Raw genomic sequence first — 115,343 nt, forward strand, 5'->3', positions numbered from 1 at the left:
ATCCAACGTTTGTATCTAAATCAAATAGATGACGAGTACCTTTTTCTGTCGCTTTATTGAAGTCCTCTTCACTTAATTTATGTACTGTTGTCGCTTTAGCATTATCTTCTTGATGAAAATTTACTGTAAATGTTTTCAATGCTGACACCTCCTGATTGTATAATACTAGCATAACATATAAAAAGGACTGCTTACAAATGTAAACAGTCCTTACATTCATTTTCGCATTGCTCGCAATAAGAAACTTACGATGAAGATTAAAATAATCGCACCAATTAAAGCTGGAATAATTGCATATCCGCCGATTACTGGGCCGAAACTACCAAGTAATTTCCCACCAATCCAAGAACCAATAATACCAGCAATAATATTACCAATTACACCGCCTGGTACATCCCTACCAGTAATTAAGCTAGCAAGCCACCCTAATATACCACCAACGATTAAAGACCAAATCATATGATAACCTCCTTTATATTTCACCAATCAAAATATAATTAGAAACAATTGCTTACCATTAGTTATGTTACATTTTTCATAAGTTATTCATGGAGCATAACTGTATTTTTTTGTAAAAATAATACATGTTAATTAACTTTTTAGACTAACGATTTATGCAGCTTGAGATATTACACTTATTATGGACAATCGGGCTTCAATATTGTCCGCATAAACTCTTCTTTAAATGCAGGATAATTAAAACCAACCGCAATTCTTTGTATCGGCCGATCATCAAACCTCGTCGGCTCAGCTATTTTTCTAAAGTCAGCCACACTTTGTCCTCTTGTTACGTCATTTGTCGTACTAATCCAAACTGCAGATTTTTTATATTCAAAAATATCATCATTTATAAATGAAATGAACGGAAGCAAATCGTGAATCGGACTTCCAGCAATACCCGGGTATTCTTTTTTATAAAAGTTCTCATAATAAAAATCAATCATTGGTTTAATAAGCTTTGCCTGCCCTGTTCCTTCTTTATTAATAATATCCACCATTTCAGGCGTAATTAGGGCCTGTTGCGTTACATTTAATGGATAAATAGTCGCATTCTTTGCGTACTTCATTACAATATTTGCAGCAATTGGATCTCCATAAAAATTTGCCTCCGATACAGGAGTAACGTTACCAGGAAATAAAAACGCACCGCCCATAATATAATACGAACATATTTTATCCATTACATTTGGATATAATAAAAATAATGTTGCCAACGTTGTTAATCGTCCTGTCGCTACGATAATAATATCTTCTGGACAAGGCTCAATTAATTTAATTAATTCACAAAAATTTTCTCGTTTACAAATCCTCATTTCAGGTGGAATAATGGGACCTAGGCCGTGCTCTCCATGAATTTCAGGAAAAAACAAAGGTTCTTCAGCTGTCATCGGTCTTGCTGCACCCTCAATGATTTTTACTTCTGTAGCATAGTATCTTTCTAAAAAATACACATTTTCTGTTACGATTTCTCGCGATACATTCCCATATTCAGCAACAATACCTAAAATATCTAATTTACATGTTTTATTTGCATAAATTAACGCCACAGCATCATCAATACCAAAGTCTCCAAAAAAGATGATTTTCTTATTAACTATACTCACCCCTCTTCAGCATTATCTACTATTATTAGTATGTAAAAAAGACAAGGCTGTGAAACGGTGCAAACTAAAAAAGCCGCCTATTTATTGGCGACTTCAATCTTTTTATAAGATAAATATGCTAGCACATTTTTACTTGAATCATACTTTGGATTATTCCCTTTTCTTGGTTCTCTCGTATGTGTTTTTTCAAATCCAGGAATATCCGGCATTTTCTCCATAAATTCAAGCATTTCTTCTTCAGTTCCTTCAATACGTACGCGAATCATTATTACATTTCCTCAATTCTCATTTTCTCTGTTACTAAGTATAACGTACTTTGGAAAGACTGCAAGAAATTTATCTTTTTAATGTTAAACTTTTTCTACATACAAACAATGCCATTTCAGTATAAAACGATATAATTTTATTATTTTCATATTGAATGTTAAAGAATTCTTGCATTTCAACTGATGTTTTCATCATACATTCTGTTAACTTCACCCGCTTCTGCAAAGGTACATTCATCATATCGCACCACCAGTCAAAATCAAATTTCTTGTCAAAAGTAAGACATGACTGCATTTGCAAACCATTTTTCTCTAATAAGGTAATCCATTCTGTTTTTTTCAAAGCCCGTTCATGACTCGGATCCCGCTTTTTTTCTATAAAATTATAAAATGTATCGTATTCATTATTTTCCGGTGAAACATTATCTATTAAAATAAACAATCCATTATCTTCTAACGTACGATTTACTTCATAAATAAACTGAGCTGGATTCGTAAAGTGATGTGCTGCAATTCGGCACGTAATTGTATCAAAAGAACTATCAGAAAACGGTAAACTCTCAGCGTTTCCAGCAACAAAAGACACATTTTCATGGCTGTTACTTATAATAAATTTTTTTGCATTCTCTAACATTTTTTCTGTTAAGTCTAAAGCAACTACTTCGTTAAACAATGGCGCTAATACATTTGCAACATGTCCTCCGCCAGTAGCAATATCAAGAAGACGATTATTATGACGAGACTCAACTTGTTGAACTACATATTGTAAATCCGGTCCTTTAGCATGAATTTTACTTTTTACATACTTCTCCGCATTATTACCAAACTGTTGTTTCACAAGCTCTTCTTTACTCATTTTATCATCTTCTTTCTATTGTTATTTACATATAGAATTCATATAATAATTAAAGTTCTCTTTATGTATTTTCAAATCCTCTTTTCAGCTCACTTCTTATCATGCTGTCCTATCATCAACATAAAATCGATTTTCCGTTTACATATAAAACAAAAAAGGCTACGGGAACTTGTCCCCTAACCTGACCAAATATCAATTACATTTTTACTTTTTCATATACATCTATATAATATAAATCCTCTTTCAAGTTCATAATAACGTCTACTTCGTTATAAGTAGCCTCACGAGCATGTAAACCAAATTGATCCATACCAATCCATATCCATCCAGGTGTATGATAGAGAACATCTATGTTAAAATACTCTAATTTAGTAAGCTCCGATTTAATAAATTTATCTTTATTAGCAATTTGTTTATCTATTAAACCATATTCTTTTCCATTTTCCAATAGCGATATAATTTTTCCTACAATCGGGTGTTCACGAACAATAAAGTGATATTCCTTTTCCTCCACATTCGCCACAATTAAACGAAAATCAGATAAATTAGCCTCTAAATTCGACATCTTTATTTATTCACCTCCTTTATGAGTTTCATAAACATAATAACAAATGAATATTCAAATAATATTAATATAATGTAAAAAATAAAAAAGCTGACTTCCCTTTAGAAATCAGCCTTTATAGTTTAATCATCTGTATACTTTTACAAACTATTATAATGTTTCTTTTTCCTCATCCTTTCCAGAAACTAAATTCCCAATAGCATCTGCTGTTACTTCCACCACAAATTCACAAATTCCTGCTACAACTTCTCCAATCACTTCATCCATCATTTTTACCCCCTTATTTTATGTAACTTATTTGTAGTATAGAAGAGATTGGTTATTTTTAACTATCGGAAAACGTGACAACAACATTACAGTTTTGTAAGCTTTTTAATTTGTTTCGCTTCTATACTTTGAAACTTCAAGTATGATTCACAAGCATATAGGTCATCATAATATTAAGTGAATACTAATTTTGCTAGAGGAGGCGTGTAAAATTTACTACGTAAAATTAATTAAAGGTCAATCCTTCTATGCTTTTAATCATCGTTTCTTAATGTCTGAAGAAGAAGAGGTTTCCGAGAAAGTTTATAATTACTTACGTCGTAATGAATTTTTCGAAGTACGCAAAGAAGAATATTCGGCCTAAGTACAAAAGCACCAAGAAAACCATCACTGTATTGTGATATTTTCTTGATGCTTTTTTGTGAATTACTCCTTTTCAACAATTAATGTCGACTCTATTATTTGTCCAAGCTATTTCATTGCTATTTTCATATTTTAGTATAAGAGGAGGTGACAAATATGACTCATATCATTGATTACCAAGCTACTCAACCTATAAGTAAAACGGGTGAAACCACTTTTGCAATTCCAGCTTCTCCAAATAAAGCAATTCTAGCAAATTTGAAAGTAAGAATTTCAAGTAGAAATTCACGTAATAATCGTGTAGAGTTAATCGCTACAATTGGTATAGAAGGTATATCTGGGACTTCACAAGTTTTATTCCGAATTTTCCGTGATAACTTTGAAATTTTCAATGCACAAGCAGGTATTGAATCTACAGATTCTGAGCAATTCTACACTCAAACATTTCAAGCTATAGATCAAAATGTTAGCAGTGGAACACACCAATATTCATTAACTGTAGAAAACCTTACTAGTGGTGCAAGCGCAGAAGTTGTTGGTCCTCTATCTTTTAGCGCTTTAGCTATTGGACAAGAGCGTAAATCCTGCTAAGTGAATCTAATGTTTAATTTTGCAATTGAGAAAAGCGAGACATAGTTATATGTTCTTGCTTTTTTATTTTTTTAATATTTATCCCTACTATTCATTATGTTTTAATCATTTAGTATTTACATTTTGATTTGCTTATTTTATCAATTAACGAATCGATTTTTTGACAAATCAAAAAAATTGAAATCCACTCATGAAACACGTAATATAGACTCTGACTCTAAAAAAGTTCGTTAAAAATAATACATAAAATAAGGAGGTTTTATATACGAGTTTTTCATTTTAAAAGACGGAGAGGTTTTATATTATGTGGCGTAATAAAAATGTTTGGATTGTTTTAATTGGGGAGTTTATTGCTGGTTTAGGGTTATGGCTTGGAATTCTTGGCAACCTGGAATTTATGCAAAAATATGTCCCTTCTGATTTCATGAAATCAGTTATATTGTTTATCGGGCTATTAGCAGGTGTTCTAGTGGGACCTATGGCTGGTCGTATCATCGATCAATATGAAAAGAAAAAAGTCCTTCTTTATGCTGGTTTTGGTCGTGTTATTAGTGTTATTTTTATGTTTTTCGCTATCCAATTTGAAAGTATCGCCTTTATGATTGCATTTATGGTTGCGCTTCAAATTTCAGCAGCATTTTATTTCCCTGCATTACAATCTGTAATTCCACTCATCGTACGTGAGCATGAGTTATTACAAATGAACGGTGTACATATGAATGTAGGTACAATCGCTCGTATTGCAGGTACTTCACTAGGTGGAATTCTTTTAGTTGTGATGAGTTTACAATATATGTACGCCTTCTCAATGGCAGCATATGCTTTATTATTCCTCTCAACTTTCTTCCTACAATTCGAAGATAAGAAATCAACAACACCTAGTAAGCAAGCGGCAAAAGATAATAGCTTTATGGAAGTATTTCGTATTTTAAGAGGAATTCCGATTGCTTTCACAGCACTTATATTAAGTATTATCCCTCTATTATTTATAGCTGGATTTAATTTAATGGTAATTAATATTAGCGAAATGCAACATGATCCAACGATTAAAGGCTTTATATATACGATTGAAGGTATCGCATTTATGTTAGGTGCCTTCGTTATTAAACGTTTATCTGATCATTTCAAACCTGAAAAGTTACTATATTTCTTCGCTGTTTGTACCGCTTTTGCACATCTATCATTGTTCTTTAGCGATATAAAATGGATGTCTCTTACATCATTTGGGTTGTTTGGTTTTAGTGTTGGTTGTTTCTTCCCTATTATGTCAACAATTTTCCAAACGAAAGTGGAAAAGAACTATCACGGCCGACTCTTCTCATTCCGTAATATGTTTGAGAGAGTGATGTTCCAAATTGTCTTACTTGGCACAGGCTTCTTCTTAGATACGATTGGATTGCAATATATGGTTCTTATTTTCGGTGTTATTTCATTATTCATTATCTTCATATCGCTATCTAAACAGAAACAGTATGAAAAACAACCTTCGCAATCTGCGAATTTATAACATAATTAAAGAAGCATGGATTTAGTAGTATTAAACTAATCCATGCTTCTTTGTTTTATATAATCTTATTTATTACGTTTATTGAAATTATTAAAAGGAGTAAACACTCTTACCTTCGAATACATTATATAAACTATTATCTACAACAAGGCGGTGTAGGAATGTCTGATGGTATGCAATTATTTATTATCTTTATTTTTGTAATAGTTATGTTTAGCATCCTAAACTTTTTAGCCATTTTCCTTTCTCAGCATAACTTTAAAAGAAGAATTGTCGCAGGTTTTATATTTTCACTACTGACTCCCCTTGTCTTTTTGACTACCACAGCATTCGCTTCTATATTTGATAAAGCTGGATTTGTCGCAGGTACATTAGCCTTTATTGTTGCAATTGTATATATTTTAAATGGAATTGTGATCCTACTTTCCTCTTTATTCTTCCTCAAAAGAAACATCACATAAACTATTGTACTCGGCATGAATCTGACTTTACACTAGATTCATGCTTTTTCAATCCCCCCTAAATTTTTATATGAAATTAAATAATTCTTTATAAAAATTTAAACTTTATTTATTACAATGTTCGTATCGTATTCGCACGTTTATTGAAAATGCAAAGAAAGGAGTACAAAATGAAAAAGATTCTATTACTTATTCCATTATTCATTATACTACTCAGTGGATGTAGCAATAATGACATATACGGCACTTGGGAAGTCGTTGACAACAAAAACGGTCTTTGTCCTATATCGTATAAATTTGAAACAGTTGTAAAAGAAGAAAAGAAAGAAAAAATCATTCAATATTTAGTAAAGATGCAAACAACGAAGAAAAAAGAAGATTTATACAAAGGCTCATTTGTTAAGGATTCTAATGTATATCACATTGATTATGGTAACTCATTTACATCAGATCAAACTTTAAAAGTTGTCGATGGCAAATTAAACGTATACTTTTATGCAGTGGAAAAATTATGTACATATAAAAAGAAATAATTACACTTCATATCAAACGCAGAAAATGTTTTCTGCGTTATTTTGTATTCCATCTCTTTATCCTCCCTCTAAATTTGTCAATCATTTTAATTTTCACAAAAAAGTGATAAAATGTAACCATGTGTTTTCAGAATAATTAAAAATGCAGAAAGAAAACACTGTTTTTTAGGAGGGGTTTTGATGACTTACACGTTAGCAACTAGAATGAAAGCATTCCAATCTTCTATATTTAGTGAATTAGGGGCCTATAAAAAAGAAAAAATTGCAGCAGGTCACAAAATGATCGATTTAAGTATCGGGAATCCTGATATGCCACCTGCTGATTTCGTAAGAGAAGAAATGGTACATACAGCAAATCAAAAAGAAAGCTATGGATACACATTAAGTGGTATTCAAGAATTTCACGAAGCTGTAACTGAATATTACAACAACACTCATAATGTTATATTAAATGCCGATAAAGAAGTTTTATTATTAATGGGGTCACAGGACGGACTCGTTCATTTACCTATGGTTTATGCGAATCCGGGAGATATTATATTAGTTCCTGATCCAGGATATACAGCTTATGAAACAGGAATTCAAATGGCTGGAGCAACATCTTACTACATGCCTTTAAAAAAAGAAAATGATTTCTTACCTAACTTAGAGCTAATTCCTGAAGAAATTGCAGATAAAGCGAAGATGATGATTTTAAACTTCCCAGGGAATCCGGTTCCAGCAATGGCTCATGAAGATTTCTTTAAAGAAGTAATCGCATTTGCGAAAAAGCATAACATTATTGTTGTCCATGATTTTGCTTATGCTGAATTTTATTTTGATGGTAATAAACCAATTAGCTTCCTCTCTGTACCTGGCGCTAAAGAAGTTGGCGTAGAAATCAACTCTTTGTCAAAAAGTTATAGTTTAGCAGGTAGTCGTATTGGATATATGATTGGAAATGAAGAAATTGTCGGGGCACTTACACAATTTAAATCTAATACAGATTACGGAGTGTTTTTACCAATCCAAAAAGCGGCATGTGTTGCACTAAGAAATGGCGCTGCTTTTTGTGAGAAAAACCGCGGTATTTATCAAGAACGTAGAGATACTTTAGTTGATGGATTCCGAACATTTGGCTGGAATGTTGATAAACCAGCTGGCAGTATGTTCGTCTGGGCCGAAATTCCAAAAGGCTGGACTTCTATAGACTTCGCTTATGCATTAATGGATCGTGCGAATGTCGTTGTTACGCCAGGTCATGCATTTGGACCTCACGGAGAAGGCTTTGTACGCATTGCACTCGTTCAAGATAAAGCAGTGTTACAACAAGTTGTTGAAAACATTAGAAATAGTGGCATTTTTTCTCTTGAAAAAGCAGAAGAATTAGTTAAAAATTAATGATAACTCCCCTGCTTAACTATAAGCAGGGGTATTATTCATTGGAGGTACTTAAATGCATATTAAAGACACTCTTCCTCATCGTTATCCATTTTTAATGATTGATAAAGTAACAAATGTAAAACAAGGTGAATCCGTTACAGGATATAAACTCATTACAAATAACGAATGGTTTATAAATGATAGTCAAAAACATATGCCTCATATGTTAATTGTAGAAGCACTTGCTCAGCTTAGTGCATTTGTACATACAAGTGATTCTAACGGACTAGGCTTCCTTTCCTCGTTAGATGGGGTTACGTTCCATGAAAAAGCATATCCCGGTGATAAACTTAATTTGCATTATGAGTTAACTCGCAATCGCCGAGGTTTTGTTCTCGGTAAAGGTACCGCAACCGTTAATAATCAACCGATTGTAACGATAGAAAAGCTATTAATATATCAAGCAGAATAAAAATCATGTAATTCAACGGGGGTGTCTATCTCCTAAAAATTCGTTTCATCAACATGAACAGAGTAAATAAATCACTTGGTTAGGAGCAGACAAATGGAAAGTACTATTGGTATCGATGCTGGAGGCACATTAACGAAAATTGCTTATTTGGATGAACAAAGACAATTAGCTTTTGAAAAATTTTATTCAAATGAACAAGATAAAATAATAGATTGGCTTAAGAAAAACACTGGTAAAAAGCAAATATGTATTACAGGTGGTAAAGCGAAAGAATTACAGCAACTACTTTCAAACTCATATAAAATAGTAGAACTAAATGAATTTGAAGCTACTCTTATAGGCGTCCGATACATTTTAAAAGAAGAGAAGTATGATATAAACAACTTTATTTTAACAAATATCGGTACAGGTACTTCTATTCATTACGTTTATAATGACCAATATATTCGAGCTGGCGGAACTGGTGTTGGCGGTGGTACTATCATGGGACTTTCAAAATTATTAACAAATCTAGATCATTTTGAAGATGTGATCCCTTTAACAAAAGTAGGAACTAGAAAAAAACTAGATATTACGGTTGGAGATATTTATGGTGGTATTCTCTCCCCTATTGATAATAGTTTAACTGCAAGCAATTTTGGTAAAGCCGCTATGACAGAATCAAATTATAATAGCTCAGATATACTTGCTACTGTACAAGGACTTGTCGGTGAAGTCGTTACTGCATTAAGCCTTCAATTCGCCGAAACAAAAAACATTGACCATATTATTTATATTGGTTCGACTCTATGTAATAACATACATCTTCAAAATATTATTAGTAGCTACACAAAATACCAAAATAAAACACCCATCTTTTTACGAGATGGTGGTAATAGCGGTGCGATTGGTGCTTTACTTTATGCTACGAATAAAAAAAGCTGACTTTTGTCAGCTTTTTTGCAACGGTACTTCAAATTCAATAATTGATTCCCCCTTTTCTCCAATTCGCTCTACACTAATTCTATCAATTACACATTGTAACTTTTCAGGGAAACTATGAATATCCTTGGCTACTTCAGCAGCTAACTCCGCACTTTCTTTTCTCCCGACTGTTACATGCGGTATGTACGGAATATCTTCTTTCAAAAATTGTAATAAAGGTCCTGTATACAGGATATCATGTAGTTTAGTTATTTGTTCTTTCCCCCGCTCCACTTCTAAAAACAAATAGTTTCTTACATGAGTGATACAATTTGCAAATTCAATTTCAATTTTGCCTACCCCTCTTGATAAATTCAAAATATGAGATTTTAATTCATCATTTGAAATATCACTCTTAAATGGAAATACAATTGTTATATGCGGTGGAATTAATTCAAATAAAGGATCATGTTTTTGTCTAATGTTCTCTATTTTATCGATGGACATATTATTGAGAAAAACTAAAATTGTACGCATTTTTATCCCCTCTACTTTTCCTTATTTTAATATGTATCATATTCTATAACAATCTTGCACTTCAACAAATTATTTTACTTACCTATAAAAATAAAAAACTTCTCAAATGAGAAGTTTTCATATAGTATGATTACTATTTTCCCGCCAAACTTTCCTAAACTTTATATAACAAGCAATTCTCCACGGAATGATATACGATACTGCAACTACGTAAAATAATAAACCAACCGTTTGTTGATCTAAATCTACAATAAATTGTCTTGAACCATATCTTAAAACGACAAGTGCAATAAAAGTAATTAAAAAGACAGCACTTTTTTTCGTATAAATATTCCCATCATCTCTTCGTTCATAATTTGTTAATACTATAAGCGGCACAGAGAAAAGTACCCCAATGAATACCGCTATAACTACTTGTAATATAGCTGGATGTACTGGACCAAAAAACCATACAACACCTGGTGTTAAAAATAATAACGGCCATAAAATACGTTTTCCTGATCCCTTTATTGGCTTATGCATGGAGCGATAACGACGCCAGAATATTAATAGTGCAATGCCTAAAAAGACTGTAATGAGTGAAGATGTGTCTCCCATTTGCTATCCTTCTCTCTATAGTAATCTAATAATATTTCAAATCGTTTTTTCGAATGATACTTTACGAATAAATATACTACTAGTTATGATATAAAGGACAGTTAATCCAATTGAAATAACAGTAAAATACGGTATATTTACTAAAGATCCATCACTCGTAAATAATAAATTGGTTACCCCTGCTTCTCCATAAAGTACACTATTTGTTGATAAGAAAAGGGTCCCACCAATCATAAGACCGATCCACTGAAATCGTTGTTTAAAAACTACTACCACTTGAAAGAAACATGCTGTTGTAACATAAAATAAAAATTGCAAAATAAATTGTTGCACCGATTGCTCCCCAAAACTAACATTTACTAAATTATATTTTATATCTTGTAAAAGCATTATTTGAAGAAACGAAAACATTGCGGATTGCAAGATGATATAACAAATTGCTCCGATGAAATATTGAATTCTCGTTACACCAAATGAAACAGCTAAACGAAATAGCTCATCTTGAATGATGAAAACACTCCCTACTATAAACAACATAATTGCTATTGACGGGTTATTTATAATTTCGGGTAAATAACCAATGTTCACTCCATTTAAATGCGCAGCATTTAAAGCTCCTTTTATTAATAAGGCTACAATCCAAAATATTAAAATTGCTTTATAATGAAAATTAATATGTAACTTTAACTGCTTCATTAACATCGTCATTTCACTTCACCACCAGTTATATGAATAAATAATTTTTGCAATGTAATTCTATCAATTGCTAAACCTTCTTTTTCAAGAGAGTAATAATCTTCATTAGAAAGTTCTTCCCATATAACAGCAATACCCTTATTTCCATAAACTTCTCGATTTAATACTTTTTTATTGATCAAGAACTCGTCCACTTTATCCTTTTGCCCTGAAATAATCTGAACTTGTTGTAATAAATCTTCCACCAATGATTGAACAACTAATCTTCCTTCTTTTATGATTATCACATCTTCAATCACATGGGTTACTTCTTCTACTAAATGTGTTGATAATATAATTGTTCGTGGATACTCACCGTAATCTTCTAGTAGTAGACTATAAAATAATTCACGGTGTGCTGCGTCTAAACCTGTAGTTGGTTCATCAAAAATAGTAATTGGTGCTCTACTTGCTAACCCTTGAATAATGCCGACGACTGTTTGCATGCCGTGTGATAATTTATGATATTTCACTGTCATATTAAGCTGAAATTTATTAGCGAGTTCTTCAGCATACTTTCCATCCCAGTTTTTATAAAACATGCTGCACATCTTAAAAATTTCTTTTACTTTAAAACTTAACTGAGCTTCTTCTTTTACTCTAACAAAACAAATATTTTGCATCGCTTTACTATTCTCAAAAACATGTTCGCCAAATATTGATACGCTTCCACTACTTGAAGTAATTTGACCTGCAAGTAAATTTAATAGTGTCGTTTTTCCTGCTCCGTTTCTACCGAGCAAACCATATATTTTATGCTCTTCCAATGAAATCGTTACTTCATTTACTGCTACTTTCTTTTTGTATTTTTTCGTTATATCTTTCGTTTCAAGTGCAATCATCCCTCGTTCCCCCCCTTCGTAATTTTTTGAATCATATCTATCAATTCATCTTTGGATATTTCTAATACTTTCGCTTCTTCCCACACTTTAGGTAAATATTCGGTCATAAAAGTATTTTGTCTTTTTTTAAGTACAACTTCTTTCGCTCCCTTTGCAACAAACATCCCGATCCCTCTCTTTTTATATAAAATCCCTTCATCCACTAATACGTTTACCCCTTTAGCTGCAGTAGCTGGATTTATTTGTAACATCTTCGCAAATTGATTTGTTGATGGAACTTGTTCTTCTTCAAGTAATATGTCTTTTAAAATATCAGATTCAATCGTTTCTGCAATTTGCAAGTATATTAATTTATTTTGCTCCAGAGTAGGTTTCATAATTTCACCACCTTAGGTTCATAGGTTCATTACTTATGTAATTAACCATATCACATAAAAATGTATATTTCCATAAATTTCTTTTATAAAAAAAGAGAGTCATTCGTTTAAGAATGACTCTCTTTCTAAAATTTTGAAGTTTCAACTCTAATTTTTAAATTCTTTTCATTTATACCATTTTGACAAAAATTAAATTGTTGTCCCTTTATAGACTTTGTACGATCTACAACTTGCCCTAAATGATAACTTGTGTGCTCCACTAAATGTAATAAACTATGAAGGTCAATATGTCTTTTTTCTCCACATGCTTGTATATATTCTGTTCCCCATTCATCAAATACGTCTTCAACGTACTGTAGCAAAAGTTCAGTACGTTGTCGCTTTACTGGAAAATACTCCTCAATTCCCTTTTCAAAGACTATATTTGGATTTTTATAACGACTAGTATTTCTCTGTATATGTTCACAAATATGTAGTACGATTCCACCAATTGAATTCACAGAATCCCCTTGTTTCCATAAATCTTCTTCACTAACGAAGCTAATTGCCTGTATTAACTTAGGTAAATAATGATCTTGCATTCGATGATAAGTAATTTTATATACTAACTCCACCTATTTTCCTCCCATCATTTCAACTGCTGTACTGGATACTTTACAAATAAAGCATTCCTAAACTCTTTATCATTCATAAGCATTGTAATTTCTTCGTTATTTTCGTTAAGAAACTTTACTACTTTCTTTTTATCCCATATATCATTTTCTTTTGGGGAATTATCAAACTTTTCATACAGGATTGATAGTATTTCTTCTCTTTTTATCGTGAAATTTTTATTTTCTACTTGCAACTCGTAACCTTTTGCATTTGGTACTAAAATCGCTAAATAAATAACGTTAAAGAGAAAATTCTTCTCCATCGTATCCTTACCATCAAACCAATACGTCTCAACCATGTCTTCTGTCAAAGTTCCATTTCCTTTTGTACCATAGTTCACCTTTATACTTTCATTCTCTAAACTTACACTTTGAAATGTTTCACCACCGGGTAAACGATTAACAATTGCAACCACATCTGAGTTATTCCCAACATATGTCCCAGCATATTGCTTAAAGTCACCAGGTTCAACATCAGATATTTCTTTTATTCTTTCTCCGCTAGAACAAGCAGTAATACATAAAAAAATTGTTAGCATAACAACTACATTACGATGCATATATTTCATTTAGCATCCCCCATTTTTATCGATATTTCGTTAATTACAATACACCTTCTCAAAACCCTTTAAAATATACGCATTTTAATCAAAATTAAAAATTTTCATTTTTTATGTTTACAATTATCCATTAATTGTATATACTTACTAACGTAAGAAAAATATTCTAAAAGGAGGTCGAAGGAAATGATGAAATTACAATTACATGCTTTAACTTTAGCGTTAACTGCACCTGTGTTTTCTGGACAATTAAATATGAATTCGACCACCCTAATGGAGAATTGAAAATCGTACATTATTTCGATTAATTCATAAATTCGCCACAGGAGGTCGTATGCTTTCCTGTGGCTTTTTCACGCCCTGCCATAGGAGAACTATATCTTCCTGTGGCTTTTTTGTGCGATTTTTTAGTCTCTTACATTATTTTTTAAAGAAAGGAGCAACATTCGATGACTATTAGCGTATTGTTTTTAAGTATTACGATTCAAAGAAATACAATTTCCAAACATGAAATTTTTCATAATGAGCAAATTGAAAAAGCTATGAATGATGTTAAGGAGCGCCAAGCACTTTATTGTGATCACATGTAATTCCTTTTCGAAAGGAGGAATTCATTTATGACTTTTCATATTTTCTTTTTTACGACTGTACTTCAGAAAAATACTTTATCTGAAGGTGAAATCATTCGTAAACAACAAATAAAACAACTGACTGATAAAATGACTGACATTAAAAGTTCATATTATACGCATATGTATTAAAAATATATTTTAAAGGAGCAATACCTTCATGAAATTTAAAGCATTCTTTTTAACTATCACCATTCAAAAACGTAAGCTTTCTCAAAGTGAGATTTTACGTGAGCAACACATTCAAACTATTATGGACGAAGTAAAAGAGCGTCAAGCTTCTTATTACAGCCGTCTTTTCTAATAAACTTATAAAGGGGTTTTATCTAATGAAATTTAAAGCATTCTTTTTAACTATCACTATTCAAAAACGTAAACTTTCACAGAAAGAGATTTTACGTGAGCAACACATTCAAACCATTATGGACGAAGTAAAAGAGCGTCAAGCTTCTTATTACAGCCGTCTTTTCTAAATCAATTATAAAGGGGTTTTATCTAATGAAATTTAAAGTATTCTTTTTAACGATTACCATTCAAAAAACTAAGTTCTCGGACAGTGAGGTATTGCATGACCATCAAATTAATAAAGCTATGGAAGATGTAAAAGAACGTCAAAGTCACTACTGTAGCCATCTATAATTCCTTTCGAAAGGAGGAATGTATCATGACGTTTCATCTTTTCTTCTTAACAATTACAATCCAGAAAGAAATCTTTTCTGAAGATGAATTAAAACAAGAGCAACAATACAAAAAGATTATGGACGAAATTCGAGATCGTAGAAGCAAATACTACACTCACCTATAATCCTTTAAAAATATAAAACTTGAAAGGAGTCGATTATGATGTTGATAGCACGTTGTAAGGAAATGATTTGGATAGTTCAGAGGGATTCCACATAGTTTATTGGGGGCTATATCATACAACTTTACCGTTTTATTTGATATGTAATAAATATATAATAAAATTGCATTCGTACACTTTTTAACATTGATTAATAAACAAAAGATACACCACTTAAAAAGTGGTGTATCTTTCTCAACATATACTATTTTCGATTACTTCGTTTCGTCTTAAACAGTCTCACTAAGTTCGATACAACTGTTTTCGTTACTGCGTACACTGGCACCGCCAAGATCATTCCAATAATTCCCGCAAAGTTACCTACCCCTAAAATTAAAATAATAATTGTTAACGGATGGATATTTAATTTTGAACTCATAATACGCGGTGAAATGATGTTACTTTCAAATTGTTGTACAATTGTTACGATAATAATTACGTACAACGCTTGCATCGGAGATACGAACAAACCTACAATAACAGCTGGTGCTGCACCGATAAATGGGCCTAAGTTAGGAATTATATTTGTAAATGCAGCTATAATTCCTAAAACAAAAGCGTACGGTAAATCGATAATTAAATAACCGATAAAAGTAAAAGCACCTACAAATATACAAACGAGCGCTTGCCCTTGAATATATGCAGATAATGTTTCGTTCGTTTCCTTAATGATACGAAGCCCTTCTTCACGGTATGACTCTGGTAATAAGCTTACTGCTTTTCCTGGAAACGCATGTCCATCTTTAAACATATAAAATAAAATGAACGGTACTGTAAAAATAACTAATGCGACGTTCGTTATGATACCAAATAAAGCCGTTGCACTCGACGTAATTGTGTTTGGTATATCCTTTAAGTATTCAATTGCATTTTTTTCAATTGTTTCAATGGAAACATAATTTTGTGTAGATAACCATTCAAACAATCTATGATGGGATAAATCTTGTATGTATAGTTTTCCCTCTTTTATATAGCCTGGCATATTTTTCACTAAATCCATTAGCTGTTGTGAGATCGTTGGAACAACTACCCCAACGCCAACCGCAGTTAATGTTATGATAAAAAGATATAACAGTAAAATCGCTAAATTTCTAGGTACTTTTTTCTCCTCTAAAAAGACTAACACCGGATTAAATATGAAGTATAAAAATAACGCGATTAAGATTGGGAAAAACAGCGTTGATATGAAGATACCAATCGGTTGAAATAGAAACGATATTTTTGTGCAAATAAATATGATCGCTACAACCATTAGCACTTCTAATGTCCAAAAGTGCACTTTCGATTTCAAAAAAACGTCCTCCTTTAAACTAGCACTTCTCTTCATTGTACCAAAATAAGTAACAATTTCACATAATATTTTCCTTTACAATATTCCAAAATACCAATAAATACACTACAATGAGATTACATACAAATTTGCAGGTAAAGGTGATAAAAATGACACAATGCATCATTTGCAGAAAAGATACGAAAGAACTTAGTGAACAATATGTCATCCCAGAAATATTATGTGGATATTATTTCACAAACTCAATTTGTGATACTTGTTATGAACAAATGACAACAAATATTGATCGCCCCTTAATTCGGCATAAATTAAGTCAGTTTAAGATTGAACATATGAAAAAACAGATTGACTCCCCGCTCTATACGAATGAGCATGGTGAGGAACTTGCGGCCGCTGAGACAGATGTTGTTGAAGTAAGTGACGAAATACTTTATTCCAATGCATTAATTATGAAACTATGTAAAAAGCACGATATTTCACTACATAACGAAATCTGGAAAGAAGAACGTGTAACGAAAGTAGCTAGCTCTATTCAACGGGAATTACTTTTAGATAACCGTAAGTATAAAATGAGTGTATTAAAAATGGCTTATACTTTCGCTGTACAAGCAGTCGATGGCTATTTTGAAGATCCAGATGCGATTGATATTTCTAGCATCCTATCGAATGCCGACTTCATGGAATTAAAAGAAAAGAGCATTGTTCGTGATTTAAGCAAAAGTTCTTTATGGAATACATTAAATACAAATAGTGAAAACCATTACTTTATTTTATTAAGTGATAAAGATGGCCTGTTCTGTTTCATTCGTCTATTTGATATTTTTGATGTTGTCGTTCATTTATCAGAAAAGAGATATGAACTTCCATCACCAATTGTCGGCGTAAATGATGTAAATAAGCAAAAATTTTACGTTCAAACTTTAAAACAGTATATGGACGGGCTCTTTAAAGAAAAATCACCTTCTATTTAATTAGAAACAGAACATACGGTCTCCTTTCTTGATGAAAAGACACTGTGTTATAATAAGTATGAAAAGAACAATACAATCACATAAACCAATTATAAATTGTATATAAATAAAAAAGACTAGTGTGCGGCTACACACTAGTCCACGTAACTTAGCAGATTGGATTGTTCATTTATCCTATTTGTTTCTTACAAACAAAACAACCCACATTCTATTGGCATAGGTGGGTTGTTATTTTTTGAGCTTGTCTATTAAAACGACGACGAATGTTAACAGTGCAACGAGAAACAGTCCACCTTGCAGTAACAACGCTATTTCACTCACTTATTATCACCCCCCTCCTACTTGGAGAAGTGATAATTGAACAACCAACCGTACCTTAAGTTACTATTTAATTTTACCATATTTTCTGATAGTTTACGATGAAAACCCGCAAGTGATTTACTTGCGGGTTTTTTCTCACTATTTTTTTAATGCATATGCATCAGCTATCATTTCACCAACAATTTTATTTTCTTGTTTCTTATCTTCTTTTAATAAAGGAAATAACAGTTCTGCCACTTCATATGCCTCTTCTAAATGAGGATATCCCGATAATACAAACGTATCAATTCCTAACGCTTCATATTCTTTTATTCTATCTGCTACTGTATGCGGATCTCCAACAAGCGCAGTACCTGCACCACCTCTTACAAGCCCGATGCCAGCCCATAAATTAGGACTTATCTCTAACGACTCCCGTGTACCTTTATTTAAATGGGTCATTCGCTTTTGACCAACTGAATCATATCTTGCAAATGTCTTTTGAGCAAGTTCAATTGTCTCATTATCTACATATTGAATTAAACGTTCTGCCTCTTCCCACGCTTCTTCTTCTGTTTCTCTTACAATTACGTGTAACCTGATGCCAAATCGCACTGAACGTCCCTTCTCTTCTGCCAGTTTTCTTACTTCCTCTATTTTCTCCTTCACTTGCTCTGGTGGCTCGCCCCACGTTAAATATACATCACTATGTTCTGCTGCAACTTCCTTTCCAGCAGCGGATGATCCTCCAAAATATATAGGAGGGTATGGCGTTTGCACTGGCGGAAACACAACTTTACTTTCCGTAACTTTAATATGTTTTCCTTCTAAAGAAAATGTTTCACCTTGCAATGTCGATTTCCAAACTTTTAAAAACTCATCAGCTGCTTCATATCTTTCATCATGCTCAAGATACAATCCATCTCCTTGTAATTCAACTGGATCTCCTCCAGCGACTACATTAATAAGTAACCTCCCGTCTGAAATTCTATCAAATGTAGATGCCATCCTTGCTGCAACTGTCGGTGACATTAGTCCCGGTCTAACTGCTACTAAAAATTTTAGCTTTTCTGTCTCAGCTGCAAGTGCCGATGCTAATACCCATGGATCTTCACAACCTTGGCCAGTTGGAAGTAACACACCTGTATATCCTAAATAATCAGCTGCCTGTGCAACTTGTTTATAATAACCATACTCAGCTGCTCTTCCTCGTTTTGTCGTTCCTAAATATCGTCCATCTCCATACGCCGGAATAAACCATAATAATTCCATACCTTTACACACCCCTTATTTATTTTGAAACGTACACTAAACTACTCTATATAAATTACCCCTAATAATTTATATGTTAATTTCCTATCTCGCCTTTAAAATTATCTCGCCATCTTAAAAACTTCACTTCTAGTAAACGTACGAGTGAATCCGAAAACTTCCCAACAAATGCAAAAATAATAATACCGACAAATACAATATCTGTATTTGAAAATTGCCTTGCATCCATAATCATATAGCCAATACCTTCTGTAGATCCCATAAGTTCTGCTACTACTAAACTCACCCATGCTACTCCTAATGATAATCTTGCCCCAAGTAATAGGTTTGGCAATGCTGCCGGTAAAATTAGTTTTGTAATTAATTTTCTTTTACTAAACTCTAACACTCTCGCAACATCAAATAACTTTGAATCTACACCTCGTATTCCTAGAAACGCGTTTACGTATAAAGGAAAAAATGCACCATCTGCAATTAATAACACTTTTGATGTTTCCCCAAAACCGAACCATAATACGAAAAGCGGTGCAACAGCTAAGTGAGGCACAGTTCTTAACATTTGTACTGACGGATCTAAATATTGCTCACTTCTCGTTGAAAATCCAACAATTGTTCCTAAAATAATTCCTAAACTCCCGCCAATAAAGAAACCAGCCGCAGCCCTGAATACACTAATACTTACATGACCGAATAACTCTCCTGTTTTTATAAGTTCTTGAAAAGCTAAAAATATATCTAGCGGCGTTGGTAAAACTGTTTTAGAAACTAGACCGAATACGCCGGCCAATTGCCAAATTATTAATATAATAATCGGTATAGTAATTGCCCTTATCAAAAATTTGATATTCGTCTTCTGTACTTTCTTTACATTGTTTTTCTCAATCGTTATACTCGCCCTTTTAATAACTGCTTTCGTATTCTCCAATTTATACAACCTCTTTTCACTTCGCCTTTAACGCTTTTTCTACGAAAGAATTATCTACAACTTTATCTGTCTTAATTTCTTTCTTTATAGAACCAAGCTTATATTGAAAATCTGCTGTCTGTTGCTGTTCTGCAACTATTTCTTTCGTTACCGGAACTAAGATGGGTTTGTCGTGATTAAACACTTCTTTTACAATATCTGCATCTATTTTCTTTGCAGAAGTGTATATTTTTATTGCTTCATCCAAGTTTTCATCTTGCCATACACGTGCTTTTTCATATACTTTAAGGAATTTCTCCACTAATTCTGGATGCTCTTTCGCAAATTTTGTTCTCGCAATTAAAAACTCTGGAGAAGATACATTTAATTGTTCACCATCTGTAATCACCTTCGCTCCTTTATTTACCGTATGTAACGATATGAAAGGATCCCAAATTGCCCATGCATCTACTGATCCTGATTCAAATGCTGGCTGCGCTTCATCTGGTTGCAGTTGAATAACATTTACATCTTTCGCATTGATACCTTCTTTATCAAGCGCTCGATACAATAAATTAAATGCGCTACTTCCTTTTGCTACTGCGATTTTTTTACCTTTTAAATCTTTTACACTCGTAATCTTGCTATCTTTTTGTACAAGAATCCCTGTTCCTTTTCTCGCATAACTTGTATTAGCAATTTCGGTAAATTCAATACCTGCTACTTGCGCGGAAATAACTGGAGAATTGCCAACTTCACCAAAGTCTAATCGATTTGATGCGATTGCCTCAAAATAAGGAGGTCCGCTTTGGAACTCTGTCCATTTCACCTTAACTCCTTCTTTTTTAAACTCCTCTTCAAACCATCCCTTTTTCTGCGCGAGTAATAGTGGACTTAATCCTTGCTGAATACCAATTTGTACTGTTACATCTTCCTTCTTACTACTTGCTGTACTTTTCTCACATCCGAATAAAAATAAAGAAATAGCTAATGCAAAAGAAAGAACTTTAAATTTTTTATACATAAATACTCACCCTCTCCCTATAAACTTGTTTGAATCAATCCTCCATACTCAAACTGCTGTAATACTTTCTTTCGAATTTCTTGGAATGACTCCGAAGTTTTACTACGCGGATAAGGTAAATTATTTTCAATTACTTTATGTATTTTTCCAGGCTTTGCACTCATGATGACAATTCTGTTTGAAAGATATATTGCTTCGTCTATATCATGTGTAACGAATATCATTGTCGTCTTTTTTTGTTCCCAAATGTTGAGCAGTACTTCTTGCAAATGACTTCGGGTAAATGCATCCAATGCTCCAAATGGTTCATCAAGTAATAATACATTAGGATCTCTTAGCAACGCTCTTGCAATCGCAACACGTTGTGACATCCCGCCTGATATTTCTTTCGGATATGATTTTTCAAAACCGTCTAACCGAACAATTTTAACCCATTCCTTTACCTTATCCTTCACATACTTATCTTTTAATGACAAATCAGCTGCAATGTTTTCTTCAACTGTTAACCACGGAAACAGACGATGCTCTTGAAATATAAATCCTTGCTTCTTACTCGGTTTTGTTATACGCTCCCCATCAATAATGATTTCACCTTCAAAATCGTTGTCTAAACCTGCAATAATTTTTAATAATGTACTTTTTCCACAACCACTCGGACCAATTACTGTAACAAAATCCCCTTTTTCTAATTGAAAATTAATATTCTCTAATACTTGAACAGTACCAGTTTGCTTCGAAAAATATTTTGATACCTCATTAATTGAAACAGTCACTTCTTCCCCTCCTTGAAATGATTCATCTAAATGAATAGATTCAGTATTTATGTAATAAAAAAACCAAAGGCATTTTATCAATAGATAAAATGCCTTTGGTTTCTCCAATCAGCAATACGTAATAGAATTAAGTACATATTATACAAATATTTCCGATAAGTCAACTAGGTTTTATTAAAAAATATATATGATTCGTTTAAATACCCTTATTGTTATTTATATAAAAATTATTTTTTATGTTCCTTAATCCACTGTAACCAATAAGAAAACTCACATGCCAAATGCATTTGATGCGATTCAATAAGACTATTAGGACAAAGTGCCGGAAACTCTACAACTAGACTTACTTCTATACCAGTATCTGTATCTTTGAATTGATGTCGAACTCCACCAATAGTAGTACCGTCTTTCATACGTGCAACACCTGTTGATTGGTATTGATAAGACTTATCTCTAGGTGTCTTTAATCCTGTTTCGTCACCAAAAACAATAAAAAATTGAACTGGAAATGGAGAATTATCAGTAGTTTCGATAACCTCCAATTCATTTTCCCCAAAGGGTCTTAGTACGTAGTGATCTGGACAGGCTGATAAATTCACTTGATTATTTTCATCTGATTGTTCAAGCATAAAACTATCAATTCCATTTATCGCCTCTTCTGCTGTAATCCCATCTAAATAAATATTTGTTTTTGAAAATTTTCGTCTATCACCAGATAAAGCAGTACAAATACGCATACCCATTTCACTTAATTTAAGTTTAGATTTTAACTTATCATACATTTCATTGTATGAATAATTTAATTTTAGTTCTGTTAGTTTTTTTATCATAACGTCTGTATCATTTAATTCTGGCTCTTTATGTCCTAATGTATTGAAAACTTTTTTCATACGTTCTTTTTTCCACTTTGTAAGTTGTTCATTCGAAATATTGTTTCCATCAATCATGATCTTCATATACATTCTCCTTCTCTTTGATCATATCGTAGTGTATTTAATACTAAATTAACCATTTCTCGCTTCATGTCTAGATTCAAATTCACCTCTGAATGAGCAATACTGCTAAGACCGTATAAAATAAATCCTGATGCTAATAATGAGTTATCAATATTAAAAATCCCAGTTTTCACCCCTTCTTCGATTACTTGTCGAATTAATGGCTGCATTCGCGTAAATAATTTCTGTTCCAGTTGAAAATGTTGTTCCGTCTGAAACGAACTCACATTTTTATAAGGCGCTAATTTTTCGATAAATGTCCAAAATATATTTAGAGAATCTTTCAGCTTTTGCATGACAGACCGTTCATTAGAAACAAGTATTTCTTCAATTAACTCCATATTTTTCACAATAAAATCATTTAATACTTCATCAACAAAATTCTCTTTAGACTTGAAGTAATAATAAAATAAGCCCGTTGCTACACCAGCATGATTCACAACATCTTTTATGCCAAATCCTTTCATACCATTTTTCATATATAGTTCAAAACCAATATCCATCAACTCTTGCCTTCTAACATCTGGTTCTTTCGATATTCTTTTCATATGTTATCTCCTATTATGTTTTTTCTGCGACTGAATATAATTCAATCATAAACGACTGAACTGTATTCAGTCAATATTAATTTCCACAAAAAAAGAGTAATCCCAAGAAATATACATCTAACCTTAGACTTATCAAAAAAGTTAGATTATATAACTTGAGACTACTCAATTTCATTAAACACGTATTCTATTTTCAAATCGATTACAATTTAGTTTAACCTCACTCTTTCTGTCTCTACAATCATTTGAGGAAGCGTCTTTTGAATTATTTCCTCTAATACATTAAGAGCTTCATTCACATAACCATCCTCAAACTCCTCTAAAGACTCAGGTAACTCATCCTCATCTAAAATAAAATATTCTCCACTTGGAAGTACCAAAATATCAATAATTAAGTCTTCAAATGACACTAGTTCATCTGTTATTTGCGTATTTTTTACAACATTAAAATAAGAGCCTAAATACGTTCCATTCTTATCTCTCCATATGTATAAATTGTACGGACGATCTTCCCAATAGTATGCAATGGTGTAACTTCCTTTTGGGATTGTTAAACTCGCAAGATGTGCAGTCATTGTAAATGAATACTGAACCTCATGAAATAGCACGATACTTTGCAACTGCTTTTCAAGTAATAAACAAGTGTGTTCTACTGTTGTCGAGTCATATCTTATTTTTCTTTCTATAATTTCACTTTTTGGTGTTAGTAATTTATTCATTCTTTGTTTCCCCTTATGCTATTTCTAGCTTTATTATATCCATTTATATAGTGATAAAGAAGTGTTTGGTCTCCAAATACACAATAAAAACTCCCTCTTATTTTAGAAGGAGTTTTTCACTGTCCATGTTTCATATTTTTTTACTTCTAATGGAAGCTCATTTGTTTTCAGCCACTCTACTGCACTACATACAAGCGGAGATGAATTGTCTTCTGTAATGCTTTCTATAGAAACCCATCTCGCTCCTAAAGAATCTTGACCTTCAAATTGTTTTGGTACTATGATTTTCCCTGCACTCTTTTCAACTTCATACAAAACTGCAATATGGTGTACATGTGTATAATCTTTAAACTTTGAAGGGTATTGAAAATCAACCGTTCCTACTTGCTTTATAACCTTTACTTCTAATCCAGTTTCTTCTTTACATTCCCTATGGAGTGCCGCTAACAGCGACTCCTCTTCATATAAGCTCCCACCAGGTAGATCATATCTATTCTTATATGGACCTTTTGATTTATCGATTACTAATATATTATTATTTTCGATACAAATACCGTACACACCAAACGCACGATGAAAATTAATAGCATTACCCATGTTTTAATTTCTCGGTAACTGCATCATAAAATTTCCGTTCCTCATCAACATTTAAGTGAACACGACTTACTGTTTTAGAAAATCCATATAACAATTGTGCTTTTATTGGCTCTTTAAGTATTATTTCAAATGTTGGAGGTTCCTTTATAAATTCCATCACCGTTGCGTCAAGAAGCTCTTTCTCTTTTTTTAAAAGTTCTCCTTTATAAAACGTAATCTTATCAATTTGTGTAAACGGTATAATGATTTTCTTCCCTAATCCAATTTGAATAATTACCTGTTCTTCCGTAACAATAATTGGATTTTTACGCATTGCTTGTATTTCAGCTAAAAAATAAAACATTGCATATACGTTTAAAATAAGTAACACCCATGCTACAACTGGATTCCATTGATGAAACAAATAATGAAAACCGATACTTTCTATTAAAGTCGCATGGATGATCATAATATATACACCTATTGCACCAGTCTTTTTGTGATATGAGTATACGCATTCACCTTCTGGCACTTTTTCACGCCACGATAAAAATGCATAATAGATTAACTTACACTCTGTTACAATGATATCTACTAATTTATTTCTTTTCATAGTGGTGTCAAACGCTGCATCAATTGCATAAGAAAATGAAGAATACTCACTTTTATATTCTTTATATTTTTTTCTTATTGTAGGAAGCATTCTAACAATTTTATATAGAAGGAATAACTCAAAACATACAAAAGCAATTTCCCCTGCAACTATAATATAAGAAACGTATGAAAAAGCTTGTAAATAGTCGCTTGGAATAATAAATCTTGCAAATATATAACCAGCTATTACAACAGGAAATATATACGTTAACGAGTACCTTTTTCGAATAATAAAGAAATACGTAATGATTGGAATTACAAACATACAATCTAATATTGACCCAAGGACAACTTCTTTCGGAGCAGCTGGTACAATCGGAAGAGCATATAATAAATAGTTTGATAACAAGATTAAAGATACGAGTCCAATCCATATACCTTTTCGCCTTCGCGAAAGTGTGACACTCATATGTTCACTCCTCTATTTAAAAACCTCATTTAAATGATCTTTATAAAATGAAATAGCACGTTCAAATTCTTTCACTTCTTCTACTTTTACGACTGTTTCAAGTAATAATTTCATCGCGGATTCATGATCGTTTACGTTATATTTCGCTAATGACAAAAATACTTTCATCACATCATTATCTGGAAACTGCTGTAATCCTGTTTCTAAAACAGTAATTGCTTTGTCATACTCACCTATACAACGATATGTACTACCAAGGCCGATATAAGCTCCGCAAAGTGACTCACCTTCAAGACCGTTTGCAATTGCCTGTTCATAATACGGCATAGCTTCTGTTTCCAGCCCCATTACATCATGTATCCAAGCACATTGATAAAGTACTTCTGCATCCCTCGTAAAATTCGTTAATCCAATGAGTATCTCTTTAGACTGCGCATATTTCTTTTCTTTCCGGAGTTTAATAGCTTGCTTTAATAAATGTTCCATAGAATTCACTCCTCACCAATTATTCTATGTATCCATATTGAATGGTTAACGTTTGTATCAAAGCAAAAAGTTTCGCTTACCAATATATACTATGCGGATTCACTCTTATCCAAATACTTGAAATTATGAAGCAGTAACGCGATTACATAGTACCTCTAACCTTTTGACAATTTCTTTCGCTGTTTCATCTTTTCCATTACATAACTGCCCTTTACCGTCTTGTCCAATTACGTAGTGCATTGCTCCGCGCGAATATAAAGAATGTGGTGAATTTGCAATCATTACACTCGCCTTCGCTTCTTCCATTCTATTTTTCGCTCTTTCAAACAATTCTTCTTTATTTACGTCACTTTCAAGTTTAAAGCCAACGAGTACAGTTTCTGGATCCCACTCTTTTATTTGTTTTAATACTTTCGGTGCCTTTTGAAAATGTATAATTGGTGCTATATCACTTGAGATTTTTCCATTCATATCAAGAACATTACCCTCTTGATCACAAATCTTGTCCACAATCCAATCAGATCCAGCCGCTGCCATAATAACCGCATCGACTTTTTCATGCGTAATGATACTTTTCATTTTATCTTGTAAATCAACAATTCCTTCAAATGGATGTAATTCTAATTGATTGTTTATATCATTCGGTTTCTCCGCAAAATAACCATGTAAATATATAACATGGGCCCCTTTACTTATAAGCTCTTCGGCGATTATTCTTCCAATTGTTCCTTTTGCCATATTTGTATGGCCGCGTACTTGATCCCATTTTTCTAAACAACCACCGCTTGTAATTAATACCTTTTTCCCCTTCATCGTAACCATCCCTTACTAATTTTTCTTACGAAACCATTCTGTTCCAAAGTCAACTATATCACGTTGTTTCATAAGACGGCACTTTGCGTTTCCTATTTTCCCCATTGTTACGGTTCCTTTTTGCTCAAACTCTACACCAATTTCTACAAATTTGTCAGAATCGTAATCCATATCAACAAATTCTTTCCATACTCTTTCACCATTTTCTATAATAGGTGCCCCTACTTTTATTAACTCACATGCACCAGAACGTACTTCTGATAAATGTACAGAAGTATTCGAATCATATCCAACACCAATTAATAATATGTATCCGTCTAGATCGTATATTTTTCTTAATGGAGATTCTTCTCCTAAACTCATCGATAGTGACTGATTTACTGTTATTTCTTCTGCATGTCTTCCCCATGCAGCAAAGCTTCCTAATGGATGGTTACTACGTACTACATTCGGATATGTACGAAAACATTCAACTACTTTTCCCATTGCCCTTGTTGGTGTTATATGTGGCTCAAATGCTGGAACGTTATCCCGAATAATTTGCCACCATTCTTCAGGTACAGGTGGTCTTGACCAATGTTTCGGATCAGATAAATCCGAAGACTGAGTTGGCATAATAATCGTTCCCTCTTCTGTAATAACCTCCATTAACGCCTCTACTACTGCAACTGCTCCGCCTGATACCCAGCCAATGGAACTTAACGAAGAATGTACAATAACTGTCATTCCTTTTTCTAATCCTAATTTTCTTAAATCATTTGTAATTGTTTTGATTGTATTTGGCAATTGCGTACTTGCCACTATGTCATTCATTTTCACTATTGTTCCCCCATTTGTTTTAAACTACTACATACATATATTATCATATTTTTCTTAATTTTTAACTTAATCATTTTATCTATGCAAAAAATGAAGGCGTTACATCAAAAACATAAAAACACTATATACAAACAAAGAGCTCACCAAAAATGATAAGCTCTTTGTTTCATTTATCCTTCAATTGTAACTCCAGTAAACATCGATAAATTTCCTGTTATTTTCTCACCTACACGTAAAAATAAACCAGCAGCTCTCCCGCTAATACAGTGTGAACCAATTAATAGTTTACCAGTATACGGACCGTCCCACGTGTCAATTGTATAGCCTGGCATTTCTATGTATTGCTGATATATTTTCCGCTGTTCAAAGTAATACTCTGTTTTATCTTCAGCTAATAGTTCATTATTTTCGTATATAGATACTCCTCCGCCTTCACGGCCGTATAAAGGTTTAGAAACATAGGATTCATTTCTTTCTATAAACGGTTTATTTGTAAAATATGTTGGTAGGAAGTATTTCTGAATGATTCCTCGCTCCTCTTCCTTAAAGAAAACTTCTTCTTCGTAAAGTTGCCAAATTAATGCGAGTACACTTTTATTTTGCATAAGAAAAGCAGCTGGTGGATTAATGATTTTCACTCTGCCTTGCGCTATATGATCTAAAAACTGGAGTCCAATTCTTTTCCCGCTTTTATCAGCATCTGAAACTAAATATTCAATTGGATATAGTCTATATAAATAATGAATTCTCTCACCATTTTGCGTATATATACCATCATCTGCAACAACGATATCTTGAATACCTATATAATCCGTTGACTGATCTAAACAATAGCTTCTTAAAAATTGAACTGTTTGATGGTCTTCATCATGCCAATCATAACTCGTAAAATAAATCGTTTCTCTAGGATCTATACTATAGTCATGTTTAATTTGTTCCCACGCCTGCACAATATGCTCCTCTATATGATTTGGATGATTTACATCGTGATAACGGCATAACACTTCATTTGCGACAGATGGCTCTAAATAACCTGTTGGTGTATCACAATTTACTTCTATTAACTTTATATCTTCACCATTTACGATAAAGTCAAACCTTGTAAAATATGAAAATAAACCTGTATGTTTCATTCTCGCAATTTCCCACGTTTCAGCTGGAAATCCTAATTTTTGAAAATCTTCTGTCGTATTGAGAATGTATTGATACGTTCTATATAACACATACATAATTTCTTCTGTCGCTTTTGAAATAGCAGTATAAGTTTTTACTGGCATACGATACATACCTGTTGCCATATATTGATTCCATTCTTCATTTTCTAATAGACTCGGCCAAGTAAACCCATTCCGACCAGCCTCTTCTGCAAGTGAAAACCATACTTTCATATACTCTTTCTGTTCTTGTTCTGTATACATGATTCTATTATCCTTTCGTGTTATGATCCGGCTGGCGCTTTTGCATTCCCAATTCCACTAGAACCAGAATTCACTTTCGGCGTTTGTGTCGTAGATGATTTCGGCGCATTTGTATCTGGTGTTACTTTATTTGATGGATTTGGCTGCTGTTTATTTAAATCTACTTTATTGGAAGAATTACTATTGTTACTGTTAGTTCCGCCGTAATACCCGCCACCACCGCTGCCTCCAGTTCTACTTTGGTCTTTTTCACGATATGGAATAATGTTATTTGCATACGGTTTCTTCATTATATTCGGTTTTACTGCATAATTCATATTTGAAGTTCTGCTTGCTAATAAATATCCTGCAACGAACGGCAGTATCGGTAAATGTGAATTTTCATGATAAGAAGAAAATGACGGATTATTTTCCTTACATAACTCATCTTTTTCTACATTTTCATTAGTTGGAGCTTTATCATCACAATTTAATCTTTCTTGTTCATTTCCTTGTTTTGCACCATCTGTTTTAACAGCAGTACTTTCTTGCTGGGCAGTATCTTCTTCATAATCGCCACAGCCCGTTAATAAAAAAGATGACACTCCTATTGAAGTAGCAATTTTTATAAATTTACTTTTATCCATTCTCATGTGTTATACACCTAATTTCTATTATCTATATTTTTCCAGATACCTTTATTATATAATGTAAATATCACTTTTTTCAAACTAAACATAAGATGTATATTTATATATTTTTATACTACATTTCCAAATAACAACAAAACCTTTCAACCCCCGGATATTTTTCTCCTAAACTTTTAACCTGAAAACCAATTTTTTTATAAAATTCTACCGCTTCATCGTCTGTCTCTGCCTCTAGATACATCAATTGATGCATTCTTAATACTTCCTTTATCATTTGCCACGCAATTCCATTATGACGATATTGTGGAACGACTGCTATATGACAAATTCTCGCTTTCTTTGCTCCAATTATTTCAATACCTATGCAAGCCTTTTCTTCATATCTATGCAAAGTCGCTTTATTCCTTTCATAAAATAAAACTGCTTTCTTTAAGCTAGTTTCACTTGGTCCGACTGCATACTGTAGTACATTTAAAATGGGATCTTTCTCAATTTGTTCAACGCGTTGCAAATTCATATCATCATTCCTTTCTATGAAAAAAGATTAGCTCTTTATATAAAGAGCTAATCTCATTACGCCGTTATTTTTTCTTCTTTCTTCACAACGACCGCTACATAACTATGTAGTATCATTCCAATAATAACTAGACTCATACCAATCCAAGATAAAGATGACGGAATTGGTGCAGATAACAAGATAAGTTCTCCTACTAGCGCAAATAAAACCTCACCGGACTGAGTTGCTTCCACTGTTGCTAGTTTTTGCGGATCATCTTTTACAAGATCTGTCGCAAAGAAGAATAATACCGTTGCGATTAAGCCAGAACTAACTGCTACAATAAAACATTGGAAAACTTGGCTACTTGACGGTAGACCACCTGTTGATACTTCATAACCAGATAGTAAAAACCAAAATGGTAAGCTTGCTAATGTCATACCGAGAACTCGCTGAAATACATCTAATTCCCCTTTACAAACTTGCATCATTTTTCGATTTCCAAGAGGGTACGCAAACGCTGCAATAAGTACAGGAACGACACATAAAACGGTTTCACGAATTCCTAATGAAGAAGCATGTTCTACTTGCATAAGTACAACACCACATAAAATAATACCCGACATAACTAATTCCTTCATTGGGAGTTTTTTATGTAACGGATCTACTGCAAAAAATGGTGTTAACAAAATCCCTGCTACGATCGTAATTTGCCATGTTGATGCAACGAGCCAACCAGGTCCGAAAGCTCCAGCAAAACTAAGTGGTGCATAGAAGAGACCAAATCCAACGATACTCCACACTAACCATTCTTTCGGATTGTTTTTCATATATTGAAAGAGTTGCTTTAAATTCCCTCTATACATGACAATAAGTAAAAGCATTGGAACCATAAAGTAGTACCGTAATGATGCACTCCAAATCCAGCTTCCACCTTCTAGGTCCATTACCCGATTTAAAACGAAGGTAAAGGCAAAGAAAAATGATGCCAATATCCCTACTGCAATAGCTTTCATTATAAAACCCCTTGTTTAGTTTCTTCTTATACTATACAACAAATTAAATATAATTAAAATTCGAAATCTTTATCTTGTATGCATTCTAGCTCTATATAGTTTTCTTAACTGACTAATATGAGCTTGATGGTACCGATTATGATCAGCTATATGCCATATTCCCCACCTTATAGTCGCATTTTCTCCCTTTTCATAAAAAACCTCTCGTGTTAAATCATTTTCTGTTAGTTTCAAACATTCCTCATAAAACATATGTTGCACTGCTTCATAATCTTGCATTAATTGTTGCAATGTATGTTTTCTTAAACTGGGCAGCTCTCCTGCTTCATTTAACATAGGTCCATATATATTATCAAGTGCCAGTGGAACGGGTTCTCCTTTTAAGCGGTATACCCAATGCAAATCGACAACTGCTAAATGTTGAAGTAGTTGTCCAATACTATTTTCATTATTTTTTAACCCTTTAAAAGACAGTTCTTTCTCATCGGTACCCTCTACTAACTTTTGCAACCGTTTAAATGTATCGGCAACTGTCGCATATAGAATTGCTACTTGCGGGTTCATATTTTTTTCTAAATAGAGATCTTTCATAGTAAACTCCCTCTTTTAAAGGAACAAAACCATATGTTCATCATCACTATACACACCATTCATCTTTATAGCTCTCTTTTCAATCCCATACGTTTTAAAGCCTATTGATTCATACAACCTTTTTGCTGGCTCGTTAGTGGATACAACACCTAATGTCAATTGTTCCAAGTTCATTTCTCTTGCTTTTTCGATTGCCTTACGTATTAACTCACGTGCAAGGCCACTTCTTCGATTGCTTGCATCTACATACATCGCAACGATATGGCCTTTATGTTTATACGCCTCTTTCTCTTCTGTTAGTAAAGTAACAACTCCAACTAATTGATGATCTTCATTAAAAGCACCAAATGTACAACTAGTAGCAGCTGTTAAATTACTTTCCACTCGCTTAATCGGATTTTCTTGGTGAATCGCCTCTTCATAAGTTGTTACAAATGCCTCTGGATTTACTTGTAATGCTTGTAAACGTAAGTCCCAATATTTTTTTGCATCTTCTTTCGTAAGTAATCGAATCATATTTCTCTATCTCCTTTTAGTTAACATAATATTTTTACAAACTACTAATTAAAGATTGATATTCTTCTCTTAACATACTATAACGATAGCGATGAATGAACTGACCTTTACGTAATCGATCATTTCTCATTAACCCTTCGCATACAAAACCAGCCTTTTCATAGCTCTTTCTAGCTTGTAAATTATCTTCATCTACACGTAGCCATACTTTTTCTAATTCAAACTCAAAGAATGCTACATGTAACATACTATATAGGGCGGCTATTCCATACCCTTTACCCCAGTATTCTTTATTACCAATCGCGATTCCCAATTCTGCATTTTTATTTGTTTTATCAAAGTTTTTAAGATCTACCCATCCAATATGTATGCCGTTCTCCGCAGTGATAGCTCTTTGTTCGTAACCATTTTTTCGATTTATACATGCTTCAATCCATTTTTTTGTATCTTCACGAGTGAACGGTGGATATTGATCTGGTACAACTAAATGTTTCGTTACTTGTGTATCTAATGACCATTGATATCGATCTTCTACATCATCTAATGTCAGTTCTCTTAATTGAACAAATGGTACATTCATTATGCTATCCCCTTTTTATTTTCCTATAGAAAACCCTTCGAACATTCTTCCTCCATACTGTTCTAGCGTTTGTTCTACAAAAGTAATTAAGTTTCCTTTCTCTCCCGTTGTATAAAAATGATCGAACGCCGCTACAAATTGATCTGCGTATTGTTCATCATATTTTCTAAGTACCCTTATAAACCATTTTGAACTTCCAAGCCATTTCCCATTTACTCTTAATACATATTCATGTAATAAATCAGCTAATAAATTCGCGATAAACAACTCTTCTTCTCTTTTTGATGCACCAATAAAATCATCCAAAGTATCTGTAATAAAATACCGCTTCTGCTTCATCATTTCTTCGGTCCATTTTGCTGGTCCTTTATTTAGTAAATTATTTGCTTCTCTTTTTAGTTTTTCAACAATTTCATTTTCACCTTTTAATACAACACCTTCTGCAACTAATTGTGGTAACGAAGGTCTCCCGCGATCGCAATCCATTTTAAAAAAGGTTTTATACGTTTCAAAATTATGTACAAACACTTCAACTGGCCATCCATTACTATAGAAAGATTCTCTATAACAAGATGACAAACTAGGATCTATTATTACAATGTCCAGATCAGATGTTTTTGTCGCTTCCCCTCTTGCAACGCTTCCTCCAAGTAAAGCTACATCACAATTCGGAAAGTGTGATGTAATGATGCTTTTTGCCGCTTCCATTGCTTTCATAACCGTTCCCCTTTTCTTATTTCACTTTCTTTTTTGCAGCTCTTTCTCTCGCTTTTTTTATATACGACTCTGCGTCTGGTGTTTTGCATGACGTTGCTCCGTGATCAACGTGTACTTTTCCAATTTCACGTGCAATTTCAATCGCTGCTTGCTCTAAGTCTTCATTACGAATTCCTATCGCAATTAAAGCACGATTCATTGCTTCTCTTTTTCTATTTTTTTCATTATGTATATTTTCTTTAATCTCATCTAGATAAGGAGAGAAGACATCATCTTGTAACGTTTTATTTTTAATCGCTATATTTGCTAATAAAGCCCAGCCTGCTCTTCCAATCCATTCATCATCAGACTTTGTCCAGTCTTCCATTCTTTCTATCGCGATTGGCGACGTACAAATAGCTGTCATTAAAACGTCCATTAAACAATAATAATCAACTTCCTGTACCCATTTATTTAGTAGTTCTGTCGTAACTTTTTTTGGATCTAATATCATTGTTGCTAATGTCATTGCATCCATATTTTTTGTTTCCCATAATGAAATTGCTAAATCATGATCTTTTTTTATCTTCTTTTTTAACAATTTTAAATTAGCAAAACTAACTCCGAATAGTGGTTCTTTCGCTCCGTGGTTTTTATACGTTTTACGATTTTGTTCTGTTCCATATTCCTCTAGTTGCTGCATTACTTCTTCAAGTAACATATACCCACCTCTTTATCTTTTCTGTTGACTTCATATATGTATGTACGATATATTCTACATTACTTTTTGGTTTTCCTATATTTACTTTTTAAATTCGGTATGTGAAATTTTTTAGTTGCTACAAACATCTAAAACCACTACGAAAAACCTGTACATTTTACATATACAGGTTTTCGTTTCATCGATTTCCTATAGTGTAAGAAATAGAATATGAAAGAACTTTTAATGGTTTGATTCTCTCCTTATTTTTGGTAAGCTCTTTACATCTGACCACTCTTCTATGGACCCTGCGTCTGGAAAAACTGTAACTACATTAAAATCAGAACCTTTTTCTCTCCCAATTTGTTTAGCGGCTAATAAATTCGCTGCCGCAGACGTTCCTATTTTCATACTAGTTTCATTATAAAAACGCGCCATTTCATACAAGGTCTCTTCATATGAATAAGTCCATTGTTTTTCTATCAAATTGTCTTCCTGTTTCCTTCCTAAGCCGAACCCACCTGATCCAGCATATTTCTTTAAATCATTTGGTGGTTGTTCAGAACCATAAGGCAATTCAGCAGGCATTACTAAATGTAGCTCAATTTTTTTGTATAATTCTTTACTGCTTTATACCCCCCATTAGAGTTCCACCAATACCAGCAGATGCTACCCATGCATGAATTGGTTTCCCATTCATTTGTACAATAATTTCTTGGCCTGTACCTTCTATATGACTTAATACTCTATACTTTTTAATAACTCCCTTAACTAAATCTTCTTATATAAAAATCCCTACAAATGCTGTAGGGATTTATGACTCAATCATTTTGTTACACTTCATTACATACGAAAAGAGCTTCTTTATTCAAATGCGTTCATTAGCACAATTCTCCAACCATCTGGATCCTCTATTGTGATTCCTTTCTCTATCCAATACGGATTTTCTGGTTCCACCTCATGATAGCCCATATTGCTTAATCGATTCACTATTTTTTCAATTTCATCTTTATTAGGCATATAAAAAACTAGTAAATTATCTTTTGTCGGTGCCGGACAGGGACTTCCGTTAACATGCGTTGTAAACTCCAAATGATACTCGGCATCCGGTACTCCAAACATAACTCCATCATATCCTTCATGATTGTGAAATTCTCCTATACGCTTTAATCCTAACCCCGTCTCATAAAAACTTATAACTTCTTCAAATTTATCTGTTGGTCTTGCAATTCTAAATTGAACCCAATTCTTCATGCAAATCTCCTCCTTTTCATTTTCCAAAGATTTACAGTCATTATTATAGGTAACATATATTTCCTTTAACATCCCTCATTAGTGTGAGAACTACTTAAGTTGAAAGGCCTATTAGTTTATAAATAGTAGGCCTTTAGTATTAAATTCATATAAAATTAATTATATGGATATCAAGATAAAATAAACATTTCTTCCTTTTTGTATAAATTGCTATTTTGCATAGTTTCTAATGTTGTCCATGACTGTCCAATTGGATTCACATATTGTCTTTCTTCATTACAAATTTTCCAACGAGAAGGTGCTTCTTCATTTTAGGAATACTGTACTCCACATGTATTGCAAATATAATTAGCCATATTCCCCCTCCCTTTTCATTTCATTGTTTCTTTACCAATATCTTAATAAAAAACAAAAATATTCGAATCAATAATTGGAACGAAAATGAAGTGATACGAAAGTATGAAATCTTGCATACTTTTGGACAAACTTTTTTGCACTTGTAAAAAAGTTTTTTTGCAATTACCTCCCTATAATTGCTAATATAGTAGAGTAGAACTTTTATAGAGAGAAGGAAAATTATGCACAATGGAATTCGAATGACAACTTTAGTGAAAAGGGCTATTTTGATTTGCGCGGGGGTATTATTTACATACGAAGCGGCTTTAGGATCAACACATACTGCTCTAGCAAGTACAGAGGATGAAGCAAAATCTGTTCAACTTGTAAGTGAAATTCAATCGTCTCTTGCACCGAAAGAAGCTCCAAAACAATACAATGGGCAAGTTAGAAAAGTAGCTTATTTAACATTTGATGATGGTCCTGGAAAATACACAGCTGAGCTTTTAGATATGTTAAAGAAAGAAAATGCAAAAGCAACATTCTTCCTTATTGGTTCAAATGTAAAAGCTTTTCCTGATCTTGTAAAGCGTGAAGATGCTGAAGGCCACTACGTTGGGATGCACAGTATGACTCATAACTACAAGAAACTTTACACAGAAGGTCATTACGTAGATGAGATGAAAGAAGATCAAGGATTAATCGCTGGCGTTCTAGGTAAATCACCAGTATTAACTCGTCCTTCTTACGGCTCAATGCCAGGATTAAACGAAGCGCTTCGCAACAAAGTTGTTGAGAATGGGCTAAAAGTTTGGGATTGGACAATTGATTCATTAGACTGGAGATATAACAAAATGCCGGTTGACGCTGCATCAGCTAAAATTGTAGAAAACGTTATTAATGGTGCAAACAAGCCAACAGAAGTTATCCTTATGCACGACATTCATCCACAGTCCGTAAAAGCAGTACCTGGTATTATTAAAGGGCTGAAAGAAAAAGGATATGAATTAGAAGCCTATAGTGAGAACGAACACTTCCCATTAAACTTCTGGCACGATAATCGTATGTAATAAAAAAGACTTGATTTCCTTTAGGATATCAAGTCTTTTTTATCGTTTTGGAAATTTTATTTGTTGTTCTTCAATCAAACGAATAATATTTTTTCTATCCTCTTGCGTAATAGTAATACAAAATTCGTACTCTTCTTCTTTACACCATGAAGGATTTAGTTCTATAGATAAACGAACTATAATTTGAAATATCTCTTCTTTTTCTCCTATAAATTCAAACGACAGATTAGGTTCTATGAAGTCTAGTCGGGTATACGTAGGATTCGGTAATGTCTGAAACCATTCTTTCATGTGTTGTAATTCGCTAGTTTGTAAAAAAGGATCCATCGTTTCAAAAACTTTATTTCCCTCTGAAAGTTTCACTTTTATTATTAGCCAATTACGATCAAATGTATCAAATGCATTGTTAAACTCGTATTTTACAGCTTCTAAATGTAATGATACAATTTCATTAAAAAAAATCATAAATTACCTCCTTATTATTCAAGTATAGAGACTATCCAATTAATATTTAATAATGTTTTTCAAATTATTTTATCATAATTTTTAAATTCATTAATAAGATAATAAAAAAGACTTGCATTCCTTACAAGAATCCAAGTCTTTTTCATCTTATCTATTAAAAAATATATCCTACTAACTTCACAATTTCACTAATTAAAATACCTACAACTGCAAAATCAGAATCACCAAATGTTGTATTCTCAAATCCTAATCCACCTAATATAGGTAATAATATTGCTGGTAGGAATGAAATTAGTAATCCATTTACAAAAGCTCCTAGTATTGCTCCTCGTCTTCCTCCAGTTGCATTACCGAATACAGCTGCTGTTGCTCCTGTGAAGAAGTGAGGAATTAACCCTGGCACTATTACACTTAAACCGATAAATGGAAGTATAAACATGGAAAGTAATCCAGCGATAAAACTTGTTAAAAAGCCAATAATAACTGCATTTGGTGCAAATGGGAAGATTGTTGGACAATCTAACGCTGGTTTTGCATTTGGTACAAGTTTATCTGCAATCCCTTTAAATGCAGGTACTATTTCTGCAATTAACATGCGGACACCCGCTAAAATAATATATACTCCTGCTGCAAATGTAATTGCTTGCATGAAAGAATACACAAGATAATTTTGTCCGTTACTTAATTCCGTTTCGATAAACTCCTTACCCGCAAATGGTGCAACAATAAAGAATAATACAGCCATCGTTAATGACATAGAAACTGATGTATCACGTAAAAACCCTAGTGACTTAGGTACTTTAATTTGTTCTGTTGATTTATCCTTATTTCCAAATTTACTCCCAACAAACCCTGCCGCTAAGTATCCAACTGATCCAAAATGACCGATTGCGATATCATCCATTCCTGTAATTTTTCTAACATATGGTTGTAATAATGCTGGAAAAATCACCATGAGTGACCCTAAAATGATTGATCCAACAGTAACTAATGTAGCACCTTTCATTCCGGTAGTTGAAAATACCGCTGAAATTAAACATGCCATGAATAATGTATGATGACCAGTTAAAAACACATATTTAAATTTTGTAAAACGTGCAATTAGTAAATTCACAATCATACCAAATACCATAATTAACGCTGTTTCTTTTCCTAATGTTTGCTGTGCTATTGCAACTACAGCTTCATTATTTGGTATAATCCCTTTAATATGGAATGCTTTATCAAATATTTTACCAAAAACATCTAAAGCTCCTATTAATATAGTGGCTCCGCCTCCTAAAACTACGAAGCCCATAATTGTTTTTAAAGTCCCTGAAACCGTATCAGCAAAATTTTTCTTTTGCAGTAGTAAACCACACATAGCAAATAATCCGACTAATATTGCGGGTTGTCCTAAAATATCCTTCATAATTATATCAAACATAGCACTACTCCCCCTTCATTGTTACTACATTAGGTGTTTTTGTAATGCTTCTCTAATTTCATTTAAATCTAAAATATTCGTTAATCCAGCAACTGTTCGATTACCATCTTCAAGGTTACAAATAATATCCTTCGAACCTAAATATAGATCTGCTTGTTCTGATTTACTTGATGCTAAATCTGTGTGTGATACTTCTGCTTGTAATCCTAATTCACTTAAAATTTTCTTCACATTCATTTCTACAATAAAACTACTTCCTAATCCATTTCCACATACAACTAATACTTTTTTCATTTTAATCTCCCCTTTAATTAGAATATTTAGCTATCATTTTTAGCATTTCATCTATTGAATTTGAATGAATTAACATTTCCACATTTTTCGGATCCGATAACATCTCACTTAATTGTGCTAATGCTTTCAAGTGTGTCTCATTATCAATCGCTGCCAATACAATAATTAAATTTGCAGCATGCTCTTGTTTTTCTGAAAATAGAACACTTTCTTTTAGTTGTAATAAACTCATCCCCAATTTTTTGACCCCTGCTTCCGGGCGAGCATGAGGTATTGCAATTTTAGGTGCAATAACAATATAAGGACCTAATTTTTCTACATTTACAATCATTTCATTGATATATTCTTTAAAGATGTATTGATTTTGTAATAACGGATCAGCCGCTAATCTTATCGCATCTTTCCAATTATCAACACGATCTTCAAGCTGAATAAATTCTCTAGTTAAAAGTTCGTTTAACATTGGTTTATACTTCTCCTCCTTCTCAAAATACGCCGGACCACTCATAAATTCAATCAGTTCTCTTTTTAAAGATTCTTCATCCACTACGTCAGCATATTTTTGAATTATCCCCATCACTAAATCCACAGAATCTTTTTGATTCTCTCCATACAATACTCCATTTACTTTTCTTAATAGAGCTGCTTTTTCAGAATCCGATAAAATTGGATTCACCTTAAAAACCGGCACATTCCCTTTTTCAATTTCAGTAGTCGTAATTATACAATCTACATCAAATGTATTTGATTCATATTCCCGTTTTGAAATTGCATTTAATATATCTATGTTTGAAAATAACTTCTCTAATTGATACTGCAACATACGTGATGTGCCAATGCCATTTGGACAAACAAGTAATGCTGTTTTTCGTGGATTGGGAACGATTCCCTCTTTCCTCATCCAAGCTCCAAAATGCATAGTAACATACGCAATTTCATCATCGGAAACAGATTTTCTCACATATTCTTCAAAATGATGAATTACCTTTTTCGTAAGAAAATATACCTCTTCATAATTTTCTTGAATTGTATTTCGTAATGGGTTTTCAATTTCTATTCCATACTTCACACGATAAAATGCAGGTTTCATATGCAAATATAGATCTGTAAACAACCCATTAAAGTCTTGAAATAAAACACAAGCATAGTGTTGAAAATCTTTAATCATACAGTCAACAATTGAATGTATTTCATCCATGTTATTTTTCTCATAAACATTTTCCTGATAATTTACTTTTGCACCTAGCAAATGAGTCGTAATATAATAGATTTCATCTATTGGAAATTTGACAACAAACGCTCGTTCAAACTGCTTTGCTATATATTTCGCAGCTTCAAATTGCTTTGAATCTTTCAGAACATTTTTTTCAGCTTCTTCCATCTCGACGCACTTACCTTTTAGAATACGTCTATGGAACAAATACATGTAAACGCTTAAATTTTCTAGTACCTCATCTGTATATTGGACACCTAAAAACTCTTCACAATTCGCAAGAATTTTTTTTATAATATACAATGTTTCTCTTGCAAGTGTATCTGTTTCACTTCCCATATCACTCATAATATAATTTACTTGTGATATTAAATACTCCCAGCCATTTTGAGAAATAATTTGAGAGAGGCTTAAAATTAATAAATTTCGTTTACTCTGTTCATTTCCAACAATTTGATAGCCTTCCTTACGAAAAGAATGTAAAGATAAATTATACTTATTCAACTCTACTTTTAGCTTTTTCAAATCTGCAAGTACAGTATTACGACTTACCTGCAAAAGATTTATTAAGTCTTTCAATAAAATTCTTTTTTCCTGTATTAGTAAATATAATATTAACCATATTTTTCTTTCTTTCGGAGAATATTCATATTGATTATTCATACACTCATTTAATTTTTTTACTATCATTTGTTTCGTTTCTTTATTTAAGCAATAACCTAAGTGTCGTATATATTCAATAGAATGTAATCCTTCCTCTTGTAACCAATCGTCAATTTTCTTAATATCGTAATAAAGCGTTCGTTTGGAAACTTGAATCACATCAATTAATTGATTTATAGACACATAATCCTCTGCTTGAATAATTTGTTGCAAAATATTTATACTTCGAGTATCTAATATCATATTTGGTGTACACCCTTTCTATACTTGTTCACTAATTGACTTGCAAGTATAGATACTAACTTTGCAAAATTAGATTTTTTGAAATCGCTTTCTATTAATATAATATCTATTATTGCTTCTAAATATAAGTCCAAATTTTTGTTTCTCTGTAGTGCAAAGATTGTGCTTTGAAAATTTCTTAAGCTTATGTTTAATGCTATTATTCCCCTTCATGTTCCTTTTCAATAAAACATGAATATTACCCTCAGAATTTTTAATACTGTATAGTAGCTTAGCACATATTACTCTTAAGGAGTGATATGTATATGGATTTCCTTTCAGCTGAATATTTGTCAGCCTTACTTGCCATTATTGTAATTGATTTAGTGTTAGCAGGTGATAATGCCATTGTAATTGGGTTAGCAGCAAGACGATTACCGAAAGATCAACAAAAGAAAGTTATTATATGGGGAACTATCGGGGCAATCGCGATTAGAGCCCTCGCTACTTTAGTTGTCGTTTGGTTGTTAAAAATACCAGGGCTACTTCTAATTGGTGGTGTACTCCTTATATGGATCGCTTACAAATTAATTGCTGAAGGCAAAGATCACGATATTAAGGCGGAAGAAGGTTTCTGGTCTGCTATTAAAACCATTATCATTGCTGATGCATTGATGGGAATTGATAATGTTCTCGCTGTTGCTGGAGCTGCGCATGGCAACTTTTCTTTAGTAATCATCGGGCTATTAGTTTCAATTCCAGTAGTAGTTTGGGGCAGTACATTAATTTTAAAATGGGTTGACCGTTATCCTATCATCATTACGATTGGAGCAGCTGTTTTAGCTTATACCGCTGCGAAAATGATTGTAGACGAGAAATGGTTCGCTGCATTTTTCGAAAGTAACCCTTTCATAAAATGGGCATTCATCATTATCATTATTGCCGGTGTAGTTTTCTTCGGAAAGGCAAAACAGAAAGCAACAGATGGTTCTATCTCATGATGATGTTTTATTTACAAACAAAAGGCACTATTCATAGGAATAGTGCCTTTTGTTATTTATTTAGCTTCCCCTTCCGGAGTCGTTTTTACTTTCGTTTTGTTTTTATCACGATTGTTATAGTTATACTTCGAACGATCTATCGGTGTAAATCCTTCCGGTGTGTAGAATCGTAATAAGTCACCATTTACGACTTGGTCAGAGTATTTTAACGAGTTTTGAACCATTTGTTCATTTTGTTTTATTTCATCTGTAAATTCTACTGGTTTTCCAGTCGTTGTATCATAGTATTTGCCGTTTAATGCAGTAACTGTTGGGCTTACGAAGTTGCCGTTACGGAACGCAACAACTTGTTTATGATCTGGTGATAATAAATCTGAACCAAATTGAACATAATTTTTTGTATCTGTTCCTAGTAAGTGTAAAAGAGTTGGAAGAACATCAATTTCACCACCATATTGATGTTGTACGCCACCTTTCACACCTGGTACACGAACGATAAATGGTACACGTTGTAACTGTGCATTTTCAAATGAGTTAATTTCTTTACCCATTACTTTTGACATTGCTGCATTATGATTATCTGAAATACCGTAATGGTCTCCGTACATAACGATAATAGAATTATCGTATAAACCAGATTGTTTCAAGTAATCGATGAAACCTTTTACAGATTCGTCTAAATAACGTGCTGTTTGGAAATACGTATCTACAGACGAGTCACCTGTGTTTGCTGGTTCAATTGTCGCTTCCTCTTTATCAATCGGATACGGGAAGTGATTCGATAACGTAATAAACTTCGTATAGAACGGTTGTTTCAATGTTTCTAATAACGGAATGGATTCATTAAAGAATGGTTTATCTTTTAATCCATAGTTTACTACATCTTTTTCGTTCATATCATAGTATGAAGCATCAAAGAATTTATTAAAACCAAATGATTTATAAATATCGTCACGGTTCCAAAATGTTTTATAGTTACCATGGAATACAGCTGATGTGTATCCTTGTTGTCCTAAAATTGCTGGTGCTGATTGATACGTATTATGAGATTTCGTTGTAAATACAGACCCTTGTGGTAAACCAAACATAGAATTCTCTAACATAAACTCCGCATCAGACGTTTTCCCTTGTCCTGTTTGATGGAAGAAGTTATCAAAATAAAGCGTATTCGCATCTTTTGTAAATGAGTTTAAGAACGGCGTAACTTCTTGACCGTTTAATTTATAATCAATTAAGAAGTTTTGGAATGACTCTAAATGAATATAAATTACGTTCATTCCCTTACCTTTACCGAAATACTCAGGATTCGGACTAGCATAAGTTGATGTTAAATAATTTCTTACTTCTGTCATATTATCTCCATCAGCTAACGCTCTTTCCGTTGATGCTTTCGCACTTTGAATTCCATCATAAATTGTGTAGTTATACGCCCCTAAATATTTCACAATATAATTTCGGTCAAACGTTCTTGTTAATAATTCAGGACGGTCAGATTCTGCAAGTCCTAAGTTAACACTGAATAATAAAATACCTGCTACAAATACTAGTGATACTTTATGCTTCGCAACACGAATTGGTTTTGGATTTGCAAATTTCGTTGCTACTAACACAATTAAAATAATTGTATCTAAGAAGTATAGCGGATCGTAAAGATGTAGCAACGCAACAATACTACCACCTAAATCTCCAAAGTTATTCGTTTGTGTCAACGTCGGGAACGTAATAAAGTCACTGAAAAAGCGATAATATACGACGTTTGCATATAAAAGAATCGACAATAACAAGTTGATAACAATTAACCAAATATAAGATCGTTTCCCTTTTGCAAATAATGCAAGTCCTAAAAATAGCACTGCTGAACTAAGCGGGTTGAAAAACAGCAAGAATTTTTGGATTGTATTTGAAATACCTAAATTAAATTCTGTTACATAAGCCGCATATGTTTTGAGCCAAAATAAAATAACGGCAAACAGAAAGAATCCAAAATGATTGCTTAGCACGCTTTTGCTCTTTAATAAGAATTGTTTCATTTCTCCACCTCTTTTGATCATCCAAGGCTTATTTTTTTATAAGTCTGTCTCTCTATTCAATTTTTTATCTTCAAATAGATTCTATTTATTTAACTATATGAAGAATAATAGTAATTATAATTTGAAGCTAGTATTTATTCAACTATTTCTTTCTATACATTTTGACCTTGGTTTCTATTTAACAAAATAAATTTGTAACATTTTCTGTTTTCTCCCAAGATTCATCCACTAATTATGACATCACATACTATATACCTTTATTCCCTACTTCGCAAATAAATATGTCTCCAGTTCTGGAACATTAATGTAATATAATTAAATTCACAATAGATAACATTTATTTTTAATGTATATTATATTTCTTCAGTTATTTATGCTTCAGCCATTCTTCTATGTACAACATTCAAATCCCTTTCCTTCAATAAAATTATTTTTGAATAATTATTCACAATCCATAAAATACAATTTATAAAAAAAACCTCGCTCCAAAACGAGAGCGAGGGTTTTCATCATTTATTATTGACCTTTGTACATTGCATCTACTTGTTTTTGAAGTTCTTCATTTTCTAAGAACTCATCGTAAGTAGCCTCTTTATCGATTACACCGTTTGGCGTTACTTCGATAATGCGGTTTGCAATTGTTTGTACGAACTGATGGTCATGTGATGTGAATAAAATTGTACCTTTAAATGCAATTAAACCATTGTTTAATGCAGTGATAGACTCAAGGTCTAAGTGGTTCGTTGGGTCGTCAAGTGTAATAACGTTTGCACCACTTAACATCATTTTAGATAACATACAACGAACTTTTTCGCCTCCAGATAGTACTGAAACGTTCTTCTTAACTTCTTCGCCTGAGAATAACATACGGCCTAAGAAACCACGTAAGAAGCTTTCTGACTCATCTTGTGGAGAGAATTGACGTAACCATTCAACTAAGTTGTAGTCACTGTTCTCAAAGTATTTAGAGTTATCTCTTGGGAAGTACGATTGAGATGTTGTAACGCCCCATTTAAATGAACCACTATCTGGCTCCATTTCACCCATAAGGATTTTAAATAATGTCGTCATCGCAATATCGTTACGACCGATAAATGCAACTTTATCACCTTTATTTAAAGTGAAGTACACATTATCTAACACTTTTTCACCATCAATTGTTTTAGAAAGACCTTCAACAGTTAATAAGTCATTTCCTACTTCACGTTCTGGTGTGAAGCCAACGAATGGGTAACGACGAGATGATGGCTTAATATCATCTAATGTAATTTTATCTAATAATTTTTTACGAGAAGTTGCTTGTTTCGCTTTAGATGCGTTTGAGCTAAAGCGCGCAATGAAGTTCTGTAACTCTTTTACTTTCTCTTCTTTTTTCTTATTAGCATCTTGTGTTAATTTTAAAGCTAATTGGCTTGACTCATACCAGAAGTCATAGTTACCAACATAAAGTTGAATTTTACCGAAATCAAGATCAGCCATGTGCGTACATACTTTATTTAAGAAGTGACGGTCATGGGATACAACGATAACTGTATTTTCAAAGTTCATTAAGAAGTTTTCTAACCATTGAATCGCTTTTAAGTCCAAGTGGTTGGTAGGCTCATCTAGTAATAGAATATCAGGTTGACCGAATAAAGCTTGAGCAAGTAATACTTTTACTTTCTCTGCCCCAGTTAATTCTGACATTTTCTTATCATGAAGGTCTTCACCAATACCTAAACCTTTAAGAAGAATTGCAGCTTCTGACTCAGCTTCCCAACCGTTCAGCTCAGCAAACTCACCTTCAAGTTCAGCAGCACGCATACCATCTTCATCACTAAAATCTTCTTTCATATAAATGGCATTTTTCTCTTGCATTACTTTGTAAAGACGAGTATGACCCATAATTACAGTTTCTAATACTGGGAACTCTTCGTATTCGAAGTGGTTCTGTTTTAATACTGCAAGACGCTCACCTGGCGTAATATGTATGTCACCTGTTGATGGTTCGATTTCTCCAGATAAAATCTTTAGAAATGTTGATTTACCAGCACCGTTTGCTCCGATTAAACCGTAGCAGTTACCTGGCGTGAATTTTATGTTAACATCTTCAAACAATTTGCGATCCGCGAAACGCAAACTAACGTTACTTACTGTAATCATTTGTGTCCTCCTACTAATACCGCTTATTTCAGCGTTTTCTCACCGATTGTCTTAAAAAATCGCATATTACGACTCAATTATTGTAGACTATAGTTATTATATAGTAGAAGCTGGATGAATAGCAACGGTTGATTGCTATTCCTTTCTTTCCAAACTTGAATAAAACCTTTGTTTTTAATTATATTAAAGTTACATACACACTTTAAGGGGGATTCATTTTGAAAACAATATTTATGATTGGTGCATTATGTTTATCTCTTATTTCCTTAACTGCATGTAGTAATAACAATGGAAAAACACCTACTGAATCAAAACAAGAGAAAAAAGAAACGAAAGTAACTGTCGATTCAATTATCACTGAATTTAAAAATGCTGGTCTCCAAGCAGAAAATCCAACCGATCTTCCACAAAAAGAATTTGGTAACCTTCGAAAAGAAGGTAAGCGTATTGTCGTACCTGCTCTTGGTGAAGATAAAGGCGGTCGATTATTCGAAATTACAAAGAAAGAAGACCTAGAAAAAGTAAAGAAATATTACGATGAATTAGGAAATTCTGCTCCTATGTTATTCTCTCATACACACGCAAAAGGCAATTTTCTTCTACAAATGAATGGCGATATGAAAGATGAAGAGTTTGTAAAATATAAAGATGTGATGGACAAGTTTGTAAAATAAGGAAAATCACCTTTTAAAAGAACGGGTTCAATTTAGGGAGAGAAAAATGTTAATACCCATTATAAATAACACAATAATTTGTATGCATTTCACACCACGTTTCGTATTATAAAGAGCAAACTAAAACGCTCAGAAAATATTCTGAGCGTTTTCATTTCCTTCTCCAACTAAAGCACCAGGTAGTGTAAAAAGCTATTTCACCATTTGTATTATTAACTTATCTTTTAACATTGACCTATACGAGTCAATTTCATATTTTGTATTATTGATTTTTTCTTTGTTCATTTTTAACATATCAAATATTTCTAACTCTAAATTCCTTCTAGCTTCAAGAACTTTTATCGTTCCTTCTACACCTGAATGGTTATGTTCTTTCCCATAGCCTTGGTTCGTGTAATAGTCGACAAATCCTGTAGACCATTCTGGAGTTCTTTCTTTTAATGCCTTCCTAAATGAAAGTTCAAGATTATCTTGTTCTACATAGAATAACATTGGATTTAGATTCTCTATGATTTTTGCAACTTTCATTACATAATTTATTATTTTTTCTTTTTGTTCACCGTATTTAATCATCCCAATCGTTAATGGATTTTGTATGAAACAACATTCAAAAATATAAACCTTATCATCTTCTAGAGCAATTTCAGCAAAGTCATTCCATTTGTCAGCAATTAATTCAACATTTTTATCGAATGGTAATTCATATATATCGTTTCTTGAAATATCGTTACATAATTCGTCCGAAAACTGGTCACCAAACTCATTTTTTATCTTTCTGTATGGTAATAAATAATTGCTTCCTTTTTTTAAAACTCTTTTAAGAAGCACTTCTTTAAAATCTCCACTGTTAGATACTAATCTATCGAATTCAAATTTATTAAAACAAGATACACCATCATAGTCGGCGGGGTGGTTCAAATTCCCCTCTAAAAATAGTTCAACTTCAATTTTATTTTGGCTTAGAATTTCATTTATTAGCTTTGCAGTGGTCGATTTTCCGAATCCAGGTAAACCTTCTACTATTATTAGTTTTGCATTCATATTTATAAATCCCTTCCTTCAAAGTATTTAACCAAGATTTAAAAAATTAATTACTCCACTGCAATCACTCCTTCAAAATATGATATTCACCATTTCCTTTGAAAAATCCTTCTTAAAGTATCCTGACCGTTAGTTTAAGAACATTTTTTCACAATCTCTACCATTATTTTAACATAAATTTTCCATTTATCTTTTAAACCAAATACTTTGTCAGTAATCCCCAATCGTTGCGCTGCTGTTTTTACTGTTTTCTTTTTCTCTTCCTTTGCAATTTTACTATATAAAAGTACTTAAACAATGTAATACCAATTAAAAAAGGGATGCTAAATCATATGTGATTTACATCCCTAATTTGTGTGTTATTTTATATGTTCTCTCCCATAACTGAAACAGTTACTTTTAAAAGGCGATTCTTTTATTTCCTTTCACTTAATTTCTTTGCATAATTCTTCATTTTACTCGTTAAGCCTATTAAAGCAGGTAGCAATATCGGCATCACAATAATAGCTAATAGTAACAATGCAACACCAACAACGGATGCTACTTGTATAAGCGTTAATACACCTGAAGGGATTAATGCAGCAAATGTACCACCTAAAATAAGTGCCGCTGATAATACGACTCCTCCGATATGACGAGAAGCAGTTACAATTTTCGTCGCTGGGTCCTCTTCTAACTCATTGTATCTCATCATTACAAAAATACTATAATCCACTCCTAAAGCGACAATCATTATGAAACTAAAGAATGGAACATTCCAGCTTAGTGAATCTACGTTTAGTAAGTGTGTACTAATTTGTTCACTTATACCAAGTGATGCAAAATAAGCTAATATTAAAGATCCAATAATAAAGATTGTGTTTAATAATGAACGTGTAATCACGATTAATACGATTGCAATTCCAATTAACATAATTGTAGCTGTACGTAAGAAGTCTTGCCCTGTTACTTCTTTTAAATCAACGTTTCTAGCTGTTGTTCCTCCAATTGCTGTTTTCGCATGATTTAATTCCGTCCCCTTCAAAGTACCATCTATCGTTTTATTGATTTCTTGAATAATTGGCATGGCTTCTTTTGAATACGGATTTACGTCTAAAATGATTGTCATTTTAGCAGTCTTTCTATCATGTGACATGTACGTATTCAAAGCTTTTTGGAAATCTTCTCCCTCCAAAACTTCTTTTGGAATATAAAATTTCTCAGAGCTTTTTGATTCATTTAGTTCTCCTAAATATTTCTGAGCATCCCCTAGGCCGTTACTTACCTTTTCAAGGCCTTCTGTACTTTTAGATAGTCCTGATTGTAATTGTCCCATCTGTTCTTGCAAGTCTTTCAGTCCGGTTAATAGCTGACCTTGCCCATCGTTTATTTTCGTTAATCCGGTTTGTAACTCAGATGACTTGTTTGCAATTTGTTTTGAACCTGTTGCTCCTTCATTTAATCCATTTTTAAGATCAGCTGCTCCTTTTTGTAACTTAGTAACTCCATTGCTCATTTCTTTTAAGCCGTTATCCACTTTCAATAACGATTGATTCGCTTCTTTAAATGATCCCATCGCCGCATTGTGCTGCGCTGCTAATTGATTTAATTCATTTGACAGCCCACCTAATTGCTTTTGAGCCTCTTTAGCAATTCCTATCGTCTGCAGAATGTTAGGATCATTTGCTAATTCTGGTTTCGTTTGAATGAAATTGGTCATTAACATTTCAATTTGTTCATAACCTTTCTTCGCACCGTCAATCGCTTGAGAAATACTTCCGAAGTATTGATCGTAAGAACTTAAACCTTTTTCTAACTGCGTATAGCCAGCATGAAGTTGTGAAGTTGCATGAGATAATACACTTATATTTTCATTTACTGAAGTTAACCCACTCTCAATTTGCTGCGCACCTTTTGCTCCGTCATTTATGCCATTTGATAGTTGATTTAAAGCTGTTCCTAATGCCGATACACCATTTTTCGCTTCATTTGTTCCATCAATTAACTTTTGAACGTTTGCAAGACTATTTGAGTCCTTATTACCCATCTTATCTTTCGCAGTAGTTAATCCATCATTAATTTCCTTTATACCACCATTGGCATCTCCTAAACCTGTATTTAGTTCTCCTGCTTGTTTATTTATATATAATTCTTTTATCTTACCTCCAGTTGGACGTGTCGGTGCATATACCTCTGAAACACCTTTCACTTTCGAAATTTTATCAGTTAACTCATCTAAAGTTTGTAGGGACGTTCCTTCATCTAATTTTTTGTTAGATTGAATGACTAACGTACTTGGTGAAGAAAAACCAGGTGGAAAATGCTCTTCTATTACGTTAATCCCCATCTTTGATTCGTACTTATTGTCTACTTCAAATAAGTCATTGTAATTAAGTGTATTAGAATATTTTAATACGAAAGGAATCGATATCACGCATACAATAATTAAAGCTACAAATGGTCTTGCTACTGAGTTTTTCGCAAAGAATCCCCATAAGCGACTATCTTCATGACCTTTAAAATTTTTAACTGGATAAAACATTCCTTTTCCCAATAGCACCATGAAAAATGGATTTAATGTGGTTAAAACGAGTAATAATACGAAAACACCAATTGCTACCGCTGAAGTAGATTGATATAGTTTAAAACTTGCTAAAGCAAGAGATGCAAAACCAATTAGTACTGCTATCCCGCTATATAAAACAGTTTTCCCTGCCGATTTAAATGTTTCTTTCGTAGCCAAAAATGCGTTTTCTTGTTTACTTAATTCTTCTTTAAATCTCGTAAATAATAAAATGTTATAGTCCGTTCCTACCCCAAACAGGACAACAACGACAAACACTTGTGTAAAGTTAGAAAATGGAAAATTAAATTGATCTACAAGATGAGCAATAATCCCCATTGAAACTAAATATGATACCCCAACAGTAAGAAGAGAAACAATGGGAACAATCGGTGAACGAAATACAATGATTAATATAACTAGAATGAAAATGATTGAAATAACTTCAGTCTTTTTCACGCCCTCTTGAGAAGATGTAAGAAAATCACCCGCGATTAAGTCACTTCCTGTTAAGTACGTTTTTACCCCTTTCGTTTTCACTTTATTATGAAGATTATTTGAAACTTTCGATATTTCACCATGTTTTTTATCTATCGATATTTGCGTTAAAATAGTCGTATTATCTTTAGAAACGAATTGTTTCTCTAATTCTTTATTATCTAAATGTGAAACAACTTCTTTAATTCCTAATTGTTCTTTTTCATTTTGCAAAGCATTGATTGTTTTTGTTATTTCCTCTTTTTGTTCAGTCGTTAAAGCTGTTTTACTACCACTATTAAAAACTGCTATAATCTCATACTTTTCTGTCCCGTCTTTATTCATTTCTTTTATCATTTTGTCAGCAATACTACTTTGTTCTGTATTAGGAATCGTAATGTGCCCTTTTTCTTTCACTAATTTATCCATATTAGGCATCGTAACGATCATTGTAATGGTAATAACTATCCACAATAGAAAAGATAAACTTCTCCAATTTCTCAGCTTGCTCATTTGCATCATCTCCCACGATTAAAATTTTACGTTAGTTACGGAATGAATATTCATTCCTGTTATTTTGAAAACACCCTTTCGGAATGAACGTTCATTCCTCTCGTTCTATTAATTTACTTTTTAGCTCTATTAAACTATGGATTTCGGAATGAATATTCATTCCTTTAATTGTACAGATTGATCATCTCCTACTTTTCTTTTTCACACCCTCATCGGAATGAATGTTCATTCCTATCCTTATAACGCTATAGAATCAAATGATTCTAATAGCATTCCAACAGCTTTCTTCCAGTTCTTTTACCAATTCTTCTGTATATTCTAATTGGCCTGTTTCCATTACTTTAATTAATTTTTCAATCGGTTGATATACAATGATAATTAACGCAATTGGTGGTAATGGACGGAGAAAACCTTTTTCGATTCCATCCTCAATCAAGTCCATAAAGAAACCCATAAAATCCTCGAATATTTCATTACTATGTTCATCGAGAAAATAACTATCACAGTGAGAATTCGTAAAAAGAAAAGCATCTGCATTTTGTCTTGCAAATTCAAATAAACGGTTGTATGTATGGCTAAACTGTTCACGAATATTTGCATTGACTGGAAAGTCGGTTTTTATTAACTCTGATAGCTGTAAAACACTTTTCGTAAATAAAGAATTAACAAGTGCTTCTTTATTTTCAAAATAACGATAAATGGTACCAGCACCTACTTTTGCTTTTTCAGCAATCATCGGAATTGTTGTACCATCATAACCTCGTTCTGCAAAAAGTTGTATTGCCGCATCAAAAATGTCTTCTTGTTTATTTTTAGCCATTTTTTCACCTCAATTTCAGGAATGAAAATTCATTCCGTTTTTAATTATAAATTACATCGGTTAAAAGTCAAGTGTGTGACAAGTATCATTGCGTTTTTAATCCCTTGTTTTGTGAAAAAATTTATATCAGCGATTATTAAAATATATCAGCGATTTTCAGGATATATCGGCGCATCTCTAATTATATCAGCGATTTTCAAAATATATCGACTTACCGACAAAAACTGACAACATTTGAAGAAGCTATTCCAAATGAAATTTTAGAATAGCCCGATTTCAAATATGCAGATTAAAAGAAATCATAAATAAACGGCTTGTGCACTGGCACTACATTCTCAAATGCCCGTATTTCCTCTTCGCTTCCGCTAATTAATTCTAATTCATTTAGTTCTAATGGGCGTTTGTATCCAAGCAATATTGTAGATAGTGCATTTATATCTAGCTTGATCCCTTTATCCATCGTTTCTTCTATAATTGTTATTTCATAATTTGCAAGTCTCACTGATACATTATTCCACGGTGCAAATGAATCTGTAATGTGTAGAATGACTTCTTGTTGTACATTGTTCCAGTTTAACTCATACTGTTTTAAGAAATGCTCTACATCTACAATTCTTCCCATAAAATATGGTTTTATTTCTGTTTTCACACGTGGTTCTTGCAATGTATATAACAACTGTTCGTTTTCACTTACTGTCATTTCAAGTTCTTTAATCATAGAATCATGTTGGCAAATAAAGTTCCATAGACCATTTCGAGCTTCATTATGCAGTGGTACGAATTCTTCTACAGTCATTTTAGATTTTTCTATTTTATATAACATGTAACCTGCTGCAGTTTTATTTTCATCGTAGTAAATTGCTAATGTTAAATCCTCATAAACAGCTTGTAACCACCATTTTTCATTGCGAACAAGCATACCAGAAAAACGTTCTGCAAATGTTTCATAAAGCTTCTCGACTTCTTCTGGGTGATTTTCTTTATTGAAACGTTTCACAGTACCATTCACTTGTTTTTTCATAACTAAATCACTCTTTGTCAAATGACATACGAGAAGATTCGCACAAAGTTCCCAGCCGTATTTACGGTAAAATGTAACAGCAAATGGATGTAACATTGATACTGTATATCCGTCTTTTTTCATCGTTTGAAGAGAATGTTGAAGCAATTCTTTCACATATCCGCTTCTTCTGTATTCTGGATACGTCGCTACCCCTGCAACGCCACCCATTTTAAATTTTTCTTTTCCTATGTATATATGAAACGGAATAAGGTGTAGTTTTGCAGCTAAGTCATTACCTTCCATAATACCGTATACTTCATGACTTTCCTTCATTCTTGTAAGTTGCTGCTGCATTCGTTCTTCTTCAACTTTATATTGAAAAGCGTATTCTGATAAGCGTAATGCTTCTCTAAATTTATCTTCTTTTAATCGTATAACGTTCATAAATTTTCCCCCTTCTTTATTTGAATTGTACCATAATTTAAAATATTACAGTGCGGTGAATGAAATTATATAGACTTAACGACACAAATTCAATATAAAAAAGCAGATACATCCTGTATCTGCTTCTCATCCATTTATTTAGTTAACCTTTGAAGTTCTTCGAAGAATGTAGGGTATGATACGCCTACTGCTTCTGCGTCTTCAATTGTTGTTTTTCCTTCTGCTAGACAGCCGGCAATCGCAAGCATCATTCCGATGCGGTGATCACCATAACTATTAACTGTATTTCCTTTTAAAACTGATTTCCCGTAAATAATCATCCCGTCTTCAGTTGCTTCTATGCGAGCACCTAGTTTCGTTAATTCCGCTACGACTGTATCAATACGGTTTGTTTCTTTTACTTTTAATTCGTGTGCATCTTTAATTACTGTAATTCCTTCTGCTTGCGTTGCCGCTAATGCGATTACAGGAATTTCATCAATTAATCTAGGGATAATATCTCCGCCGATTTCGATTCCTTTTAATGAAGATGTTTCAATTGTAATGTTTGCAGCTGGTTCTGATGCTCCTTCGTTAATTGGCTCTACAGTGAACGTAGCACCCATTTTCTCTAAAACATCAATAATACCTGTACGTGTTGGATTCATACCTACGTTTTGTAATACTAGTTTACTATTTGGAATAATTGCACCTGCTACTAAGAAAAAGGCAGCTGATGATACGTCACCTGGTACTTGAACATCCGTCGCTGTTAACTTTTGTCCACCTGCTAGTTTCACTGTCTTTCCTTCGCGAGTTACTTTGACGCCAAATGCTTCAAGCATTCTTTCCGTATGATCGCGAGAAATATGTGGTTCTGTAACAGCTGTTACACCTTCTGCACGAAGTCCTGCAAGTAAAATAGCTGATTTCACTTGTGCGCTTGCTACCGGGGAAGTGTATTCAATTGCTTTTAAATCCCCACCACGTATTGTTAGCGGTGTAAACGTTCCTTCTTCGCGGCCATCAATGTTTGCACCCATTTGTTTTAATGGATTTGTTACACGTTTCATCGGTCTTTTTGCAATAGACGCATCACCTTGTACGCAAGAGAAAAATGGTGTATTTGCCAAAATTCCTGACATTAAACGTATAGTTGTACCAGAATTACCAACATCTAATACAGCTTTCGGTTCTTGTAAACCTTCTAATCCTTTACCAGCTACAGTGACTTCATCACCGTTTTGTACGATGTCTACTCCCATTTCTTTAAAACAAGAAATCGTACTTAAACAGTCTGCACCAGGCAAGAAACCTTTAATTGTTGTTTTTCCTTCTGCAATCGCACCGAACATGACAGCGCGGTGAGAAATCGATTTATCTCCTGGAATTGTAATATTGCCATTTAATCCGTTATTAACAGGTTGTATTGTTCTTTCCTTCACGTTTTCACCTTCTCATTTAAATTGTTTCATACGTTTGGTATTTTTCTTCTCCAAGCGCTAGCTTTGCTTTCATACGATCTTCTTCTCGTTGGAAGCTAATACGTAATACCCCAAGCAATCCTTCACGTGCTTCTAATATTTGCAAGTTCGTAATACTAATTTCTTCGCGCGCTAAAATACTTGTAATGTGAGCCAATGCCCCTACTTTATCTAAAACATCGACGTATAAGTCGTGATAGGCAGGAATCGCCCCTCTCTTTCTTACCGGTAAAGAGTCACGGTATTCTTTCGCATCCGCAAAATAGTTTTGAATCTCGCCTGCATCTCCGCTAGAAACTGTATCATATAAATCTTCCATTTCAGAGATCCACTCTTTTAATAATACCATTAAATGCTCTCGATTTTGCTTAACAATATCACTCCACATTTTCGGACTACTAGATGCGATACGTGTAATGTCTTTGAAACCTCCAGCAGCTAGCTGATGGATAAGTGGATTATCTCCTGCATGTTTCTCCACTTGCTTTACTAATCCAGCGGCAATAAGGTGCGGGAAATGACTAACGATCCCTGTTACATAATCATGTTCTTCTGTATTTAAAACAAGGAAATGTGACCCTGTTCCTTTTAACCAATCTTTTAACTCTTCCACAGGTTCATTTGGCACATGATTCATTGGCGTTAAAATATAAAATGCATTTTCAAATAAATGCGCTTTTGCACTTTCAACTCCCGTTTTATGAGAACCTGCCATCGGATGTCCACCAATGAAAGAAATTTCCTTTGAAAATAAAGCTTCCGCTTCATTCATAATTGTTCCTTTTGTGCTACCAACATCGGTTACAATAACATCTTTTCGTAAACGAAATGACGCTAATTTGTGTAATAACTTCTTCGTTTCTTCAACTGGTGAAGCAAAAACAATTAAATGTGCCTCTTCACATGCATGTTGTAAATCTACTGCTATTTCATCTACTACGTGTAATTCTTTTGCACGCTCTACTTGTTCTTGAAATATATCATAACCTGTTATCGTTACATCGTGCTCTTTCTTAATTGCTAATGCGAGAGAGCCTCCGATTAAACCAGTTCCAATTAATACTACCTTCTTATGCATTTGCCTCATCTCGAGACTTTCTTTTTTTATTTTCAAAGTGTTGTTGTAACACTGAAATCACTCCTTCATTTTGCTCCCTTGTTCCGACTGTAATACGGACGCCATTTGGGAACGGACGAATAATAAATCCTGCGTGTGCACAAGCTTCATAAATCTCTCCAGCATTCTCAACTGGCAAAAAGATGAAATTTGTTTGCGATGGATAAAATGGAATATCATGTTCCTTACAAAAGCTCTCGTATTGTTGTAATCCCTCTGTATTTACACGAACTATTTCCTCAATAAACTCCTCATCACCAAAAGCAATCGTCGCTGCTTTTTGTGCTAATGAAGATACGTTAAATGGCAAACGTACGACATTTAATTTTTCGATTAACTCTTCATGTCCAACCGCATATCCAACGCGGAAAGAAGCTAATCCGTACGCTTTAGAAAACGTTCTAAGTACAAGAATATTTTTATGTTTTTCTAAAAGCGGTAATGTCTCTGGAAAATCTTTTGCTGTTACGTATTCATAGTACGCTTCATCAATGACAATTAACGTATTTTCACTAATGCCTTCAATAAATTGAGTCAATTTTCGGTCATTCACATATGTGCCTGTCGGGTTATTTGGATTACAAATCCATACGATTTTTGTATTGTTATCTACTACTGAAGAAATTTCGTCTAAGTCGTATACACCGTTATTTAACGCAACTTCCTTCACTTCGCAACCTTCTATAATTGCATGATGACGGTACTGCGGGAATGTTGCTCCAGCCGTTACGATGTTATCACCTACTTTTAGTACTGCACGGCTTATTATTTGAATGACTTCATCTAAACCACTACCGCAAAGTACTTGTTCCATTTGCACATGTAACTTATTTGCAATTGTTTGACGGAGCGTTGTAGCACCTCCGTCAGGATATAAAGCATGATCCAACCACGATTTTTGCAACTCATCTAAAACTCGTGGTGAACAGCCGAATGGATTTTCATTCGATGCTAATTTAACAAACGAATGATCTCCGTACACTTCTTTCATTTGTTCAGGTGATTTACCTGGTTTATATGGTTGTAATGATGATAGTTGCTCTTTTACTTGCATGTTAAAACCACCTTTTTATTAAAATTCTTTTGCGTATTTATTATGTTGCGTAATGTTTTGTTGAATTAATTCCATACGATCTTTTCCGAATTGTTCGACTAGTGCATGTGCAAGTTCCCATGCTACAACAGATTCAGCTACTACACCTGCTGCTGGTACTGCACAGCTATCAGATCTTTCAATACTCGCTTGGAATGCTTCTTTCGTATCAATGTCAACGCTTGCTAACGGTTTGTATAATGTAGGTATTGGTTTCATTACACCTCTTACGACAATTGGCATTCCCGTTGTCATACCGCCTTCTAAACCGCCGGCATTATTCGTTTTTCTCGTGTATCCTTGTTCTTCATCCCATAAAATTTCATCATGCACTTTACTTCCTGGCTGTCTTGCCGCTTCAAAACCAACGCCAATTTCAGCACCTTTAAATGCATTAATACTCATAATCGCACCAGCAAGTTTTGCATCTAATTTACGATCGTAATGAACGTAACTACCGACGCCAATTGGCATACCTTCTGCAATAACTTCAACTATACCACCGATTGAATCTCCGCTACTTTTTGCGTTATCAATCGCATCCATCATCTCTTGTTCTACTGTTTTATCTAAACATCGAACTGGTGAATTTTCAGTAATTGTTTGAATTTCTTCAATTGACAAGTTTGAAATATGTTTTGCTTTTACTCCACCAATTTCAAGTACATGCCCTGCTATTTCTACGCCTAATTCTTTTAAAATTTGTTTCGCAACTGCACCAGCAGCTACACGAACTGTCGTTTCTCTTGCAGATGAGCGCTCTAGTACGTTTCTTATATCACGGTGACCGTATTTAATTGCCCCGTTTAAATCCGCATGTCCTGGACGTGGTTTCGTAATTGTACGTTTCATTTCTTTACTTTCTTTTTCCGAAATTGGCTCTGCACCCATTACTTTCGTCCAATGTTTGAAATCATCATTTTTTACGATTAACGTAATGGGTGAGCCAAGTGTCATCCCATGACGAACACCACTTACAATTTCAACTGTATCTGTTTCAATTTGCATACGTCTTCCGCGTCCGTGCCCTTTTTGTCTTCTTAATAATTCTTTATTAATATGTTCCGCCGCCAGCGTTAAACCTGCTGGTACACCTTCTAAAATAACTGTTAACTGCGGTCCATGTGATTCTCCAGCTGTAATGTATCTCATTTCTCTTGCCCCTTTACTATTTTTTTGTACAAAAAAGTCCCTACTGAGCGCTCAGTAGGGACGATGTTCATCGCGGTACCACCCTAGTTGTAGACTTCTTTCGTCTACCTCTCTTCTTCTTTAACGATCATTAGACCGTCTTTCCCATCAAAACTTGACGAAAAAGATGCTCCAAGGCTGTAATTCATGCTTACCTTTGTACTGATTCACACCAACCATCAGCTCTCTTTAACAGTGAGATAAGCACTACTGTTTCCTCTTCAGCGCATATATGATATGGAATTAAGATAATTTATTTTTGAATCCTTTTAACTCTTCCATGAATTTATGGAATTCTGGAATATCCATTTGTTGTGCAGAATCTGATAATGCAACTGCAGGGTCTGGATGTACTTCAGCCATTACTGCATCTGCGCCAATTGCAAGAGCCGCTTTCGCTGTTGGTAATAATAAATCTCTACGTCCAGTTGAATGCGTTACGTCAACAACAACTGGTAAATGTGTTTCTTTCTTTAAAATCGGTACTGCTGAAATGTCTAATGTGTTACGTGTTGCTCTTTCGTATGTGCGGATACCACGCTCACATAGAATAATTTGGTCGTTACCTTGTGCAATGATGTATTCTGCTGCATTAATGAACTCATCAATTGTTGCTGCTAATCCACGTTTTAATAATACTGGCTTGTTAACTTTACCTACAGCTCGTAGTAAATCGAAGTTTTGCATGTTACGTGCACCAACTTGAATTACATCAACGTAGTCTAATGCCATTTCAACATCATTTGGATTTAAAATTTCACTAATGATTGCTAAGTCGAATTCATCTGCTACTTGGCGTAAAATTTGTAATCCTTCTACTCCTAAACCTTGGAAATCGTATGGCGATGTTCTCGGTTTGAAAGCACCACCGCGCATTAATTTTAAGCCTTGGTCTTTCATCGCTTGCCCTACTTGGCGAACTTGTTCTAAGCTTTCTACCGCACAAGGTCCCATGATGAACGTTTGTGTGCCGTTACCAATCAATTCACCTTTTACATCAACGATTGTGTTTTCTTGTTTCTTTTTACGTGATACTAGTAATGCTTTACGGTTATCATCTTCTTGTAATTCTAAGCTAGCTTTGAAGATTGTTTTGAAAATATGTTGAACCGTTGACGTTTCGAATGGTCCTTCGTTATTCTCAGCGATCATATCAAGTACTTCACGCTCACGTACTGGATCAAAACGTTTCGTACCTTGTACTTGCTTTTGCTCCCCAATTTTTTGAACGATTTCACCACGTTTGTTTAAAAGGTGTAATAGTTGTAAGTTAATTTCATCTACCTGTTTACGTAATTGATCTAATTCATGATTTGCCATTTGGAAATCCTCCTCTAATGTTTTAAAAGTATAGTAAGAGAATGAAAAATTCTCTATTTTCTGAACTGGTCAATTATACAAATTTAAAGTGGAATCGATACCTCTTCTTATTTTAAACTAATCATTCGTACAAAGACACTCTCTACTAGTTAAAAACCCACTTTTTTTGTACAAAAAATCCCTACTGATGCAATCAGTAGGGACGATATTTATCGCGGTACCACCCTAGTTGTAGACTTCTTTCGTCTACCTCTCTTCATTGTTAACGATCATCTGACCGTCTTTCCCTTCATAAAGATATATACTATCTTTACTACGAAAAAGATGCTCTAGGACTGTAATTCGCTCTTGTTTTTGTACTGGTTCACACCGACCACCAGCTCTCTGTTACAGGGAAACAACAACTACTGCTTTTCCTTTCAACGCATACATATTTAATTTTCAAGTTGGGCCACTAAAATACAAAAAGTCCCTACTGAATAAATCAGTAGGGACGATATTTATCGCGGTACCACCCTAGTTGTAGACTAAATTTCTGTCTACCTCTCTTCACTGTTAACGATCAATTGACCGCTTTTTCTTCATAAAGACAATACTATCTTTACTACGAAAAAGATGCTCCAAGACTGTAATTCATGATTATCTCTGTACTGGTTCACACCAACCACCAGCTCTCTGTTACAGTAAGACTAACCACTACTGTGATCTCTTCATTGCACTTTGTTTATTCAAATGTTTTTTGAAATTGAATAAGTATGATTCGTATTATAGAACGCTTTTCAAAACACTGTCAACAACTTTTTATATATTTTTTTAAATTACATTTTTGCCCTACATTTCTTCTTGTAAATTCTCCAGAACAATTCCGATGCGAATTATCTCATTATCTATTGCATTTATTACACATTTTTCTACTCTATATCCAATTAATAATTCTTTTATTTGAATGATTTCCGTTTCAAGTAAATTAGCTTCCTGAAGCGTTTGCAGTAAAGTAAAAAATACGTTTGCATACAACTCTTTATACATTTTTATACTCTCTGTCTTCTCAAGTATTTCATGAAATAACTGTTTTAACTCCGTTTGATTCCCTTTTCCACCCACGTCCAAAAATGTTTTACAAATGATAGATAATCCTCTTTCTACTATTTCATCCATAAATAAAATAATACGTAAAAGCATTACATATTCTCTAGCTGTGATTCCCCCCATTTTCGGTCGCTCTCGCAAAAATATACTGAGCCAAGCTGCCCAAAATTTTTGTTGTTCTTTTGCACTTAACGTTTTGACATAATAGCATAAGAACTGCATAAATTTAATTTTATTTTCTTCATTTTCTCGTATAAGTAAAGGGTATAACCAGTCTGTTTTTTGTTCCCAATACAGTACACATTTAATAAATACAAAACTGAGCCATTTTAAGAAAGCTTCCCTCGTATGCGGATGTAATACTTTCAAATGTTCTACCGCATACTTAATAAATCGCTTCATTTCTGTAAATAAAGGTAAATTGATTTGTGTGTAACATAGGCCAGCCCATGCATATTTCGTAATCTCATTTTCCTTCTTTAACTCTAAGTACGGTAACAAATATTTTCGGCACCATTGCTTCTCAATATGATAAAGAAATGTAATATCTGCTACTAAACGAGCTATCATAAAATTTGTTCGTTCTGTACTAATTCTTACTTGTTCTTCAAACAAAAATAAATATTCATACACATTACGATCGTATAAATGATCATATGATAACAGTTTTAATAATACTGCTGTCATTTTCCCAACAGGATGCTGAATCGATTCATTGTAAAAATCTTGTTTTGCCAGCTTAAAATCCGTGTCACTTTTCATGACTTGAGGGAATACCGAAAAAGCAAACCGCTTTACATTGCGTATACTATTTTCCTCTAACTCTTCTAATCGATTACTAATTTCATATAGAAAGCTACTAATTAACCAATGAAAAGCTGTATTTCTAACGAATTTCTGTAATAGAGGAATAACTTTTTGTATTTGTTCATTTGTCAGTCCTCGGTTATTTCGCCACTCCCTAATACAAACAAACCATACTTCATTACTTATTTCGTGCATTCCAACTAATTGATATGCAAATGAAATACTCCATTCTGTATTCAATTTACATGCTTTCGATAACATCTCTAAAAAATGACGTTGTTCAAAAACACCATCTTGAGAAAATTGCTGAACTTGCTTCATAATTTCATCGTCTTTTAGTTGCAATAATCCATCAGCTGTCACATTACAAGTAATACTTTGTTCTGCCGCCTCTTTCTTTTGTACACTGTATCGCTCAGAATGAAAATGAGGATGTTTTTGCTTCATTAACTCGTAACCTTTTGCCGTAGATGGACTATTCGAATCACAAGTGAATAATAAATCCAACACGAAACAAACATCAAATGCTCTTTCCTCCGCAAGGTCCTTTAATACAATTTGAATGACTTCTTCCTTTGTTTTTTCTAAAGAGAGTGCGTAATGATTTTTTATAAGTTGAAAAACTTCGTGTTTATACGTGACGTCTAAAAGAATTCCTTCCTGTAACAACCATTTCATTTTCTCATCGGCGCTAACAAATACATTTTTATTCATCGCATCAATTGCAATTCGATTTTGAAGTACGCTGTTTGCTTCTATCATTTCTGTAATATAATAATTTGCTTTTTTCTCATCGTTTTCACATAGATAGGTTAAACATTCTTTTACAATTTGAATTAAAAACGCTAGATCATTTTGCTGAAACTCTTTTTCCACATTTTCCTTATCCCTTTTTTTCAGTGCCGCTTGCCTTAGTGATAACATCCGCATCTTCTCTATTCCCATCATCATAATTGGAACGGCATAATAGGAAATATGCGGTTTCATCTTTTTATTCCAAATTTGCTCCACAAAAGAAAATGTAGACACGGGTAAACGACTCGATTCCTCAAGTTCTATTGATTCCCCGGTATCATTTCCCCACTTTCTTTCACGCTTCAACTTAAGTTTGCCGTCCAAAATAAACGTTAGTAACAATAAAGCGATTTCTTTATGCTCAGGAAAATAACATTTTTGCAGTAAGTAAGAAATTGTTTCGATCGATTTACTATCTTTTTCAGCTGTTTCTAATAAAAGCAGTGTCCACCTTGCAAACAACAACGGGTCCATTTTCATTTTCGTTTCGTTTAAGTAGCTACAAATTGTTCTCCATAATAACGGAGATAGTTTAGAATGATTTTTAAAAATTAATTGAAATAATTCTTTTTGATGACTAAAAAGAAATTGTTCCACTAACCATTTTGCAAGTAATTCATCTACCTCATTATAGTTTGATGTAATTAAAAATAAATTTTGTAATTTCCCTTCCGCTTCAAGCCATTCCACCCATTCATAATCGTGAGCAAATTCAACGAAGTAGCGGACTGTTTCAATTTTTTTTATAGATTGTTTTATGTATGATAATTGTTCCTGCTCTACTGACGGCGGTACTGTTACTATGTCACGAATTCGCATTCGTTTTGTAATATAATTATCCCCCATTAACTCCGCCCATCGTTTTACTGCTTTAACGAGAGATTGATGATTATTACCTTTATTCGGATATACAATCGGCCGTATTCCTAAATGCTCCCAGTGGTACGTATTTTCCCCTTGTGCGACAAATGCATAACGTCTTGTACTTGGTGGTAAACCAGTTGCTAAATATTTCATTACTGGGTCATTATGGCTATATCCAACGAATAAAACGGTATAATTCGAGAATAAATCAACTAAAAACCTTCTTGCCCATCCTTCTGTCAAGTAAGCCCTTCCAAAATCACCATCTGTTAAAATTAACGCTTCTTTTTCTTGTTCTATATTGCCATGTATGTAAGCAAGTCCTTTAAACGCTCTACCTGTAGGTAACGCAGGTGCGTAATATACGTTTAATTCTCTATTCATTTCTTTTATCGCAGTTGTAAAATGTCGATCAAAATTTGTTGTTACAATGCGGACTTCTGTATCTAAAGGAAACAACCTCGGAATCGCATAATGAAGCGGATTCGGCTTTGACTTTTCAATATGAACTAAATCTCTTGCAACTTGGTGTACATCTTTTGTTTTCGCAATTTTACCAAGATAATAATCATGCGGTTCTGTAATTTCACGTTTTTCGACATATAACGTTTTTGCAATTTCATCAACTAAATCATCAAAATTCGGTAAGTTTGATTTCCCTTTCATAGAAACTCCCGCTCCAACAAATAGCACTAACTTTCCTTTTTCAAGATGATCAATTAACTCGTCTGGAATTTCTACTTCTGAAGTAATCCACACCGAGGATTCCCCCTTACCTAAAAATGTCATATACTCTCATTTTACTATAACATTTTCCCTTTGTTTTTTTAATATTTAGACAAATAATTGACATGAAAAAGTTTTATGTAAATATATCCGTTACAATGTATGAACTCCTATATTTATTGCAAAACTATGGATAAAACGGAGGTGTAAATTTTGAATGATTTCACAGTAGTGCTTATCAAGTTTATATCGTGCATTATCGCATTTAGTATCGGACTCGCTTTATTTTTCCCAGCAACGTTCGTCCAAATTATTTCGTTCAGTCTCTTTGTTACAATCGTATCTTATATGTTCGTTGATAAAATCATATTAAATCGAATCGGTAATACCGGTGCTATTATGTCGGATTTCTTACTAACGTATTTAAGCGTATGGATTTTCGGTAATATTTTATTAGACAACTACATGCAAATTGCATGGGGAAGCATCCTTTCCGCAATTGTCTTCACATTATCAGAAGTAATCGTTCATCGCTTCTCTAACTCTCATACAAAGCACCACAACGATAATATTCGTATTAATCGTCGCTTCGCATATGGTACGGAGTTTGCGGAAGAACAGAATATATTGGATAAAGATAAGAAGAAGTAATATTTTGATACAGGAGCGCCCTTTTTAATTATGTGGTGCTCCTTTTTTGTGTTTTCATTATGGTACGTGAAATTATATGAACGATTTTTCAAATATATCAACGATTATTGCAATATATCGACGTTTCGACAAAGGATATCGACTTACCGACATTATTTGACACGATTTCCTCTAATAAAAAACTGCCTCTTATTTAGAGACAGTTTCTTTCAAATCTTTTAACGTAACAACATTAGCAAACGCTCCAAACACTACGTTATGATGCTTCACAATGTCTTCAGCACGTAACACCTCTGTATCAAACGTACTATGTGCATCGCTCACTAACGTTACTTTATACCCTTCACTAAACGCTCTTCGCGTTGTCGTATCCACACAGTACTCCGTTTGCATTCCTGAAATGATAACATGATCGATTCCCTTGTCTTGCAATACTTCTTTTAGGTTCGTCTTGTGGAATGAATCTGGAGTCGTTTTTTCAACCACACACTCCCCTTCTAGTGGAGCAATTGCCGCATGGATTTTCCACCCGTCTGTACCTTTTTCTAACGGATGGTCTTTCGGTCCATTATGTTGCACATAAATTACCGGAATATCATTTGAACGGCATTTCTCAATAAGCTCTTGTAATGTCTCTAAAAACTTTTCCCCATTATGTACTGGCATTCCCGCTGTATACATACCTGCTTGTACATCGATTACTATTAATGCTTTTTTCATATCGCGCAGCTCCCTTTTATTTATATTCCATCATCCAACAATCTTCTAATACCCCTTCATGCAGTTCATGTTCCTTTAAAATCTTCACCTTTTTAAATCCACATTTTTCATAACACTTTATTGCACGTTCATTATTTACTTTCGGGTCCATTGCGATTGCTTCTGCTCCTATTTCGCTCAAAATGTATGTAATTGCGGCCTTAACAAATTTTGTTCCAATTCCTTTTCCCCAATAAGTTGGTTCTCCAATAAATTGATCCATCCCCCATACATTTTGTGATGCTTCATAGCTATATAAAGTTTTCCACTCCGAATCAACTGGATACATTTGAATATAACCGATCGGCACACCATCAAACTCTATTAAGCATCTTTTTTCATGACTATTTGGATTATGTATAAAATGCTCCAGTACCATTTCTACTGATTGCGGGTTATCTCGTCCTTCGTAATATTGAAGTACTTCTTGGTCTGTTAACCATTTTGAAATGATTGGTGCATCCTCTTCTACTACGTACCTAACCGATACATTATCTTTTTGAAATAACATATAGTACCTCTTTTTAATTCTTTATATTTTTTCTTGTAGTGAAATCTTTCATTACACCTATTAGTGCGTATGGTAACAATGTAATGGCAAAAAATGCTGTAAACACATTAAAATGAGGAATTTCATATGGAGTGAACCATTCTGTGAAAAATTGAGAATTTAATACTCTATTAAAGAATTCTCCGCCAGGTCTAAAGTTTGGTGCCCATGCAGTTACTTCACAAATAATAAACAACAATTGTACAATTATAAATACCCCAAGATAGCGAAACCATGTTCGTTTCCAAATTGGCTGCGCCTTATTTAATTTCGCTTCCATTTCGCCCCACCTTTTTTATTTACATCATATTAATTATACACTTTCTACGTTTCATTTGTTAAAATTTTCTATATAATCATTCACGTTGGGGGAATACATTATGTCTAATCCTATAAAATCAACATTAATCATCCTTAGAGGAAACTCCGCAAGTGGTAAAACAACAATCGCAAAGCAACTACAAGAACATTTCGGACAAGGCACACTTTTAGTATCACAGGATGTTGTACGTAGAGATATGCTTAGAGTACACGACACGATCGGTAATTTATCACACGATTTACTATTTGAAATTACAAAGTACGGAAAAGAGAAATGTGAGTTTGTTATTTTAGAAGGTATTTTAAACAGTCGTAGATACGGTGATATGCTGAAAGAATTAATACATTTTTTTGAAGGAAACGCGTATACATATTACTTTGATTTATCGTTAAAAGAAACGATTCGACGACATAACACAAGGGAAAAGCGGCATGAATTTGGTGAGGATTCCCTACAAAAATGGTATAATCCGCACGATACAATTGAAGTTACTAGAGAAACTATTTTTACAGATAACTTCACACAAAAAGATATATTTGATGCAATTCTTAATGATGTGATGGTATGAAAATAAGACCGACAGAATATGTCAGCCTTATTTTCATTATGTTATATTCTAGATTTATTATAAAATCTTCACTTTAACTGTTTGTCTTCCCCAATTCATCGCTTTACTTTTTGAACCCATTAATACATCAATGCGATTACCTTTAATTGCACTTCCGGTATCTCCAGCGATTGCTTCTCCATAACCTTCTACCCATACTTTAGATCCTAATGGGATTACTTTCGGATCTACTGCGATAATTCTCATATTTGGATTAGCCGTTAAATCATGCCCCATCGCAGTTAAAACGCGTCCACCATATGTACCATTCTCACTCGGATCAGCAGTATATGCTGTCGCCACCACCGTTAATTCACGTTTAGCAGACTGCGCGTTATTTTTAGACTCTTCTTTTGCCTTTAGTGCTTCTCGTGCTTTTGCTTCTTCCTTGGCTTTGGCTATTTCTCGTTCTTTCGCTTCTTCCTTAGCCTTTGCTATTTCTCGTGCTTTCGCCTCTTCCTTAGCTTTGGCTATTTCTTGCGCTTTTGCTTCTTCCTTAGCCTTTGCTATTTCTCGTGCTTTCGCCTCTTCCTTAGCTTTGGCTATTTCTTGCGCTTTTGCTTCTTCCTTAGCCTTTGCTATCTCTTGTGCCTTTGCTTCTTCCTTAGGTTTTACTACTTCTTGCACTTTCACTTCTTCCTTAGGTTTCGCTACTTCTTGCACTTTCACTTCTTCCTTAGGTTTTACTACTTCTTGCACTTTCACTTCTTCCTTAGGTTTCGCTACTTCTTGCACTTTCACTTCTTCCTTAGGTTTCGCTACTTCTTGCACTTTCACTTCTTCCTTAGGTTTCGCTACTTCTTGTACTTTCACTTCTTCCTTAGGTTTCGCTACTTCTTGTACTTTCACTTCTTCCTTAGGTTTCGCTACTTCTTGCACTTTCACTTCTTCCTTAGGTTTCGCTACTTCTTGCACTTTCACTTCTTCCTTAGGTTTCGCTACTTCTTGCACTTTCACTTCTTCCTTAGGTTTTATTGTTTCTTTTGCCTTTGTTATCTTCTGTGTTTTAGCTTCTTCCTTAGCTTTCACCGATTTTTGTACTTTCGCTACTTGCTTCGTTTTCTCGTCAGCCTTTTTTTCAATTGGTGCTTTACTTGATAAGAAAGAAGCATTTACATAAGCTGTTTTTCCCTTATACTCAAATTGTAGCCATCCGTCTTTTACTTGCTTCGTTGATTCAATTACATCATCTTTTTTCAGTCTGCCAAGAATTTTTGATTCTGTGTTTGATTCAGAACGTACATTTAACAAATCTGCTGTTACATGGTAAATATCTTTCGTAAACTCCGAGCTTACAAATACTTCTTTACCATTTAACTCAATTTTTGACCAGCCATCTTCGGTATTGATGACTTTTAACTCTTCCCCGTTTTTTACTTTTTCGACCACTTTTGATTCTGTAGTCGGTTTTTCACGTACGTTGAGTACATCTGCTGTTACGATCGTTTCTGCAGTAGCAGTTGTAGTAAATGCTCCCAATCCGAAAACAGTTGCTGTTGCTGCGCCAATTACTTTTTTCATATTAACCTCCATTATATTTTTTGAATTCTATCAAATACTCCCATTAAAATAAGAGATTTAATGAAAGCATTCACAACAGATATATTAATACGACTTAATATACTGTTATTAAAACTCCTTACTCCAATACTATCAAATTCTTATTTCTAATTCTATATATTATAACTTTCTATATCCCCTATAAACGTTTTATCCCCTTCTTCATACTTAATAGTTTTCTTTCAATTACTAAAACATATATAAAACCAACCTATCCTCAATATAGCCAAAAATACATATATGACATGTTACGACTTAGTAATGAGCGTACCAATGAACTTTTAATACATTACAACATTCAGGGAATCTTACATTAGATGGAGCGTGTTTTACTGAAAACAACGGTTATGGTAGTGTAAGTAATAGTGTTAAAGACAATCTTTTCTGACGACCAAAAAAAATTTTAGTTTGGAGGAATACTATGCCAAAACTATATTGTAATTATTGGTCCGAACAACATCCCCTCGCGCAAAATTTTACTAAATATAAGTTTTACATCCAAGAAAATTTGTGAGGTTGATGGATTACCTGGGTTTTGATTAAATACATATCACTATAAAAAGGCTGTGCTCTATATGACGCACAGCCTTTTTCTTTATTCAAACGATCCTCTTCTTTTCTTCTCTAATAAGACTCTTCCTATATTAAAAATAAATGCGATAAAAAATATAGTTGCGCCCATTAAAAATGCTAAATTATAACTACGAATTATTCCTTGCTGATATTCCTCCTTTACTTGTTTGTAAATTTTTCGCTCTCCATCAGATTTTAAGATGATTTGCTGTTTTTTATTTACCGCTTGCAGTACTTCCCCCCTTTCTAAATTTGACAAATCACTTTTTTTAATCACAGTTACTACTTCCCTATTTACCTTCTCTTTTTCAACTAACAATTGATGATTCAGAAACATCACAAGTATCGCAACCCCAACAATACTTCCAACTGTTCTTGAAATATTACAAATACTTGCAGCAACACCTGACTTTTCAATAGGCACACTTAAAACTGCCGTTGTTGTATATGGTGCTAATGTGCACCCAGTTCCAATTCCAACGATTATTAGCCTCCAAATATAATCCCATGTAGTAAAGTTTGAATCTATTTGACTAAATAAATATGACGCTACGATAAATGTTAATAGCCCTATACTACCTATTAATGAACTTCCCCGCTTTGCTGCAAGTGGTGTTACTATTGCTGTAACAAGCATCGAAACAATCGCTAGCGTGCTAATTATTAAACCTGACTGTAATTCAGACATACCTTCTACTTGAACAAAATAAAAAGCAAGTATAAATAAAAAGTTCATTAGTCCCATTCCAACAAAGAATAAAGAAAAATTCGAGATTGAGAACTCTTTATTTGTGAATATTCTTAATGGCAACATTGGATTTTCACTTTTCTTTTCAATGATAAAAAATAATATAAAACCTATGAATGAGAGCATAAAAAGAAGTATTAATCTTATCGTGCTTAAATGATTTGTATTTACTTGTATGAGTGCATATACGAGTAAGCATAGTGCAGATGCAGAAGTAATCATCCCTGCCCAATCTATTTTAGAGCTTGTAGCATGATCATACGATTCCTTAATACAAAGAATCACGAAGATGAAAGATAATATACCCACTGGTATATTAATAAAAAACACCCAACTCCAATTTAATTTGTCAGTTAAAACACCTCCAAGTGAAGGGCCAATTGCCGCTGCTAATCCCCCAAAAGCTCCCATGATGCCTCCTATCATACCTTGTTTCTCTTTCGGTACTAAATTAAGGCCTAATGGCATAGCAACTGGTACGATAACTGCGGCGGAAATTCCTTGTATTATCCTAAAAGCTACTAATATATGAAAAGAATTGGCTATACCACACATAAATGAACTAACAGAAAACCCCAATAAACCAATAATATACAGTTTCTTGCGACCAAACTGATCCGCCAGGCGTGCTGCAATTAATACAAACGATACAAAGGCAACATTATAACTATTAGCAACCCAAGAAATTGTATCAATTGAAGTATGAAATGTCTTTGTCATTTCTGGTAATGCAATATTCACAATATTCGAATCTAAAATTGCCATAAAAAAACCTGCAATTAAAGCTATTAATGCAAATATATTCCTCATTTCTGCCACCCTTATTCGTTTTATTTATTTAAAATCCCATTCATAAATAAATTTACACATGTCTCTATATACTCTTCTAATTGAATTTCTTCTTCCGATATACTTACATTCATAATGTATAAAAACAGTTGTCCATAAAACATATTCGCTATCAAACGGTAATTACAGTTGGAAATGTGTCCCCTCTCACCAAGTTGCTTTAAATATCTTTCTAAGTGATTCACTAGATGTGAATTCAACTCATGTAGTAATGCTTTCATTTCACTATTTTGTCTTGATTCTATTAACGCAGCCCAAATATAATTTAGCTTTGGTAAATTGGTTTGAATATATGTTTCCGCCACTTTCGTAAGGTCCTTATGTAAATCACCAGTAAATTGCTCTTCTATTTCCTCTAGCAAAGCAACTGGTGTCGTCCGTAAAATAATACTCTCCCTAAAAAGATTTTCCTTATTTTTAAAATTACGGAATATCGTTAATTCGCTTACTCCTGCTTTTTCTGCCACTTCACGAATGGTTGTCGCTGTATACCCCTTTTCCCCGAATAATAGCGTAGCAGCTTCCATAACTTTTTCTCGTGCTGTTAATTTCCCCATTTTTATTCCTCCATTCAATATGTAAGTAAGTAATTACTAACATATTATCACAAAAGAAAAATGAAAGTAACTAGTCACTTTCATTTTCTGGAATTTCATTATCTAATTTCTTGAAAATAAAAATTTCTCAAATATTAACAAAGCATCTCATTCCCAAGTTTCCAGCTAAACCATCTCCCATGCCCTTCTGTTTCTCCAACCGTTTCACGATATTCGTTTCCGTTAATATAATAATCAATATGAAGGTCCCGGTCCCACATGTTGTTATAAAGATGGAATACATCACGCTTTGCACCGATTTCTTGGATTTGTTTTTCCAGCTTACGTTTTACTTGTTCTGGTATTTGATTGGCGACGTGTGTATGGAAAATGCAGATAACAGCATCTTCACTTATTTGTTCAATAATAGATGGTAATAACTCTACACCGTCTCCTTCTATTAATTGAACAGATTTATTTTTTACTAAAGATGCAGCTTTGTCAAACAGTTCAAGCCTTTCTTTATGTTCTGGCCAAATGAGTGCACGTAGCCATAAATAATCTTCATCACTATGTAAATCGTTTACATGTAAATCTAGTCCAATTCTTTCTACGACAGGTGGACTTTCTTTTAATAAATGAGGCACATTCTCCCCTCTTATTTCAGAAGTTACATGTACATTCGAGTTTATATTTCCGTATGTTTCATCTGTACCGTACGAATAGCTATATTGGTCCCAAAATAATTGTAATCCAGAACTTGTCCCAATTTCTATTAACGCTAACGGTTTATTCACTTTGTTAAATATGTAACTGAAACTTGGATATAAGTACGCACATCGTCTTACTTCATTCGTTTGAACGAGTTTCGTTTGTAATAAATTAATCATTTCTTCTCTGTACATTTTACAGAAATCTTTAAAATGATCAAAAGCTTGATCTAAATCCGTATTAGCATGTTCAACTAAGCTACTATAATACGTTTTTACATGATGTTCTTTCCCTGCTAACAATAAATAATGTACTGCACCTAATAATAAGTTTGGGACTGGTTGACCTACCTGAGCATAGGACGATAGTGTAAGTACTTCCTCATCTTCAGCAATTTTCATTGATAAATATTCATATAAGTCACTTGACCCTTTACATTCCTTTATTGAAAAATTTCCAAATAAGTTTGCGATTTGTTCTTGTGTACGCATGTGTATCCCTCCTTTTAACTTTCAGAATAATCATACAATAGGTTTTGAAAAAAGTCCCATAAAAAGGTATCCTTTCTACCCACTTTTGGATACGTAAGCTTTTTCGAGATAATTTCAAACTGTAATTTTTTTCTATTTATCACCTTAAAAGAGCTTGTTAAATAAGATTTTTGGCGAATAAAACGTTAAATAGTTTAAAATTATCAGATAACACTAGATATTTTAGTCTATTAATTATTATAATAGAGTATGAGATGGTTATATAATTGAGACAAAAAAGGTAAATACCTAGGTGGGGCCTAGGCGGTGTTTTCTTTTTACGGCTTAGACACAGTAAACACCTACTCTTTTTTGCCAATATAGGGGATGGAGAGATTATCATGAGCAACATGCAGCAAAAAACAGACGTTATCTTAATTGGTGCAGGAATTATGAGTGCAACGTTAGGCTCATTGCTAAAAGAATTAGCACCAGAATGGGAAATTAAAGTTTTTGAAAAACTCGCAAGTGCCGGGGAAGAAAGCTCTAATGAATGGAATAATGCAGGTACAGGGCATTCTGCGCTATGCGAACTGAACTATACTTCCGAAAAATCTGACGGATCTATAGATATTAGTAAGGCTGTAAAAGTGAATGAGCAATTCCAGCTTTCAAGACAATTTTGGGCATATCTTGTAAAAAGCAAATTAATTCGTAATCCACAAGATTTTATTATGCCTCTACCTCATATGAGTTTAGTACAAGGTGAAAAAAATGTGCAGTTTCTAAAAAACCGTTTTGAAGCGCTTTCAAAAAATCCGCTGTTTCAAGGAATGGAGTTTTCCGATTCTCCTGAAACATTAAAAAAATGGCTTCCACTCATTATGGAAGGTCGTACATCTAATGAGCCTATGGCGGCAACGAAAATTGACTCTGGAACAGATGTTAATTTTGGTGCATTAACACGAATGTTGTTTGATTACTTAAAAACGAAAAATGTCGAGCTAAACTACAAACATAGTGTCGAAAACATTAAACGCACGAAAAATGGTTTGTGGGAAGTGAAAGTACACGATATGAATAGTGGTAAAATTGAGCATCACACTGCTAAATTCGTCTTTATCGGCGGCGGTGGCGGTAGCCTACCCCTACTTCAAAAGACTGGTATCCCTGAATCAAAACATATTGGTGGATTCCCGGTAAGTGGACTATTTATGGTATGTAAAAACCAAAAAGTTGTAGAGCAACATCATGCGAAAGTATACGGTAAAGCTAAAGTTGGCGCTCCGCCAATGTCTGTACCTCATCTAGATACGAGATATATAGACAACAAAAAAGCTTTACTGTTCGGACCATTCGCAGGGTTCTCTCCTAAGTTCTTAAAAACTGGTTCAAACCTTGACTTAATTGGTTCTGTAAAACCAAATAACGTCTTAACGATGTTAGCTGCTGGTGTAAAAGAAATGGGACTAACAAAATACTTAATTCAGCAAGTTATGTTATCACACGAAAAACGTATGGAAGAATTACGCGAATTCATTCCGAACGCGAAAAGTGAAGATTGGGATATTGTAGTTGCTGGTCAGCGTGTACAAGTAATTAAAGATACTGATGCTGGCGGTAAAGGAACACTTCAATTCGGTACAGAAGTTGTTAGTGCGGCTGATGGATCAATCGCAGCATTACTAGGTGCTTCACCGGGTGCTTCTACTGCCGTTCATGTTATGCTTGAAGTATTAGAAAAATGTTTCCCAAGTCGAATGGTAGAATGGGAAGGAAAAATAAAAGAAATGATTCCTTCTTACGGCATTTCATTAACAGAAAATCCAAGATTATTCCAAGACCTTCACACTTCTACAGGTCGTACCCTTGGATTAAATGAAAAAGAAACAGTTCATAATTAATGAAGAAATAAAAACGTCCGATACATTCGGACGTTTTTTCGTTACTAGAAATTATATTTTTCAATATTATCCTTTGTAAATACAACTCGCTCTGGCAATACGATAATTCCGTTTCCTTCTGCCTCATAATCATATCCTTGAATGGAGTTTGGCTCTACTTTCACTTTTCCAATTCCTTTTACTTCGAAGCTATCCCCTACTTTTAACTTCTTCCCTTTTACAACAATTTCATTTGCTACATACGTTGCGAGTGCACCTTGTTGTTTTACGTCCCATAATCCGAATTGTTGTACAGTTCCTCGTTTTACGTAATCACGCATAACGTTTGGTGTAGAGAAGCCAGTTACGACAACCTTTTTATCCATTTTTAAATTTTCAGCTGCTTGTGCCATTGCCGGAAGTGCCGTTGCATCTGGACAAATGACCGCATTAATATCAGGGTACGTTTTTAAAATATTCTCCCCTACTGACAGAGACTTTTGCGCATTATTTTCACCGTACTGCGTCGTTACAATTTCCCAGTTCGGATATTTCTCTTTAATAATTTCTTTCGCTTTCGTTACCCATTGGTTTTGATCTGTTACTGTTGGGCTAGAATAAAAAAATGCTACTTTTCCTTTATCTCCAATTTGCTTTGAGGTCATTTCTATTAATAAATTAGCAAGTTGGTCTGGTGTTCCTTGGCTAATATAAAAGGAACGGTCTTTCGGATTCACATCAGAATCCCACGTTAAGACAGTCATTCCTTTTTTCTTAGCACGTTGTAGTGATTGCGATAAACCATCAACTGATGTAGAGGAAACCATAAGTGCCTCATAGTTTTGGTTAATAAAATTATTTATATACTTTACTTGCCCTGATACGCTCGCTTCAGACGGTCCATCATACTTCACTTGCACGCCTAACTTATCTCCCATCTCTTTTGCCCCTTCACCACCCGATGTGAAGAAACCAACTCCTGTTAATTTCGGAATAAATGCAAATTTTACATCATCAGCCTTTTTCTTATCTGCCGTTTGGCTAGAACACGCAATTAAACCGATTAAACAAATACATACAATCAATACAATCCCTAGTTTTTTCTTCATGACATTTCCCCCTTATGCAAATTCCTTCTTTTCTCCGCTAAGAATTGATGTAATTTGAAATGTCTCATAATAACTGAAAGAATAAGGATAATACCTATTACTACATTGGATTGTTCATTTGTTAAACCCGTCATTTGCAAGCCATACTGCATGAGCCCAATAAAAATACTCGCTAGTACAGTACCAATAATACTTCCTTTTCCCCCCGTAATAAGTGTCCCGCCTAATACGACTGCTGTAATGATTGGTAAAATTGTTTCACTTCCCATATCAGCACGTGCGGAACCAAAATATGCGGTTAAGAAAGCACCTCCTAATCCACCTCCTAACCCGGAAAATATGTAAGCGATAATGACTACTTTTTTCGTTTTAATCCCGGTGTATTTTGCAGTATTCTCGTTCGCACCTGTTAATTTTACATGGCGCCCGTATATAGTTCGGTGAAATAATACAGTACATAAAACTGTTAATACGATCAGTAGCCATAATAAATTCGGTATTCCTATAAAACTACCGTTTGCCAGTTGTACAAATGTGTCAGGTAAACCGCTTATTCCTTCGTACCCAGAAGCACCTGCTCCTCCTGAAATGACGAGTGCAATTCCTCCGTATAAAAACATCGTTCCGAGTGTAACGACGAGTGGTTCTACATCTGTCATTTTTATAATGAGTCCGTTTATAGCGCCTGCTAAACAACTAATTATTAGGGCGATTATGACAGCAAACAAAATAGATATTCCGTTCATCCAAAGTACACCGATCAAGATCGAAGTGAGACCCATTATTGAGCCGACCGATACATCAATTCCTCCTGTTACAATAACAAAAGTCATTGGTATCGCCGCAATTGCGATAAATAGGAAATCATTTGTACTAAAAAGGAGATTACTTATATTTAAGAAATCACTATTTATCAAACTAAAAAGGATGAATTCTATAAGAAGTAATACAATTAGAACCCCTTCCCATCTGTATACATACTTCATAGATTCATCCTCCTTTCTGCTTTCCACTTTTTCATAACACTATCTAATATGATGATAAGTAATAATAAAAAACCTGAAATAGCATTATTCCAAAATGCTGGTATTTTTAAAAAGACGAGTGAGCTGCTTATTGTTTCTAAAAATAACGCTCCTAATGCAGCTCCAAATAAAGATCCTGTTCCGCCTTTTAGATGAATGCCTCCTAGTACAGCGGCAGCAATTACTTGTAATTCTAATCCTGTACCCGTTTGATTCGGAACGAAACCGATATTCATAACAAATATGCACCCAGCGAGCGCAGCACTTATGCCTGAAATTATAAACGCATATATTTTCACTTTATTAACAGGTATACCAATAAGTCTCGCGCCATCTTCATTATCACCTACCGCGTAAAAGTATCTTCCAAATGGCACTTTCCTTAAAAAGAAGTATAGTAGTAGTAAAATAATAAGAACGAACCATACAGTTATAGGTAAACCAAGAATGACGATAGATGACAGCTGCTTAAAATCATTTGGAATATCTTCTATCCACTTACCGCCTGTGAAAATTAACATTGCACCTCTAATAATTCCTAACATGCCTAATGTCATAATAATGGCTGGTACCCGAAACTTCGCAACGCCAATACCATTTACGAAACCGATAATGGCCCCAAGTATAATAGCAGCAAATATCGACAAGGATGCACTATATTCATTTGTTAGCAACATTCCGCAAACTGCTGCACTTAACCCCATGCTTGAACCAACTGATACATCTATATTTTTTGTAAATAAGACGAACGATTGGCCGATTGCTAACACGACTAAAATAACGCTAGATTTCATCATTAAAGATAACGAGTTAAATTGAATAAAACTAGGATTTATCATTCCTACAATAGCTATATACATTAGTAGTAACGTTATGATAGACGTTTCGTGCATTTTTAATATGCGTTTCATTCCGCTACACCTCCGTATGCAAGGCGTGTAACTTCATTCACACTCAGTTGTTCTTTTTCCATATGAGAAACAAATCGCCCATTTCTCATTACATATACACGGTTTACTAATTGAACAATTTCTTCAACATCTGAAGAGATTAATAAAATTGCGAGTCCTTCCCTTTTCATTTTTCCGATCGTCTCATACACTTCAAGCCTTGCTTTCGCATCAATTCCACGAGTCGGCTCATCCAGAATAATAACTTTAGGATTACATGCGAGATACTTTGCAAGCACGACCTTCTGCTGATTACCTCCTGATAAAGATGCCAGTTCTTCATTCATATCCTGTACAACAATTCGGAACTGTTCTATAAACGAATTAACTAAAGCGCTTTCTTTTTCTTGGTTTATAAAAAAGCGATTATTTTGCTGTAAACTTGCTGCTGCAATATTTTCTTTAACAGAAGCAATTGAGAAAATGCCATTCCTCGCCCTATCCTCCGGCACATAAACTAGTCCTTCGTCTAGCCTTTTATGCAAAGAACATGTATCAATTGATTTCCCATCTAATAAAATAGACCCTGTTTTTACAGTTTTCAATCCAAATATCGCTTCTGCTAATTCCGTTCTGCCCGATCCAACAATGCCAGCAATACCTACAATCTCACCAGCATGTACAGTGAATGAAATATTTTCGAATGCGTGACCATTTATATCAATCACTTCTAATATTTTTTTCATCCTTGTGGTCTCTTGAACTACTTCTATTTTCTCTTTCTGTTTATACCCTTTTGGCAATAGCCCTTCCATCAGCATGTCATATGTATAGTCACATACATCTCCTTGACTTACAATCATTCCATCACGTAGTATTGCTACTTTGTTGGCAATTTCAAAGATTTCTGGAAAACGATGCGTAATATAAATCATCCCTATTCCTTTTTCTTGTAAACTTTTCATCAACACAAAAAGACTCTTAATTTCGTGAGTTGTTAATGTCGATGTTGGCTCATCTAGAATAAGAATCTCGGCTTCTCGTATTAATCCTCTCACAATTTCTACTAACTGTTGTTGCGCAATCGATAATGATCCTCCTAGTTCATTAAGGTCAATATCCCACCCTAGACTGTTAATCAATTGCTCAATCTGTACTCTTAATTTCTTTTTCTTTTCTTTTAACCCGATACATATATTTTCTTCAATAGTCATATGCGGAAAAATGAGCGGTTCTTGCGGTATTAAATACATACCTTTTCGGTGTGCTTCTGACGGATTTGAAAACTGTTGCTTCGTTCCTTTTACATATATTTCTCCATCATCATACGAATATAACCCCGTTAATATTTTCATTAATGTTGATTTCCCAGCACCATTCCCTCCAACTAATGCGTATATATCTCCGCGCTCTACTTGAATGTTCACTTCTTTTAATACAAGTTGATTTAAAAACGCCTTACTCATTTTTTTTACTTGTAATAAAGGTACGTTCTCCACATGATGTCACCTGCCTTTATACAGAACATTTTTTGAGAAAATGATTATTTGTTCTACTTGTTTTGTAGCATTGTATATTCCTTTTTTTATATCTAGAACACTTTTTTCTACATACTATTAATCGCTTCAACTGGAATAAACAAAATATATGGTACATATGTTTAAGCTGTGGTCAATTGTTGAAAGGGATGAAGAGTATGACTCAGCTGAACTTTGAAGAGAATTTATTAACGAAAGTAGCTTGGTACTATTATAAGGACCAATTAACACAACAGGAAATCGCTTCACTTCTTCATATTTCAAGAAATAAAGTCGTCCGGTTATTAGATAAGGCGCGGAGTGAAGGTATCGTTACATTTCACGTAAAAGGGACTGGTTTGCACTGTTTAAGTATTGAGCGTGACTTAATGAAAAAGTTCTACTTAAAAGATGCTTTTATTATCCCGACCCCAGTAAACAATTATCACGATTCTCTCGGAAAAGCTGCTGCACAATATTTAGAAACTCAGCTCCAGCAAGGAGATTTACTCGGTATTGGCTGGGGAGAAACAATTAGCAAAATGCTAGAAAACATTCATTTCGAAAGTTCTATTAATCTCTCAATCGTAACGTTAACAGGCGGAGTAAATCACTATCTCCCGAGAAAACAAAACTATTTACATTACATGCAAGGTGATCTTCACATTATCCCTACGCCGTTTCTAGCGTCTACAACCGAAATGGCACAAAGTATTCTATCAGAACCGAGTGTAAAAGATATGCTTCATGTCGCTTCACTTGCTCATACGGCTGTTGTCGGTATTGGAGGACTATCTCAAGACGCTACGATTGTAAAAAAAGAAAAATTAACATTACGTGAGATGACATATATTCGTAGTCAAAACGGTGCTGGCGATATTTTAGGACAGTTTTATGATACAAATGGCAATTTATTAGAGCTCTCGCATCACAATCGTCTAATTGGCACGCCTCTCTCTATTTTGCGCAATATGAATCATGTCGTCGGTGTTGCTGGAGGTATAGAAAAGATAGATGCAATTTATGGTGCCTTAAAAGGAAAGTTTATTCATACATTAATTACCGATGAGGAAACTGCCCTCTCCTTATTACGAAAGGATGGTGATTGTTAATGTCCCATTTATTAGCTTTCGATGCTGGTACAGGAAGCATACGAGCAGTTCTTTTTGATTTACAGGGTAATCAAATTGCAGTAAGTCAAAAAGAATGGATTCATAAATCTGACCCACGTTACCCTGGTTCTATGAACTTTGATGTAATAGAAAATTGGAAGCTGGTACAACAATGCACGAAAGAAGTTTTACAAAGAAGTAATATCTCGCCCTCTTCCATTCAAGCTGTTAGCGCTACTAGTATGCGAGAAGGTTTTGTTTTATATGATAAAAATGGGCAAGAAATATGGGCGTGTGCAAATGTTGATGGGCGTGCATCCGCGGAGGTTAGTGAACTAAAAGAAATTCGGTCACATCTTGAAAAAGATTTATATACAAAGTCTGGTCAAACTTTTTCATTAGGTGCTTTACCTCGCCTACTTTGGATAAAAAAACATGAACCCGACGTCTATAATTCTATTCACTCTTTTACAATGTTAAACGATTGGATTTTATATAAACTAAGCGGCGTGCTGCAAATTGATCCTTCAAACGGTTGTACGTCTGGAATCTTTGATTTACAAAATAGAAATTGGGATAACGATGTAGCTAAAGAGTGTGGTATAACTTTACTATTTTCACCAAAAGTAAATGAAGCTGGCACTGTGATTGGTAATGTTACAAAAGAATGTGCAGCATTAACTGGATTACGTGAAGGAATTCCTGTTGTAGCCGGGGGCGGAGATGCTCAAATGGCATCACTCGGAACTGGAGTCGTGAAACCACATCAAACATTAATATGCGGAGGTAGTTTTTGGCAACAAGAAGTGAATGTTACTGAGCCAATACCAGATCCGCATGCTGCGATTCGTATAAATTGTCACGTCGTACGTAACCTATGGCAATATGAAACGATTGCCTTTTTTCCAGGCCTCGTTATGCGCTGGTTTCGAGACGCTTTTTGCCAAGAGGAAAAGAAACTTGCTGACAAACTCGGTGTAGATGCTTATGAATTATTAGAAGAACAAGCAAAAGACGTACCTGTCGGCTCACATGGCATTATCCCTACTTTTTCAAACGTTATGAACTACATTTCTTGGCGTCATGCCGCACCATCTTTTTTAAATTTAAGTTTAGACGCTGACAAATGTGGAAAAAAAGAACTGTTCCGTGCTATTGAAGAAAATGCCGCCTTCGTTACACTTGGAAACTTAAAATTAATAGAAAATCTCACAGGGACATTCCCTTCTGAAGTCGTTTTTGCTGGTGGTGCCGCTAAAGGAAAACTATGGCCACAAATTTTATCAGACGTCCTTGGTATTCCTGTAAAAGTACCTGTTGTGAAAGAAGCAGCTGCTTTAGGAACTGCGATTGCTGCAGGAGTTGGTGCTGGCATATATGCATCTATGGAAGAGACTGCCGAAGAGTTTGTACAGTGGGAGCAAACATTCGAACCAGTAACTGAAAATCACGAACTATATAAAGAGTTCTATGAAACATGGAAAACTGTATATGACAGTCAGCTCGCTTTAGCTGATAAAGGACTCACTTCACATATGTGGATTGCGCCTGGTGCACTGTAACACATTACATAAAGGAGTGGAATGTATGTTAAAAGCGAATGAAAATGACTTCTCCTATCGCTTCGGTGATAACGGGCCGAAATATTTAATACAAGGTCCGAATATTGATCTTGGCCTTGTTGTCATTCAGCCTGGGCAGGAGTTTCAAAACCATTATCATACGACGTGCGAAGAGGTCTTTTATGCATTAGAAGGTGAAATAGATTTCTATGTAAATAACGAAAGAGTTCCAATGAAACAAGGTGACGTCCTGCAAGTTCGTCCTCATGAATCTCACTATCTTATTAACCATTCTGACAAACCTTTTAAAGCGGTTTTTATAAAGTCACCACATTTACCAAATAAAGATACTGTTCAAACGGAAAATCCAACATTAACGAAGGAGTGATTTTGAATGACTTGGGGATTTAAAAATCGATTAAATACAATTTTACCTGATGGTAGAGCGGTTATGTTAGCGATAGATCACGGCTACTTTTTAGGACCAATTCACGGGCTTGAACAACCACTTGAAACAGTTAAAAACTTGCTTCCTTACACAGATTCCCTCTTTTTAACGCGAGGTGTACTTAACTCCTGCATTCCTGAAAATTGCAGTACACCGATGGTTATGCGCGTATCAGGCGGAGCTACTGTCGTCGGTAAAGACTTAGCGAATGAAACAATTGTTACCCCTGTAAAAGAAGCAGTAAAACAAAATGCAATTGGCGTCGGCGTATCTGTTTTCGTCGGATCAGACTATGAAACACAAACAGTTACAAATCTCGCAAATGTAGTTTCAGAAGCTCACGATTATGGTCTGCCAGTACTTGGCATTACCGCAGTTGCAAAAGAACTGCAAAAACGTGAAGCTCGCTTTTTAGCACTTGCTTCCCGTGTATGCGTTGAAATGGGTGCTGACATTATTAAAACGTATTACTGCGAAGGATTCGAAAAAATTACAAGCACTTGCCCTGCCCCAGTCGTCATCGCGGGCGGCCCAAAACTAGATTCAATTGAAGACGCATTAAACATTACGTATAACGCCCTGCAAGAAGGTGCAATCGGCGTAGATATGGGCCGCAACATATGGCAATCCGAACATCCAGCTGCGATGATTCAAGCGATACATGGGATTGTGAAAAATGGGTTGAATGTGAAAGAGGCACTCCAATTATATGAGGATGTAAAAAATTAAAACAAACTATTGCATTTAAAGGAAAAGCCCATATGCTAGATTACTGAGTAATCTAACATATGGGCTTTCTTTTACGTTTTTCATTGTTTTGAATTTAATCTATAGATCGCGCACATTCCAAACAATCTCACCGCGTTCGCCAAACGTACTATGATGTCGCGTAAATCCTAACTTCTCTAACACCCGAAAAGACGCAGTATTCCAAGCGCCTACAGTAGACCATAGTCTTTTGCGCCCCGTAGCAATCGCAGCCTCCAATACCGCTGATGCTGCCTCTGTCGCATAACCCATGCGATGAGCACTACGGAACAACTCGTATGCAATCTCCGGCTCTTCAAGCGTGGAACGACCGATAATTAAGCCACAGTAACCGATGAAATCGCCTTCGTCTCGTCTACGAATCGTGAGAAGAGAAATACCATTTTCAGCTGCTATCTTGCGCTTCTCAATAAGATCGTTACGAACAGATTCAACGGTTGGCATTTCAACTCCACGTTCACCAACTAGTTCTCTAAGCCAGACTGCATCGGATTCCTCCCACATATTCAGGTCGAGTCGTTCCGTTTTCAGCTGGAACGCCATATCTTTAAATACAGATGTCATAGCGGTAACCTCCTATTTATATCACTGTACTACTTATAATCGTTTCGTACTGTACCATATGGGAAACCTGCTAGATTCTCTAGTTTTTTTGCATTAAGATACATTATTGTTATTTTATGCATAAGCAATTCCTTTGCAAAATAGACCTTGTTATGAAACTTCATTTTAAAAATTTAACTAGATTACACTCTTTTAGTTGCTACTTATACAGTATATGAAATTTATATCAACGATTTTCTCGATATATCGACGATTCAACACAACATATCGATTTACCAACAATATTATTTATAAAGCATCCACTCAATTAACTCAATTGCTGCTTTAATACGGTCCTTCGTATCATCTAAAAATAGTTTATTAAGTAACGCATCTAAATGAATTGGCTTATTCGGTAACGTTTGAATATACTTCAAAACAGATCCAGCTGGAGGTACTGGCTTATTATTAATAGCCCATATTCCTTCTACCAATGTCCAAGTTGACGTATGAACTATGTATGAAGCTTTTAACTCATCATTTGCTTTCAAAGCAGATTGAATTTTAATAAGCGAACTATGCAACCAATGAGAAATGCCTTTCACTTTGTCGCTAGAAACACGATAGTTTTCAAATTCATATGTAGCTATTTCCTTTAACTTTTTTAACTCACCGCTTTTATCAAACAAAATTTTCCCTTCTAGAAATGAGTATAGTTCCATCGGATTGTTTTTAAAGTTTACTTGAATTTGATTAAAATCTGCACCCTTATATTCAACCAAAATACCTTCTCGCGTTTCAGAATGAAATTTCTTCTTTTGTCCGTCTTCTAAAAGAATATAGAAGTCTAAATCAGATTCAGGATATGCATCGCCTCTTGCGACAGATCCAATTAGCATCAATCCATTTACTTTATCTCTAAATACATATTCATTTAAAATTGTTTGTACCAATTTTTTATGTTTTTCATTTGTAATGAATGAAAAACTCTCCATCATTTCCATCCCCCATTACTACAAAAAGAGGATACATGTTAGCATCTACAACATGTATCCTCTACTTATATATTACGACTGTTGATAAGCCGCTTTCGATGATTTCACATAATAAACTGCGTGATCCACATTAATAATATGATCTGGTTTTGGTTTACCACGGCTCGCTCTATGTCCAGCTAAATGTTCTTCACTTGTTTCCCAGTTTTTCCATGCTTCTTCAGATTCCCAGCGAATCATAACGACTACTTCTTCGTCGCCTCGTCTTACTTTTTTCACAAGAACACTCAAGTCGATAAAGCCTTCAAACTTTTCAATAATACCTTCTCCAGTAAAACGTTCTACAACTATATTTGATGTACCTTCTTTTACTGTAAATGTTTTCGTTTCGATAAACATATATCCCACTCCTTCATTGTAATACGAATACTACTATTCTTCTATTATAGTTGATTATGATAATTATTTTCAATTATAAAGTTTAGATTTTTCGAATTATGCTGTTTTCTCTTCAACTGCTCCATCTAAAAATTTGAAATATGGGAGTAAGATTCCGATTAAAGAAGTGACACATATAATTGAACCGATAATAAAGTATAGCGCTCTTACTCCCCACATTTCACTCAATATTCCCCCTACTAACACACCTAACGGCATAGCGGATCGTATGAAAAATAATCGCACTGAAAATACTTGTCCTATCATATTGTTCGGAACTGACTGTTGGCATATCGTTGTGTTATGAACATTGAAAAATGCAATACAAATCCCTGCTATTACTTCAACTATTATTGCAATGATAATACTATGATTGAACCCTAGCGAAATGTATGTGAGCCCCCCTATAAACAATCCTCCAAGCATAAGTATACGCCGGCTTTTATATGTTACTTTTCCGACTAGTATAGATCCAACTACATAGCCAAGTGGGAATCCGGCCATAAAATAACCAAATTCCGCATATCCCGCTGATAGCTCATCTTTTATATAAGGAAGGTTTGTGACCATTGTTACTCCTACTCCAAATTGAACAAAAGTTAGAAATATACCGAGCCAAACGATGATTGGTTTTGTGAAAAAATATGTAAAACCGTGAAGAAACTGTTCTAGCCACGTTTTCCGGATAGGTTGCGACGTTCTATTTTCTTTTATATAAAGTAAGAAAGTGCCACTAACAAATAAACAAATGCATACGAAAGATAACGCAAGTTCTGTGCCAATCAAATGAATGACTACTCCACCTAATACTGGCGCAAGAAACATCATAAGACGAGTCATTCCATCAATGTACGCATTTGCATCTTGAAGTTGTTCTTTCCCTACAATGCTCGGTGTAATTGCTTGACTTGCAGGTGTATAAAGTGGTGTAATAAGTCCCACTACAATTTGAACAACATAAATGTGCCAAACTTCTAAACTACCGGAAACTAACATTATCAAAGGTAATAAGAATACGGACGCTCGTATCCATTGTGAAAAAATCATAATCCACTTCCGACTCCATTTATCAATAAATGGGCCACTGATTAATTGCAGTATGAGTGATGGGATGAAATATAATAGCCACATACTACTTAAAGCCATTTCCGATCCTGTTAACTCATATACTAGAATTGAATTACATAACGTTCCGAACCCCCCTCCTAATTCTGAGATTGCACTACCAATCCACATAAAAAAGAACGAACGATTTTTCAATACATTTTTCAATTTCACACACCAACTTTTCTTTTATATTCCTCCCTTTATGTACATTCTTGTTGTATATTATCTATTTAAAAACGCATCTAATTCTTTCGCTAACGATTGTACTGCTTTCTTTCTTAATACATATTTCCCATCATGTATATCCACTAACTTCGCTGCACGTAACAATTTCAAATGGTGGTGTACAGTCGATTTACCAAGTTGCAATCTTTCTGTAATTTCCTGCAATGTTCGTTCTTTTTCGAACAACATTTTTACAATGCGTAACCTCGCTTCATCTCCAAGAGCTTTATGTTTTTGAACTAAAAAATAGTTCGGTTCATATGGATCTTCAGGATGGATACTTTCGTTTGCAACTGGATAATGAAATACTTTCGTATCTTCAACATCCGCCTCAATATTCCACGGTCTGTACGTTATTTGCGGGATAAGAAGCACGTGATGAACACTTGGTTCTGGCATATAATGAACGCCACCTGTAGCCCACTCGACAAACTCTTCTGGTTTCATCTTTTTATTCATTTCACTCTTTGCTTCATAATCTCGTTTTAATATAGAAAGTATTTCTTCTTCCTCTTTCTGAATAACGCTCTCATACCATCCTGTCATAACAGCAATTAAATGGGATTTTAGCACTTGTACATCAACATCGCATATAAAACGAATATAAGTAGAGAAAAACTGATGTTCTTGTGTCAGTTCCATTAGTTCATGTATTGCAGTTACGTTTCCACTTGCCGCTAAAATTCTTTTTTCTTGGTACTTCTCTCCTAAAAACGGTAAACATATATACTTCAAATCTTCTTCTGAAAGTGAATCAATTTTAGCGTGAAACTGCGATACATCGTGAAAATCTTCTTCATACAACAACTGAAGCAATGCTTTCCACGTATTATTTTCTTTGACAAATTGTAAATGCTCTCTCATTTCTTCTGTTAATGATTTCTTAATTTCTTCCCATTCATTTTGACTCTTTTCAAGTGTATCAATTAACCTCTTATGAGTAATTGCTGCAATTCCAAGAGCACATTCGAAAAGTATCGAATATTTCACTTGAACGTTATAAGTTTCCCTCTTTCTACTCGTTATGTGATAGACCTCCATTTTTATCCCTCCTTGTTTGCTATATATTAAATTCTATTTTTATCGAATTTTACCTTCTATATTTTTAGAATCAACAAAATTTTAGTTGAAATACATTCATTCTAAATTAAGGAGAATAGGAGCTTTTTTATATACAAATAATAAGCCTCAAGGAGTTGTTGACATGTATTTCATATTGAATATGTTAGGGATTTTCGTTGTCATATTAATTGTTTACTTATGTTCGCCTAATAAAAAACATATAAAATGGAGACCAATTGTAATTCTCATCATATTGGAGCTTTTTATTACGTGGTTTATGTTAGGCACAAAGCTAGGCAGTATTATCATTAATAAAATTGCTTCATTTTTCAGTTGGCTACTGGCATGTGCGAATGAAGGAATTCGATTTGCATTTCCTTCTGCTATGGAAAATCAAACAATTGATTTCTTCTTTAGCGCATTACTTCCTATCATTTTTGTTATCACGTTCTTTGATATTCTTTCTTACTTTGGAATCTTAACTTGGATTATTGATAAAGTTGGTGCAATTATTTCAAAGATTTCTCGTTTACCAAAGTTAGAAAGCTTCTTTTCGATTCAAATGATGTTTTTAGGGAACACCGAAGCGCTTGCTGTTGTTCGGGATCAATTATCTGTTTTAAAAGAAAATCGTCTGCTGACTTTTGGAATTATGAGTATGAGTAGCGTCAGCGGATCCATTCTTGGTGCTTATTTATCAATGGTTCCAGCAACATATATTTTCAGCGCAATCCCATTAAACTGTATTAACGCATTAATTTTAGCCAATGTATTAAATCCTGTGGAAGTTTCGAAAGAAGAAGATGTTGTTTATTCACCTTCCAAACATGAAAAAAAGGATTTCTTTTCTACTATTTCCAACAGTATGTTAGTCGGGATGAATATGGTTATCGTTATTTTAGCTATGGTAATTGGATATGTAGCTTTAACAGCATGTTTAAATGGGATTTTAGGATTTTTTGTAACGGGTTTAACAATTCAAAAAATCTTCTCTATTATCTTTAGTCCTTTCGCTTTTTTACTCGGTTTATCGGGCAGTGATGCCATGTATGTAGCTGAACTAATGGGGATCAAAATAACGACGAATGAATTTGTTGCAATGATGGATTTAAAATCAAACTTAAAGTCTTTACAACCGCATACGGTTGCGGTTGCCACAACATTTCTAGCTTCTTTTGCTAACTTTAGTACAGTAGGTATGATTTATGGAACTTACAATTCATTATTTGGCGGCGAAAAATCATCAGTCATCGGGAAAAATGTTTGGAAGCTTCTTGTGAGCGGAATGGCTGTTTCCTTATTAAGCGCTATGCTTGTTGGGCTTTTTGTATGGTAAATAATTTTTAAAATAAAAGACACCCAAACGAATTGAGTGTCTTTTATTTTTATTTTCGAATTTGTCCATTTCCACGAATGACGTATTTTGTGGAAGTTAATGCAGGAAGTCCCATTGGTCCCCTTACGTGTAGCTTTTGTGTACTGATGCCAATCTCAGCTCCGAATCCGAATTCAGATCCATCAGTAAAACGAGTTGATGCATTGTGATACAGCGCAGCAGCATCAACAGATACGAAAAATTTGCTGACGTTTTCCTCGTTTTCTGAAATAATCGCTTCAGAATGCATAGATCCATACGTATTTATGTGGTGAATCGCTTCTTCTATAGAAGAAACTAATTTAACTGCTAGCGTGAGAGATAAAAATTCTGTCCCCCAGTCTTCTTCTGAAGCAAGTACAATTGATGAATCAATTGCCAATGCTTTTTGATCACCACGTAGCTCCACGCCTCTTGCCTTCAAAGAAGAAAACAACTCGCTACCATATTGCTCTGCCCACTTCTCATGAAGTACAATCGTTTCAATCGCATTACATACAGATGGACGCTGCGTTTTTGCATTTATAATAATATCAAATGCCATTTGTTTACCCGCTGTTTCATCAATGAAAATATGACAATTCCCCGCACCTGTTTCAAGTACTGGAACAGACGCTTCCCTCACAACAGTATCGATTAATTGTTTGCCACCTCTTGGAATAAGAACGTCTAAATAATCATTCATTGTAAATAACTGCTTCGCGCTATCTCGCGTTGTATCTTCTATAAGCTGTACACTTTCTTCTGGTAAGCTTGTTTGTTTGAGCGCTCTGTGAATAACGGCAACAATGGCTTTATTAGAATGAATAGCAGAAGAACTACCACGTAATATGACTGCGTTTCCTGTCTTCAAACAAATAGTAGCAGCATCCACTGTTACATTCGGTCTTGCCTCGTAAATCATCCCAACAACACCAAGTGGTACACGCATTTCCTGAATAGATAGTCCATTTGGCCTTTCCCATGCACTTACACATTCTCCTACAGGATCACGTAATTCAATTAGCTGCTTAATCCCCTCTGTCATATCAATAATACGATTTTCAGTTAGCATAAGACGATCAAGGAGTGAATCCGAAAATCCTTTTGCCTTACCTTCTTCTATATCGCGTTTGTTTTCCTCTAAAATATAAGCTGTTTCACTTATTAATTGATTTGCAATTGCAGCAAGTGCTTCGTTTTTTTGATCCGTATTTTTAAGCACAAGTTCTCCAGCGATTTCTTTCGCTTTTTTTCCCTTTACTAACACTTCATTCATTTTTATTTCCTCCTTTTTGATCCCTCTTCTTAAAGTGAAACCCAATGATCTCTATGGATGACTTCATAACTATGCCTTTCGCCTCTTGCTTGAATATGTTGGCTTTGCATACCTTTTATCTCTCTTAATTCCTCTGCGCTATATGTGCATTGTCCTTTTCCAATTACGCGCCCTTGTTGCGTCATGACTTCTACAACATCGCCAACTTTGAAAAATCCTGACACATTTGTAACACCCGCAGGAAGAAGACTCTTGCCATGCTGAATGATAGCTGTAGTTGCTCCAGCGTCTATTTCAATTTGTCCGCTAACAACCGAATGCAAGGCAATCCATTGCTTGTTCATCTTCATTTCTTTTTGAGGGGCATTTCCGACATACGTCCCGTCACCTTTCCCCTTTAAAACATCAACAAATTTCTCTTGTCCACGTCCTGTTCCGATAAATACACTTACTCCAAGAGAGAGTGCTGTCTTTGCAGCATCGATTTTTGATTTCATACCACCAGTCCCAAGTTTTGAGCCAGCATCTCCAGCAAGAGAAGCGATTTCTTCTGTAACTTCAGGAAGGAAATAATATTTTTTCGCATCCTCATTTTTTTGAGGATTTTTATCATATAAACCGTTCACATCTGTAAAAATCATCAGCATATCTGCCGAAACAAGTCCGCTTACTAAAGCTGACAGCATATCATTATCACCGAACGTTAACTCCTCTAAAGAGATGGAATCATTTTCATTAATGATTGGAAGAGCAGAACGGTTTAGTAACTCTCCTAACGTAGCGTATGCGTTACTATATTGTTCTTTTCTAGAAAAATCACTTCTCGTCAGCAAAAGTTGCGCAGTAACAATACCATATTTACGGAATTCCTCCGTGTACGCCTGCATTAACAAACTTTGTCCGACTGCCGCTGCAGCCTGTTTCCCTTTAATTGTTACAGGTCTGCTAGGGTATCCTAGAGCAGAAAAACCTGCAGCAACGGCCCCAGATGTAATTAACAACACTTCATGCCCTTCCTCTTTCAATCGAGCTAATGCGGCAACATGATCTGAAAGTTGTTCTTTAGAAATGCCTCCATGACTATCCGCCAAAGAACTGCTCCCAATCTTTACAACTATTCGCTGTTTCTTCACTTTTTTATCCCCCAAGTCTAAAATCAAAGTTTTTTATACATTACATTTCTATTCATACAGCTTGCAGCGATTTCTATTCTTATGAGTGCTGCACGTAGCCTATTTAAGAGCAAAATAAAAATGACCGCTTCGCCCTTCATAAAATAAAAAGGACGAAACGGTCATTGTTCCGCGGTACCACCTTAATTGATATACATAGATATCCACTTGGTGCCTATAACGCAGGCGAACGCCTAAACTTTCATTTAAGACTCAGGGATAGGTTCGATATATTCTATACGAGGAATCTTTCAGCCGGTGAATTCCACTCTCTTTCGCAAGAAGACATATGTACTATTTCCCTTCAACGATTTTCGGTTTAATTTTTTTATATTATGCGATATAGTTCGATTTAGTGTCAAGAGGTATTTTTAAAAATACATAGAGCTGCGAGTTACTTGTATGAAGTTATTGCCCTACTGAATGAAAATACAAATCAATATAAGTTCAACTCATATTTATAAACATAAACCTTACATTATAGTGTATACATTTACAAAATGTCGAATATAATTAATTTTTATCTTTTCATGTTGCAAAAAGGAATATATTCTCTTAGAATGTTTCTTTATATTGCACAGAGATGTTATTGTTATATTAAGATAACACTTTCGAAATGATATAATTTATTAAAAAGGAGCAAGATTGAATTATTATGGATAAACAAATTGGATTCATCGGATGCGGAAATATGGGGATGGCTATAATTGGCGGGATGCTAAACAAAAAGATAGTGTCTTCAAATAAAATCATGTGTTCAGATTTAAACACAACGAATTTAGAAAATGCTAGTACAAAGTACGGAATAACTATAACTACTGACAACAATGAAGTCGCTAAAAATGCTGATATTTTAATTTTATCAATTAAACCAGACTTATACTCATTAGTAATTAACGAAATTAAAGAAGTAATAAAAAACGATGCTATCATCGTTACGATCGCTGCTGGTAAAAGTATTGAAAGTACTGAAAATGCCTTTAATAAAAAAATAAAAGTTGTACGAGTAATGCCTAATACTCCTGCTCTTGTTGGAGAAGGAATGTCAGCATTATGTCCGAATGAAATGGTGACAGAAAAAGATTTAGAAGATGTGCTAAACATTTTCAATAGTTTTGGTCAATCAGAGATTGTAAGTGAAAAGTTAATGGATGTTGTAACATCTGTAAGTGGCTCTTCACCAGCATACGTATATATGATAATAGAAGCGATGGCAGATGCTGCTGTACTAGATGGTATGCCAAGAAATCAAGCATATAAATTCGCAGCTCAAGCTGTATTAGGATCTGCAAAGATGGTACTAGAAACAGGCATACATCCTGGTGAATTGAAAGATATGGTTTGTTCTCCTGGGGGAACAACGATAGAAGCTGTAGCTACATTAGAGGAAAAAGGTTTACGAACAGCTATCATTTCAGCTATGCAACGTTGTACACAAAAGTCTGTTGAACTATCTGGTCAAACGAAAAAGTAAAACTATAAAAGAGATCACATTAGTTATGAATTTAATTAGAAATGCACTACATGATAAACGGCCAAACTCGAATTTACTTGAGTTTGGCCGTTTTAGCTATTAATTATATTAAAATAATTTACCTTTTCCCTTCCCTACTATACTTGTGTAATTTTATTAGAAACAAGTAATTTTTCAATGCAAATCGGTAACATATCTAATAGCGTTTCAAATGCGTAATTTACATCTAGACGTTCTGTCCATTGATGTGCATCTTTTCCTACCGGCCCCATATTTAATACTGGAACATCAAATTCTTCTAGTTCCTGAAGTGGAATTGAGTAACCTTTATCCCATAATGGCATATTGTCTACAAGTGAACTCATTGAATGTAATGGATTTTGTAAGCCCACGTAGCTTAAATCTGAAATTCCTCCAAAATAGTTTTGGTTTTCAAATGAAATATTATGATTGAAGTGTGCATACTTTTCCATCTCTCCAACTACCTCTTTAATTAACTGGTTGTTGCGTGAACTTACAGCTGGATAATATGGCGGAGCAAAGAAAAGCACAATCATCGGCGCCTTTTCTTTACATAAAATAGCTAGTTTATCTACTAAATCAATCGTTACCGCACGATCATCTTTACCTTCTCTATTTTTAATAATGCTAGATTGAATTTCATTTATTTTCTCTTGCCCATGTTGTTCAATTGCATAAGTGATAAGCTCTTCATACGTTAATACATTCACCTTCATATTAGGCGGTATAAACGGATTATATTTAGAAAAACGATATGCTTGCTTTTCATATTGCTCTTCTATTTTTTCTGCTACTTTCGTTACTTTTTGACGCAGCAATGAAACGACATCTGTCATTGATTTTTCTAGTAAAAACAAATTAAATAATGTGACTGCGCGATGCGGAATTTGTACAGAATACTCCTCCTTTAAGTCCCTTTGAAGTAAGTTAGTTGGCGGAGGACTCGCTTCCCCTTCTACAATATCACAAAGGTCTGTATTCAACTCTAATTCTGCTGTTATTAATGAAGCCATATAACTCCCATTTAAGCCTGCAAAAGGTTCACCTACATGGGTCTCTTTTCCGTAGCAAAGAAAACCAGGTAACACTTTACCAATAGAACCAGTATAAATATATTTCTTTTGATCACCAGGGTGCCTTGAAAACATAGGCTCTGAATTTAGTACCGTTTTATACTCTAAATCATGTTCTCTTGCTAAATCTAGTAATCTTGGGACAGCAGCTCTCATCCCTACAGAGTTTACTTCTTCATCTGGTACAGCCAATAAAAGAACATTCCCATCAAATCTTCCTTCACAAGCTTGCTCAATCATTGCCATTTGTAACGTGAGGCCGCATTTCATATCCATTGTTCCTCTACCAAACAGCCAATCTCCATGTTCTATATCTTCACGTACATGGTCTGGAAGCTCATCTTTATGAGAATAAAACATAGACGTTAACTTTTTAGGATTGAATGCATCTTCTTTCCACACTCCATAATCTTGTACATCTACAACATCAAAGTGACTTACTAAAATTACGGTATTTTTTGTACGATCGCTTTTCTTTACTAGTGCTGTAACAAAATATCGTCCGTCCCCAGTCGGATTTTTTTGCAAATGGTGCGGATTTTCTTTGAAGTACTGTAAATCAGATAATTGTTCCACAACGAAGTCTGGCAATATCACTTCAGCTTCTGTACCTGTAATACTAGGAATTTCAACAAGACTGCTTAATAATTGAATCAATTGTTCTTTTGATTGCCACTTTGACATATAAATCCCCCTATTTTTCCGCATTATGAAAATGAATTCCAGTATATGAATAAAAAATGACGACAGTTATCAAAATTATAGTTCTGATGTACTGCCGATTTTTATTGATATTTCATGTGCTGCTTGTTTTACCTTACTAATAAGAAAAGATAGTCGATCATCATTAATGCGATGACTAATTAACCCAACACTTAATGCTCCTACTACTTTATGATTAAATCCGATAATAGGTGCAGCTACTGAAGCTGTCCCTTCTGTTTTTTCTCCATAACTGACAGCATATCCTTCGTTTCTTATTTGCTTTATTTGATCAAGAAGAATTTGCTTTTGTTCTGGTAAAGCAGAAAGTAGTTGCTCAACAATATATTCCATTTCATTCTGTTTCATATTGGCAAGCATCGTTTTATTTGCAGCACCAATTGAAAGAGGAATCTGTTCCCCTAAGTTATCAATAACTCGAATTTTTAAAGGGCTATCCATTCTTTCAATAATAATAGAATGTGTTCCATTTGGAATGTTCAAATAAACACTTTCTTCCACTTCATAGGCCAATCGTTTCATTACTTCTCTTGCGACTGATCTGTAGTCTACCTTCTCCAATTGTCGTAATCCTATTTCCATCCACATTGGTCCAATTTTGTACTGTTTCGTCTCTGAAATTTGTGTAACTAGCCCATGCTCGATTAGAGAGTTAAGTAATCTATGTACTGTACTAACTGGGAGATGTGTTCTGTCCGCTATATCAGAAATGGCCCAATACTCTTTTTCATTAGTAGAATTTAATAACTTTATAATACTTATCGCTCGATCAATGGACTGTACCATAACTCACCTCTACTTCACTTGTAATATGTTAGCACGCTCAATTACCTATCAATTTAACAAACATTCGAAATGAAATCAATCTATTTATTTAATTTTCTAAAAATAAAAATATGTTGCGAACAATAATTTGAAAGCGTAAACAAAAAAATATTGACTTTTCTTTTTAATTATCTGAAAATTATAACAAGATTTCACATCACGGAATATATTCCACAATACGGAAAAACATCAAAATTTATGCTATCAACTACGAAAGTGAGGAAAACAATGGCGCAAGTAAATAATACAAACAATGAATTAAAACGTACGATGAAAAGTAGACACTTATTCATGATTGCACTCGGTGGCGTGATTGGAACGGGATTATTTAACGGATCTGGTTTTATTATAAGTCAGGCTGGACCTGGTGGATCCGTACTTGCCTTTATGGCCGGTGGATTATTAATGTATTTCGTTATGCTATGTCTTGGTGAACTCGCTGTAGCCATGCCTGTTTCGGGGTCTTTCCAGGAATATGCCACTAAGTTTATCAATCCTGCAACTGGCTTTACAATCGGATGGTTGTATTGGTTAAGCTGGGCGAATACGACCGGCCTTGAATTTACAACTGCTGGCATTACAATGCAGCGCTGGTTTCCTGATATTCCTGTTTGGGTTTGGTGTTTAATATTTGGAGTTACAATCTTCACGATTAACGCATTATCTGCTCGTAGTTATGCAGAAACAGAATTTTGGTTTTCAAGTATAAAAGTATCTGCCATTATCGCTTTTATTATTCTTGGTGGCGCCGCTATGTTCGGTTTTATTGATTTAAAAGGCGACGAACCAGCACCGCTATTATCAAATTTCGTGAATCATGGTGGTTTATTTCCAAATGGACTTGCAGCTATTCTATTAACAATGGTTACAGTCAATTATTCCTTCCAGGGTACAGAACTTGTCGGAATCGCTGCAGGTGAAAGTGAAGATCCAGCAAAAACTTTACCTCGTTCTATTAGAAATATTATATGGCGTACGATGTTTTTCTTCGTCTTAGCAATCTTTGTTCTTGTTGCTTTAATTCCTTGGGAAGAAGCAGGATTAACAAAAAGCCCGTTCGTTGCCGTTTTTGATAATATCGGTATTCCCTATGCGGCTGATATTATGAACTTTGTTATTCTTACTGCTGTTCTTTCTGTCGCAAACTCAGGACTATACGCGGCAACTCGTATGCTTTGGTCATTATCCAAAAATGAAATGGCTCCAGCCTTTTTAAAGAAATTATCATCACGAGGAATACCTTTGAATGCTTTAATTATGACAATTGCTATTTCTGCTTTTTCTCTTTTAACAAGCGTTGTAGCTGCTGAAACGGTTTACTTATGGCTCATTTCCATTTCTGGAGTTATAACAATCATTGTTTGGATGTCAATTTGTGTCTCTCAATTCTTTTTCCGTAAACATTATGTAGCAGACGGCGGAAAATTAGAAGACTTAAAGTTCAAAACGCCACTTTATCCACTTGTACCAATACTTGGTTTTGGATTGTATGGCATTATATTAATCAGTCTAATCTTTATCCCAGAACAACGTCTAGGAATCTATTGCACTGTACCATTTATCATCTTTTGCTACACGTACTATCACTTTAAAGTGAAGAAAAGAATTTCTACTAACACTAATAGTGAAACTAAAATTAGCGAGACGATGTAATACCCTGCTTATCTAAAAGATCGCACATGGATTCCACTTCATGTGCGGTCTTTTATCATTTTAATTCGCTTTAAAATTATATAATGGCTTAATAATATGCTTTATATCTATTGTCTCTTTCGTATTTTCGATAATTTCATTCATTGGCTTGTATACCATTGGTGCCTCATCAATTGTGCTCTCTGCTACCGATGTAGTCCAAACTTCTGTCATCGTATTATGGAAGTCCTCTAGACTCAATAATTCTTTAGCCTTCTTGCGACTCATGATACGTCCTGCCCCATGCGGACCAGAAAAATTCCAGTCTGGATTACCTTTACCAAATGCAATAATTGAACCATCTCTCATGTTAATTGGAATAATGACTCGTTCATCTTTCTGAGCTGAAATAGCACCTTTTCGTAGAATCATATTTTCTATGTCTATATAGTTATGTATTGTAGTAAATTGATCGGTTACTTTCCAGTCCATTTTCGTAACAATTTCATCAATCATTGCTTTACGATTTAACGCAGCATACTTTTGAGCAATATTCATGTCATTCATATAATCTTTGAATCCCTGTCCTTCTAAATAAGCTAATTCTTTTCGAATATTAGGCTTCCTTATTCCACGTAAAGTTTCTTGTATTTCTTTTTCTCTCCCCTCTTTCATTAATCTCTTAATAATCTCATCTTTCATTGATGTAACATCAATGAGTTGTTCATATGCGAAGTTCTGATAATACTCTGCTATTTGCTTTCCTAAATTACGAGAACCACTATGAATGACAATATATACATTCCCTTTATCGTCTTCATTTAGTTCGATGAAATGATTCCCTCCTCCAAGAGTACCTATACTTTTTTGAGCGCGTTGTAATGTAAATGGTGCTCTCACACCATCAAAATCAATCATTTTTGAGAATCGATGTTCTTTATCTCGGATACGAAAACCACTTGGAACGAATTTACGAATTGTTTCGTCTAAATAATCGAAATTAATTTCTTCTTTTTTCTTATCAATTACAACAACTTCCATACCACAACCAATGTCTACCCCTACAAGATTAGGAACGATTTTATCTTGTATTGTCATTGTTGTCCCAATCGTACACCCTGCTCCCGCATGTGTATCTGGCATAATACGAATTTGACTATCCTTTACAAATTCTTGGTTACAAAGATCAATAATCTGCCCTGTCGCAGTCTCATCAACGTTATTCGTAAATACTTTCGCTTCATTGTATTTTCCTTGTAATTTCAACATCTTTCATTTCCCCTTCCTTTTGAAAGAATTATTTTATTACGTTGTTTCTGTTCTCATCATTACTCTCATCCACCTTCTGCTTTCCATTATATATGTATGATATCCTTCACAATAATAAAAAATAATGATGTTTTATCTTGTTTACATAATATGATTATCATATTCTTGAATTTATACCTACATATGAGTATTCCACGTCCTCAATATCCGTTATATATAACAAAAACTCCCCTTACATCGTTAATCATTAAGGGGAGTTTTATAGCCGATGAAATTATAATTCCGATTTCACCCGGACAGAAACATTATTTTTAATTATATTTTTGACTTCTTTAAAGCTAACAAAATTGTTACTTTTCTCATCCCAAAGACGGAAACGTAGTGATTGTAAGCTTGTAGCAAGTGTAATTGTTGGTACATTTTTTAACGGAAGCGTATTATTGTGTGCCTCTTCTAGCTTATAATTAGGTACTCTTGGACTTAAATGGTGAACATGATGAAATCCAATATTACCAGTTAAGAATTGCAAGATTTTTGGAAGTTTATAAAATGAACTTCCTTCTACTGCCGCTTTTACATATTCCCAATCTTTATCCTCTTCAAAATAAGAATCCTCAAAAGTGTGCTGTACGTAAAACAGCCAAATCCCTACTGAACCTGCAATTAAGAATATCGTACCATGTACTAATAGAAACGATTGCCATCCTATTGCCCAGCAAAGTATAGCTACTACAGCAACGATAATAATATTCGTCAAATACGTATTCATACGTTCTTTCTGTCTTGCACCTTTTCGGTTAAATCTATTTTTAAGCAAGAAAACATAAATCGGACCTAATCCAAACATAACGAATGGATTGCGATATAAACGATATGCTAAACGAAGTCTAAATGGTGCAGCTACATATTCATCGACTGTAAGCGTCCAAATATCTCCTGTACCTCGCTTATCTAGATTACCACTTGTAGCGTGATGAATCGCATGCTCATGCCCCCATTGATCAAATGGGAATAACGTTAACACACCCATACATGTACCTACTATTCTATTTGCACGTCGACTTTTAAAGAATGAATAATGGGTACAATCATGAAAAATTATGAAAATTCGCGTCATAAAACCAGCAGCTAACAAAGATGGAACTAATGCTAACAGATAAGAAACAGACAAACTTTTATAAGCGAGATACCATAAAACAACAAATGGCATGACTGTGTTAATAAGTTGCCACACACTTTTTTTAATTGTTGATTTTTCATATGGAGCAACTTGTTTTTTTAAATTTTTAGTATTTTCTAATGTCATTTTACTAATTCCTTTCCTTTTTGTTGCTAATTCATATTATAGCATACTATTAGTATCAGGTGTTAAAAGTAGATGTAATAAATATTATTATATACTATAAAATTCTCTTTTTTCTTACTCAATACTTACAAATTACTTACGCTCAAAATAGCGCTATAATTGAACAGATTGAGCCTTTTATTTATCAAATACATTTCCAATCTTTACAATTAAAACCGAGAACTTTTTACAAGCAGAAAAGAGCTGCCATAAGTCAGTTTCACCGGCTTATGGCAGCTCCTCTTCATTTCATTTTATCGATGGATCCAAACTGCACCTGCAGACTTGTCTTCAGCTTGACCTACTACTTCAAACTTCAATCCTAGTTTAGGTAACTTACGTCCCGCATCTGGAATAACGCTGTTGATGTATTGCTTAGAATCATCAAATTTTGCAACTCCTGGTAATCCTTTATAGTCAAAGATACCGCGAGTTGGTGAATTTACTTTCCATGCTGGCGTTTGATCAAATGAGAATGCCGCATCGGCAATTTGATAACGTGTACTGCTCTTCACAGTAGGTTGTCCGTTTAATGTTCCTACGAGTGCCTCTGGATGAGAATCTACTACTCCAAGGAACCCTTCACCTGGATGAACGCCTACCCAGTTATCTGTAAAGCTTTGATCCGCATACCATACAACCATTCCTGTATTAAATACTGGACCACGTGCATATTGTAATGCAGTATCAGACCCAGCGTAATTACGCCACTCGATATAGTAGTTATGTTTCTTCTGTTCAAATCCGTTAGACACAGTAAATCCTTTTAATGTCATTGCTGGCTGGCCTTCTGCGTCATCAGAGAAAACAACTTTTCCATCTACAGTTAATGCTGCATTGTCTAACGCAAATCCTTTATATGTTACTGCAATATCTGTTACATACTCAAATTGCAGTTTTACTTTCTTTCCTTTGAATTGATTTAAATCATATGATTTATCAATCCACTTACCATCCGTTGTATCTATACCGCCTTTTACATCTTTTTCGCCCATTCGATCAATGCGTGTCTTCGTTCCATCTTCTGCAATCGCATATACGTCAAGGAAATCATACTTCGCTTCCAGTTCGTAAAATGCCTTATAATCGAACTTGGCATCCGTTGCAGTCGTTAAGTCAAATACTGGTGTCTCAAGTGTTGTATGAATGTCATTTCCTTTCGTGCTGTAATAAAACTTCTTACCAAATGCTGACTCAATATTTTTTATATCTTTGTCTGGCAAGTTAACACGAATGATTCCTGGTCGTTTTGATTTTGTCACACTTTGATCTAAATACGTTGCAGTACCTATTCCCGTGCGAAGTTTATCATAATCTACCTCAACAATATTCGCCCAGTTCCCCTTCATATTTTTTTGGAAAAACTCTTTATTTTGCGGTGAGAAACTTGTTGGCTCTGTACCTGCAATTTTTCCAGCCCAGCTACCGCCGCTCATTAGGGACCATGATTCAACTGGTTCACCTTGTCCTGAATACTTTGTATCATATTCATCTGGCAACCCTAAATCATGACCATACTCATGTGCAAACACACCAACCGCTCCGTCTTCAGGCTCGATTGTATAATCGTATGCTGCCATCTTTCCGCCCCAGTTCGAAACAGAAGATTTTGTCCCATCAATCGCATATGGCTTCGATCCTAGTTTTGAACGATGAGACCAAATCGCATCATCTTTCAATTTACCACCGCCAGCTTCTTGACCCACGCCTGCATGTACTACCATTAAATGATCAATGATTCCATCTGGCTCATTTTTATTTCCATCACCATCTTGATCGTATTGATCAAATTGATCATAATCAGCTAAATTAATGCCTTTTGCTACTGCTGCTTTCAATGCTTCTTTCACAAAATCTTTTGGGCCTAAAGGACCTTTGTTGTCATGACCAGTTCCCGCATCAGCACCATAATCTGACGCTTTTCCTGGAACAGTAAGCCATTCTGTTACAGTTCCATCAACTGTGTAGCTTCCGCCAGATTGTTCTTCATAATATTGTTTAAATGTATTAATCTTCGATCCATCAAATAACGTAAATGGCTCATCACCAAATAACATTTTTTGATAATGTTCACGATTAAAGTCCTTAGAATACATATACCCCGGTTCTTGATCGATATTATTATGCTTAAAATCGCTAAATTCTACGAGTAATACAAGTACTTTATCTTTTCGAACAGCCCCATTGTACTCAGCTTGCTTCGCTGGTGTAGTTGGTACTTTTCCATTTAATTTTCCTGGGTTCAATCCTGCACTTTGCCCAGCTACTGGTCCTACTTCGGGCTGCTGCGCTTGTTCATTTTCCTTCATTTTTGCATCTTTTACTTTTTTCATAAAATCTGAAGCTTCTTGCGTAAGATTATCTCCTGTCAAGATTTCTTTTCCAGGGTTTTCCCCTTTCTTTTTCTCAACATATTTTTCGACAGCCTTTGATGTCTCAGCTTGTGATGCAGATTGATCGATTACTCCCCGTTGCTTCAACGCTTCTGCCAAGCGTTCCTCTGGTATTAAATGCTCATCAATTGGTAGAGATGGTGGCGTATCAGCATACGCTGCATGACTTCCAAAAGCAAACGTACTACTTAGCACTGCTGCTGTTGTTAATACCGCTAAAGGTTTTAATTTCTTTTTCTTTCTCAATGTATTTCCTCCCCAGTGTCTGCAAATTATCGATTTTTGCCGATAGCAATATAATATTCGTTATAATACGAATATTCAATCTTTTTAAAGCGCTAAAATATTGAGAAATATTTTTTCTAGGATGAAAAACATAAAATAGGTAAATTCACAGGAAGTTCACTCTAGAATTTGTTGTTCTCTTTCCTCTTTTTTTCGAGTGAAATCTCATCTATACAAAAATGCCAATTCCTAAGTAGTAGCTAAGGAATTGGCATTTTTTTAACGAGAATGCTTTATGAATAAACGACTTGCTTCTTCTGGTACATAGAACTTACCATTGCTTTCTACAACAACACTTCCTAGTTCATAATCTTTATTCTTAATACGAATTATATTTTTGTTAACAAATAATTGAGCTGTTACATTATTATGTTTTACTATGAGTACAGGATTCGCTACATCAGTTTTATCTATTGTTACAGTTGCACCATTCTGCTTAAAAGCTAATTCACTCTCTACAAATAATTTGTTTGTTACTTCTTCTAAGTTAAAGCCCATCGCTTTCGCTATTGTCTTTGCAACGTCCGTGTTTTGAATCAAACCAACTGGCTTTTGAGGGCCGTATGAATATAAAAATACATCCTCACCAGTATGACCTCCTGTTGTAAAGCCTATGTTCGCACGGTTAGCCAATAATGTAGTGAAAATTGGACCTACGTCTATTTTCTTTTTAACCACTTTTAACCTTTCTTTTTCATCATAAGTTAAATTGTCCAACCCGTATAATTTAGCTACCTCTTCTACATTGGATAGATCAGATTTCAAATTATTGATAGCCCCTTCAAGTGTCATTTTCGCTTTTTTCAATGGATCAATATATGCAGAGACCGGCGTAGTATTATAACCTTTTGTCGTATTCATATTGCCAATAGAAATACCGCTATTACCATGGTCCGCTACGGCGATTAGCATCGTATTACCATCTTTTTTTGCAAATCTTAATGCTTCTGCAACTGCATGATCAAATGCTAACACATCACTAATCATCCCAATTGGATCATTCACATGTGCTGCCCAGTCTGGCTTGCTTCCCTCCACAAATAAAAAGAATCCGTCTTTATCTTTTGATAACGTTTCAATTGCTTTTTCCGTCATTTGCGAAAGCGTTGGTTGCTTTGGATTTGTTGCTTCTCGGTCCATATCAAACGCTAAGGCATTATGTGAAAAAGAGCCCCAAATTTTATTAGATTTAGATTTCAATAATGCCTCTTTCGTTTCCACAAATTCGTATCCTTTGTTTTGAATTACTTCTATTAAATCTTCACCATCTTTTCGAATTCCACTACTTTTCACAGGGAGAAGTGCCGCTTTTCCCCCGCCTAATACGACATCTATATTTTGATACACTTGCTGCTCCGCGATCACTTCAAAATTTTTACGATTCACATGATGAGCGGAGAATCCAGCAGGAGTAGCATGCTGAATTTCAGCTGTGGCAACAATTCCAGTAGCGCGACCAGTACGTTTGGCACCTTCTAAAACATTGGCAACTGGCCGTAACTTGTCCTCTTCTTTTATTGGTTTTAGGCCAGGTGAACTCACAATAGTAGGTAATACCCCTACATATCCTGAATTCGATTTATTCCCCGTTGCTAAAGCTGTAGCTGCTGGAGCTGAGTCTGTTATAGCTGATTCCGCCGAATATGTACGAACTCCTCCTGTTACAATTTCATCTAATGCAAGTGGTTTCCCTTTATACAAGCGAGCTAATGTGGTTGCTGAAGAACTCGTTCCGTCCATAACCATCATGATTACATTTTTCGGTTGTTGTTCTACTTTTTTCACTTTCGCTTCCACCGTATGATCATCCATCATACTTTCAGTACATAACATACTTAGTGTTATCGTTCCTACTAACAGTAACTTCTTCATCTTTAAACCCAATACAAACATGATTGCGCCTCCATTAGTTTCACATTCATTTACATACAAAATTCTGACTGCCTACATATGTTTTATTAGTTCCCAATTTTTCTAAAGCTAACAATAGGAACTTTCTTATTCATTACATCTCGGTATAGTTCATCTATCTTATAAAGAAGATTTTTCATTATTAACTTGTTAAACAATAAATCCCCAATTGAATTAAATAAAAATTTATTGTTTAACAATAAATTTCGTGGTAAATTAATAAGATATTAAATAAATGAGGTGCTTTTTATGAAACAAGGATCAACACTCTTCCTAAAGACAGCTGTGATTCTAATGGGTATCCCTGTTCTTGCTATGTGCATTTTTTTAGTTCCTAAAATAGGAAACTTCGCCGCAGAATTATATCCTGATATTGCATATATTAAATATCTTGTATTTATCAACTTATACGCAACAGCAATACCTTATTACTTTGCGCTGTATCAAACATTCAAACTTTTAAACTATATTGATAAAAACAACGCATTCTCAGAGTTGTCTGTTAAAGCTTTAAAAAATATTAAGTACAGCGCACTAGCCATTAGTGTATTATATGTATTAGGTATGCCACTTTTCTATCTTGTGGCAGAGAGAGATGACGCCCCTGGTATTATTGTTATTGGAATGATTATAATTTTTGCTTCAATGGTAATCGCGGTCTTTGCTGCCGTTCTCCAAAGACTATTAAAAGATGCGATAGATATAAAATCAGAAAATGATTTAACGGTCTGAGGTGAATAAAATGGCAATTATTATTAATATTGATGTAATGTTAGCGAAAAGAAAAATGAGTGTAACAGAGCTTTCGGAGAAGGTTGGAATTACAATGGCTAACCTTTCGATCTTGAAAAATGGTAAAGCAAAAGCAGTCCGTTTTTCAACTTTAGAAGCCATTTGTAAAGCATTAGAATGCCAACCTGGGGATATTTTAGAATATCAACCAGAAGAAAGCGAATAAAAAGAGTCCTTCATACGAGAAGGACTCTTTTTATTGCACATTACGGCGCAAAACTAATTTGACCAGTAAACAATAAAATAATTGCGATGATCCAAAATATAAAAAATGATGAGGACAGTATTAACGAAAGAATAGCAATCCCCTTCTTCTCAGTTTTTTTCGCCATTGTAATGACAGAAAGTATGATACCTGCAACTGTCAGGGCAACTGTAACATAATCTCCCACTATATTACCTGCATTCGCTATCCTTGTCGGTGTAATAAATACGAACAGAAAACATAAAATGCCGATGAGTAAACATATGTAGCTTATTATACTGTACTTCTTTTTAGGACCTATTTCAGTTTTCATACTAATCCCCCCTTCTATATAGCTATAAGTTCATAGTAGCACAAATAACCATAATTTGGTTAAAACAAAAAAAGAGATACAGCGGAACTTCCGCTGTATCTCTTTTTTATTTAATAAATAAACCTGCGATTTCTTCTTTGTCATTATAAGTAATAATAAAGGTACGTTGTTCTTTACTGTACTTCGCTACAAGAATAACCGTATATAAACCATCTTTTTCTTCAATCGATTGTTTTTCAATTTTTTCAAATGTACCAGCTTTCTCAATTACAGGTGTAAGATCTTTCATTTTTTCTTCTGGTAATCCAGCTTTCATTTTACTATCAAATTTCTCATGCACTTCTTTATATTTTGCCTCATTTAATAATGATACAATTCCTTCCGCTTTTGAAATAATTTTTTTAGACGTACTTTCATCTACTTTATTACCGGTACATGCTACAAGTACAAACACCGCGATAGCACTTATAATAATAAGTAACATTTTTCTCATTTGAATACACCCTTTCTTTTTAAAATGAAACTATAACTAAAAGTGAGTAACGCAAAAATTGCTATTGAAACTTCTGACATAATAATCCCGCTTTTCCCTGGCACATATAGCGATATAATGCCAGCTAATGCATTTACAGTCCCATGGATGAGAATTGCATATACAACATAACGAAATTTCTTTTGGACAACAGCTTGCAATACAATGAAAGAAAGCCCAACATGCAATACCATCGCAAAGATGCGTTCAATACCACCGAGATAATAACTGTCACCATTTTGAATGACTGTTTGTGATAATAATAGGGATATTACTGGGATACCGACTATCAACACCGCCTCAATACCACCATGCCCTGCTCCAAATAAAAAACCAGACTGCCAATCTCGTTGCTTCATAAAATAACGCATTGCGATAAAACGAGCTATCTCTTCAAAAATTCCAGCTGATATACTAAGCAAAACTGCAAATAGTATAGGCTGCATAACAGAAAACATTTGAAAATCTGTGCTAGTTCCATTTAAATAATTTAGCATTGGTATGCGAATCAATATTTGTGATACAACAAAAGCCAATATACCTAACATATATGGAATATAGCGTTTCTTCCAAAAAGCATATAAAAGTGCTATAAGCGGTAAACCAAAGCTAATCATTGTTGTAAAAATAAGACCATTCATCTCGCTTCACCTCTTACTTGAAGTGTATAAAATTGAGTGAAGAAAGTATGTAGTTATTTCTTATTCGGTTTCCTTTTCATCATAGATGGTCATTTCATCTCATTTAATATAAATGTTTGTGTGAAATAAGGACTTACATAAGTTGTTTCTAACGTCGCATTATTTGTTTTATTTATGATTCGTTTTAACGAAAATAGCCCGTACCCTCTAGCACCTTCTTTACTTGAATGGTTTTTCTCATAAATTTTTTGTAAATCAATCGCTTCACCCTTTGAACTATTACGCACGATAAAATATTGTCGTGAATCCATTTCAAAGAATGCGATTTGTAATATCTTTTCCTCACTACATACTGCTTCCTCAATTGCATTATCTACTAAAACTGAAATGATACGAATAAATGAAATAATCGTCATCGAAACACTTTCAATGTTCTCTGGTATATCAAGCATTACTTTTATTTGTTGCTGCTGAGCAGTGCTAACTTTTGCTCTTAATACGCTTCTTACTTCAGGAATTTGTATGCGAGATAATTTTGCGATATCAAGTTCATGATCATTTATTGTTTTTAATGTGGGAGCAATAACATCGTAGTACACTTGCTCAATTTCTTTCACATTTTTTGTACGTATTCCTTCTTCTAACGATAGTAATACATTCATATAATCATGACGAAAACTAGCAAGCTCATCATGCATATCCTCTAATTTTTCCACATAATCTAATAACTCTTTATCTAAACGTTTTTCATGCTCTTCTCGTAACTTTTCTTTCGATAAATGTGAGCTTATTAGTACGATGATTAGTAATAATAAAAAAATAATAATCGCTGAATTATAACTTACTTCACTGTATTGTTGATTTATTTTTGCTAAAAACTCAGTTGACGGCTGAGTTAAAATTAATTCAATAATAAACCCGATCATTAATAATATATAAGTTACATAGTATAACGGACTACTTACTATATATTGAGCGATTTTTTGAATTCTTTTTCGCGCTACTAAAATACCGATAAAAGTAAGGATTGATACGATAAGATGAATAATACTACCTGTCCATAAATATAAATTGAATGGCGTTAACATAAAGATTTTCATCCCTAAATCTAATAGCAACATTTTCACTAACGTTATAATCACCATACTCACCAGTGCAAAATATAAATTATGCTTAAATTTCAATTCATTTTGCATTAATCCTAAACTTATTAAAAATAACACAATCGTACTATTCAATTCTGGATATCTCGTTACTGTTACGACAATAGCAAGTAAAATAATGAATACCGTACTTAAAGCTATTAACATTCTAACTGACAATCTGTTGTATCGGATTAATTGTATATATAAAAACGTATGACACATACTAGTAAGCAGTATTGCAAATAAATCATAAATATACATTACATCTCACCCTTTAACATGTTACGTACTTTACTCACTAAACGCCGTGACATTGGAATGCGTTTCCCGCTTTTTAAAACTATCATTTTTTGTTTCGCATCGTAAGAAGACATTTGCTTCGTATTCACGATATATGACTGATGGCAACGAAATAAACGTTCATCTATTATTTCTATCTCCTTTAATGCTCCATAAAAATAAACGATTCGATCTAACGTCACTAATGCTAACCGGTGCGGTTCATCAGTCATAACATATTCAACTTCATGAAAAGGAACCCGCACAGTGGCATTACTATTTGCAACGATAAAGTCATCCGACGGAATAATATGCTTATTTCTTGCTTCATATTGAAGTAAACATTGTTCAAAAACTTTATATCTCTCCTCGTATGGCAACCCTTTATCAATAAAAGTTAAAGCTGATACCATGTATTGATATGAAATAGGTGCAAATTCAGAATGCGTCGTTACAAACACAATAATTCCTTGCGTATCATACTTTCGTATCTCTTGTGCTACTTGTAACCCTTTACGCTCTTCCCTTTTAATCTCTATATCTAAAAAATAGATTGGAACATACTTCGCCTTCGGAATATTAGTAATAATATTTTCACTTTTACTAGTCACCTCAATAAAATCAAAAGGCAACATATATTTCTCACAAATCTCTTCAACTAACCGCTTCATTTGCTGTGCTTGTATAACATCGTCTTCTAAAATGAAAATACTCATGTAATCACTCGCTTTATTGGAATCTTTTCATCTATAGATTTATCTATAAATATATAATTCAAATTATAATAATATTCTCCTTCTCATTAATTGAAATAATTAATCTGCTATTACATAGAGAAACCTCAACTTTTCAAACAAAAAGTTGAGGTTTTCTTCAAATCAATTTATAACTAAATCCGCCCAATCCTTCGGCAATTCCGTTTCTAAGTAATAATCCTCTGCTTTCCAATACCTATTCTCAAACTTTGAAAGGTTTTTCTGTGTTTTCTTACTCTCGCGTAGAAATCTTGTCTCTCTTGGACAATCCAAGTACACCATATAATGAAAGAAATCTCTCCATTCTTTTCGCTGTAGAAAAACACCTTCAATTACAATTACGCCTACTATGGGAATCTGTACTTTCTTCATTTCACATGAGTCTACCTCATCATTATAGAACGGTAATTTCAGTCTCGTTTCATTTTGTAACTTTTGAAAAAACTTTTGCCGAAGCCACTCAATATCCCATTGCAAATAATAATACTCATACCATTCTTCAAATCCGGTATCATAGCGTTTATTACGCTCCACTATATGATCATCAATATGAAAAATATGAAACGGAATGCTTTCCTGTTTCATATTTTCCTTTAAATTTGCAACAAATGTTGTTTTTCCTGAACGACTTAAACCATCTATACCTAAAATGAACCTATTTTCTTTATGCTTCTTCATAACATTTATCAATTCACTCGTACTCATTATTTCTTCCACTCTTCTTTTAATAAAGAATATAAAATCGTATCATGCGCAACTCCATTTTGAATCATATGTTTTCGAAGTAATCCTTCTTCTTGAAATCCTGCTTTACTTAATAATTTTTGAGAAGCTTTATTCTCTACATATACAACAGCAGCAATTCTTATAAGTTGCAACGTTTCAAACCCGTAAGCTAAAATCGCCTGTAACGCTTCCGAGGCGTATCCTTGTCCCCAATATGTATCGTCTAATTCATAACCAATTTCAGCTCGCTTATGATGATGGTTAATTAAATGAAAACCGCACGTTCCGATTAATTGGCCCGTCCCCTTTTTCTCTATTCCCCAGCGAAATACACTTCCCTCTTCATAACGATTTTTAAACGTTTGAATCGTTGTTTTCGCTTGCTCAATATTTTCGAAAGAATCCATTCCGAAATAACGTATTACAGATTCTTTTGAAAAATAATGGAACATCGTTTCTGCATCTAACAGTGTTAGTTCTCTTAATTGTAAACGTTCTGTTTCTAGTTTCGGAAATCCCATCTCTTTTTCTCCTTCTATTCTAATGAACTGCAAATTTCAATATAATTTCCATCTGGATCAGCAATATATGCAATGGTTTGCCCCCACGGCTTTACAATTGGTTCAACTAAAACCTTAATACCTTGTTCTCTAAGTTGCTCAATCGTTTCTTGTACATTTTTGACAACGAATCCTAATTCAAAATGAGAAGATTGTAACTCGCCTTCTGTAAGTGGTAATCCTGTTAATTCTTTCACATCTTGCCGCGTATTCATTGCTAATATTGTAGATCCCGTATTAAATTCAATATATGTACCGTGCTCTGATTTTATAGGTAACTGTAAAATATCTTTATAGAATTTTAAACATTCCTCAAACTTTTCTACATATAAAATGATGTACTTCATTTTCAAATTCATTTTACATCCCCCCTTTATATCCATCCCTAAAATTTCGACAAAAGTCTCATAAAAACCTTGTTTCCTATAGTAACGAGCACAAAAAAATGAGGCCGATTTCTCGGCCTCCCAGCTTATTGGCATAAAACAGGAGATTTGGTTTGGACATAACCAGTTCGTACTCTTATTATATTTTATTTTTTCTGAATTTTAAATACATTAAACACCTATTTATATTGAGAAAGTTTTTTCGCTTGCATAAAATTAATGAGTTTAAGAAATGCTACAAATGGAGGTGTATACATATGGAACCAATGCTATGTCCAAGTTGTAAAACGAACCGTACTCGCTTTAATATTCTTGAGCAACAAGTAAAACCAGTCAAATTAAATCCACAAACTGGTCAAGTAGAAGAAGAATATACAAATGAAACGATGAATGCTTTTCATATGGCCTATCAAGGACCTACTTACAGAGTCCAATGCGCTGTATGTGGGCTTGTTGAAAATCCTGAACAATTTATTAAACCTGCTCAAAATCAGTCTTTCTAATAAAAACATGATTATCCCTTGTAGAAATAGATTTTTCTATAAGGGATTTTTTCGTTTTATACTTTAATAAAAAACGTGTTTCTTCCTTATTATAAGTTACACCCCACATCTTTTTAGTCATCTTTTATTTTTTGATCCTCAATATGAATCTTTTTTCTTCATTTATTATTTTCAGGATAAATTGCGGCTTTGATATTGTTAATTTTATGCCTTCATATAGATTTTTATTATATAAAAAAGAGTGAGCAAAAATACGATTATATAGAAACAAAAGAAGTTGATTCCCATATTAATTACCTCTTTACAAAATCAACTTCTTTTCAACTCCACTTTTTATTATAATATTTCACTTTTTAATTTCTTGATTTTCCAAGAAAGTCTTATAAAGAAGTACATCCACATACCACCTGTAAGACCGGTCATAACTTTCGCCCACATTGGCACTCTTGATTCCATCGGGCTTAAAAACAGATTATACATTGATGGTAATAAACTTGCTGATATAATAACAAGGAATAACAATAATTCATTTAGTTTTTGTATCCTCGTCTCCTTTTCTGAGTAAATATCAGGCAATTCATTTACTTCTTCTACTTCTTTACAAAAATAATTCCATCTTGTGAAACTTGTTACGCGTTTCCAACCTGACATTTCGTATATTTCGAAATATTCTTGTTGTTGTTCTTTCGAATCTCTATAAACCAATCTAAAATCAGCTTTGTATATTACATCTTTTGGCTCCGTTTTCTGAAACGTATACATTAAATTATATTTTTGTAATGCCCAACCTTGCTGATGCATCTTTCGTAAAAAAGCTTCTTCTTTTTCTAAATTCCATGCCGTAAAAAACTTGAATACCCTTTTTGTCTCCATCTTCCATTCACTCCCCTAATATACTATTCCCATTCCTTACAGATCTCTGCAACCTGTTATACTCTAGCTCTAACACTTCTTTACCAAGTGGCGTTAACTCATAGCACTTCTTTCTATCTGTTGAGGCAACTTCAACAATTAATTTCTCTTTTAATAACTTCGTCGTATTCCCGTATAAAGTTCCAGGACCGAGCTTTACTTCTCCATTTGTCATCTCTTCTACCATTTGCATAATTCCATAACCGTGCATTGGTTTCACTAGTGATAACAGTATGTAATATGTCGCCTCAGTTAACGGAATATATTTTCTCGCTTTCGTATTCATTATAACCACCTCCGATACATCGCCTCATGATATATCGACTTGCGATACATCGTATACCGATATTATATATTCACACTCCAAAATATGCAAGAGTATAATTTAATAATTGAATATTTATTTCTTTGAATTGAAAAATCATATAAATTTTCTGAATAATTTGTTAAAATATAGAAATATCCGTTTATATTTTGAAAGGAATGATATATATGATAAATAAATTGAAGGAAAATATAGGATCAGTTTTTGTAGGTAAAGAAAATGTTATAGATCTATTAATTGTTTCCTTGCTTGCTGACGGACATGTGCTTCTTGAGGATGTACCTGGTACCGGGAAAACGTTACTTGCGAAAACACTTTCAAAAAGTATTGGTGGTAATTTTTCTCGCGTTCAATTTACACCGGATGTACTTCCGAGTGATGTGACAGGTATTGAATATTTCAATCCGAAAACGAGCGAATTCGAGTTAAGACTCGGACCAGTCGTGGCAAACATTCTACTGGCAGATGAAATTAACCGTGCAATGCCGAGAACACAGTCTAGTTTATTAGAAGCGATGGAAGAACGACAAGTGACGCTTGAAAAGCAGTCAACTCCTCTTCCAAAACCGTTCTTTGTTATTGCGACGCAAAATCCAATTGAATCACAAGGAACGTTCCCTCTTCCAGATGCACAGCTTGATCGCTTTTTAATGACAATTTCTATAGGTTATCCGAATTCTGAAGATGAACTACAAATGATGCGACGTTTTCGTAACGATGCACCACTAGAAAGTGTCACATCTGTTATTACTTTAGATGATATTTTAGAGGCACAGAAACAAGTAAAAGAGATTTTCGTATCAGAACCGTTAGAACATTACATTATTAAACTTGCTCATGCTACAAGAAATCATGATTATATCGCTAACGGTGTAAGTCCGCGTGCCACACTTGCTTTAGTACGTGCAGTTCAAGCGCTAGCCTTTTTACGCGGGAGAGAATATTGCACACCAGAAGATATACAATTGTTAGTTCCTTCTGTTTGGAATCACCGTATCATCTTATCAATGGAAGGCGCATTACGTACGACAAAAAATGAAATGATGCAAAAGATTTTAAAAGAGGTTGACGTACCAGTGGAGATTGAGCAAACATGAATGGACAGCGCGTTGTAACTGTACCTTTATTTTTTCAACTTCATATTATTCAACTATCTGTTCCAGGCGCGATACTATTTACATTTTTTATGCCGCAACGAATCATTATGTTTTTCTTTTTCTTCTACTATTTATTTGCGATTTTCATTTATAAATATGTCGCATATATAGAAAAACAGTTTCAAGTGCTAAACGAGAAACAAACAACTCGTTTATTTCCTAATGAATCTGGACAATTTTTTATTCATTTAAAAAACGGAGCAAACATACCACTCGTTAACGGTGTTTGTTATTTTCATTTAGACCCGTCCCTACTACCGAATAAAGATCAAGGAATTGAACAAATATCAAAAACACTATTCTCTTTCCCATTTTCACAACCTGCTCATTCAGCGCAAAAATGGGATTTATCATTAACTGCAACGAAGCGTGGCGTGTTTCAAATTGAACAGTTCGAATGTGTTTTGAAAGATCCTTTTCATTTATTATCTGTACATTTACCTGTATTTGATAAATTAAGAACTGAAATTATTGTGTATCCATCACCTAAAGAAGTAGCAGATTTGCAAGAACTTCAGCAACTTTTAAATGGATCTTATCGAACGAATTTTTCTTTTTACAATGATGAAACATCTATTATCGGTGTGAAACGGTACGAACGTGAGTCTTTCCGTTCCATTCATTGGAAAGCATCTGCCAAAATGCAGGAATTACAAGCAAAGCAATATGAGCCTGTTAAAAATTATAGTTGGACAATTTGTCTTTCATTAGCTGCTGATCGCGGGTTTGGTTGGAAAGATAATATAGAAGACCTTATTTCATTTGCAACATACATTTGTCAATATGCTACGAAGCATCAAATACCGTTTGAATTATTTATTAGTGTATTAGCTGAAGGTGGCCCTCTGCACTTACCATTAAATGAAGGACAAACACATTACGCAAAAGCTTTAGAGGAATTGGCACGTATTTCAGACGATAGCACACTAATTCCGAAACAAGGATTTCTCCATTATACAAATAGAAAAGGAGAACGATTGTCTACAATGATTTACATTGGCTTGCAGAAGAATGACCTCTCTCTTCTATCGCAACCTACGTTTCTCATAAATAACGAAGGGATGGTGGAAAAGCTTGAAAACTTGGCTCTATCACGTTAATGACTTTATTCTGCTGCTCCTCCTTTCGTTATTAACAGAAAGGGACGAACTTGTTGCTATTGCTATATTTTTAGCACTAAGCTATATTGGTGTATTTCTAATCCATACATTCACGAAGAAAAAAACGACTGGATTTGTCATACTGTTAATGACTCAAATAATCGGTTGTTCTATCTTTCTCCCGTTCTCTCTATTTGGCACAATTATGTTACCGCTTTTCTTCTTTATCGTACATGTAGTTGGACCAGGATACCCAGTTCAAAAATCGTTAGGTGGTATTGTTTGGTTTGGTGTTTCGGCTATATTTTATGCTCCCTTTCCACCACTCGGGAAACTATTACTATTAGTTATACACATTATGATTACATTTTGGTTAACTGGAGCAAATCGTAATCAACAGTTATTACGTTTCGCTTCTATTATT

At 34.2% G+C, this 115,343-nt stretch carries 121 protein-coding genes, 3 pseudogenes and 4 other annotated features (2 of these 128 only partly in view); of the genes and pseudogenes, 35 read left to right on the forward strand and 89 right to left on the reverse strand.

Features of this window, described 5'->3' with window-relative positions:
* From PQF83_RS08435 to PQF83_RS08460, 6 genes are all read right to left on the reverse strand, one after another.
* Nucleotides 1–139, reverse strand: partial view of a hypothetical protein gene (locus PQF83_RS08435; RefSeq protein WP_000847587.1) — the beginning only. 257 nt of this gene lie to the left of the window's left edge; only the first 139 of its 396 coding nucleotides appear in the window; it begins with the start codon at nucleotides 137–139; its stop codon lies beyond the left edge, outside the window.
* A gap of 77 nt (nucleotides 140–216) precedes the next feature.
* Nucleotides 217–459, reverse strand: a complete 243-nt coding sequence (locus tag PQF83_RS08440; protein WP_000638307.1) for a GlsB/YeaQ/YmgE family stress response membrane protein — start codon at nucleotides 457–459, stop codon at nucleotides 217–219.
* A gap of 179 nt (nucleotides 460–638) precedes the next feature.
* Nucleotides 639–1,604: a nucleoside hydrolase gene (locus PQF83_RS08445; RefSeq protein ID WP_000029504.1), complete on the reverse strand. Its 966-nt coding sequence runs from the start codon at nucleotides 1,602–1,604 to the stop codon at nucleotides 639–641.
* A gap of 77 nt (nucleotides 1,605–1,681) precedes the next feature.
* Nucleotides 1,682–1,870, reverse strand: coding sequence for a YvzF family protein (locus PQF83_RS08450; protein WP_000621882.1), 189 nt, complete (start codon nucleotides 1,868–1,870; stop codon nucleotides 1,682–1,684).
* A 70-nt stretch (nucleotides 1,871–1,940) separates the two neighbouring features.
* On the reverse strand, nucleotides 1,941–2,726 hold the full coding sequence (locus PQF83_RS08455) for a class I SAM-dependent methyltransferase (protein ID WP_000031335.1): 786 nt from the start codon (nucleotides 2,724–2,726) through the stop codon (nucleotides 1,941–1,943).
* Between the two features lie 196 nt (nucleotides 2,727–2,922).
* Nucleotides 2,923–3,291 (reverse strand): hypothetical protein, encoded by a 369-nt coding sequence (locus tag PQF83_RS08460; protein WP_000067104.1) that lies wholly within the window; start codon nucleotides 3,289–3,291, stop codon nucleotides 2,923–2,925.
* A 478-nt stretch (nucleotides 3,292–3,769) separates the two neighbouring features.
* Between PQF83_RS08460 and PQF83_RS08465 the strand changes: the two genes are divergently transcribed.
* The 8 genes from PQF83_RS08465 to coaW all read left to right on the forward strand — a co-directional run bounded on the left by PQF83_RS08465 (nucleotide 3,770) and on the right by coaW (nucleotide 9,771).
* On the forward strand, nucleotides 3,770–3,922 hold the full coding sequence (locus PQF83_RS08465; RefSeq protein ID WP_073541767.1) for a YqbF domain-containing protein: 153 nt from the start codon (nucleotides 3,770–3,772) through the stop codon (nucleotides 3,920–3,922).
* Nucleotides 3,923–4,077: 155 nt separating this feature from the next.
* Entirely contained in the window at nucleotides 4,078–4,512 is a 435-nt protein-coding gene (gene exsC / locus PQF83_RS08470) for an exosporium protein ExsC (protein ID WP_000148804.1), read from the forward strand.
* 304 nt (nucleotides 4,513–4,816) lie between these two features.
* On the forward strand, nucleotides 4,817–6,019 hold the full coding sequence (locus tag PQF83_RS08475) for an MFS transporter (RefSeq protein WP_000269249.1): 1,203 nt from the start codon (nucleotides 4,817–4,819) through the stop codon (nucleotides 6,017–6,019).
* 161 nt (nucleotides 6,020–6,180) lie between these two features.
* A complete protein-coding gene (locus tag PQF83_RS08480) occupies nucleotides 6,181–6,480 on the forward strand; it encodes a hypothetical protein (protein WP_001279503.1) in 300 nt (99 codons plus the stop codon).
* Nucleotides 6,481–6,650: 170 nt separating this feature from the next.
* Nucleotides 6,651–7,013 (forward strand): hypothetical protein, encoded by a 363-nt coding sequence (locus PQF83_RS08485; RefSeq protein WP_000722317.1) that lies wholly within the window; start codon nucleotides 6,651–6,653, stop codon nucleotides 7,011–7,013.
* A gap of 180 nt (nucleotides 7,014–7,193) precedes the next feature.
* Nucleotides 7,194–8,393 carry an LL-diaminopimelate aminotransferase gene (locus PQF83_RS08490; protein ID WP_000222673.1) on the forward strand — a complete coding sequence of 400 codons (1,200 nt, stop codon included), beginning with the start codon at nucleotides 7,194–7,196 and terminating at the stop codon, nucleotides 8,391–8,393.
* Nucleotides 8,394–8,448: 55 nt separating this feature from the next.
* Nucleotides 8,449–8,847, forward strand: coding sequence for a 3-hydroxyacyl-ACP dehydratase FabZ family protein (locus tag PQF83_RS08495; RefSeq protein ID WP_000547657.1), 399 nt, complete (start codon nucleotides 8,449–8,451; stop codon nucleotides 8,845–8,847).
* Nucleotides 8,848–8,940: 93 nt separating this feature from the next.
* Nucleotides 8,941–9,771 carry a type II pantothenate kinase gene (gene coaW / locus PQF83_RS08500; protein WP_000446244.1) on the forward strand — a complete coding sequence of 277 codons (831 nt, stop codon included), beginning with the start codon at nucleotides 8,941–8,943 and terminating at the stop codon, nucleotides 9,769–9,771.
* Nucleotides 9,772–9,777: 6 nt separating this feature from the next.
* Here the strand turns inward: coaW and PQF83_RS08505 are convergent, their stop codons facing one another.
* The 7 genes from PQF83_RS08505 to PQF83_RS08535 all read right to left on the reverse strand — a co-directional run bounded on the left by PQF83_RS08505 (nucleotide 9,778) and on the right by PQF83_RS08535 (nucleotide 14,060).
* Nucleotides 9,778–10,287: a 2'-5' RNA ligase family protein gene (locus PQF83_RS08505; RefSeq protein WP_001259226.1), complete on the reverse strand. Its 510-nt coding sequence runs from the start codon at nucleotides 10,285–10,287 to the stop codon at nucleotides 9,778–9,780.
* Between the two features lie 117 nt (nucleotides 10,288–10,404).
* Nucleotides 10,405–10,884, reverse strand: a complete 480-nt coding sequence (locus PQF83_RS08510) for a CcdC family protein (protein ID WP_000502987.1) — start codon at nucleotides 10,882–10,884, stop codon at nucleotides 10,405–10,407.
* Nucleotides 10,885–10,920: 36 nt separating this feature from the next.
* A complete protein-coding gene (locus PQF83_RS08515; protein WP_000178193.1) occupies nucleotides 10,921–11,592 on the reverse strand; it encodes a DUF4052 family protein in 672 nt (223 codons plus the stop codon).
* Nucleotides 11,589–12,461: an ABC transporter ATP-binding protein gene (locus PQF83_RS08520; RefSeq protein ID WP_000560908.1), complete on the reverse strand. Its 873-nt coding sequence runs from the start codon at nucleotides 12,459–12,461 to the stop codon at nucleotides 11,589–11,591. The genes PQF83_RS08515 and PQF83_RS08520 overlap by 4 nt, the downstream gene beginning before the upstream one ends.
* Complete coding sequence (locus tag PQF83_RS08525) at nucleotides 12,458–12,838, reverse strand: GntR family transcriptional regulator (protein WP_000805191.1); 381 nt, start codon at nucleotides 12,836–12,838, stop codon at nucleotides 12,458–12,460. The genes PQF83_RS08520 and PQF83_RS08525 overlap by 4 nt, the downstream gene beginning before the upstream one ends.
* 125 nt (nucleotides 12,839–12,963) lie before the next feature.
* The gene (locus tag PQF83_RS08530; protein ID WP_000424651.1) at nucleotides 12,964–13,452 is read right to left on the reverse strand and encodes a DinB family protein; all 489 of its coding nucleotides are present in this window, start codon (nucleotides 13,450–13,452) and stop codon (nucleotides 12,964–12,966) included.
* A 14-nt stretch (nucleotides 13,453–13,466) separates the two neighbouring features.
* A complete protein-coding gene (locus PQF83_RS08535) occupies nucleotides 13,467–14,060 on the reverse strand; it encodes a DUF4825 domain-containing protein (RefSeq protein WP_000876557.1) in 594 nt (197 codons plus the stop codon).
* 440 nt (nucleotides 14,061–14,500) lie between these two features.
* Here PQF83_RS08535 and PQF83_RS08540 point away from each other — a divergent pair, with 440 nt between their 5' ends.
* Genes PQF83_RS08540 through PQF83_RS08565 form a run of 6 tightly spaced genes read left to right on the forward strand, consistent with a single transcriptional unit; the run spans nucleotide 14,501 to nucleotide 15,485 of the window.
* Nucleotides 14,501–14,641, forward strand: coding sequence for a YrzI family small protein (locus PQF83_RS08540; RefSeq protein WP_000156198.1), 141 nt, complete (start codon nucleotides 14,501–14,503; stop codon nucleotides 14,639–14,641).
* Nucleotides 14,642–14,668: 27 nt separating this feature from the next.
* A complete protein-coding gene (locus PQF83_RS08545; protein ID WP_000142725.1) occupies nucleotides 14,669–14,812 on the forward strand; it encodes a YrzI family small protein in 144 nt (47 codons plus the stop codon).
* A 28-nt stretch (nucleotides 14,813–14,840) separates the two neighbouring features.
* Nucleotides 14,841–14,984, forward strand: a complete 144-nt coding sequence (locus PQF83_RS08550) for a YrzI family small protein (RefSeq protein ID WP_000668983.1) — start codon at nucleotides 14,841–14,843, stop codon at nucleotides 14,982–14,984.
* 25 nt (nucleotides 14,985–15,009) lie between these two features.
* Nucleotides 15,010–15,153 carry a YrzI family small protein gene (locus PQF83_RS08555; RefSeq protein WP_000668966.1) on the forward strand — a complete coding sequence of 48 codons (144 nt, stop codon included), beginning with the start codon at nucleotides 15,010–15,012 and terminating at the stop codon, nucleotides 15,151–15,153.
* 25 nt (nucleotides 15,154–15,178) lie between these two features.
* Nucleotides 15,179–15,319: a YrzI family small protein gene (locus PQF83_RS08560; RefSeq protein ID WP_000669815.1), complete on the forward strand. Its 141-nt coding sequence runs from the start codon at nucleotides 15,179–15,181 to the stop codon at nucleotides 15,317–15,319.
* A 25-nt stretch (nucleotides 15,320–15,344) separates the two neighbouring features.
* Nucleotides 15,345–15,485 carry a YrzI family small protein gene (locus tag PQF83_RS08565; RefSeq protein ID WP_000142740.1) on the forward strand — a complete coding sequence of 47 codons (141 nt, stop codon included), beginning with the start codon at nucleotides 15,345–15,347 and terminating at the stop codon, nucleotides 15,483–15,485.
* Between the two features lie 241 nt (nucleotides 15,486–15,726).
* On the opposite strand, the gene PQF83_RS08570 is transcribed toward PQF83_RS08565, so the two are convergent.
* Nucleotides 15,727–16,812: an AI-2E family transporter gene (locus tag PQF83_RS08570; protein ID WP_000837888.1), complete on the reverse strand. Its 1,086-nt coding sequence runs from the start codon at nucleotides 16,810–16,812 to the stop codon at nucleotides 15,727–15,729.
* Between the two features lie 149 nt (nucleotides 16,813–16,961).
* Here PQF83_RS08570 and PQF83_RS08575 point away from each other — a divergent pair, with 149 nt between their 5' ends.
* Entirely contained in the window at nucleotides 16,962–17,783 is an 822-nt protein-coding gene (locus PQF83_RS08575; RefSeq protein ID WP_000189721.1) for an HNH endonuclease, read from the forward strand.
* 228 nt (nucleotides 17,784–18,011) lie between these two features.
* Here PQF83_RS08575 and PQF83_RS08580 read toward each other — a convergent pair whose 3' ends face one another.
* The 25 genes and pseudogenes from PQF83_RS08580 to PQF83_RS08700 all read right to left on the reverse strand — a co-directional run.
* Nucleotides 18,012–18,104, reverse strand: a complete 93-nt coding sequence (locus PQF83_RS08580) for a putative holin-like toxin (protein WP_001289320.1) — start codon at nucleotides 18,102–18,104, stop codon at nucleotides 18,012–18,014.
* 138 nt (nucleotides 18,105–18,242) lie between these two features.
* Nucleotides 18,243–19,355: an FMNH2-dependent alkanesulfonate monooxygenase gene (gene ssuD, locus PQF83_RS08585; protein ID WP_000422271.1), complete on the reverse strand. Its 1,113-nt coding sequence runs from the start codon at nucleotides 19,353–19,355 to the stop codon at nucleotides 18,243–18,245.
* 76 nt (nucleotides 19,356–19,431) lie between these two features.
* Nucleotides 19,432–20,280 (reverse strand): ABC transporter permease, encoded by an 849-nt coding sequence (locus PQF83_RS08590; protein ID WP_000432113.1) that lies wholly within the window; start codon nucleotides 20,278–20,280, stop codon nucleotides 19,432–19,434.
* A gap of 16 nt (nucleotides 20,281–20,296) precedes the next feature.
* Nucleotides 20,297–21,283 carry an aliphatic sulfonate ABC transporter substrate-binding protein gene (locus PQF83_RS08595; RefSeq protein WP_000276924.1) on the reverse strand — a complete coding sequence of 329 codons (987 nt, stop codon included), beginning with the start codon at nucleotides 21,281–21,283 and terminating at the stop codon, nucleotides 20,297–20,299.
* Between the two features lie 17 nt (nucleotides 21,284–21,300).
* Complete coding sequence (locus PQF83_RS08600; RefSeq protein WP_000218625.1) at nucleotides 21,301–22,056, reverse strand: ABC transporter ATP-binding protein; 756 nt, start codon at nucleotides 22,054–22,056, stop codon at nucleotides 21,301–21,303.
* Between the two features lie 227 nt (nucleotides 22,057–22,283).
* On the reverse strand, nucleotides 22,284–23,012 hold the full coding sequence (locus PQF83_RS08605; protein WP_000699946.1) for a hypothetical protein: 729 nt from the start codon (nucleotides 23,010–23,012) through the stop codon (nucleotides 22,284–22,286).
* Nucleotides 23,009–23,599, reverse strand: coding sequence for a TetR/AcrR family transcriptional regulator (locus PQF83_RS08610; protein ID WP_000822635.1), 591 nt, complete (start codon nucleotides 23,597–23,599; stop codon nucleotides 23,009–23,011). Before PQF83_RS08610 ends, PQF83_RS08605 begins: the two co-directional genes overlap by 4 nt.
* A 209-nt stretch (nucleotides 23,600–23,808) precedes the next feature.
* Nucleotides 23,809–24,318, reverse strand: coding sequence for a DUF402 domain-containing protein (locus PQF83_RS08615; RefSeq protein WP_001037865.1), 510 nt, complete (start codon nucleotides 24,316–24,318; stop codon nucleotides 23,809–23,811).
* A gap of 102 nt (nucleotides 24,319–24,420) precedes the next feature.
* Nucleotides 24,421–24,915 (reverse strand): NUDIX hydrolase, encoded by a 495-nt coding sequence (locus tag PQF83_RS08620; protein WP_000525962.1) that lies wholly within the window; start codon nucleotides 24,913–24,915, stop codon nucleotides 24,421–24,423.
* On the reverse strand, nucleotides 24,908–25,957 hold the full coding sequence (locus tag PQF83_RS08625; RefSeq protein ID WP_000117469.1) for a hypothetical protein: 1,050 nt from the start codon (nucleotides 25,955–25,957) through the stop codon (nucleotides 24,908–24,910). The genes PQF83_RS08620 and PQF83_RS08625 overlap by 8 nt, the downstream gene beginning before the upstream one ends.
* Before the next feature lie 12 nt (nucleotides 25,958–25,969).
* Nucleotides 25,970–26,443, reverse strand: coding sequence for a tetratricopeptide repeat protein (locus tag PQF83_RS08630; RefSeq protein WP_000400626.1), 474 nt, complete (start codon nucleotides 26,441–26,443; stop codon nucleotides 25,970–25,972).
* A gap of 123 nt (nucleotides 26,444–26,566) precedes the next feature.
* The gene (locus tag PQF83_RS08635) at nucleotides 26,567–27,256 is read right to left on the reverse strand and encodes a phosphopantothenoylcysteine decarboxylase domain-containing protein (protein ID WP_000676710.1); all 690 of its coding nucleotides are present in this window, start codon (nucleotides 27,254–27,256) and stop codon (nucleotides 26,567–26,569) included.
* A gap of 15 nt (nucleotides 27,257–27,271) precedes the next feature.
* Entirely contained in the window at nucleotides 27,272–28,069 is a 798-nt protein-coding gene (aacC, locus tag PQF83_RS08640) for a BA2930 family N-acetyltransferase (RefSeq protein ID WP_130776749.1), read from the reverse strand.
* Nucleotides 28,070–28,245: 176 nt separating this feature from the next.
* A complete protein-coding gene (locus tag PQF83_RS08645) occupies nucleotides 28,246–29,493 on the reverse strand; it encodes a glutathionylspermidine synthase family protein (protein WP_000287872.1) in 1,248 nt (415 codons plus the stop codon).
* A 20-nt stretch (nucleotides 29,494–29,513) separates the two neighbouring features.
* Nucleotides 29,514–30,125, reverse strand: coding sequence for a hypothetical protein (locus tag PQF83_RS08650; protein WP_001242153.1), 612 nt, complete (start codon nucleotides 30,123–30,125; stop codon nucleotides 29,514–29,516).
* Nucleotides 30,126–30,237: 112 nt separating this feature from the next.
* Nucleotides 30,238–30,639, reverse strand: coding sequence for a GNAT family N-acetyltransferase (locus PQF83_RS08655; protein WP_001053313.1), 402 nt, complete (start codon nucleotides 30,637–30,639; stop codon nucleotides 30,238–30,240).
* Nucleotides 30,640–30,695: 56 nt separating this feature from the next.
* Nucleotides 30,696–31,634 (reverse strand): DMT family transporter, encoded by a 939-nt coding sequence (locus tag PQF83_RS08660; RefSeq protein WP_000643675.1) that lies wholly within the window; start codon nucleotides 31,632–31,634, stop codon nucleotides 30,696–30,698.
* A 69-nt stretch (nucleotides 31,635–31,703) separates the two neighbouring features.
* On the reverse strand, nucleotides 31,704–32,225 hold the full coding sequence (locus tag PQF83_RS08665; protein ID WP_000654213.1) for a DinB family protein: 522 nt from the start codon (nucleotides 32,223–32,225) through the stop codon (nucleotides 31,704–31,706).
* Nucleotides 32,226–32,240: 15 nt separating this feature from the next.
* The gene (locus tag PQF83_RS08670; RefSeq protein WP_000620333.1) at nucleotides 32,241–32,741 is read right to left on the reverse strand and encodes a GNAT family N-acetyltransferase; all 501 of its coding nucleotides are present in this window, start codon (nucleotides 32,739–32,741) and stop codon (nucleotides 32,241–32,243) included.
* A gap of 34 nt (nucleotides 32,742–32,775) precedes the next feature.
* Nucleotides 32,776–33,321, reverse strand: coding sequence for a GNAT family N-acetyltransferase (locus tag PQF83_RS08675; protein WP_001102434.1), 546 nt, complete (start codon nucleotides 33,319–33,321; stop codon nucleotides 32,776–32,778).
* Nucleotides 33,322–33,336: 15 nt separating this feature from the next.
* On the reverse strand, nucleotides 33,337–34,038 hold the full coding sequence (locus tag PQF83_RS08680; protein WP_000646301.1) for a nucleotidyltransferase domain-containing protein: 702 nt from the start codon (nucleotides 34,036–34,038) through the stop codon (nucleotides 33,337–33,339).
* A gap of 16 nt (nucleotides 34,039–34,054) precedes the next feature.
* Nucleotides 34,055–34,738, reverse strand: a complete 684-nt coding sequence (locus PQF83_RS08685; protein WP_000923435.1) for a DNA alkylation repair protein — start codon at nucleotides 34,736–34,738, stop codon at nucleotides 34,055–34,057.
* 222 nt (nucleotides 34,739–34,960) lie between these two features.
* Nucleotides 34,961–35,462, reverse strand: a pseudogene (locus PQF83_RS08690) (pyridoxal-phosphate dependent enzyme); the annotation flags it as partial.
* A 119-nt stretch (nucleotides 35,463–35,581) separates the two neighbouring features.
* A complete protein-coding gene (locus tag PQF83_RS08695) occupies nucleotides 35,582–35,971 on the reverse strand; it encodes a VOC family protein (RefSeq protein WP_000800674.1) in 390 nt (129 codons plus the stop codon).
* A 191-nt stretch (nucleotides 35,972–36,162) separates the two neighbouring features.
* Nucleotides 36,163–36,327: pseudogene (locus tag PQF83_RS08700) on the reverse strand (hydrolase); the annotation flags it as partial.
* Nucleotides 36,328–36,549: 222 nt separating this feature from the next.
* Between PQF83_RS08700 and PQF83_RS08705 the strand changes: the two are divergent.
* On the forward strand, nucleotides 36,550–37,377 hold the full coding sequence (locus PQF83_RS08705; RefSeq protein ID WP_000551424.1) for a peptidoglycan-N-acetylglucosamine deacetylase: 828 nt from the start codon (nucleotides 36,550–36,552) through the stop codon (nucleotides 37,375–37,377).
* A 39-nt stretch (nucleotides 37,378–37,416) separates the two neighbouring features.
* Here PQF83_RS08705 and PQF83_RS08710 read toward each other — a convergent pair whose 3' ends face one another.
* From PQF83_RS08710 to PQF83_RS08725, 4 genes are all read right to left on the reverse strand, one after another.
* Nucleotides 37,417–37,842: a WapI family immunity protein gene (locus PQF83_RS08710; RefSeq protein WP_000575898.1), complete on the reverse strand. Its 426-nt coding sequence runs from the start codon at nucleotides 37,840–37,842 to the stop codon at nucleotides 37,417–37,419.
* Between the two features lie 154 nt (nucleotides 37,843–37,996).
* The gene (locus tag PQF83_RS08715) at nucleotides 37,997–39,268 is read right to left on the reverse strand and encodes a PTS ascorbate transporter subunit IIC (protein ID WP_000459665.1); all 1,272 of its coding nucleotides are present in this window, start codon (nucleotides 39,266–39,268) and stop codon (nucleotides 37,997–37,999) included.
* 24 nt (nucleotides 39,269–39,292) lie between these two features.
* Complete coding sequence (locus tag PQF83_RS08720; RefSeq protein WP_000757318.1) at nucleotides 39,293–39,562, reverse strand: PTS sugar transporter subunit IIB; 270 nt, start codon at nucleotides 39,560–39,562, stop codon at nucleotides 39,293–39,295.
* Between the two features lie 13 nt (nucleotides 39,563–39,575).
* Nucleotides 39,576–41,681, reverse strand: coding sequence for a BglG family transcription antiterminator (locus PQF83_RS08725; protein WP_000599624.1), 2,106 nt, complete (start codon nucleotides 41,679–41,681; stop codon nucleotides 39,576–39,578).
* Between the two features lie 305 nt (nucleotides 41,682–41,986).
* Between PQF83_RS08725 and PQF83_RS08730 the strand changes: the two genes are divergently transcribed.
* Nucleotides 41,987–42,661, forward strand: a complete 675-nt coding sequence (locus PQF83_RS08730; protein WP_000346935.1) for a TerC family protein — start codon at nucleotides 41,987–41,989, stop codon at nucleotides 42,659–42,661.
* Between the two features lie 56 nt (nucleotides 42,662–42,717).
* Here PQF83_RS08730 and PQF83_RS08735 read toward each other — a convergent pair whose 3' ends face one another.
* Together PQF83_RS08735 and PQF83_RS08740 are read right to left on the reverse strand one after the other, a co-directional pair.
* On the reverse strand, nucleotides 42,718–44,691 hold the full coding sequence (locus PQF83_RS08735) for an LTA synthase family protein (RefSeq protein ID WP_000808752.1): 1,974 nt from the start codon (nucleotides 44,689–44,691) through the stop codon (nucleotides 42,718–42,720).
* A gap of 516 nt (nucleotides 44,692–45,207) precedes the next feature.
* The gene (locus PQF83_RS08740; protein ID WP_000633868.1) at nucleotides 45,208–46,833 is read right to left on the reverse strand and encodes an ABC-F family ATP-binding cassette domain-containing protein; all 1,626 of its coding nucleotides are present in this window, start codon (nucleotides 46,831–46,833) and stop codon (nucleotides 45,208–45,210) included.
* A gap of 233 nt (nucleotides 46,834–47,066) precedes the next feature.
* Here PQF83_RS08740 and PQF83_RS08745 point away from each other — a divergent pair, with 233 nt between their 5' ends.
* Entirely contained in the window at nucleotides 47,067–47,507 is a 441-nt protein-coding gene (locus PQF83_RS08745; protein WP_001997685.1) for a hypothetical protein, read from the forward strand.
* Nucleotides 47,508–47,699: 192 nt separating this feature from the next.
* On the opposite strand, the gene PQF83_RS08750 is transcribed toward PQF83_RS08745, so the two are convergent.
* The 10 genes from PQF83_RS08750 to PQF83_RS08795 all read right to left on the reverse strand — a co-directional run bounded on the left by PQF83_RS08750 (nucleotide 47,700) and on the right by PQF83_RS08795 (nucleotide 64,875).
* A complete protein-coding gene (locus PQF83_RS08750; protein ID WP_000992226.1) occupies nucleotides 47,700–48,548 on the reverse strand; it encodes a hypothetical protein in 849 nt (282 codons plus the stop codon).
* A 415-nt stretch (nucleotides 48,549–48,963) separates the two neighbouring features.
* Entirely contained in the window at nucleotides 48,964–52,080 is a 3,117-nt protein-coding gene (locus PQF83_RS08755; RefSeq protein WP_000040973.1) for an MMPL family transporter, read from the reverse strand.
* A gap of 253 nt (nucleotides 52,081–52,333) precedes the next feature.
* Entirely contained in the window at nucleotides 52,334–52,900 is a 567-nt protein-coding gene (locus tag PQF83_RS08760; protein WP_001107293.1) for a TetR family transcriptional regulator, read from the reverse strand.
* A gap of 289 nt (nucleotides 52,901–53,189) precedes the next feature.
* Entirely contained in the window at nucleotides 53,190–54,347 is a 1,158-nt protein-coding gene (locus PQF83_RS08765) for a GNAT family N-acetyltransferase (protein ID WP_001100974.1), read from the reverse strand.
* 134 nt (nucleotides 54,348–54,481) lie between these two features.
* Complete coding sequence (gene aroA, locus PQF83_RS08770) at nucleotides 54,482–55,771, reverse strand: 3-phosphoshikimate 1-carboxyvinyltransferase (protein ID WP_000664604.1); 1,290 nt, start codon at nucleotides 55,769–55,771, stop codon at nucleotides 54,482–54,484.
* 16 nt (nucleotides 55,772–55,787) lie between these two features.
* Complete coding sequence (gene tyrA / locus PQF83_RS08775; protein ID WP_000549200.1) at nucleotides 55,788–56,888, reverse strand: prephenate dehydrogenase; 1,101 nt, start codon at nucleotides 56,886–56,888, stop codon at nucleotides 55,788–55,790.
* Nucleotides 56,881–57,981, reverse strand: a complete 1,101-nt coding sequence (gene hisC, locus PQF83_RS08780; protein ID WP_001197358.1) for a histidinol-phosphate transaminase — start codon at nucleotides 57,979–57,981, stop codon at nucleotides 56,881–56,883. The genes tyrA and hisC overlap by 8 nt, the downstream gene beginning before the upstream one ends.
* 18 nt (nucleotides 57,982–57,999) lie before the next feature.
* Complete coding sequence (aroC, locus tag PQF83_RS08785) at nucleotides 58,000–59,172, reverse strand: chorismate synthase (RefSeq protein WP_001269408.1); 1,173 nt, start codon at nucleotides 59,170–59,172, stop codon at nucleotides 58,000–58,002.
* Between the two features lie 53 nt (nucleotides 59,173–59,225).
* Nucleotides 59,226–59,445, reverse strand: a binding site (T-box leader).
* Between the two features lie 9 nt (nucleotides 59,446–59,454).
* The gene (locus tag PQF83_RS08790) at nucleotides 59,455–60,531 is read right to left on the reverse strand and encodes a bifunctional 3-deoxy-7-phosphoheptulonate synthase/chorismate mutase (RefSeq protein ID WP_001273581.1); all 1,077 of its coding nucleotides are present in this window, start codon (nucleotides 60,529–60,531) and stop codon (nucleotides 59,455–59,457) included.
* Nucleotides 60,532–60,726: 195 nt separating this feature from the next.
* Nucleotides 60,727–60,963, reverse strand: a binding site (T-box leader).
* A 54-nt stretch (nucleotides 60,964–61,017) separates the two neighbouring features.
* Nucleotides 61,018–61,254: a binding site (T-box leader), on the reverse strand.
* Nucleotides 61,255–61,362: 108 nt separating this feature from the next.
* Nucleotides 61,363–64,875 carry a DUF4020 domain-containing protein gene (locus tag PQF83_RS08795; RefSeq protein ID WP_001997690.1) on the reverse strand — a complete coding sequence of 1,171 codons (3,513 nt, stop codon included), beginning with the start codon at nucleotides 64,873–64,875 and terminating at the stop codon, nucleotides 61,363–61,365.
* 150 nt (nucleotides 64,876–65,025) lie between these two features.
* On the opposite strand from PQF83_RS08795, the gene PQF83_RS08800 reads away from it, so the two are divergent.
* Complete coding sequence (locus PQF83_RS08800) at nucleotides 65,026–65,463, forward strand: YndM family protein (RefSeq protein ID WP_000997701.1); 438 nt, start codon at nucleotides 65,026–65,028, stop codon at nucleotides 65,461–65,463.
* Nucleotides 65,464–65,652: 189 nt separating this feature from the next.
* Here PQF83_RS08800 and PQF83_RS08805 read toward each other — a convergent pair whose 3' ends face one another.
* The 3 genes from PQF83_RS08805 to PQF83_RS08815 are packed head-to-tail and all read right to left on the reverse strand — an operon-like array spanning nucleotide 65,653 to nucleotide 67,052.
* The gene (locus tag PQF83_RS08805; RefSeq protein WP_000709526.1) at nucleotides 65,653–66,183 is read right to left on the reverse strand and encodes a cysteine hydrolase family protein; all 531 of its coding nucleotides are present in this window, start codon (nucleotides 66,181–66,183) and stop codon (nucleotides 65,653–65,655) included.
* A gap of 16 nt (nucleotides 66,184–66,199) precedes the next feature.
* Nucleotides 66,200–66,733, reverse strand: a complete 534-nt coding sequence (locus PQF83_RS08810) for a GNAT family N-acetyltransferase (RefSeq protein WP_000898758.1) — start codon at nucleotides 66,731–66,733, stop codon at nucleotides 66,200–66,202.
* Nucleotides 66,734–66,746: 13 nt separating this feature from the next.
* Nucleotides 66,747–67,052, reverse strand: a complete 306-nt coding sequence (locus PQF83_RS08815) for a YfzA family protein (RefSeq protein ID WP_000387606.1) — start codon at nucleotides 67,050–67,052, stop codon at nucleotides 66,747–66,749.
* Nucleotides 67,053–67,152: 100 nt separating this feature from the next.
* Between PQF83_RS08815 and PQF83_RS08820 the strand changes: the two genes are divergently transcribed.
* Nucleotides 67,153–67,662, forward strand: coding sequence for a kinase (locus tag PQF83_RS08820; RefSeq protein WP_000070089.1), 510 nt, complete (start codon nucleotides 67,153–67,155; stop codon nucleotides 67,660–67,662).
* Between the two features lie 57 nt (nucleotides 67,663–67,719).
* Here the strand turns inward: PQF83_RS08820 and entB are convergent, their stop codons facing one another.
* Nucleotides 67,720–69,222 (reverse strand): cell wall-binding protein EntB, encoded by a 1,503-nt coding sequence (entB, locus tag PQF83_RS08825; RefSeq protein ID WP_272792295.1) that lies wholly within the window; start codon nucleotides 69,220–69,222, stop codon nucleotides 67,720–67,722.
* 479 nt (nucleotides 69,223–69,701) lie between these two features.
* On the opposite strand from entB, the pseudogene PQF83_RS08830 reads away from it, so the two are divergent.
* Nucleotides 69,702–69,800 (forward strand): annotated as a pseudogene (locus tag PQF83_RS08830) (GNAT family N-acetyltransferase); the annotation flags it as partial.
* A gap of 56 nt (nucleotides 69,801–69,856) precedes the next feature.
* On the opposite strand, the gene PQF83_RS08835 reads toward PQF83_RS08830, so the two are convergent.
* From PQF83_RS08835 to PQF83_RS08845, 3 genes are all read right to left on the reverse strand, one after another.
* A complete protein-coding gene (locus PQF83_RS08835; protein WP_001244248.1) occupies nucleotides 69,857–71,392 on the reverse strand; it encodes an MFS transporter in 1,536 nt (511 codons plus the stop codon).
* A 20-nt stretch (nucleotides 71,393–71,412) separates the two neighbouring features.
* On the reverse strand, nucleotides 71,413–71,988 hold the full coding sequence (locus PQF83_RS08840; protein ID WP_000517414.1) for a TetR/AcrR family transcriptional regulator: 576 nt from the start codon (nucleotides 71,986–71,988) through the stop codon (nucleotides 71,413–71,415).
* Between the two features lie 134 nt (nucleotides 71,989–72,122).
* Nucleotides 72,123–73,169: a DUF2332 domain-containing protein gene (locus PQF83_RS08845; RefSeq protein WP_001260232.1), complete on the reverse strand. Its 1,047-nt coding sequence runs from the start codon at nucleotides 73,167–73,169 to the stop codon at nucleotides 72,123–72,125.
* A gap of 380 nt (nucleotides 73,170–73,549) precedes the next feature.
* On the opposite strand from PQF83_RS08845, the gene PQF83_RS08850 reads away from it, so the two are divergent.
* Entirely contained in the window at nucleotides 73,550–75,052 is a 1,503-nt protein-coding gene (locus PQF83_RS08850; protein WP_000069168.1) for a malate:quinone oxidoreductase, read from the forward strand.
* A gap of 44 nt (nucleotides 75,053–75,096) precedes the next feature.
* On the opposite strand, the gene lsrB is transcribed toward PQF83_RS08850, so the two are convergent.
* From lsrB to PQF83_RS08870, 4 genes are read right to left on the reverse strand one after another with little or no spacing between them, the layout of a single operon-like run.
* Nucleotides 75,097–76,140, reverse strand: coding sequence for an autoinducer 2 ABC transporter substrate-binding protein LsrB (gene lsrB, locus PQF83_RS08855; RefSeq protein WP_000727733.1), 1,044 nt, complete (start codon nucleotides 76,138–76,140; stop codon nucleotides 75,097–75,099).
* A complete protein-coding gene (locus PQF83_RS08860) occupies nucleotides 76,137–77,126 on the reverse strand; it encodes an ABC transporter permease (protein WP_000878506.1) in 990 nt (329 codons plus the stop codon). The genes lsrB and PQF83_RS08860 overlap by 4 nt, the downstream gene beginning before the upstream one ends.
* A complete protein-coding gene (locus tag PQF83_RS08865) occupies nucleotides 77,123–78,076 on the reverse strand; it encodes an ABC transporter permease subunit (protein WP_000821672.1) in 954 nt (317 codons plus the stop codon). The genes PQF83_RS08860 and PQF83_RS08865 overlap by 4 nt, the downstream gene beginning before the upstream one ends.
* Nucleotides 78,073–79,554 carry a sugar ABC transporter ATP-binding protein gene (locus PQF83_RS08870; protein ID WP_000432606.1) on the reverse strand — a complete coding sequence of 494 codons (1,482 nt, stop codon included), beginning with the start codon at nucleotides 79,552–79,554 and terminating at the stop codon, nucleotides 78,073–78,075. Before PQF83_RS08870 ends, PQF83_RS08865 begins: the two co-directional genes overlap by 4 nt.
* Nucleotides 79,555–79,751: 197 nt before the next feature.
* On the opposite strand from PQF83_RS08870, the gene PQF83_RS08875 reads away from it, so the two are divergent.
* The 4 genes from PQF83_RS08875 to lsrF are packed head-to-tail and all read left to right on the forward strand — an operon-like array spanning nucleotide 79,752 to nucleotide 83,423.
* Nucleotides 79,752–80,684 (forward strand): sugar-binding transcriptional regulator, encoded by a 933-nt coding sequence (locus tag PQF83_RS08875; RefSeq protein WP_000192720.1) that lies wholly within the window; start codon nucleotides 79,752–79,754, stop codon nucleotides 80,682–80,684.
* Complete coding sequence (lsrK, locus tag PQF83_RS08880) at nucleotides 80,684–82,246, forward strand: autoinducer-2 kinase (RefSeq protein ID WP_000018831.1); 1,563 nt, start codon at nucleotides 80,684–80,686, stop codon at nucleotides 82,244–82,246. The genes PQF83_RS08875 and lsrK overlap by 1 nt, the downstream gene beginning before the upstream one ends.
* A 25-nt stretch (nucleotides 82,247–82,271) precedes the next feature.
* Nucleotides 82,272–82,634 carry a cupin domain-containing protein gene (locus PQF83_RS08885; RefSeq protein WP_000909989.1) on the forward strand — a complete coding sequence of 121 codons (363 nt, stop codon included), beginning with the start codon at nucleotides 82,272–82,274 and terminating at the stop codon, nucleotides 82,632–82,634.
* A 6-nt stretch (nucleotides 82,635–82,640) separates the two neighbouring features.
* On the forward strand, nucleotides 82,641–83,423 hold the full coding sequence (gene lsrF / locus PQF83_RS08890) for a 3-hydroxy-5-phosphonooxypentane-2,4-dione thiolase (RefSeq protein WP_000219760.1): 783 nt from the start codon (nucleotides 82,641–82,643) through the stop codon (nucleotides 83,421–83,423).
* A gap of 99 nt (nucleotides 83,424–83,522) precedes the next feature.
* Here the strand turns inward: lsrF and PQF83_RS08895 are convergent, their stop codons facing one another.
* The 5 genes from PQF83_RS08895 to PQF83_RS08915 all read right to left on the reverse strand — a co-directional run bounded on the left by PQF83_RS08895 (nucleotide 83,523) and on the right by PQF83_RS08915 (nucleotide 87,811).
* The gene (locus tag PQF83_RS08895; RefSeq protein ID WP_000204931.1) at nucleotides 83,523–84,026 is read right to left on the reverse strand and encodes a GNAT family N-acetyltransferase; all 504 of its coding nucleotides are present in this window, start codon (nucleotides 84,024–84,026) and stop codon (nucleotides 83,523–83,525) included.
* 284 nt (nucleotides 84,027–84,310) lie between these two features.
* On the reverse strand, nucleotides 84,311–85,003 hold the full coding sequence (locus PQF83_RS08900; protein WP_002163617.1) for a nucleotidyltransferase domain-containing protein: 693 nt from the start codon (nucleotides 85,001–85,003) through the stop codon (nucleotides 84,311–84,313).
* Nucleotides 85,004–85,072: 69 nt separating this feature from the next.
* Entirely contained in the window at nucleotides 85,073–85,399 is a 327-nt protein-coding gene (gene hmoA, locus PQF83_RS08905) for a heme-degrading monooxygenase HmoA (protein WP_000469503.1), read from the reverse strand.
* A 96-nt stretch (nucleotides 85,400–85,495) separates the two neighbouring features.
* Nucleotides 85,496–86,716 carry an MFS transporter gene (locus tag PQF83_RS08910; RefSeq protein ID WP_000769371.1) on the reverse strand — a complete coding sequence of 407 codons (1,221 nt, stop codon included), beginning with the start codon at nucleotides 86,714–86,716 and terminating at the stop codon, nucleotides 85,496–85,498.
* 51 nt (nucleotides 86,717–86,767) lie between these two features.
* On the reverse strand, nucleotides 86,768–87,811 hold the full coding sequence (locus PQF83_RS08915) for an ArsR/SmtB family transcription factor (protein WP_000454568.1): 1,044 nt from the start codon (nucleotides 87,809–87,811) through the stop codon (nucleotides 86,768–86,770).
* A 163-nt stretch (nucleotides 87,812–87,974) separates the two neighbouring features.
* On the opposite strand from PQF83_RS08915, the gene PQF83_RS08920 reads away from it, so the two are divergent.
* Entirely contained in the window at nucleotides 87,975–89,168 is a 1,194-nt protein-coding gene (locus PQF83_RS08920) for a NupC/NupG family nucleoside CNT transporter (protein WP_000273608.1), read from the forward strand.
* A 49-nt stretch (nucleotides 89,169–89,217) separates the two neighbouring features.
* Here the strand turns inward: PQF83_RS08920 and proA are convergent, their stop codons facing one another.
* On the reverse strand, nucleotides 89,218–90,465 hold the full coding sequence (proA, locus tag PQF83_RS08925; protein WP_001006729.1) for a gamma-glutamyl phosphate reductase: 1,248 nt from the start codon (nucleotides 90,463–90,465) through the stop codon (nucleotides 89,218–89,220).
* 29 nt (nucleotides 90,466–90,494) lie between these two features.
* Nucleotides 90,495–91,598, reverse strand: a complete 1,104-nt coding sequence (proB, locus tag PQF83_RS08930) for a glutamate 5-kinase (RefSeq protein WP_000744725.1) — start codon at nucleotides 91,596–91,598, stop codon at nucleotides 90,495–90,497.
* 145 nt (nucleotides 91,599–91,743) lie between these two features.
* Nucleotides 91,744–91,954: a binding site (T-box leader), on the reverse strand.
* A 338-nt stretch (nucleotides 91,955–92,292) separates the two neighbouring features.
* Here proB and proC point away from each other — a divergent pair.
* Nucleotides 92,293–93,111: a pyrroline-5-carboxylate reductase gene (gene proC, locus PQF83_RS08935; protein ID WP_000360709.1), complete on the forward strand. Its 819-nt coding sequence runs from the start codon at nucleotides 92,293–92,295 to the stop codon at nucleotides 93,109–93,111.
* 137 nt (nucleotides 93,112–93,248) lie between these two features.
* Here the strand turns inward: proC and PQF83_RS08940 are convergent, their stop codons facing one another.
* Nucleotides 93,249–94,889: a M20/M25/M40 family metallo-hydrolase gene (locus tag PQF83_RS08940; RefSeq protein WP_000049552.1), complete on the reverse strand. Its 1,641-nt coding sequence runs from the start codon at nucleotides 94,887–94,889 to the stop codon at nucleotides 93,249–93,251.
* Between the two features lie 75 nt (nucleotides 94,890–94,964).
* Nucleotides 94,965–95,714 (reverse strand): IclR family transcriptional regulator, encoded by a 750-nt coding sequence (locus PQF83_RS08945; RefSeq protein ID WP_000250772.1) that lies wholly within the window; start codon nucleotides 95,712–95,714, stop codon nucleotides 94,965–94,967.
* Between the two features lie 267 nt (nucleotides 95,715–95,981).
* On the opposite strand from PQF83_RS08945, the gene PQF83_RS08950 reads away from it, so the two are divergent.
* A complete protein-coding gene (locus tag PQF83_RS08950; RefSeq protein ID WP_000079971.1) occupies nucleotides 95,982–97,406 on the forward strand; it encodes an amino acid permease in 1,425 nt (474 codons plus the stop codon).
* Between the two features lie 60 nt (nucleotides 97,407–97,466).
* Here PQF83_RS08950 and PQF83_RS08955 read toward each other — a convergent pair whose 3' ends face one another.
* The 4 genes from PQF83_RS08955 to PQF83_RS08970 all read right to left on the reverse strand — a co-directional run bounded on the left by PQF83_RS08955 (nucleotide 97,467) and on the right by PQF83_RS08970 (nucleotide 104,570).
* Nucleotides 97,467–98,654: an RtcB family protein gene (locus PQF83_RS08955; protein ID WP_000916224.1), complete on the reverse strand. Its 1,188-nt coding sequence runs from the start codon at nucleotides 98,652–98,654 to the stop codon at nucleotides 97,467–97,469.
* A gap of 274 nt (nucleotides 98,655–98,928) precedes the next feature.
* Nucleotides 98,929–99,960: a fatty acid desaturase gene (locus PQF83_RS08960; RefSeq protein WP_000171510.1), complete on the reverse strand. Its 1,032-nt coding sequence runs from the start codon at nucleotides 99,958–99,960 to the stop codon at nucleotides 98,929–98,931.
* 293 nt (nucleotides 99,961–100,253) lie between these two features.
* Nucleotides 100,254–102,638: an immune inhibitor A domain-containing protein gene (locus tag PQF83_RS08965; RefSeq protein ID WP_001227689.1), complete on the reverse strand. Its 2,385-nt coding sequence runs from the start codon at nucleotides 102,636–102,638 to the stop codon at nucleotides 100,254–100,256.
* Nucleotides 102,639–102,896: 258 nt separating this feature from the next.
* Nucleotides 102,897–104,570: an alkaline phosphatase gene (locus PQF83_RS08970; RefSeq protein ID WP_000497796.1), complete on the reverse strand. Its 1,674-nt coding sequence runs from the start codon at nucleotides 104,568–104,570 to the stop codon at nucleotides 102,897–102,899.
* A gap of 267 nt (nucleotides 104,571–104,837) precedes the next feature.
* On the opposite strand from PQF83_RS08970, the gene PQF83_RS08975 reads away from it, so the two are divergent.
* Together PQF83_RS08975 and PQF83_RS08980 are read left to right on the forward strand one after the other, a co-directional pair.
* Nucleotides 104,838–105,320, forward strand: a complete 483-nt coding sequence (locus tag PQF83_RS08975; RefSeq protein ID WP_000809098.1) for a DUF2975 domain-containing protein — start codon at nucleotides 104,838–104,840, stop codon at nucleotides 105,318–105,320.
* A 10-nt stretch (nucleotides 105,321–105,330) separates the two neighbouring features.
* Nucleotides 105,331–105,546, forward strand: a complete 216-nt coding sequence (locus tag PQF83_RS08980) for a helix-turn-helix domain-containing protein (protein WP_000974621.1) — start codon at nucleotides 105,331–105,333, stop codon at nucleotides 105,544–105,546.
* A gap of 40 nt (nucleotides 105,547–105,586) precedes the next feature.
* On the opposite strand, the gene PQF83_RS08985 is transcribed toward PQF83_RS08980, so the two are convergent.
* From PQF83_RS08985 to PQF83_RS09020, 8 genes are all read right to left on the reverse strand, one after another.
* Complete coding sequence (locus PQF83_RS08985; RefSeq protein WP_000845529.1) at nucleotides 105,587–105,898, reverse strand: hypothetical protein; 312 nt, start codon at nucleotides 105,896–105,898, stop codon at nucleotides 105,587–105,589.
* A gap of 106 nt (nucleotides 105,899–106,004) precedes the next feature.
* The gene (locus tag PQF83_RS08990) at nucleotides 106,005–106,391 is read right to left on the reverse strand and encodes a DUF3887 domain-containing protein (RefSeq protein WP_001230588.1); all 387 of its coding nucleotides are present in this window, start codon (nucleotides 106,389–106,391) and stop codon (nucleotides 106,005–106,007) included.
* Nucleotides 106,388–107,071: a YhfC family intramembrane metalloprotease gene (locus tag PQF83_RS08995; protein WP_001013699.1), complete on the reverse strand. Its 684-nt coding sequence runs from the start codon at nucleotides 107,069–107,071 to the stop codon at nucleotides 106,388–106,390. The genes PQF83_RS08990 and PQF83_RS08995 overlap by 4 nt, the downstream gene beginning before the upstream one ends.
* 89 nt (nucleotides 107,072–107,160) lie before the next feature.
* Nucleotides 107,161–108,477 (reverse strand): GHKL domain-containing protein, encoded by a 1,317-nt coding sequence (locus PQF83_RS09000; protein ID WP_000276085.1) that lies wholly within the window; start codon nucleotides 108,475–108,477, stop codon nucleotides 107,161–107,163.
* Nucleotides 108,477–109,211 (reverse strand): response regulator transcription factor, encoded by a 735-nt coding sequence (locus PQF83_RS09005; RefSeq protein WP_000021629.1) that lies wholly within the window; start codon nucleotides 109,209–109,211, stop codon nucleotides 108,477–108,479. The genes PQF83_RS09000 and PQF83_RS09005 overlap by 1 nt, the downstream gene beginning before the upstream one ends.
* 162 nt (nucleotides 109,212–109,373) lie before the next feature.
* Nucleotides 109,374–109,955, reverse strand: a complete 582-nt coding sequence (locus tag PQF83_RS09010; protein WP_000107742.1) for a kinase — start codon at nucleotides 109,953–109,955, stop codon at nucleotides 109,374–109,376.
* Nucleotides 109,955–110,497: a GNAT family N-acetyltransferase gene (locus tag PQF83_RS09015; protein ID WP_000506659.1), complete on the reverse strand. Its 543-nt coding sequence runs from the start codon at nucleotides 110,495–110,497 to the stop codon at nucleotides 109,955–109,957. Before PQF83_RS09015 ends, PQF83_RS09010 begins: the two co-directional genes overlap by 1 nt.
* Before the next feature lie 14 nt (nucleotides 110,498–110,511).
* Nucleotides 110,512–110,895, reverse strand: a complete 384-nt coding sequence (locus PQF83_RS09020) for a VOC family protein (protein ID WP_001049851.1) — start codon at nucleotides 110,893–110,895, stop codon at nucleotides 110,512–110,514.
* A gap of 284 nt (nucleotides 110,896–111,179) precedes the next feature.
* Between PQF83_RS09020 and PQF83_RS09025 the strand changes: the two genes are divergently transcribed.
* Nucleotides 111,180–111,425 carry a hypothetical protein gene (locus PQF83_RS09025; RefSeq protein ID WP_000433609.1) on the forward strand — a complete coding sequence of 82 codons (246 nt, stop codon included), beginning with the start codon at nucleotides 111,180–111,182 and terminating at the stop codon, nucleotides 111,423–111,425.
* A gap of 336 nt (nucleotides 111,426–111,761) precedes the next feature.
* Here PQF83_RS09025 and PQF83_RS09030 read toward each other — a convergent pair whose 3' ends face one another.
* The gene (locus PQF83_RS09030) at nucleotides 111,762–112,298 is read right to left on the reverse strand and encodes a DUF2812 domain-containing protein (RefSeq protein WP_000448685.1); all 537 of its coding nucleotides are present in this window, start codon (nucleotides 112,296–112,298) and stop codon (nucleotides 111,762–111,764) included.
* Nucleotides 112,299–112,305: 7 nt separating this feature from the next.
* Nucleotides 112,306–112,623 carry a PadR family transcriptional regulator gene (locus PQF83_RS09035; protein WP_001092642.1) on the reverse strand — a complete coding sequence of 106 codons (318 nt, stop codon included), beginning with the start codon at nucleotides 112,621–112,623 and terminating at the stop codon, nucleotides 112,306–112,308.
* Between the two features lie 206 nt (nucleotides 112,624–112,829).
* Here PQF83_RS09035 and PQF83_RS09040 point away from each other — a divergent pair, with 206 nt between their 5' ends.
* The 3 genes in view from PQF83_RS09040 to PQF83_RS09050 are tightly spaced (each overlapping or abutting the next) and all read left to right on the forward strand, a layout consistent with a single transcriptional unit that may run on beyond the window.
* Nucleotides 112,830–113,759 carry an AAA family ATPase gene (locus tag PQF83_RS09040; RefSeq protein WP_000608772.1) on the forward strand — a complete coding sequence of 310 codons (930 nt, stop codon included), beginning with the start codon at nucleotides 112,830–112,832 and terminating at the stop codon, nucleotides 113,757–113,759.
* Complete coding sequence (locus PQF83_RS09045) at nucleotides 113,756–114,919, forward strand: DUF58 domain-containing protein (RefSeq protein WP_001014371.1); 1,164 nt, start codon at nucleotides 113,756–113,758, stop codon at nucleotides 114,917–114,919. Before PQF83_RS09040 ends, PQF83_RS09045 begins: the two co-directional genes overlap by 4 nt.
* A protein-coding gene (locus PQF83_RS09050) for a DUF4018 domain-containing protein (RefSeq protein WP_000860526.1) crosses the window boundary here: on the forward strand, nucleotides 114,894–115,343 show its start. The gene runs 660 nt beyond the window's last position; only the first 450 of its 1,110 coding nucleotides appear in the window; its start codon is at nucleotides 114,894–114,896; its stop codon lies off the right edge, out of view. Before PQF83_RS09045 ends, PQF83_RS09050 begins: the two co-directional genes overlap by 26 nt.

The sequence above is a fragment of the Bacillus sp. FF-1 genome, assembly GCF_028548245.1.
GTDB classification, from domain to species: domain Bacteria; phylum Bacillota; class Bacilli; order Bacillales; family Bacillaceae_G; genus Bacillus_A; species Bacillus_A paranthracis.

Excerpts from the sequence above, each read along its gene's own strand:
- PQF83_RS08440 (WP_000638307.1), bottom strand. The coding sequence starts at position 459 with ATGATTTGGTCTTTAATCGTTGGTGGTATATTAGGGTGGCTTGCTAGC.
- PQF83_RS08450 (WP_000621882.1), bottom strand. The coding sequence starts at position 1,870 with ATGATTCGCGTACGTATTGAAGGAACTGAAGAAGAAATGCTTGAATTT.
- PQF83_RS08455 (WP_000031335.1), bottom strand. The coding sequence starts at position 2,726 with ATGAGTAAAGAAGAGCTTGTGAAACAACAGTTTGGTAATAATGCGGAG.
- PQF83_RS08460 (WP_000067104.1), bottom strand. The coding sequence starts at position 3,291 with ATGTCGAATTTAGAGGCTAATTTATCTGATTTTCGTTTAATTGTGGCG.
- exsC (WP_000148804.1), top strand. The coding sequence starts at position 4,078 with ATGACTCATATCATTGATTACCAAGCTACTCAACCTATAAGTAAAACG.
- PQF83_RS08475 (WP_000269249.1), top strand. The coding sequence starts at position 4,817 with ATGTGGCGTAATAAAAATGTTTGGATTGTTTTAATTGGGGAGTTTATT.
- PQF83_RS08480 (WP_001279503.1), top strand. The coding sequence starts at position 6,181 with ATGTCTGATGGTATGCAATTATTTATTATCTTTATTTTTGTAATAGTT.
- PQF83_RS08485 (WP_000722317.1), top strand. The coding sequence starts at position 6,651 with ATGAAAAAGATTCTATTACTTATTCCATTATTCATTATACTACTCAGT.
- PQF83_RS08490 (WP_000222673.1), top strand. The coding sequence starts at position 7,194 with ATGACTTACACGTTAGCAACTAGAATGAAAGCATTCCAATCTTCTATA.
- PQF83_RS08495 (WP_000547657.1), top strand. The coding sequence starts at position 8,449 with ATGCATATTAAAGACACTCTTCCTCATCGTTATCCATTTTTAATGATT.
- coaW (WP_000446244.1), top strand. The coding sequence starts at position 8,941 with ATGGAAAGTACTATTGGTATCGATGCTGGAGGCACATTAACGAAAATT.
- PQF83_RS08505 (WP_001259226.1), bottom strand. The coding sequence starts at position 10,287 with ATGCGTACAATTTTAGTTTTTCTCAATAATATGTCCATCGATAAAATA.
- PQF83_RS08510 (WP_000502987.1), bottom strand. The coding sequence starts at position 10,884 with ATGGGAGACACATCTTCACTCATTACAGTCTTTTTAGGCATTGCACTA.
- PQF83_RS08515 (WP_000178193.1), bottom strand. The coding sequence starts at position 11,592 with ATGACGATGTTAATGAAGCAGTTAAAGTTACATATTAATTTTCATTAT.
- PQF83_RS08520 (WP_000560908.1), bottom strand. The coding sequence starts at position 12,461 with ATGATTGCACTTGAAACGAAAGATATAACGAAAAAATACAAAAAGAAA.
- PQF83_RS08525 (WP_000805191.1), bottom strand. The coding sequence starts at position 12,838 with ATGAAACCTACTCTGGAGCAAAATAAATTAATATACTTGCAAATTGCA.
- PQF83_RS08535 (WP_000876557.1), bottom strand. The coding sequence starts at position 14,060 with ATGAAATATATGCATCGTAATGTAGTTGTTATGCTAACAATTTTTTTA.
- PQF83_RS08540 (WP_000156198.1), top strand. The coding sequence starts at position 14,501 with ATGACTATTAGCGTATTGTTTTTAAGTATTACGATTCAAAGAAATACA.
- PQF83_RS08545 (WP_000142725.1), top strand. The coding sequence starts at position 14,669 with ATGACTTTTCATATTTTCTTTTTTACGACTGTACTTCAGAAAAATACT.
- PQF83_RS08550 (WP_000668983.1), top strand. The coding sequence starts at position 14,841 with ATGAAATTTAAAGCATTCTTTTTAACTATCACCATTCAAAAACGTAAG.
- PQF83_RS08555 (WP_000668966.1), top strand. The coding sequence starts at position 15,010 with ATGAAATTTAAAGCATTCTTTTTAACTATCACTATTCAAAAACGTAAA.
- PQF83_RS08560 (WP_000669815.1), top strand. The coding sequence starts at position 15,179 with ATGAAATTTAAAGTATTCTTTTTAACGATTACCATTCAAAAAACTAAG.
- PQF83_RS08565 (WP_000142740.1), top strand. The coding sequence starts at position 15,345 with ATGACGTTTCATCTTTTCTTCTTAACAATTACAATCCAGAAAGAAATC.
- PQF83_RS08575 (WP_000189721.1), top strand. The coding sequence starts at position 16,962 with ATGACACAATGCATCATTTGCAGAAAAGATACGAAAGAACTTAGTGAA.
- ssuD (WP_000422271.1), bottom strand. The coding sequence starts at position 19,355 with ATGGAATTATTATGGTTTATTCCGGCGTATGGAGATGGACGATATTTA.
- PQF83_RS08595 (WP_000276924.1), bottom strand. The coding sequence starts at position 21,283 with ATGTATAAAAAATTTAAAGTTCTTTCTTTTGCATTAGCTATTTCTTTA.
- PQF83_RS08605 (WP_000699946.1), bottom strand. The coding sequence starts at position 23,012 with ATGAAGATCATGATTGATGGAAACAATATTTCGAATGAACAACTTACA.
- PQF83_RS08610 (WP_000822635.1), bottom strand. The coding sequence starts at position 23,599 with ATGAAAAGAATATCGAAAGAACCAGATGTTAGAAGGCAAGAGTTGATG.
- PQF83_RS08615 (WP_001037865.1), bottom strand. The coding sequence starts at position 24,318 with ATGAATAAATTACTAACACCAAAAAGTGAAATTATAGAAAGAAAAATA.
- PQF83_RS08620 (WP_000525962.1), bottom strand. The coding sequence starts at position 24,915 with ATGGGTAATGCTATTAATTTTCATCGTGCGTTTGGTGTGTACGGTATT.
- PQF83_RS08625 (WP_000117469.1), bottom strand. The coding sequence starts at position 25,957 with ATGAGTGTCACACTTTCGCGAAGGCGAAAAGGTATATGGATTGGACTC.
- PQF83_RS08630 (WP_000400626.1), bottom strand. The coding sequence starts at position 26,443 with ATGGAACATTTATTAAAGCAAGCTATTAAACTCCGGAAAGAAAAGAAA.
- PQF83_RS08635 (WP_000676710.1), bottom strand. The coding sequence starts at position 27,256 with ATGAAGGGGAAAAAGGTATTAATTACAAGCGGTGGTTGTTTAGAAAAA.
- aacC (WP_130776749.1), bottom strand. The coding sequence starts at position 28,069 with ATGAATGACATAGTGGCAAGTACGCAATTGCCAAATACAATCAAAACA.
- PQF83_RS08645 (WP_000287872.1), bottom strand. The coding sequence starts at position 29,493 with ATGTATACAGAACAAGAACAGAAAGAGTATATGAAAGTATGGTTTTCA.
- PQF83_RS08650 (WP_001242153.1), bottom strand. The coding sequence starts at position 30,125 with ATGAGAATGGATAAAAGTAAATTTATAAAAATTGCTACTTCAATAGGA.
- PQF83_RS08655 (WP_001053313.1), bottom strand. The coding sequence starts at position 30,639 with ATGAATTTGCAACGCGTTGAACAAATTGAGAAAGATCCCATTTTAAAT.
- PQF83_RS08660 (WP_000643675.1), bottom strand. The coding sequence starts at position 31,634 with ATGAAAGCTATTGCAGTAGGGATATTGGCATCATTTTTCTTTGCCTTT.
- PQF83_RS08665 (WP_000654213.1), bottom strand. The coding sequence starts at position 32,225 with ATGAAAGATCTCTATTTAGAAAAAAATATGAACCCGCAAGTAGCAATT.
- PQF83_RS08670 (WP_000620333.1), bottom strand. The coding sequence starts at position 32,741 with ATGATTCGATTACTTACGAAAGAAGATGCAAAAAAATATTGGGACTTA.
- PQF83_RS08675 (WP_001102434.1), bottom strand. The coding sequence starts at position 33,321 with ATGAATGTACCATTTGTTCAATTAAGAGAACTGACATTAGATGATGTA.
- PQF83_RS08680 (WP_000646301.1), bottom strand. The coding sequence starts at position 34,038 with ATGAAAGCAATGGAAGCGGCAAAAAGCATCATTACATCACACTTTCCG.
- PQF83_RS08685 (WP_000923435.1), bottom strand. The coding sequence starts at position 34,738 with ATGTTACTTGAAGAAGTAATGCAGCAACTAGAGGAATATGGAACAGAA.
- PQF83_RS08695 (WP_000800674.1), bottom strand. The coding sequence starts at position 35,971 with ATGAAGAATTGGGTTCAATTTAGAATTGCAAGACCAACAGATAAATTT.
- PQF83_RS08705 (WP_000551424.1), top strand. The coding sequence starts at position 36,550 with ATGCACAATGGAATTCGAATGACAACTTTAGTGAAAAGGGCTATTTTG.
- PQF83_RS08710 (WP_000575898.1), bottom strand. The coding sequence starts at position 37,842 with ATGATTTTTTTTAATGAAATTGTATCATTACATTTAGAAGCTGTAAAA.
- PQF83_RS08715 (WP_000459665.1), bottom strand. The coding sequence starts at position 39,268 with ATGTTTGATATAATTATGAAGGATATTTTAGGACAACCCGCAATATTA.
- PQF83_RS08720 (WP_000757318.1), bottom strand. The coding sequence starts at position 39,562 with ATGAAAAAAGTATTAGTTGTATGTGGAAATGGATTAGGAAGTAGTTTT.
- PQF83_RS08725 (WP_000599624.1), bottom strand. The coding sequence starts at position 41,681 with ATGATATTAGATACTCGAAGTATAAATATTTTGCAACAAATTATTCAA.
- PQF83_RS08730 (WP_000346935.1), top strand. The coding sequence starts at position 41,987 with ATGGATTTCCTTTCAGCTGAATATTTGTCAGCCTTACTTGCCATTATT.
- PQF83_RS08735 (WP_000808752.1), bottom strand. The coding sequence starts at position 44,691 with ATGAAACAATTCTTATTAAAGAGCAAAAGCGTGCTAAGCAATCATTTT.
- PQF83_RS08740 (WP_000633868.1), bottom strand. The coding sequence starts at position 46,833 with ATGATTACAGTAAGTAACGTTAGTTTGCGTTTCGCGGATCGCAAATTG.
- PQF83_RS08745 (WP_001997685.1), top strand. The coding sequence starts at position 47,067 with ATGATTGGTGCATTATGTTTATCTCTTATTTCCTTAACTGCATGTAGT.
- PQF83_RS08750 (WP_000992226.1), bottom strand. The coding sequence starts at position 48,548 with ATGAATGCAAAACTAATAATAGTAGAAGGTTTACCTGGATTCGGAAAA.
- PQF83_RS08755 (WP_000040973.1), bottom strand. The coding sequence starts at position 52,080 with ATGAGCAAGCTGAGAAATTGGAGAAGTTTATCTTTTCTATTGTGGATA.
- PQF83_RS08760 (WP_001107293.1), bottom strand. The coding sequence starts at position 52,900 with ATGGCTAAAAATAAACAAGAAGACATTTTTGATGCGGCAATACAACTT.
- PQF83_RS08765 (WP_001100974.1), bottom strand. The coding sequence starts at position 54,347 with ATGAACGTTATACGATTAAAAGAAGATAAATTTAGAGAAGCATTACGC.
- tyrA (WP_000549200.1), bottom strand. The coding sequence starts at position 56,888 with ATGCATAAGAAGGTAGTATTAATTGGAACTGGTTTAATCGGAGGCTCT.
- hisC (WP_001197358.1), bottom strand. The coding sequence starts at position 57,981 with ATGCAAGTAAAAGAGCAACTATCATCATTACAACCATATAAACCAGGT.
- aroC (WP_001269408.1), bottom strand. The coding sequence starts at position 59,172 with ATGAGATACATTACAGCTGGAGAATCACATGGACCGCAGTTAACAGTT.
- PQF83_RS08790 (WP_001273581.1), bottom strand. The coding sequence starts at position 60,531 with ATGGCAAATCATGAATTAGATCAATTACGTAAACAGGTAGATGAAATT.
- PQF83_RS08795 (WP_001997690.1), bottom strand. The coding sequence starts at position 64,875 with ATGACATTTTTAGGTAAGGGGGAATCCTCGGTGTGGATTACTTCAGAA.
- PQF83_RS08805 (WP_000709526.1), bottom strand. The coding sequence starts at position 66,183 with ATGAAAAAAGCATTAATAGTAATCGATGTACAAGCAGGTATGTATACA.
- PQF83_RS08810 (WP_000898758.1), bottom strand. The coding sequence starts at position 66,733 with ATGTTATTTCAAAAAGATAATGTATCGGTTAGGTACGTAGTAGAAGAG.
- PQF83_RS08815 (WP_000387606.1), bottom strand. The coding sequence starts at position 67,052 with ATGGAAGCGAAATTAAATAAGGCGCAGCCAATTTGGAAACGAACATGG.
- PQF83_RS08820 (WP_000070089.1), top strand. The coding sequence starts at position 67,153 with ATGTCTAATCCTATAAAATCAACATTAATCATCCTTAGAGGAAACTCC.
- entB (WP_272792295.1), bottom strand. The coding sequence starts at position 69,222 with ATGAAAAAAGTAATTGGCGCAGCAACAGCAACTGTTTTCGGATTGGGA.
- PQF83_RS08835 (WP_001244248.1), bottom strand. The coding sequence starts at position 71,392 with ATGAGGAATATATTTGCATTAATAGCTTTAATTGCAGGTTTTTTTATG.
- PQF83_RS08840 (WP_000517414.1), bottom strand. The coding sequence starts at position 71,988 with ATGGGGAAATTAACAGCACGAGAAAAAGTTATGGAAGCTGCTACGCTA.
- PQF83_RS08845 (WP_001260232.1), bottom strand. The coding sequence starts at position 73,169 with ATGCGTACACAAGAACAAATCGCAAACTTATTTGGAAATTTTTCAATA.
- PQF83_RS08850 (WP_000069168.1), top strand. The coding sequence starts at position 73,550 with ATGAGCAACATGCAGCAAAAAACAGACGTTATCTTAATTGGTGCAGGA.
- lsrB (WP_000727733.1), bottom strand. The coding sequence starts at position 76,140 with ATGAAGAAAAAACTAGGGATTGTATTGATTGTATGTATTTGTTTAATC.
- PQF83_RS08860 (WP_000878506.1), bottom strand. The coding sequence starts at position 77,126 with ATGAAGTATGTATACAGATGGGAAGGGGTTCTAATTGTATTACTTCTT.
- PQF83_RS08865 (WP_000821672.1), bottom strand. The coding sequence starts at position 78,076 with ATGAAACGCATATTAAAAATGCACGAAACGTCTATCATAACGTTACTA.
- PQF83_RS08875 (WP_000192720.1), top strand. The coding sequence starts at position 79,752 with ATGACTCAGCTGAACTTTGAAGAGAATTTATTAACGAAAGTAGCTTGG.
- lsrK (WP_000018831.1), top strand. The coding sequence starts at position 80,684 with ATGTCCCATTTATTAGCTTTCGATGCTGGTACAGGAAGCATACGAGCA.
- PQF83_RS08885 (WP_000909989.1), top strand. The coding sequence starts at position 82,272 with ATGTTAAAAGCGAATGAAAATGACTTCTCCTATCGCTTCGGTGATAAC.
- lsrF (WP_000219760.1), top strand. The coding sequence starts at position 82,641 with ATGACTTGGGGATTTAAAAATCGATTAAATACAATTTTACCTGATGGT.
- PQF83_RS08895 (WP_000204931.1), bottom strand. The coding sequence starts at position 84,026 with ATGACATCTGTATTTAAAGATATGGCGTTCCAGCTGAAAACGGAACGA.
- PQF83_RS08900 (WP_002163617.1), bottom strand. The coding sequence starts at position 85,003 with ATGATGGAGAGTTTTTCATTCATTACAAATGAAAAACATAAAAAATTG.
- hmoA (WP_000469503.1), bottom strand. The coding sequence starts at position 85,399 with ATGTTTATCGAAACGAAAACATTTACAGTAAAAGAAGGTACATCAAAT.
- PQF83_RS08915 (WP_000454568.1), bottom strand. The coding sequence starts at position 87,811 with ATGGAGGTCTATCACATAACGAGTAGAAAGAGGGAAACTTATAACGTT.
- PQF83_RS08920 (WP_000273608.1), top strand. The coding sequence starts at position 87,975 with ATGTATTTCATATTGAATATGTTAGGGATTTTCGTTGTCATATTAATT.
- proA (WP_001006729.1), bottom strand. The coding sequence starts at position 90,465 with ATGAATGAAGTGTTAGTAAAGGGAAAAAAAGCGAAAGAAATCGCTGGA.
- proC (WP_000360709.1), top strand. The coding sequence starts at position 92,293 with ATGGATAAACAAATTGGATTCATCGGATGCGGAAATATGGGGATGGCT.
- PQF83_RS08940 (WP_000049552.1), bottom strand. The coding sequence starts at position 94,889 with ATGTCAAAGTGGCAATCAAAAGAACAATTGATTCAATTATTAAGCAGT.
- PQF83_RS08945 (WP_000250772.1), bottom strand. The coding sequence starts at position 95,714 with ATGGTACAGTCCATTGATCGAGCGATAAGTATTATAAAGTTATTAAAT.
- PQF83_RS08950 (WP_000079971.1), top strand. The coding sequence starts at position 95,982 with ATGGCGCAAGTAAATAATACAAACAATGAATTAAAACGTACGATGAAA.
- PQF83_RS08955 (WP_000916224.1), bottom strand. The coding sequence starts at position 98,654 with ATGTTGAAATTACAAGGAAAATACAATGAAGCGAAAGTATTTACGAAT.
- PQF83_RS08960 (WP_000171510.1), bottom strand. The coding sequence starts at position 99,960 with ATGACATTAGAAAATACTAAAAATTTAAAAAAACAAGTTGCTCCATAT.
- PQF83_RS08970 (WP_000497796.1), bottom strand. The coding sequence starts at position 104,570 with ATGTTTGTATTGGGTTTAAAGATGAAGAAGTTACTGTTAGTAGGAACG.
- PQF83_RS08975 (WP_000809098.1), top strand. The coding sequence starts at position 104,838 with ATGAAACAAGGATCAACACTCTTCCTAAAGACAGCTGTGATTCTAATG.
- PQF83_RS08980 (WP_000974621.1), top strand. The coding sequence starts at position 105,331 with ATGGCAATTATTATTAATATTGATGTAATGTTAGCGAAAAGAAAAATG.
- PQF83_RS08985 (WP_000845529.1), bottom strand. The coding sequence starts at position 105,898 with ATGAAAACTGAAATAGGTCCTAAAAAGAAGTACAGTATAATAAGCTAC.
- PQF83_RS08990 (WP_001230588.1), bottom strand. The coding sequence starts at position 106,391 with ATGAGAAAAATGTTACTTATTATTATAAGTGCTATCGCGGTGTTTGTA.
- PQF83_RS08995 (WP_001013699.1), bottom strand. The coding sequence starts at position 107,071 with ATGAATGGTCTTATTTTTACAACAATGATTAGCTTTGGTTTACCGCTT.
- PQF83_RS09000 (WP_000276085.1), bottom strand. The coding sequence starts at position 108,477 with ATGTATATTTATGATTTATTTGCAATACTGCTTACTAGTATGTGTCAT.
- PQF83_RS09005 (WP_000021629.1), bottom strand. The coding sequence starts at position 109,211 with ATGAGTATTTTCATTTTAGAAGACGATGTTATACAAGCACAGCAAATG.
- PQF83_RS09010 (WP_000107742.1), bottom strand. The coding sequence starts at position 109,955 with ATGAGTACGAGTGAATTGATAAATGTTATGAAGAAGCATAAAGAAAAT.
- PQF83_RS09015 (WP_000506659.1), bottom strand. The coding sequence starts at position 110,497 with ATGGGATTTCCGAAACTAGAAACAGAACGTTTACAATTAAGAGAACTA.
- PQF83_RS09020 (WP_001049851.1), bottom strand. The coding sequence starts at position 110,895 with ATGAATTTGAAAATGAAGTACATCATTTTATATGTAGAAAAGTTTGAG.
- PQF83_RS09025 (WP_000433609.1), top strand. The coding sequence starts at position 111,180 with ATGGAACCAATGCTATGTCCAAGTTGTAAAACGAACCGTACTCGCTTT.
- PQF83_RS09030 (WP_000448685.1), bottom strand. The coding sequence starts at position 112,298 with ATGGAGACAAAAAGGGTATTCAAGTTTTTTACGGCATGGAATTTAGAA.
- PQF83_RS09035 (WP_001092642.1), bottom strand. The coding sequence starts at position 112,623 with ATGAATACGAAAGCGAGAAAATATATTCCGTTAACTGAGGCGACATAT.
- PQF83_RS09040 (WP_000608772.1), top strand. The coding sequence starts at position 112,830 with ATGATAAATAAATTGAAGGAAAATATAGGATCAGTTTTTGTAGGTAAA.
- PQF83_RS09045 (WP_001014371.1), top strand. The coding sequence starts at position 113,756 with ATGAATGGACAGCGCGTTGTAACTGTACCTTTATTTTTTCAACTTCAT.